The organism is Xanthobacter variabilis (genome assembly GCF_043831965.2).
Lineage (GTDB): Bacteria > Pseudomonadota > Alphaproteobacteria > Rhizobiales > Xanthobacteraceae > Xanthobacter.
In genome coordinates, this window is record NZ_CM195533.1 from 2947209 (window position 1) to 3061402 (window position 114194).

A 114194-nucleotide genomic window follows, 5' to 3' on the forward strand; every position below is an offset into this window, starting at 1 on the left:
CACGTCCTTGGCGGACGCCTCGCTCTCGGTGGAGACGCCTTCAGGGGCAATCAGGGTCACGCCATAGGCGTCGCCGAAATAGCCGAAGGCATCGTGCGAGGTGATGACACGTCGCTGGGCCGCCGGAATGGCCGCCATCGCCGCTTTCACCTCGCCTTCCAGCGCGTCGAGCTTGGCGATGTAGGCGGCGGCATTGGCCGTGTAGGCGTCCTTGCCCGCCGGGTCGGCAGTGATGAGGCCGTCGCGGATGTTGGTCACATAGACCTTGGCATTGGCGATGGATTGCCACGCATGGGGATCGATGGGGCCGTGATCGTGGCCATGGGCGTCCTTCTTGCCCTTGGCGTGGCCGTGCTCCTCCTCTTCCTCCTGCGGCTCGGAGGCGGTGCGGGTTCGCGGGGTGATGCCGGTGGTGGCCACCACCAGCTCGGCCTTGGTGCCGGAAGCCTTGATGAGGCGATCCATCCAGCCCTCGAAGCCGAGGCCGTTTACAACGATGACCTTGGCCGCCGCCAGCGCCTTCGCATCGGCCGGGGTGGGCTGGTAGACGTGGCTGTCGCCATTGGGACCGACGATGGTGGTGACGGCCACACGGTCGCCGCCCACCTCCTTCACGAAATCGCCCAGGATGGAGAAGGAGGCCACCACCGGCAGCTTGGCCGCGGGTGCCTCACCTTCCGCCCAAGCGGGGCCGGAGACGGCACCGAGGGTGGTGGCCATGGCGGCCGCGAGCACGAGACGTCTGGAGAGCATCGGGGGCTTCCTTTCAGGCTTCGAGATGGCGTCCGGGCAGCAGGCGCGAAAGCACGCCGCCCGCAGGGCCGAACACAACGGCGCCGCCATAGGCGATCCCCGCCACCAGGATGATGGACGGGCCCGAGGGCGTGCCGAAGTTGTAGGAGACGAGCAGGCCGATAAGCCCGCTCAGGAAGGCGATCACCGAGGAGAGCGCCACCAGCGCGCTGAGGTCGCGCACGAAGAAGCGGGCGGTGGCGGCCGGCAGCATCATCAGCCCAACCGCCAGCAGGGTGCCCAGCGCATTGAAGCCGCCCACCAGGTTCAGCACCACCAGCGTGAGGAAGGCCACGTGGCTCACGCCGCCAGATCGGCTGACCGAGGCAAGGAAGGTGGGGTCCACGCTGTCCATCACCAGCGGCCGCCAGATGATGGCGAGGGTGAAGAGCGTCACTGTGGTGATGCCGGAGATCAGAAGCAGCGCCGCATTGTCGATGCCCAGCACCGTGCCGAACAGGACGTGGAGCAGGTCCACATTAGACCCGCGGACGGAGACGATGAGCACGCCCACCGCCAGGGAGATCAGATAGAAGGCCGCCAGGGAGGCGTCCTCCTTCAGCTCCGTGGCGCGGGCCACCACACCGGCACCCACGGCCACCAGCAGGCCCGCCACCAGGCCGCCGAGGCTCATGGCATAGAGATTGAGCCCGGCCAGCAGGAAGCCGATGGCCGCGCCGGGCAGGATGGCATGGGACATGGCATCGCCCGTGAGCGACATGCGCCGCAGCATCAGGAACACGCCCAAGGGCCCCGCCCCGAGCGCCAGCGCGAACACGCCCACCAGCGCGCGGCGCATGAACTCAAACTCGACGAAGGGCGCGATCAGCATCTCATAGGGGTTCATGCCGCATCCCCGTGGCAGGGGTGGACTGGCGAAGAGACAGAGGGGCGCAACGTTCTGGTCCTTGAGCAAGACCCGGCGCTCGGGGCCGCGCGCGCGGCTCCGTCGGGTCGAATTCGTGTATCGTGTTGTTTGCCGGGCCGGCTCAGGCCGCGACCGGGCAGGTGGCGGCGTCGGCCTGCCAGGCTTCGCCCATGTGCCTGGCCTTCAAGAGGTTTTCCGGCGCCAGCGCCTCCTTGGTCGGTCCCCAGGCGACGGCCCGGCGGGCCATCAGCAGGGTTTCCGGGAAGGCGGCGCGCACCAAGTCGAAATCATGCAGCACCGCCAGCACGGTGCGGCGCTCCCCATGCCAGCGGCGCACCAGGTCGACGAGATCGGCCGTGGTGCTGGCGTCGAGAGCGGTGAAGGGTTCGTCCAGCAGGATCACGCGGGCATCCTGCAGCAGCAGGCGCGCGAACAGGGTGCGCTGCATCTGCCCGCCGGACAGGGAGCCGATGGGACGATCCTCGAACCCTTCGAGGCCTACGGCCGAAATGGCTTCCTCGATTTTCGCCCGGTCCTTCCGGCCAATGCCGCCGAACAGGCCGGAGCGCCGCCACAGGCCCATGGAGACGAGATCGAAGACGGAAATGGGGAAGGAGCGGTCGAGGTCCGCGCCCTGCGGCAGATAGCCGATGTCGCGCGGGGAGATGCCGTGCAGGTCCACCGCGCCGCCGAGCGGGCGCAGGGAGCCGCAAATGCCCTTCAGCAGCGTGGACTTGCCCGCCCCATTGGGCCCGCACACGGCGAGCAGCGCACCCTCGGCCACCTCGCCATTAAGGTGATGCACGGCCGGATGCCGCTCATAGCCCAAAGTGAGATTGCGGAACGAAATCTGTGCCGACACGCTCATTCTCCCGCCGAGAAACCGAGCACCAACGCCACCGCGATCCACAACGGCGCCAGAAGGGCCACCGCCAGGAGCAGGCGCGCGCCCAGCGACATGCGCAGTAGCGAGGGGGGGATCACCACCGCGCGCCTGCGCCGCCCTTCGCCCTTGCCTGCAGATGGGCCAAGGGGGTGAGCCACGGGGTGAGCCGCCGCGCCCGCATCGCTCAGCACGCCGGCGCCGCGGGACGCGTCGCGCTGGGGTGAGGCCGGGGGCAGAAGGGTTTCAACGGACATGGTCACCTCGATCTGAGGTCTTTGATACAGTGTATCATAATTCCTGTCCAGCGCCTTTCGGCCCTTCCCAAAGGCAAAGGCCGGCCCCAGGGGGACCGGCCTTCATCATTGACGATACGGGAGTTTTCGCCTGGCTCAGTCGCGGAACACCACGGTGCGGCTGCCGTTCAGCAGCACCCGGTCCTGCACGTGCCAGGCGATGGCGCGGGCGAGCACCCGGCGCTCGATGTCGCGGCCCTTGCGCACCATGTCGTCGGGGGAATCCTGGTGGGAAATGCGCTCCACGTCCTGCTCGATGATCGGCCCTTCATCGAGGTCGCTGGTCACGTAATGGGCGGTGGCGCCCATGAGCTTCACGCCGCGGGCGTGGGCCTGATGGTAGGGCTTGGCGCCCTTGAAGCCGGGCAGGAACGAGTGGTGGATGTTGATGCACTTGCCCGACACCTTGGCGGACAAATCGTCGGACAGCACCTGCATGTAGCGCGCGAGCACGGCGAGCTCGGTGTTGGTGGACTGGAAGATCTCCCAGATCTTCGCTTCCTGCGCCATCTTGGTGTCCTTGGTCACCGGCAGATGGTGGAAGGGCACGCCGTCGAAATCGAGGTGGGCATAGGTCTCGCGCGGGTGGTTGGAGATGATGCCGGTGATCTCCATGGGGATCTCGCCGATGCGCCAGCGATAGAGCAAATCGGCGAGGCAGTGGTCGAACTTGGAGGCCAGCAGCAGCACTCGGCGCTTCTCTTCCTTGGAGCGCATGGTCCAGGTGAAGCCGAATCCGGCGGCGATGGGGGCAAAGCCGGCGCGGATGGCCTCGATGGTCGCAGCGCCCTCCACCACATTGAACACGATGCGCGTGAAGAAGCGCCCGCTCTCCTGGTCGTCGAACTGCTGGGCTTCCAGGATGTTGCAGCCCTTCTCGAACAGGAAGGTGGAGACGGCCGCCACGATGCCCGGCCGGTTCGGGCAGGAGAGGGTCAGAATGAAGTGCTCGGCGGGATTGGACATGAAAACCTCGGGAAGGTGACGCGTCTCTTGCCGTGCCGCGGGCGGATCACGGAATGTGAGGCGCTGTTTTGGACGGACGAACGGAAAATGGAAGACACCGGGGCGCGCACCGCGCCTCGGTCAGCCTCGGCCGGTGCCGGTGAGGGCGAAGCCGAATTCGGCCGCGCTCACGGTGAGCCAGCGCAGGAAAGCGGGAGCGAACGAGCGCGCCACCACGAAGCGATAGGCCGGGGCTTCCTCGCTCTGCCAGAAGGTGACGCCGATGTGGGACACCACCGTGGTGGCCGCATCGCCATGGGCGAATGCGAGCGGATCGAGATCCACCGCAATGCCCTTGGCGAGGGTGGCGCGGGCGGCGGCGCCGCTCACTTCCAGGATGATGTTGGCGTCGCTCTGGTCGGTCAGCGCGGCGTCCGGCCCGGCGATGGTGCGCAGATGGGCGAGGAGTGCCGCGCCCGTCATACCCTCGGCAGTGATGAGCCAGCGGCCGGGCCCGGTGCCCACCGCCGTCAGCACGCCATTGGACATGGCCTTTGGCGCGTCCACCAGCGGCAGGCCGGCGCCGGCGAAGCTCGCGATGAGCGCCGCAGTCTTGCCGCGCGGCGCGGCGAGGGTGGCTGCGGCCAGGCCCAGCACCTGGCGGGCGCTGACGCCGGGGGTGCCGGCCGGGCCATAATGGCCCTCGGGCACGAGGCGGGTATGGGGCACGTGTGCGAGAAGGTCAGACACGCTGCTTCTCCCCTTCAGGATCGACGAACGCGGGAGAGCACACCTCCACCAGGATGTCACTGCCGCGCACAGGGTCATAGGCGCGCACCTGTTCGCCGATGCGCTCCAGGCCCCGCTTCAGGAACCCGAGGCCGATGGAATGGCCAAGGGTGGGCGAATAGGCGACGGAGGTGAGATAGCCTTCGTCGTTGTGGGTCGTGGGCTCAACCCCGACCTTCAGGAAATGGGCGCCGGCGCGCAGGCGCTGGGCCGTGTCCACCGGCTTGAAGCCCACGAAGATGGGCCGTTCCGGATCCAGGAAGGCGGGCCGCTGCGACAGCACGCGGCCGATATAGTCCTTCTTGGTGGAAGCCATGCGGCCCATGCCAAGATCGCGGGCGGAGGTCTGCCCGTTCAGCTCGCTGCCCGAAACGTGGCCCTTCTCGATGCGCAGGACACCCAGTGTCTCAGTGCCGTAAGGCGTAATGCCGAAGGGCTTGCCGGCTTCCGTGATGGCTTCCATCAGCCGCTCGCCCTGGCGGGCCGGCACGGCGATCTCGTAGCCCAGCTCACCGGAGAAGGAGAGGCGGAAGATGCGCGCCTCGATGCCGCCCAGAACCGTGGTCTGCGCCACGCCCATGAAGGGGAGGCCGGCATTGGAGACGTCCGCCCCATCCACCAGCTTGGCCAGCACATCGCGGGAGCGGGGGCCGGAAACGGCGATCTGCGCCCACTGCTCGGAGATGGAGGAGAGCTGCACGTCCAGCTCCGGCCACAGCACCTGGAGGCAGAATTCCAGATGCTGGAACACCTTGCCCGCATTGGCGGTGGTCGTGGTCATCACATAATGGTTGTCGGCGAGGCGGGCAGTGGTGCCGTCATCCATGACGAGACCGTCTTCCCGCAGCATCACGCCGTAGCGCGCCTTGCCCACCTGGAGCGTCGAGAACATGTTGATGTAGACGCGATCCAGGAAGGTGCCCACATCCGGGCCCTGCAGGTCGATCTTGCCGAAGGTGGACACGTCGATGACGCCGCAGCTCTCGCGGGTGGCCTTCACCTCCCGGTTGACGCTCTCCAGCCAGTCTTTTTCGCCGGGCTTGGGGAAATAGGCGGCGCGCAGCCAGAAGCCGGTTTCCACGAACACCGCGCCCTGCTTTTCGGCCCAGGCGTGGGTGGGTGTCGGCCGGGTCGGGCGGAAGTCCTTTTCCCGGTGATGGCCGGCGAGCACGCCCAGCGCCACCGGCGTATAAGGCGGGCGGAATACCGTGGTGCCCGTGGCGGCGATGCCCTGGCCGGTCAGCTCCGCCATGAGGGCGAGGCCCGCCATGTTGGAATTCTTGCCCTGGTCGGTGGCCATGCCCATGGTGGTGTAGCGCTTCAGGAGCTCCACCGCGCGGAAGCCCTCCTTGTGGGCGATGCCGACATCCTTGGCGCTCACGTCGTTCTGGAAATCCACGAAGGCAAGGTCGCCCTTCGCCTTCACCTGCCAGAAGGCGCGGATGCCGGTCGCCGTCTCCTCCGCCTTGGGGGCGGAGAGGGCGGCGCCTGCGAAGCCCGCGTCGCGCGCGGCGGTCGCGCCCTGCTCGGTGCCGGCCTTCAGGCACTCGGCCAGAGCGAACTGGCCCGCCACCGCACCTGCGCAGCTCATGCCCGGCGGCACGCTGCCCGGCACGAAGGCGGCGATGTCCTCGCGATACACCGGCTTGCCGCCCAGGTGGCAGGTGAGGTTGAGGTTCGGCGTGGCGCCGCCGGAAATGCCCAGGGCCTCCACCGCCAGCGTCTCGGTGCGCGAGCCGGTGCGCACGGTGATGGACGAGAGCCGCTTGCCCTTGGTGGCGATCACCTCGCCGCCGGTGATGACGCGCACGCCCAGCGCCTTGGCCTTGGCCGAAAGCGCGGAGGGCAGGGCCTCGCGCACATCGATGAGGGCTTCGAGCTTCACGCCGGCATGGGCGGCGGCGAGGGCGGCGGAAACGCCCGCGTCATTGTTCGTGAACACGGCGGCATTAGCCCCCGCGCCGACACCGAAGCGGCGGGCATAGGTGGCGAGCGCCTGGGCGGTCATGACACCCGGGCGATCATTACCCGGGAACACGATCGGCCGGTCGAAGGCGCCGGTGGCCAGGATCGCCCGCTTGGTGATGATACGCCACAGGCGCTGGCGTGGCTGGAAGGCCGCCGGCACCGCCACATGGTCGCTCACCCGCTCCACGCAGGCATATTCGCTGCCGTCATAGGCGCCGAACACGGTGGTGCGCGGCATCAGGCGCACATTCGGCAGGGCCGCCAGTTCGGCTTCCGCGTGGGCCACGAAATCGCGCGCCGGGGCGCCATCGATGGCCACATCCTCGGTGAGCAGGCGGCCGCCGAAGCGGAAGTCCTCTTCCGCCAGGATCACCCGCGCGCCGGAACGGGCGGCGGAGAGCGCCGCCGCGAGGCCGGCCGCGCCGGAGCCGATGACCAGCACGTCACAAAACGCGAACGCCTTCTCGTACGTATCCGGATCGGGCAGCTCAGAGGCGGCGCCGAGGCCGGCGGCACGGCGGATGAAGGGCTCGTAGACCTTCTCCCAGAACGAGGCCGGCCACATGAAGGTCTTGTAGTAGAAGCCCGCGCCCAGGAAGGGAGAGACGAGCTGGTTCACGCTCAGCGCGTCATGCTCCAGCGAGGGCCAGCGGTTCTGGCTCTGGGCGGAGAGGCCGTCGAACAGCTCCACGGTGGTGGCGCGGGTGTTCGGCTCCTTGCGGGCGCCGGCGCGCAGCTCCACCAAGGCGTTGGGCTCTTCCGAGCCGCAGGTGAAGATCCCGCGCGGGCGGTGATACTTGAAAGAGCGGCCCACCAGCCGCACGCCATTGGCGAGCAGAGCGGAAGCCAGCGTGTCACCGGGATGGCCCTGATAGGTGGCGCCGTCGAAGGTGAAGGAGATCGTGCGGCTGCGATCGATGAGGCCGCCGGTGGAAAGACGGGTCATGCCGGCACCTCGTCCGTGCTCGGGCGGGCGAATTCCACGCCGAGGATCTCATGGGTCTTGGTGTTGCGCGTCACCACCAGCCAGCGGCGGCAGCCATTGGCGTGGTACCAGTATTCGCGATGGGCCCCTTCCGGGTTCTCGCGCAGATAGGTGTAGGCGTGGAACGCCTCGGCGGCGTCGGGCGCGGCGGGGTCGGGACGGGTGAGCGTCGCATCGCCCAGATAGGCGAATTCGTGGGCGTCGCGGGACCCGCAATAGGGACAGGGAATGCGCATGGCTCAGTGCAGGTTCGGCTGCGCGCCGACCCCCTTCTCATCAAGGATGTTGCCGGTGCGGAAGCGGTCGAGGCGGAACGCCCCGTTGAAATCGTGGGCGCGGTCCTGCGCGATGGTGTAGGCGAAGCACCAGCCCGAGGCCGGGGTGGCCTTGAAGCCCCCATAGTTCCAGCCGGTATTGAGGTAGAGGCCCGGCAGGGGGCCCACATCGATGATGGGCGAGCCGTCCATGGACATGTCGACAAGGCCGCCCCAGGAGCGCAGCAGGCGTAGGCGGCCGATCATGGGCATCAGCGCCATGCCGCCTTCCAGCACATCCTCCACCACCGGCATGTTGCCGCGCTGGGCATAGGAATTGTAGCCGTCGATGTCGCCGCCGAAGACGAGGCCGCCTTTATCCGACTGGCTGACGTAAAAGTGGCCCATGCCGAAGGTGATGACGCCTGGAATGAGCGGCTTCAGCCCCTCCGACACGAACGCCTGGAGCACATGGCTTTCCAGCGGCATGCGCAGGTCGAGGTGGCGGGTGAGGCGGGAGGTGGAGCCGGCGACCGCCAGGGCCACCTTGCCCGCGCGGATGGCGCCGCGGGTCGTTTCCACCCCCACCACCGCGCCGTTGTCGCGGATAAAGCCGGTGACCTCGCAATTCTGGATGATGTCCACGCCCAGCCGGTCGGCGGCGCGCGCATAGCCCCACACCACAGCGTCATGGCGGGCGGTGCCGGCGCGCGGCTGCATCAGGCCACCCTTGATGGGGAAGCGCGCATTGTTGAAGTTCAGGAACGGGCACATCTTGCGCACCGTTTCCGCGTCCAGCAGCTCCGAACCCGCGCCGGCGAGGCGCATGGCATTGCCGCGCCGGGCATAGGCATCGCGCTGGGCGTCGGAGTGGATCAGGTTGATGATGCCGCGCTGGGAGACCATGGCATTGTAGTTGAGGTCCTGTTCCAGGCCCTCCCACAGCTTCATGGACCACTCGTAGAAGGGCTCGTTGCCCGGCAGCAAATAGTTTGAGCGGATGATGGTGGTATTTCGGCCCGCATTGCCGGAGCCGATATGGCCTTTTTCCAGCACCGCGACGTTGCGGATGCCATGTTCCTTGGCGAGATAGTAGGCGGTGGCCAAGCCATGGCCGCCGCCGCCCACGATGATCACATCATAGGTCGGCTTGGGATGCGCATCCCGCCAGGCCGGCTTCCAGCCGGTCTGGCCGTTCAGCGCATTGGAAATGAGGCTGAGAAACGAATAGCGCGCGGACATGAGGCACTCGCTGCGTCGGTCCGAAGAGACCGCATAGGGGGTCGATCACCCGTTCACTAACTCTATAGCTCGCCGCGAATGAAGGGATCATATAAATGATGCTTATAGTATTCGGAGGCGGGTGATGGGCGCGCGCGAGGCTCTTCCGTTCGATCTCAGGGCGTTGGAGATTTTCCTGGCGGTTTGCGAGGAAGGCGCCATGGCGGGCGCGGCGCGGCGTATGGGTTTGACCCAGCCGGCAGTGTCGCAGGCGGTGGCGGACCTGGAAGGGCGCATCGGCCTCGCCTTGTTCGACCGGTCGGTGCGGCCGTTGGGACTCACCGCAGCGGGCGGCGTGCTGCGGCAGAAGGCCAGCGCGCTCATCTCCGAAGCCCGGCAGATCGCGCCGGCTCTGCGGGAGACCGAGCATGGGCGCTTCCCTTTGCTGCGCGCGGGCCTCGTCGATTCGCTCGCCCGCGCCCTCTCGGCGCCGCTGGGTGGCTATCTTGCGACGCTGGCGGAGGAGGTTTCCGTGCTGTCGGGCCTGACGGCGGCCCACGCCAGCGCGCTGCTCTCGCGCCAGATGGACCTTCTTGTGGGTCTCGACGAGCTGGAGGACGTGGAGGGGCTGGAGCGATTCGCGCTGGTCACCGAACCCTATGTGCTGCTGCTGCCGGCGGGCGCGCAGGCGCCCGCGCGCGTGGAGGAGTTGCGCGAGATGCCGCTGCCGCTGGTGCGCTTTTCGGCCCGCTCGAAGACCGGCATCGAGGTGGAGCGCCATTTGCGTCGGCTGAAGGTGGAATTGCCGCGCCGGCTGGAGTTCGACACGCCCCAGGGCGTGGCGGCCACCGTCGCGGCGGGCGAGGGATTTGCGGTGACGACGCCCCTTTGCGTGCATGAAGGGGCTGTGGATTTCTCGCGCGTCACCTGCGCCCCACTTCCCGGCCCCGCCTTTCAGCGGCGGCTGACATTGATCGCGCGTCGGCAGGAACTGGGCCGGCTGCCCCGGGAGATTGTGGAATTCTGTCGTGCGCGGCTGGCGGCGGATGTGCTGCCGGGCCTCGATGCCGCAATGCCCTGGCTCGCCGGCTCGCTCCGCGTGGAGCAATAAGGCCCGGTGCGCGAAACGCGTACGGTGGGCGCGCGGCCAGCTTCAAAAAGGGAAAGGCCCGGCCGCGCCGAGGCACGAGCCGGGCCTGTTGGATGGCCGCTGCTCACTCGGCGGGGGTGGCCACCGCCTCGGACGTGTGGTCGAGCATCTCTTCGTGCTGCGCCTTGTCCATGGAGATCTGCTTGGCGATGAAGGCGATGAAGAACAGCAACGCGATCACCGTGAACAGGGGCTCATAGCCGGCAAAGGGGTAGACCTCGGCCATCTCGGGAAGCTTGGCGAGGGACGTCACACCGGTGTGCATGGGTTTCTCCTCTCGAAGGTGGAGCGCCGCCCTGCGGGGCCTGCGCGGATATGCCTGTGCTCTGTCTTGGCGAATGAGGGGCGGCCGGTTGGTTCCGGCCGCCCCCTGCCGCTCAGAACTTTGCTTCGTTGCGCTGGATGTCCTCGAAGGCCGCTTCCATGCCCGAGTGGTGCGGGTAGGTGGCGGCGACATGCTTGCCGTCGAGGCCCATCAGCTCGGCGGCGGCCGGCACGCGCAGCATGCCGAACATGGCCAGCACCTTGGAGATGAGGTAGCCGGGGATGAAGCCGAAGCCGATGGCGAACACCAGCGAGCCGATGATGTTGCCCATGGGGGTAATGACCGGCAGGCCCTCTCCATTCACGCCGAACCAGCCCACGCCTTCGCCCAGCGCGATGACTGCGCCTTCGGACGGCAGCACGGCCGGATAGCCCCACAGTGCGAAGCCCGCGACGATGCCGCCGAACAGGCCGCAATAGCCGTGCACCGCGACCGCGCCCACGGCGTCGTCGATCTTGAACTTCCGCTCCACCCAATAGTGCAGCTTGTAGGCCATGATGGTGCCCGCCACCGCGATCACCAGCGCGATGATGGGGTGGTAGAGGTCGTTGCCGGCGCTGGCCGAGATGAGGCCGGTGAGGCCGCCCGAATAGGTCCAGTAGGCATTGCCGTTGGACACCATGTAGGCCGCGACCATGCCGCCGAACAAGGCCAGCATGAAGTTCATGGTGACGCCCGAGAGGGTGATCGGAACGCCATAGATGTTGGTGGCGGTGAAGTAGGGAGCCGCTTCCGTGCCCACGTTCACGATCGGGATGTGGCAGGCGGCGTAGAAGCCCCAGAAGCCCACATAGATCATGAACAGGCCGATGGTGACCAGCCACGGATTGTGGGCCGGGATCTCACGCGGGGTGCCGTCCGGCGCGAACTTGCCGATGCGCGGGCCCACATTCATCAGAATGCCCAGGGTGGCGAAGCCCGCGACCGAGTGCAGGATGGCGGAGCAGTACTGGTCGTGGAAGCCCAGATACTGCGCCATCCAGCCATTGCCGGCCCAGGCCCACGCCGCCGGGATGACCCATGCGATGGCGCCCACATAAATGGCGATGATGAAGAAGCCCGAGGTCTTGGTGCGCTCGATGAGGGCGCCCGAGACGATGGAGGCTGCCGTCATGCCGAACAGCGCGAACGCCGCCCAGAACACGCCGGAGATGCGATCCGACAGGTTCGGCGCAATCTTCGTGGACCAGGGCTCGAAGCCCGTGGAGAAGCTGAGGGAGCTCGCGGAAACCGGCCAGCCCTGGAAGGCGATGTAGATCCACATGCCGAACAGGAAGAAGGCAAGGCCCACAAGGGGAATGGCCATGGTGTTCTTAAGCAGCGTGTGCTGCACGTTCTTCACGCGCGCCGCACCCACCTCGTACATGCAGAAGCCCACATGGATGAAGAACATCAGGACGACCGTCAGGAAGTAATAGAATTCCGTGAATATGGTCGTCAGGGCAGACAATTGATCCGTCATGCTGGTCCCCGAACGTGATTTCGCGTCGGCCATGACATCCGGACAGGAGCCCCCCCGTCAGCATGGTCATGGGCGGTTCACTGTGGAGCAACAAATATGCCACACAGGCATATCGGGACCCGCATCGGGTCGGCGGCGGGCCGTCCGTTCAGCTGGGGAAGGTGCGGGCGTGTTACTGAATTATGAATTTCCAATGGCTTCTACCCGCAGCATCGCGAAGCATCACCCGCCGCTATGGTTCAAAGTCCGCTGGAACATGAACCGGCAAGCGATTGTATCACTTGTCCGCTGCGCCTTTGATCTGTACCGCAGCGCCTGCACTGCACGCAAATGAGGCTATATCCGGCAGGTGGGGTACAAGGCGGCCGAAAACCCTGCGGAATTGCCTAAGGTGAGGTCACTGGCTCTCACTTGCCGCAAAGAAATGCAGCACTGCATGGCCATGGTGCCCGAGCACGGGAGTGGCGCGATATGGTGACGGCAAATGAAAAAGGGGCTTCGGCATGACGCCGAAGCCCCTCGGAGGCCGCCATCGAAGGCGAACTCATTCATGTTGGCGCGGATTGCCTCAGATGTCGAGAGTGCGATCGCGCTCCCACTGGGTGAGGTGACGGGAGAAGTCGTTCCACTCGTGGTGCTTCAGCTTGAGATAGCCGGACACGAACTCCGGTCCCAGGCGCTCGCCCATCACCTTGGACTTTTCCAGCGCCCGCAGGGCGTCCAGCATGTTGAGGGGCAGCTTCTTGGCGCCCTTCACCTTGTGGCCGTCCGTGTACATGTTGATGTCGAGGCGCTTGCCCGGATCACGCTCGTTCACAATGCCGTCAAGGCCCGCCGCGAGCACGCCGGCCTGCAGCAGATAGGGGTTGGCCGCGCCGTCGGCGAGGCGGAACTCCAGGCGGCCCGCATCGGGGATGCGGATCATGTGGGTGCGGTTGTTGCCGGTATAGGTGACGGTGTTCGGTGCCCAGGTGGCGCCGGAAATGGTGCGCGGCGCGTTGATGCGCTTGTAGGAATTCACCGTGGGGTTGGTGAGGGCGCACAGGGCGTCCGCATTGTGGATGAGGCCGCCGATGAACTGGTAGGCCAGCTTCGACATGCCCAGCTCGCCCTTGGGATCGGAGAAGGCGTTCTTGCCCTTGTTCCACAGCGAGACGTGAGAATGGCAGCCCGAGCCGGTGAGGTTGATGAAGGGCTTGGGCATGAAGGTGGCGCGCAGGCCATGCTGTTCCGCGATGGACTTCACCATGTACTTGAAGAACACATGGCGGTCGGCGGTGAGGAGCGCGTGGTCATAGTTCCAGTTCATCTCGAACTGGCCGTTGGCGTCCTCGTGGTCGTTCTGGTAGGCGCCCCAGCCCAGCTTCAGCATGGCGTCGCAGATGTCCTTGATAACATCGTAGCGGCGCATGAGGGCGGACTGGTCATAGCAGGGCTTGTCGGCGGTATCGGCATCGTCCGAGATCGACTTGCCGTCGGCGGAGATGAGGAAATACTCGCACTCCACGCCGCTCTTCATCACATAGCCAAGGTCGGCGGCATCTGCGAGCTGCTTTTTCAGCAGGGTGCGCGGGGCCTGGGCCACTTCCTTGCCGCCCATCACGAGGTCGGAGGCGAGCCAGCCGATCTCTTCCTTCCACGGCAGCTGGATCAGGCTCGAGGGATCGGGAACCGCGAACAGGTCCGGATCGGAGGGAGACATGTCGAGCCAGGTGGCAAAGCCGGCGAAGCCCGCGCCGTTGCGCTGCATCTCAGCGATGGCCGAGGCCGGAACCAGCTTGGCGCGCAGGCCGCCGAACAGGTCCACATAGGAGATGAGGAAATACTTGATGCCGCGCTCCTTGGCGGCCTTGGTGAGATCGGAGGCCACCTCGGCGGCACCCGACGTATGCCCTTCCGCCTCGCGGGCGATTTCGGCGATGCGTCTCATGTTCGGTCCTCGGGAAGGTCGTATTTTTTGCTGTGGGGACAACCCCGCCGGCGCGGAACGCGGGCAACACGGCATTAAAACGAGGCGCCGGCGCGTCGGGGCGTTCATTCTGTTGTCTTGACGCGTCCCGGGCCCTTTGCGGGGTCCGGGACGAATGCCGAAGAGGCTCAGTAACCGCCGGTCTTGCCGGGGATCCACTGGGTGCCGGCGAGCGGCACGCCGGCCATCGCGGCCGCTTCCACCGTGAGGGCCACCAGGTCCTCGGGCTCCAGATTGTGCAGATGGCTCTTGCCACAGGCGCGGGCAATGGTCTGCGCTTCCAGTGTCATCACCGAGAGGTAGTTGGCGAGGCGACGGCCTGCCTTCACCGGGTCCAGGCGCGCGGCGAGCTCGGGATCCTGGGTGGTGATGCCAGCCGGGTCACGGCCCTCGTGCCAGTCGTCATAGGCGCCGGCCGTGGTGCCGAGGGCCTCGTATTCCGCCTGCCAATGGGGGTCGTTGTCGCCCAGCGCCACCAGAGCGGCGGTGCCGATGGCCACCGCGTCGGCGCCCATCGCCAGCGCCTTGGCCACATCCGCGCCGGTGCGGATGCCGCCCGAAACGATGAGCTGCACCTTGCGATGCATGCCCAGGTCCTGCAGCGCCTGCACCGCGGGGCGGATGGCGGAGAGGATCGGAATGCCCACCTGCTCGATGAACACTTCCTGGGTGGCGGCGGTGCCGCCCTGCATGCCGTCCAGCACCACCACGTCGGCACCCGCCTTCACGGCCAGCGCGATGTCGTAATAGGGACGGGAGGCGCCGACCTTCACATAGATGGGCTTTTCCCAGTCGGTGATCTCGCGCAGCTCCTGGATCTTGATCTCAAGATCGTCCGGGCCGGTCCAGTCGGGGTGGCGGCAGGCCGAGCGCTGGTCGATGCCCTTGGGCAGGTTGCGCATGGCGGCCACGCGATCGGAGATCTTCTGGCCGAGCAGCATGCCGCCGCCGCCGGGCTTGGCGCCCTGGCCGATCACCACCTCGATGGCGTCCGCCTTGCGCAGGTCCACCGGGTTCATGCCATAGCGCGAGGGCAGGTACTGGTAGACCAGGGTCTGCGACTGGCCGCGCTCTTCCGGCGTCATGCCGCCGTCGCCGGTGGTGGTCGAGGTGCCGACGATGGAGGCGCCGCGGCCGAGGGCTTCCTTGGCCTGGGCGGAAAGGGCGCCGAAGCTCATGCCGGCGATGGTCACCGGAGTCTTCAGGTGGATCGGCTTCTTGGCGAAGCGGGTGCCCAGCACCACTTCGGTGCCGCACTTCTCGCGATAGCCTTCCAGTGGGTAGCGCGACATGGACGCGCCGAGGAAGAGCAGGTCGTCGAAGTGGGGCAGCTTGCGCTTGGTGCCGCCGCCGCGGATGTCATAGATGCCGGTGGCCGCCGCCCGCCGGATCTCCGACAAAGTGTGGGGATCGAAGGTTGCGGAAAAGCGGGGCAAGGTCTGGGGCAGAGCGTGTGCCGGGCCCTTTGCGTCGTGCGCGGTCATTCTTCTTCACCCCTCAATAGGCGTCGGCGTTGTCGACATGGAAGTTGTAGAGCTTGCGCGCGGAGCCGTAGCGCTTGAACTCCGAGAGATCGACGCTGCCCGGCGCGATGCCCGCGGCTTCGAGCTTCTGCGCCAGCAGCGCCTTGTGCTCGTCGCGCATTTCCTTGGCGACGCAGTCCGCGCCCAGCGACTTCACGGTGCCGCGCACGAACAGCTTGGCCTCGTAGAGGCTGTCGCCCAGCGCCTCGCCCGCATCACCGAACACGACCAGCGAGCCGGACTGGCCCATGAACGCGCTCATGTGGCCGATGGAGCCTTTCACGACGATGTCGATGCCCTTCATGGAGATGCCGCAGCGGGCGGAGGCATTGCCATCCACCACCAGCAGGCCGCCATGGCCGGTGGCGCCGGCCGACTGGCTGGCATCGCCGCACACACGAACGAAGCCGCTCATCATGTTCTCGGCGACGCCCTGGCCGGCATTGCCGTGGATGATCACGGACGCCTGCTGGTTCATGCCGGCGCAGTAATAGCCCACATTGCCGTCGATCTCGACGGTCACCGGGGCGTCGATGCCCACCGCCACCGCGTGGCGGCCTTCAGGATTCAGCACCCGCCAGCGGCGCGTGTTGCTCTCGGCGGTGATCTTGTGCAGCGCCTCGTTGAGCTCACGCAGCTCAGCGGAGGCGAGGTCGAAGGTGATATCGGGAGAAATGGCGTTCACTGGGCGCGCTCCCAGAAATAGACGGTGGCGGGTTCGGGCTCGAACACCCGGGCCTTCTCGATGCCGGGCAGGTCCACGAGGGCGCGGTATTCGGAACCGAAGGCGACATACTGGTCGGTCTCGGCCATCACGGCGGGCTTGCAGGCCACCGGATCGCGCAGCACGCCGAAGCCGTTCTCCGTGCCGACAACGAAGGTGTAGAAGCCGTCCAGGTCCTTGAGGCCCGCTTCCAGCGCCTCACCCAGGCTGGCGCCCTGCTTCAAACGCCAGGTGAGATAGCCGGCGGCCACTTCGCTGTCGTTCTCGGTCTCGAAGGTGATGCCTTCGCGCTTCAGCTGGCGGCGCAGCTGGTTGTGGTTGGACAGCGAGCCGTTGTGCACCAGGCACTGGTCGGCACCCGTGGAGAAGGGGTGGGCGCCGGCCGTGGTCACGGCGCTTTCCGTGGCCATGCGGGTGTGGCCGATGCCGTGGGTGCCGCGCATCTTGGCGAGGCCGAAGGTGTCGGCGACGGTCGCCGGCAGGCCCACTTCCTTGAAGATCTCCATGCGCGAACCGGTGCCCACCACCGCCACCTCGGGGTGGCTGGCGGCCAGGAAGGAGCGCACCGCGGCCTCGCGGGCCGCCGGGATCTCGATGACGGCGTGGGTGGAGCGCACCGAGAGCGGCGGCATGCCGTCCGCCGGGATGGAAAGGCCGGCGGCAAGGGCCGAGAAGTCATAGCCCTTCGCGGCACGAAGAGAGAGCTTCACCTTGTCCTTGGCTCCGGACCCGTAGACCGCGAAACCGGCGCTGTCCGGGCCGCGATCCGTCATCACGCAGAGCATGGACGCGAGCATGGATCCGAGTTCCCCCTCAAGGGCGGGATCCTTCAAAAATATACCGACGATGCCGCACATGGCGCTGTCACTGGCTCCATTCCCCGGCCGCTGATGCGACCTTGAGGTCAGTGGTACGCCGCCGGCTGCATTACGTCAACATGAAAGAATAAAAGTTTCCTAGAAAGAAAATGACCGTGAACCCAACGATTGGAACGCCTTGAGGGCACAAGCCCCCCGGCCCGCCTTCAGTGGCGGTCACGGCCGTAAACGATGATGGACAGATAGCTCATGGGGGTGACGACGAGTTCCTCGGGCCCGTGCGAGGCGCCGGAATCGAACATGAGCGCATCGCCGGCCCGCAGGTGATAGGTGCGGTCCGCGTGGCGATAGATCACCTCGCCGGAGAGCATGTAGAGGAACTCGACGCCCGCATGCCGGAAGCCGGTGAAGGGCGCGGCCTCTTGGGACAATGTGATGAGGTAGGGTTCCACCACGATGTCGCCGCCCAGGCCGTGACCGAGCAGTTCGTACTGGTGGCCGACCTTGGTCCCGCGGCGCTCGATGATCACCCCTTGATTCGCGCGCACGAAGGAGCAGTCGCGGCTTTCCTCGAAAGCGGAAAACAGGGTGGTGATGGGCACGTTGAGGGCCTTGGAAATGGCCTGCAGCGTGGCGAGAGAGGGCGAGATCTGGCCGTTTTCGATCTTGGACAGCATGCCCACGGAGATGCCGGCGGCGCCGGCGAGATCGGAAACCGTCAGGTCCAGCTCGCGGCGGATGGAGCGGACCTGGACACCGAGGGCCTGTTCGAGGGTAGCGGCAGCTGCTGCGGGCGCGCCCGATCCTGTGGTGAATTCGGAGGGCTCAGCGACTTCGTGTGCCCCATGCGCCTTACGTTCAGCCACCTCTTTCCCCTTTTTCGGTGGTGCCGGCAATTCGGCAAGAGCGGGCACATTGCCAGTTTCCGCAGAAGAAAACACCTCAAATCCGTCCGGTGGCCGTAAAGCCGGTGGGACGGGGCGGCTCGCCATTGGAGCGGTCTCGCGCCGCGTCGGGGCGGGGCGCTGATCTGCGCAGCGGAACGGGCGCAGCTCGATCGGCGTTGTCCACAGCTTGGATGACGAAGTTGCCGGTGGCACTGGACAGAGGCAAACTCGAACATTATAGACAGCCTCCTCGCTGAAGCGCTGCGGCGCCGAGCGAAGCCCAGGTAGCTCAGTTGGTAGAGCATGCGACTGAAAATCGCAGTGTCGGTGGTTCGATTCCGCCCCTGGGCACCATTTTCTCATTAAAAATCAATGGCTTGAGAGCGTGTCACGCGTCTCGGTGAGCCCTCGCTTGTGCGCTGGGTGCGTCCGGGGTGTCGCGGGGCGCGCGCTTGAATGAAACAGAGCAGCACGGGATGCGCGGGTTTGATGAAGCCGCGTGACGACGGGCTCGACAGAGGTGGCCTGGAGAATCTGCACACTGAGATAATTGGATTTTCTGCCTGAAGGCAGCCAGGAAGGCTGCGAGACAGGAGCAGAGAATGAGCAGACGACCTCGGCGCAACCACAGCCCAGCATTTAAGGCGAAGGTGGCGCTTGCCGCGATCAAGGGTGAGAAGACGCTGGCGGAGCTGGCGCACGACTATGATCTGCATCCCAACCAGATCACGACGTGGCGCACGCAGTTGCTTGAAGGGGCAGCCGGCGTGTTCGGCTCGGAGAAGGCTTCCGACGAACCGGCTGTCGACGTGAAGACGCTGCACGCCAAGATTGGCGAACTGACGTTGGCCAACGATTTTTTGGAAGGCGCGCTCGGCAAGGCAGGACTGTTGCCGAGCGCAAGGCGATGATTGACCGCTCGCATACCTTGCCCGTGAAGCGGCAGGCGAAGGAACTGGGGATCAGCCGGGGCAGTGTCTATTATCTGCCCCGACCGGTTTCGTCGTCGGACCTCGCGATCATGCGGCGCATGGACGCGTTGCACCTGGAGTTTCCTTTCGCGGGAAGCCGGATGCTACGTGATTTCCTGCGCCAGGAGTGCATCGAGATTGGCCGCTGCCATGTCGCGAGCCTGATGAAGAAGATGGCGATCGAGGCGGTCTATCGCCGCCCCAGCACCTCCAAGCCGGCGCCAGGGCACAAGATCTACCCCTATCTTCTGCGCAAACTGCCGATTGTGAAGCCTAATCAGGTCTGGGCGACAGACATCAGCTACATCCCCATGGCCAAGGGCTTCGTCTATCTTGTCGCTATCGTTGACTGGTTCAGCCGCAAGGTCCTCAGCCACCGGATCTCGATCACGCTGGAGGCCGACTTTTGCGTGGAAGCGCTCGAGGAAGCTCTGGCGCGCTATGGCAAACCGGAGATTTTCAATACGGACCAAGGCAGCCAATTCACCAGCCAGGCCTTCACCAGTGTTCTGATGCGAGAAAAGATTGCCATCAGCATGGACGGCCGCGGCGCCTGGCGCGACAATGTCGTGGTCGAGCGGCTGTGGCGCTCGGTGAAGTACGAGGAAGTCTACCTGCACGCCTACGCTTGCGTCAGCGAAGCGCGCAGGTCGATCGGCCGATACCTGGGCTTCTACAATGCCCGCAGACCGCATTCGAGCCTCGGCGGACGTACGCCCGATCAAACCTACTTTGACAATCTGCCACAGGCCGTGGCAGCGTGAATTGGCCGCGACTTGCGGGGCGTCACTCCGGCCGGGCTACGCCCGACCTCCATGACGCCCCGCAGACGGCAGCTTGAACAACCAAACCGCAGACGATCCACTTATCAAACGTCAAAGGCTGTTCAGACAAACCGAGCCACTTCTGTCGCGGCCGGGAGGCTGTCTATGAGCTTGGGTGAGAGCTTCTTGCGCATAGCGCGCACGATGACACCCAAGACACAGCTTTGTCAGGGTATGGGTTGAGTGTGGTTGAAAGGGTTGTCACCCCCACGCATAGCCATATCGGAGCGGGGGGGGGCTGAACGTGTGCCGCGCCAACGAACGGGGATGGGAAGTTGCGTTCGTATTCATTTTTGATTATCTTGAATACGAACAGGATGGAGGCCTTCCATGTCCCAGACGACGACCATGACGGTGCGGATCAGCGGCGCGCTGAGCGAGTTCGTAGCCTCGAACGTCGGGGAGAGCGGGGCCTATGAGAACATCAGCGAATATGTGCGCGACCTGATCCGGCGAGACAAGGAGCGGGTGGAAAACGAGGCTTTCGAGCGGCTCAAGGCGGAGCTGACGCTTGCCTTCGCGGCCCCTGAGGACAGTTACCGCCCGCTGACCGCGGCCGATGTGATCGCTCGCAATCGGCGCTGACGGAATGGCCGTGCGCATCCAGGAGGCCGCGTCGCTGCGGCTCGATGAGATTTATCGGTACACGCGGGATCGCTGGGGTGAGGCGCAAGCAGAACGCTACATCACCGACCTGTTCGCCGCCTTCGACAAAATCGAGAGCCACGCCGTGGCGTCACGACCGATCCCGGCGGAATTCGGGGTCGAGGGGTTCTACTTCCGGCATGCGCATCATTTCGTGTACTGGCGCCGGTTGTCGAATGGGGAGGTCGGCATCGTGACCATTCTGCACGAGCGGATGCATCAGATGGAGCGGTTCCGCGACGATCTCGGCGCCTGAGGCCGCCATCCCGCAATCGCCGACGGCAGGCGAGTGATATAGCAACGCCATGATCAAGCTGAAGCGGGGCCGGAGCAGCCAGGGTCATTCCCAGGGGCCTTGGTCCGCATGGTGTGCTTCAATCATTCGCTGGGAGCAGGGGGACGCGTCGAGGCGGGCCAGGAAGTTGGCATACGCATCCTCGCTGACCTGGGCCACAGTGTGATCCAGCAGCTCATTCTCCGCCGCGCGGCGGGCGGCTTCGAGGATGACGTTCGTGCGCGTCTTGCACTGAGCCTTGGCGGCCCAATCGATGAGGCTTCGATCCTCAGATTTGATGCGGATGTTAGGGGTGTACCGGGCGGCGGTCATGAGGCTTCTCCGAAGCCCTTCATACTTCAGGATGCACTGACAATGTCATTGCGCGGTTCGGAGCGAAGAAGTCCTATTCGGTTGGCGCAAATGCGTGGGTGCGCCATGGGTGCGGAGGAGCGCTTGCTTAACTGAAGCAGGAAAAGGGGAATGAAACAATCTATGTGTTGAAATGAAATGATATTTTATATTTATTAAAGCAGAGTGAAGAGTTTGATTTAGTCTGAAACTTTTCCTTGTCTATCTGAAAATCGCAGTGTCGGTGGTTCGATTCCGCCCCTGGGCACCATCCCTTCCTTAACATTTTGAAGTTTTCGCCTTTTACTCCGTGCCCCCGCACCGAGTGCTGAGTGCGGGCGATCTTTGTTCGGCAGCTGAGCGCACCGGGCGTTCCTTGTTGGCAGCTCCGGTGTAGACGTCAGCCGTCTTTCCGGTGGGCCATCCGTAAAGCACCAATAACCCACGATTCGATGCTTCAGCCGCACGCCCCGCGCCAGCCTTGTGCAGGCCATGGGCGGATCCTGGGCAGTCGTCCGCCCGGCGCACGTCGCGGTCCTGTGTTCGATGCGCTCCTTGATGAGTGGATTGCTGGTGGACGCAGGCGACCGGAACGGCTCCAGGTCGCCATGCGTCAGGGGCTTCGGGATGCGGCGGGAGCGGACCTTGATCGGTGTCCACTGGAGCGATGCTGAGCGCGGCCTTCCGGCGTGAGGACAGGCCCCACGTTGGCCTCAGCCGCGCACCGCGGATCTTGGCTCTCCCGCAGCCCAAGGTCGGCGGCTGTTGCCTTGGTTCGGGCGGGCCCGGCGGGCTAGAGTTATTTGAGATCGATCACCACCTCCTTCAGGGTGCCCTCGAAGTTGAAGGGCGCACGGTAGTCCGTGGTGACAGGCGTGCCGGTATCGGTGCCGATGTCCTGGTTCTCGGAAAGCGAGAATTTGTAGGGCGTGGTTCTGTCCACCCGCCCGCTGCCGACCGCCGCGCCATCCACATAAAGGGTTACGGCGCCGCCCTTGCCGACCTCCTTGCCGCCCTCATAGGCGAAGTCCATGCGCACGGCGTGCTCCCCCGCAGGCACCGATGTACGGCTTGATACGGAATAGATATTCACATCGATAAAGTTGTGCGCGGAGACCAGCCGGCCGTCATTCAGATAAAACGCCCATCCCCCCGTATTTCCGCCCTGGGTGAAGATCATGCCATTGGCCTTCTCCTTCACCTGCACCTGTGCGGAGACGCTGAACGACTTGTTCTTGATATCGGGGGCGGAGGATTCCGGCAGGCCCGCGAGCACCCCGTGATAGGTGAAGCTCCTGCGGTCGCCGGCCAGGTTGGGCTTGCCGGTCAGCTCAGCGCTGAACCGCTCCGCCCCGCGCCAGTCGAGGGGCAGCGCCTTGTTCGCGGAGGCCTCGGCCCACCATAGGGCGGTCATTTCCGCGAGCTTGCCGGGGTTCTGCGCGGCAATGTCCTTGCCCTGGCTGAAGTCGGTTTCCAGATTGTAGAGTTCCCATTTCGCCTTGAAGGGGTCGAAGTCGGCGCGCTCCGGCTGCCAGGGCTCGAACGAGAGGGAGGCCGCCCACCAGCCGTCCTTGTACATGCCGCGATTGGCGAACATCTCGAAATACTGGCTGGTGCGGATCTCCTTCGCTTTCGCATCCGAAAGGGTGGAGAGGAAGCTCTTGCCCTGGATGGGCGTTTGCGCGGTGCCGTTCACGCTGCGCGGCTCGGCAATGCCTGCGGCCTCGAGAATGGTGGGGGCGATGTCGATGACATGGGTGAATTGCGAGCGCACCTCGCCGCTGGCCCTGGTGTGCGCGGGCCATTTCACCACCATGGGGTTGCGCGTGCCGCCCAGGTGGCTCGCCACCTGCTTGGTCCACTGGAAGGGCGTGTCCATGGCCCAGGCCCAGCCGGCCGGAAAGTGGTTGAAGTGCAGCTCGGTGCCGATCTCGTCGATGCGGGCCAGCATCTGGTCGGCGGTCATCAGGTAGGCGTTGAAAAAGGCGTTCTCGTTGAGCGTGCCGTCGAAGCCGCCCTCGGCGGAGGCGCCATTATCGCCGACGATGTAGAGGATCAGGGTATTATCGGCATCGGGCATGCTCGCCACATAGTCGAGCACCCGGCCCACTTCCTGGTCCACCTGCTTTCCGTAGGCGGCGAAGACCTCCATCATTCGGCTATAAAGCTTCGTCTTCTTGTCATCCAGGCTGTCCCAGGCGGGTAGGCTCGCGGGTCGCGGTGTCAGGATTGTATCCTGTGGAATGACGCCAAGCTGCTTTTGCCGCTCGAAGGTCTGCTTGCGGTATTCATCCCAGCCCATGTCGAATTTGCCGGCGAATTCGCGGATCAGTTCCTTGGGGGCCTGATGCGGGGCGTGGGTCGCGGCCGGGGCGAAATAGAGGAACCAGGGCTTTGAGGGCTGGATCGCCTCGATGTTCTGCAGCCACTGAATGGCGTGGTCCGCAAGATCGACGCTGAGATAGTAGCCGGGCTTGTCCGGGGTGCCCAGTGGTGTCTGGTTTTCGAAGAGATAGGGCCGCACCTGGTTGGTGTCACCCGCCATGAAGCCGTAGAAATAGTCGAAGCCGAGGCCATTCGGCCAATGATCGAAGGGCCCGATGGCGCTCGTTTCATAGATCGGCGTATTGTGGTTCTTGCCGAACCAGGAGGTAATATAGCCATTCTGGCGCAAGATCTCCGCAACCGTCGCGGTGTCCTTGGGGATGATGCCCGTATAGCCGTCATAGCCCGTGGCAAGTTCGGTAATGACGCCGGTGCCCGAGACGTTGTGGTTGCGGCCCGTCAGCAGGGCGGCCCGGGTAGGAGAGCACAGGGCGGTGGTGTGAAAGCGGTTGTAGAACAGGCCTTGCTGCGCCAACTGGTCCAGCGAGGGGGAGGGGACGGCGCCGCCGGAGACGGAGAATTGGCCAAAGCCCACGTCATCCAGAAGGATCACCAGAACGTTGGGTGCGCCCTTGGGGGCGGTGATCGGGGCCGGAAAGGTGGCCGGATCGGAATCCTTGAAGGTGGTGCCGACGGCGCCCCTGAACTTCTGTTCGGCATAGGGCAGAACCACCTGCCCGTCGCGCGCGGCCAGGGGCGTGGCTGCGGGTTGCGCCACGCCGGGCGCGGACTGTAGCACCAGCAGCGATGCCACGGCAAAGGTGAGGGTAAGTCCTTTGTGAGCCATCGGTGAAGCTCCTTCCCGAACGGGGGATAGCCGGACGGCGGTATTGAGCGTCTCTGTTCACCTGGTGATGGGCTTCCATCGCCTTGAGTAAAGCACAGCGCACGGCCCTTCACCATGGGGCAGCGGCAGACTGCCGGTGATGTCAGAGACTTAGCCAGCTCCCGATACCCGCCTTCACCTGCCGTCCCGCACCCTTGTCCCGACATTGGCGGGTCGGGGCGTCGCCGATCCGCCGGAAAGGGGCCGCACCCGCTGCGTGAGGTGCCCCCCGCCGGGCGACGGCGTCGGCCGGACACGGGGTGCGAGTGCCCGAATGGGCGCCAACCCCAGAGGTTGGGGGCCTGCCTGTCGGTGGAGGTATAAACGGCGGGAATACGCTTTCTGGCCGGTGAAAGCTGAGGCGCGGCCCTTGAGATTGTCCGGCGTTTGAGGATGATGACGCCTCTTCTTGAGGGCTGGGTCATGGCTGCAGAGGTGAGTGTTCTCGTCGTGGGGGGCGGGCCGACGGGGCTGCTGCTGGCGGCAGAGCTGTTGCGCCGCGGCGTCGACACCCTCCTCATCGATGCCCATGACGCGCCGCTGGCCTGGGACCGGGCGACCGTGGTGCACCCGCGCTCCATCGAGATCTTCGATGCGCTCGGCATTGCAGAGCCGCTGCTGAAGGCGGGCGTGCGCCAGCGGCTGTGCCGCATTCATTCCAATGGAAGCGCTTTGGGCGAGATCGACCTTTCGCTCAGCGGTAGCCGCTATCCATTTAACCTCGGGGTTTCCGAGGAGGTGACCGAGGCGGTTTTGACCGACTACCTGTCGCTGCTTGGCGGCACGGTGACGCGCTCGACCCGGCTGGTGGATCTGGAGGAGCGCGCCGACGGCGTTCTGGCGACCCTCGAAACAGAAGGGCAGGAAAGCCAGGTTGTCGCGCGCTGGGTCGTTGGCTGTGATGGACATCGCAGCACCGTCCGCCGGCTGGCGGGCATCGGGCAGGATGGCCATGAGATCGAGGAGCCGTGGGCGGTCTTCGACGCCAAGGTGAGCGGCTGGCCCTATTCCCATGAAGGCAACTTCGCCTATCTGGAGGATACGCCGATCATCCTCACGGCTCTGCCCGATGAGCGCTGGCGCATCTATCTGCGGCCGAGCGCGGAGGATTCCGACCTTGTGGCCGATGCGGCGGCGACCCTTGCGGCTTATCTGCCTGAGGCCGCCTTTGTGGAGGTGGCCAATCCCACGCGCTTTCAGTGCCATACCAGGGTCGCCCAGAAGTACCGCGCCGGCCGCCTGCTGCTCGCGGGGGATGCGGCGCACACCTGCAGCCCGGTGCAGGGCCATGGCATGAATAGCGGCCTGCAGGATGCCTTCAACCTGGGTTGGAAGCTTGCCTTGGTGGCCCGCGGCGATCACGCCGAGGCGCTGCTCGACACCTATGAGGCGGAGCGCCGCCCCGTGGCACAGATGATCACCGCTTCCGGCGACGAGGCGGACCGCGCCCAGCTGCTGACGGACCCTGCGGCACGTGAGGCGCGCGATGCCTTCATCCGTAACATTTTCGCCAATCCCGACACGCGCCACCATGAGGCCGTTGCGGAGGCGGAGCTTGATATTGATTACTCGGCTTCGCCCATCGTGCTCGGTGCCCCGAGCGAGGCTCTGGCGGCAGGCCGGCGATGGCCGGATCATCTTGAGGTGCGCCTCTCCGAGGGGGCGTCCCACGGCCTGAACGTGCTGGCCAACCGGGCCGGGCACACGACCGTGCTGGTGGGCAACGCCGCCGTCGCGCCCCATGAGCTGAGCGCGCATCACCGCGCCATTTCGCCCGATGAGGCCGGGCCGATCTTCGAGGCGAGCTTCATGCTCACGCCTCACGGCCCCACGCAGCAGGGGCATGGCGGCATCGATACCGCTGCGACGGATCATCTGGGCGTCAGCGGCGTGACGCTGTTCGTCATCCGGCCGGACGGCTATCTGGGGCTTCGCGCCGATGACGGGCATGCCGAAGCCCTTGCGGCCTATGCCAGCCGCCTCGCCTCCGGCGGCGTGTGATCCTCGCTTTCCCGGCGGCCGCCGCCTCGCCGCGAAGGATGATGGCATGAGCGAGTTCGAGGTCCATGATCCGCGCTTCGGCCGGCTTTTCATTCCGACCGCCTTGCTGGAGCAATTGTGGACAGGGGCGCGGTGGGTGGAGGGCCCGGCCTATTTTCCCGCCGGCCGCTATCTGCTCTTCTCGGACATTCCCAATAACCGCATGCTGCGGTACGACGAAACCAATGGCGTTGTCTCCGCCTTTCGCGAGCCATCCGAAAACAGCAACGGCAATGCGGTTGATCTGGAAGGGCGGCTGGTCACATGCGAGCATCGCACCCGGCGCATCACCCGCACCGGGCATGACGGCGCCATTCGGCCCCTCGCCACCCATGTCGAGGGCAAGCGCCTGAATTCGCCGAACGATGTGGTCGTGAAGTCCGATGGCAGCATCTGGTTCAGCGATCCCACTTACGGCATCGACAGCGAGTATGAGGGCGATGCGGCCGTTTCGGAGCTGGGCCGGCAATGCGTCTACCGCCTTGATCCGCATTCCGGCGACCTGAGCGCGGTAGTCACGGACTGCGTTCAGCCCAATGGGCTCGCCTTTTCGCCCGATGAACGCATCCTCTATGTGAGCGATTCCGGCGCCAGCCACGTGCCGACGCACCCGCGCGCCATCGTCGCCTACGATGTCGCGCCGGATGCGGCCCTGTCCAATCCCCGCCTGTTCGCGTGCCTGCAGGATGGCTATTTCGACGGCCTGCGCTGCGACGTGCTCGGCAATGTCTGGACCTCGGCTTTCCGCGCCGTGCATTGCTACGCGCCGGACGGCACCCTTCTGGGCTCCCTGCCCATGCCGGAGCGGGTCTCGAACCTGTGTTTTGGCGGGCTCAAGCGAAACCGCCTCTTCATCACCGCCCAGACCTCGCTCTATGCGATCTATGTGAATACCCAGGGCGCAGCGCGACCCAGTCCGCAGAGCTGACGGGGTGGCTTCGCGGCCGTCCAGTTTTGTCGGTGAATTCCACTTGAGCGATGGCGTTGCAGCGCTTTCGCATGGTCTTCGGTGTCTTTTCGTCATCAGGAGTGCGCACGTCATGATTGGCCGATCCGCTCTGCTTTCCGCCTGCGCCATGGCGCTGCTTTTCGCCACCGGGCCTGCTCCCGCCCGCGCCCAGGCGGCTGGAGCGGCGGCCCCGGGCGCTTCCGCATCCCAGCCCCTGGCGATCGCATGGAGCAAGATTGCCGGGCAATTGGAGGATATGCGCGCCAGATACGGCGTCACCGCCCTCATCGTGGGCGTGGGGATTGCCGATGCGCCCCCACTCGTTGCGGTGGCCGGCACCTCCATCACCGGAGTTCCCGCGCGTGGGGACATGCACTTTCGCATCGGCGCCGTGGCCATTGCCGCGCAGACCACAATTCTGATGCAGCTGGTGGACGAAGGGCGGGTGAAGCTCGACGACACCATCGACGAATGGCTGCCCGATTATCCTGAGGCGCGCAAAGTCACCCTGCGCATGCTGGCCGATAGCACCTCCGGCTATGCGGATTACGAATCCGACCCCGGCTTTGTGCAGGCCTTTGAAAGCGATGTGTTTCGTGCGTGGCCCACGGACGAACTGCTGAAGATCGCCTTTGCCCGCGGCATGGTGTTCGAGCCGGGCACGGGCTTCCAATACGCCCACACCAACTTCATCGTGCTGGCGCAGGCGCTCGCCAAGGCGACGGGCACGCCTTATCCGGCCCTGCTGCACCAACGCATCATTGATCGGCTGGGCCTGAAGCAGACCCGCATTTGGACCACTGCCGAACTCCCCGCCCCGCCCTTGCACGGCTTCACCAAAGAACGTGGGGTTTTCGAGGACGCCACCTATTGGAGCCCGTCCTGGACGTCCTTCACCGGGCCTCTCAATGCCGATATGGGCGACACGGTCCGCCTCATGCGGGCTCTGGGCAGGGGCGAGACGATCTCGAAGGAAAGCCTGCGCCTGATGCTGACGCCGGCCACCCTCGGCAAGGGCATCAACACGCCCGAGCACGCCTTCAGTCTTGGCATGGAGATCTTGCCGCCGTGGGTGAAGAAGACGTTCTTCTTCGGCGGTTATGCGGGCGTCGCGGGCTACAAGAACGCCCAGGATCTCACCCTTGTGGTGTTGACGACCCTGGGCAGCGAAAGCGCGCCGGACAAAAATCCCTCGACCCCCATTTTCGACGAGCTGGCGGCAGCACTCGCCCATTGAGCGGCGGATGACCGCCTGGCATCGGTCCTTGGGGACCGATGCCAGGCGCGGGTTCAGAACCGGTAGCCGAGCCGGCCGGCGAAGTTCTGGTTCAGGAAGTCGTTGTCGCCGGACAGGGTGTATTCGAACCGGAAGGCGAGGCCGTTATCGGACACGAGCTCCGCGCCGAGCACGCCCTTGCCGTAGAATTCCGACCCGTTGAACGTGTTGGTGTGGCCGGCATCCCCAAGCCCCATGCCCTCGAACCACGCGGTCTGCGACCAGTCCCCGTCACTCCACAGGCTCACGCCGCCGCGGGCATAGGCGCGCAGGACGCCGAGGTCGGTATTGATGCGGCTGCCGATCTCCAGGTTGGGGCTCACCGCCACCTGGAAGTCACTGGCCGAGGCGTAGTGCAGGTTCCAGATCCCGGCGCCCACCTCATTGTAGGCGGGGGCATAGACATAGGCCGCGTCCAAGTCCGCGTAGGGCTTCAGGTAGAATGCGCCCAAGTCCGCATAATAGGCGAAGCGCAGGCGCCCGCCGAAGGTGTGGGTGTCCGGGCTCGCCATGGCGGTGGGGAACAGGCCGCTGGACGTCAGGGCCATGGCTGATGCCACCACACGCTTGGAGTCGCCCGTATTGTAGGTGTAGGTGGCCGAGGCGGCGATCTCCCAGACGTCAAGAATGCGCTTCTTGAGCACCAGGCCCACCGAATAATTGTCACTGTTGTCGCGGTAGGTGCCGTCGTCCGAGGTCAGGGTTGCCTGGCCGATGGAAAGCGCGCCGCCCACGAACCAGTTATCCTCCAGGGCTTTCTGGCCACCCACCTGGAAGGCGCCCCAGTTATTGTCGTAGCCACGGATGCCCGAGGAGTTCGTCTCCGTGTAGTGGTCGCCCACCACCTGGCTCCAGACGCAGCTTTCTTCCATCAGCTTCGCCGTCTCGCCGACGAAGACCGGGCAGGAATGCAGCGCATGGGCGAAGGCCTGCGCCCGGGCCGGCGCCTTGGCCGAGCCCACGGCGCTGCCTTCGCCGGAGAGGCTTTCCAGAGCCTTGTTATAGGCCGCCGCCGATCCGGCCGGCAGATTGGCCAGCGCCGTCATGGCCGAGCCCAGTTGCCCCGTGGTCCCCGAGGTCCAGGCGCTTTGCAGGTTGGAGGCGATGTTCTGGCTGGCGGTTGTCACCACCGAGGAGTTGGCGAAGTTGAGGCTGGTCAGCTTCACCGCCACGTCCTTGCCTTCGATCACCGTGGCGTAGCTCGCCGCGATGGTGTTGACCGGGGTCAGGTTTCCGGCGACCGCGTCATGCGCGGTGAGGATGGTCACGGAGGCGCCATCGCGCACCGCGCTCGCTGTGGGCAGGGAGGTGAGCTGCGGCGCCACCTTGCCGTCAAGCGTCGCTGCGCCGGTCACATGCAGAAGGTCCGCCGCCTGCGTGTTGAAGTCGACATCAACCTGGAGCAGGCCCGTCTTCGTCTGCACGTAGTCCGACGTATCCAGGGTCGTGGTGCCGATGACGCCGATGCCGAAGGGGTTGATGGTGCCGGCATTGGTGAAGGTGTCCCCGTCCACCACCGGACCAAGGGTGCCGCTCGGGCTGCCGTCCGCCAGCAGATCGGAGGAGATCGGCGTCCAGTAGCTGCCGCCGGTCGAGTTATTGATGATCACGTTGGCGCCGGAATAGAGCGTGCCGTTGTTCTCGAATGTATTCGCGGCGCGGCCGAGGTCGATATTGCCGGTGATCGTCCCGCTATTGACCACCGCAACCGTCGATGCGGCCTGCGACAGGAAGGCGAGGGCATAGCCGTTCTCGCCCGCAGAAACGCTGCCACCATTCACATTGATGGTGTTCTGGGCGATGCCGGAGCCGCCGCCGACCAGCGCGATGCCTGCGCCGCTGGAGCCGGAGCCACCCGCGATGGTGCCATTGGTCGTCACTGCGATGATGCCGTTGGCGGTGGTGCCGGGCGCGGTGACATTGGCGCCCGTGCTCTCCGCGAAAATCGCGATGGAGTTCACGCCCTTGGCACTGATGTCGCCGGCATAGTCGATGGTGATCTGGCCGCCATGCCGAGACTGTCCGTTGACGCCGCCACCCAGCGAGAGCAGCCCCTCGGATGAGCCCGCCGCGCCGCCGCCGCCGCCGACCGATTGGGCAAAGATGCCATGGGCGCCGCGGCCCGCGGTGGTGATGCTGGCGGTGCCGCTGTCGTTCGTGATGGTGATGTCGCCGCCATGGCCGCCATTGCCACCTTCATTATCCCAATTGCCGCCCCACTGGAGGCTCAGGCCGTCGGAAACACCGCCCACCAGGCCGCCGCCGCCGCCGATGGACTGGGCGACGATGCCCGCCGCGCCCATGCCCTTCGTATTGATCTGCAGCCCGGCCTTGAGGGTGACGTTGACGGCGCCACCGTCGCCGGCATTGCCGCCCGAGCCATCGACATGGTTGTCGATGGCCGCGATGGCGCCGCTGTCGCTGCCGCTGGTGCCGCCGCCGCCACCCACCGATTGGGCGAACACGCCGTAGGCATCCTTGCCTGCCGTGGTGATGGTGGATCCCACCGTAACGTCAACCTCTGCACCGCTGCCGCCGGCGCCGCCGCTGCCGCCGATGGTGGTGGCGATGCCCAGGCTCACGCCTGAAGAGCCCGTATTGCCGCCTGTGGCCGAGCTGCCGCCGCCATAGACCGTTGAATCAAGGACGATCTCCGGATGCGATACGGTGAGGCCGCTCGTCGGGTCGACCTCATCAACATATTGATAATATTCAAGGTTGATCTGGCTGGTGCCGCCGCCGCCGCCGATGGATTGCGCCAGGATGCCGTGGGATTGATAGCCCTTGGTGGAGATCGCGCCGGTGCTGGTCACCGTCACCTTGCCGCCATTGCCGGAGGCCCCTTCACTGCCGCCGACATCGACGGACACGACGCCGGAGGCATAGGTCCCGTCCATCGCCGAGCCGCCCGCGCCGCCGCCGCCGCCAACCGACTGGGCGAAGATGCCGGCGGAATAGTCGCCCCCGGTCGAGATGGCGGCGGTGTTGGTCACGTTCACGGTGCCGCCGCTGCCATGGGCCGGGCCGTCATCACCGCCGCTGCCGCCGACATTGATATCCAGATTGGCCAGTGCGCCGCCCGCGCCGCTGGCCGCGCCGCCGACACCTCCACCGCCGCCGACGGACTGGGCGAGAATGCCATTGGCGGAGTCGCCATGGGTGGTGACCTTGCCGTCATTCTCAACGCTGACCGCGCCGCCGTTGCCCCCCGCGCCACCGGAGCCGCCCACATTGACCTGCTGGCTGAAGGAATACTTGCTGGCGCTGCGCCCCCACAGCTTATCGGCTGACAGCGTCTTCGAGATCTTCGAGCTGTAGGCTTTCAGGATGCGGCCGACATTGGTCGTGGTCGAAAAGCTCTGCGAAGCCGAGGCAGCGCCGCCGGTGCCGCCGCCGCCGCCAACCGACTGGGCAACGATGCCGTTGCCGCCCGCCGCATGGGTTTCGATCGAGCCGCTCGCCGTGTTGGTGACCGTAACCGCGCCGCCATTGCCGGCCGCGCCGCCGGAGCCGCCCACGCCCACCTGCACGGACTCGAAGTTCGAAATGCCGACCGATTGCCCGCCGCCGCCATTGCCGCCGCCACCGCCCACCGACTGGGCGAAGATGCCGCGCGATCCTTGCACGAGGGTCGAGATGGCACCGTAGTTCGTCACGGTGACCGCGCCGCCGTCACCGCCCGAGCCGCCACGCCCGCCGACGCCCACGGTTCCGGTGAAATTGTAGCCGATCGGCAGCAGCCCCGGGATCGCGTAGGCCGCGCCGCTTCCGCCATTGCCGCCGCCGCCACCGACGGACTGGGCATAGAGGGCGTCCGAGAACTGGCCTTGGGTGCTCAGGGCGGCCGTGTTCACCACACCGACCTGGCCGCCCACGCCGCCGGACCCGCCTTTTCCACCGATTGCGACACTCACGCTGGCGGAATAGGCACCATTGACCGCCGCCGAGAGCGCAGTGGCGTTGCCGCCATTGCCGCCGCCGCCGCCGATGGATTCCGCGAGCAGGGCAGGGGACATGTCGCCCACGGTCGAGATCTTGGCGTAGTTGTTGACGGTCACGGTGCCGCCGTCGCCGCCGTTGCCGCCGCTGCCGCCAATGTCCACGGCTGCGGAGATGGAGGGCACGGGGGCGTAGGTGAAGTCGCCGAGCGCGACGCTCACTCCGGTGGCCGAGCCACCGGTGCCGCCGCCGCCGCCCACCGACTGGACGAAGACCCCGACGGTGTTTTCATCCAGCGCCGTGATCTCGCTGATGTTGTTGACGGTCACCGCCCCGCCGTCGCCGCCGCTGCCGCCGCTGCCGCCCAGCGCGAACTGAAAGGAATAGCCCTGGTAGTCCAGCCCCGCGACCGGCACTCCGAGGGCAACGCCTGTCGTGCTGCCGCCATCACCGCCGCCACCGCCGATGGACGAGGCATAAATGCCGTAGGAGTCATGCTCGTGAAGGGTGATCTTCCCCGTAACAGCCGGAGCCGCTTCTGTGGACAGGTCCACCGCGCTGGTCGGATTGATGGTGACCGCGCCGCCCTTTCCGCCGTCGCCGCCATTTCCGCCGATCGAGACGCTGGCGAACAGGCTCTCGCTGTAGGAGCCGCCGCCATTTCCACCGCCGCCGCCGATGGATTGCGCCTGGATGGCGATGGAGTTCGACCCCTCGATTTCAATTTTCCCTGTGTTGGAGACAGTCACGTCGCCGCCATCTCCACCGCCGCCGGCGTGTCCGCCCAGCGAGAACGGGCCGAGCAGGGTGACCGCCGTGCCGCCCGCGCCGCCGCTGGTCGAGCTGCCCTGGATCATGTTCGCCTGCGCCACCTCGCCCAGGAGGATGCCGCCGCCGCCGCCGATGCTGAGGGCGGCGATGCCAGCCGCGCCGGTGCCGGAAGTGGTGATGGAGCCGGCATTGTCCACCGTGACGGACCCGCCATTGCCTGCATTGCCGCCATCGCCGCCGATGGAGATGGCAAGGGATTCCGCATCGCCCGCATTGCCGCCCGTACCGGCAATGGATTGGGCGATGATGCCGTAGGAGCCGGAACCCGAGGTCGTGATGGTGCCGCTGGCCGAATTGGTGACGGTGAGCGTGCCGCCATCCCCGCCTACACCGCCGCTGCCCGCGACCGAATAGATGACACCATAGGAGGTGGTGCCGTCGCCGCCGCTGCTGCCCCCCGCCTGGGCCACGATGCCGTGGGCGCCATTGCCCTGTGTCTTGATGGTCCCGTCATTGAGAACGGTGACCCATCCGCCGCCAATGGCCGTGCCGCCGGGAATTGCGGAATTGCCACCCAGGCCGGCGCTGCCGGCGGGCGCGTCGTTCGCCTCGGCCAGGATGCCGACGGAGAAATCCCCCTGGGTGTTGATGGACGAATGGTGGCCAAGGGTGACCGTTACCGTGCCACCGCCGCCACTGTCGCCGCCGAGGCCCGATATGCCGAGGGTGTCGTCCTGCGTATAGCCGCCATTGCCGCCGGCGCCGCCATCGGCGATGGCGTGGATGCCGGCGGACTGATCGCTGATGGTGAGGATCGACACCTTGTCGGCGTGAACGGTCACGGTGCCGGCATAGCCGCCATTGCCGCCCCAGCTGCCATAATCGCCTTCCGAACTCTGGTCGCCTTGGCCCGCCGCGCCGCCGCTGGCGCTGACATAAACGGCGGCCAGGCTGGCCGGCGCGTCACTGTTCTGGTGGACGAGGGAGGGTGATCCGTCCGGCCCGGCCGAGAGGGTGACGGTCACGGTGCCTCCGGCGCCGCCTGTTCCGGCCGAATAGGGCATCAGCGAGTCGGAACTATAGAGCGAGCTGAAGTTCGCGGCATTGCCGCCGCTGCCGCCATCGGCCGTGATGGAGATGATGCCCAGCGCGCCCGCGCCGCCGGAGCTGAACAGGTTGGCGCTGCTCGTCACCGTGACGTTACCCGCGCCGCCGCCATTTTGGCCGTTGAAGGTTCCCGCCTCGGCCAGGTCATGCCAGGTGGCGTTGCCGCCGTTTCCGCCTTTGGCGGAAATCGCGATAACGTTTCCGCTTGCGTCGGAATCGATGGTGCCCGTCGCCGTCGCCGAAACCGCGCCCGCGCCGCCGCCCGGGGTTGGGGCCTCGTCGGATTCGAAGACGTGGAACACGGAATCGGTCCCGTTCCCGCCGTCGGTCACGACATTGATGGGCGTATTCACGCCATTGTTCGCAACCACCTGCTGGGCTGCCGCCGTTCCCACATTGGCGGCCATCATCAGCGCGGATAAGCTGAGCAAACTTAAGGTGTTGTAGGACGTGCTTCCGGAAAGCGCGCTGCGTCTGGCCTTGGCCGTGCTCGGATGCTGGCGGCTGAAGATCATGATCACGTCCCCAAGATCAAAATGAACAGTCGAAACCCCGTCGCGGACGCGCCGGTGCCCACGTCATGTTGCGCCCGGCATTTCAAGAATACGCCGCCACCAGACTTCTTCTTTGTTGCAGGAAAGTCCGAAATCACCGCGATCGACAACCTGCCGCAAGCCCTGGGCGATGGCTCATCCGGCCTCGTGCCTTGCGCACGAAGGAGGCTCTAAACGGCGCGGGAGCTGGTATTCAGCACATGCCGCCAGAGCCGTCTTTCCATCAATTTCACCGCCCACTGATACCGCTAACATGGGCATTTACTTGACGGCAAGGTCCGATTTATCAGCAATTTGCATGAAATCTGGCAATTTAGCCGTGAAATGAAAGGAACATGTCATTTGGCGTCGCAGAAGAGTTTGGCGGTCTCTGGTCCTTTGGGTTGCGTCGCGATGAGATGCAATGCCAAATTCACTGGCAAAAGCACACCGCCCCTCGCGTGCACCGGTTCCGCGCGCATCTTCGGCCGCACGTGCCCGGCGGGCGCGTGCCTGTCTCCGCCGTTAGAAACGCTCCCCAGACCTGACCGCGGCCTGCCTTATGTCGTGGAGCCGCCACCAGGGCCCGGCTCCTGAAGCTCCACTTTATCCCGCATGGAAAAGCCGCTGCCCTGAACGGTGTCGACTGGCAGGGCAAGGCCGGTCCTGGCCTTCACCTTCGCGCGCAATCGCGAAACCAGCGTGTCGAGGTTGCGCCGGGTCTTCTCCTCGTCATCGTCCCCGAGCGCCCGAAGGACCTCGTCGCGGGTCACCACCTGCGCTGTGTGGCTGAGGAGAAAGCCGAGGAAGCGCGCTTCGCGTCGCGTGAGGTTGAAGCTAGTGCCGTTCGGCGCCACCACATCCATGGTCCGAGGGCGAAAGATCCAGGTTTTTTCCGAGCTCGGCGCCTGGTCTCTGCGCTTTCCCATCAAGCTTTGGATGGCGGCGGCAAGCTCTTCTGGATCGATGGGCTTGGTCATATAAATGTCCGCGCCCGATTGGTAGCCCTTCACCCGATCGGGCAGCGTATCCCGGACGGACGCAATGATGATCTTCAGCTCGGAATGATCTGAAAGATGGCTGACAATGCTGAAACCATCATGATAGGGAAGATTGATGTCGATCACAGCCACATCAAAGCGCTGGTTCGCCAGAAGCTGATAGAACTCCACGGCACTCCCGACGCCCTCGACCTCGTGCCCCATCATATTGAGACAGTCGCCGAGACTGCCGCGCAGACTATCGTCATCCTCGACGATCACAACCTTCGCCATACATCAGCTCCGCCCAACAACCAAAGCAACGCGCTGGACCCTGCTTCACAAATGTGGAAAATAGATCAGTCTGATGGATCGGATGCAATGTAGATCGAATTTAAGTGAATTTGTCAACTGAGGATCACGTTCAAATACGAATATTGTGCTTCATTGTCTATAGAGCGGCTAGAATCCGCGTGTTCTCGCGAAGGCATCCATGATCAGTCGCTGTAGAACGGTTTTCCGCGTGGTGATCGCCTGCATTATTCTGCTTGCGGCGGTCGGGCCGCTGGCGGCGGAAGACCGGCCAGCTCCGCCCCCACTCGACATCGGCGAAAACGCGAAGCCGGTTTCCTTGCTTGGGCATCTGATGATGCTGCGTGATGTCTCCGGGCATCTGAGTTTGCAAGACGTCGCCTTTGGTGCCGAGAGTGCGCTGTTCTCTGCAGCTCCGCGGATTATATTTTTCGGCTACGCATCAGATGCGTATTGGTTCAAAGTCACTGTGCGGAATCCGCGTTTCAATAGGGGGGATTTGTATTTATGGCTGCAACCCAATTTTGTCGATAATATAGATGTCTTCTATCCGAGAGTGCCCGCGCCGCGCGGCGCGACGGATTTTCGTGAAATTCGGCTCGGTGATCATGTGGCCGTGGGGCCGGGCACGGGGCACGCGCCATTTCAATTCGCGGCGCTCGAACCGGTGCCGTCCCCGGTATTCGACATCTACATTCGGGTGCACACTGGCAGCTCGCTGACTTTGGCTGCGTGGCTGGGGTCTTCCTCGGCATTCGCCAACATGGCGGCCTCCAGGAGTTTTGCGCTCGGCTTTGGTTTCGCGTTTTTTATCACCTTAGCTTTGATCATCATGCTCGCGTGGTCCCGTTCACGCAGTCCGGTGTTGCTTTGGTTTGCGCTTTTCGTTCTCGGCTTTTCCGTCAACGTTTTTCCCCTGAGTGGCTTCGGTCTGAGCTGGATGCGCGAGCTTTCGCCGGAGCTTCCCGATCAGTTCTGCCAATTCGCCATTTTGATCTGCCACTTCTTCGGGTTGGGCTACATGGGCAGCCAGGCCAATCTGCGGGCGTGTTGTCCGCACCTGCATCAGCTGAATAGGGCGGCGATGGGGTTTGTCGCGTGCGGATTGGTGCTCAGTCTGCTCGGCTATTATCGATTTTATATTCCTTGGGAGCTGATCATTGTCTCGATCATGCTGGCCATCTTTACATACCTGAATATTCGGCATGCGCTTACGGCGAAGAGCGGCGCGCGCATGGCGGCTATAGGCTGCAGCTTTTATGCGGTTGCCGCCATTTCCTATCATGCGGCGCTTCTTGGGGTGTTCGCGCCTACTACGGACCTGATGGCGTTCATTTCCTTCGGGAACATCATCTTTGTGGCGTTGATGGCTATTTCGCTTTTGCAGGAGTCTGCGCGGCTGGAATATCTGCGGCGCGAAAGTCAGCTGCTTGAGGTCTCGCGTCGGGCAGAACGCCGTGCAGCTGAGCTGGTGGAGGCAAGAACGGCGGAGCTGCTCTCCGCAAAGGAGGCGGCGGAGCGGGCGCTGGAACAGGAGCGGGCGGCCCAGGCCGAGCAATTGCGCTTCGTCGATGTGGTCACCCACCAATATCGAACGCCGCTCGCGGTCATTCGCACGTGCGTCACCGCGATCCGCTACGCGACCCCGGTGGAGGACAGCGCGAACCGGCGGCGCATCAGTCAGATTGAAGCCGCGGTGCAGCGGCTGGTGGAGATGATGGACATCTCGCTTCATCGCAGCCGTATCGGCGGCAATGTGGTGGAGGCCAACCGCCGGGAGGTGGAGATCGTGCCGACGATTTCGGCGCTGCTGCAGCGGTTTCGAGAGCTTCACCTGGAGCGGCGGATTAACGTGAGCTTCGAGGGGCTGGAGCCTTCGGAGCGCCTTATGCTCGACACCGACATGGCGGCAATCGCCATCGGCAACCTGATCGACAATGCCGCGAAGTTCTCGCCCTCGAGCACCGCGATCGAGGTTCGTGTGTCGCGGGTGGGCGCGCGCGTGCACATTGAAGTGTGCGACGAGGGCAGGGGTATTCCCGAAGGTGAGATCGGAAAGGTGGGGCAGCGCTATTTTCGCGCGTCCAATTCGGGCGGCATCTTCGGCACGGGCCTGGGCATCAGCATTGTGCGGCAGGTGGCGAAGGCGCACGGTGGGCGTTTTCGGATCGCCAACCGGGCAGGGGGCGGCGCGGTGGCGCTGATCGCATTGCCTGCGCTTTCAGGCTAAATCGCGCTTCCGTCCAAGACACGCGAGCGCGTCGCGGGAGAGCGCAAAATCACGCCCGCACCCGGTAATTTCGCATATCATCGTGTTTTGAGAGCAACTGGAGCGGGCGAAGGGATTCGAACCCTCGACCCCAACCTTGGCAAGGTTGTGCTCTACCCCTGAGCTACACCCGCATCCATTTCGCGGCACCGCAGTGCGTCGCCGGCGATGACGTCCATATGGCAGGAGCGGCCTCGGAATGCAAGAATCTTCGTGCGGTGAGTGGTCTCGCCTGTGGATTTTGTGCCCGGCAAAGACTTTAAGTCATTGTGATTGCGTCTGAAAAACACACCGGAAGGTTCGTTGATGGCGGCGTGCCATCGTCGGCGGGGTGTGCGACTCGCAGGCGGAGGGGCTTCATGGCGGCGCGGCAGCGCGCTCAAAACTCAGGCGCAGTGGGACATGGGAAGGCGCTGCTTGCCGCGCCCCGGCGGCATCGTTAGAACGACGGCAACTTTCCCGTACTCTCATGGAGCCGGCGGCGTATGGCCTCCTACCAATATGCTTATCATATGCACGGTCTGACCAAGACCTATCCGGGCGGCAAGAAGGTCCTGGATAATGTGCATCTGTCCTTCTACCCGGATGCCAAGATCGGCGTGCTCGGCGTTAACGGCGCTGGTAAGTCGACCTTGCTGCGCATCATGGCGGGGCTCGACAAGGACTTTTCCGGCGAGGCGAAGCCGGCGGATGGCGTGCGCGTGGGCTACCTGCCCCAGGAGCCGCAGCTCGACCCCAACAAGACCGTGCGCGAGAACGTGATGGAGGGCGTGGCCAAGCAGAAGGCCATTCTCGACCGCTACAACGAACTCGCCATGAACTACTCGGAAGAGACCGCGGACGAGATGACTCGCCTGCAGGACGAGATCGAGGGCCAGGGCCTGTGGGATCTCGATTCGAAGGTGGAACAGGCCATGGAGGCCCTGGGCTGCCCGCCCGACGATTGGGAGGTCACTCGCCTCTCCGGTGGTGAGCGCCGGCGCGTGGCCCTGTGCCGCCTGCTGCTGGAACAGCCCGAGCTGCTGCTGCTCGACGAGCCCACCAACCATCTGGACGCCGAGACGGTGAACTGGCTGGAAGGCCATCTGCGCACCTATCCGGGCGCGATCCTCATCGTCACCCACGATCGCTACTTCCTCGACAATGTGACGAGCTGGATCCTCGAGCTCGATCGCGGCCGGGGCATCCCCTATGAGGGCAACTATTCGTCCTGGCTGGCGCAGAAGCAGAAGCGCCTCACCCAGGAGGGTCGTGAGGACGAGGCCCGCCAACGCGCGCTCGCCCGCGAGCAGGAGTGGATTGCGGCTTCCCCCAAGGCCCGCCAGGCCAAGAACAAGGCGCGTATCCAGCGCTATGACGAGCTGGTGCAGAAGGCCTCCGAAAAGGCTCCGCAGACCGCCCAGATCATCATTCCGGTGGCCGAGCGCCTCGGCCAGAACGTTATCGCCTTCGAGCATCTCAACAAGGCGTTTGGCGACAAGCTTCTGATCGACGATCTCACCTTCAAGTTGCCCCCGGGCGGCATTGTCGGCGTGATCGGCCCCAACGGCGCGGGCAAGACCACCCTGTTCCGCATGATTACCGGGCAGGATAAGCCCGATGGCGGGACCATCACCATCGGTGAATCGGTGAAGCTCGGGTACGTGGACCAAAGCCGCGATGCCCTCGACGACAAGAAGACGGTGTGGGAGGAGGTCTCTGGCGGCAACGACGTGATTTACGTCGGCAAGAAGGAGATTCCCTCGCGCGCCTATTGCGCGGCCTTCAATTTCAAGGGCGGCGACCAGCAGAAGAAGGTGGGCATGCTCTCCGGTGGTGAGCGCAATCGCGTGCACCTTGCCAAGGTACTCCAGCGCGGTGGCAACGTGCTGCTGCTCGACGAGCCCACCAACGACCTTGACGTGGAAACCCTGCGCGCCCTGGAAGAAGCGCTGGAAGACTATGCCGGCTGCGCCGTCATCATCTCCCATGATCGCTTCTTCCTGGACCGCGTCGCCACCCACATGCTGGCCTTCGAGGGCGACAGCCACGTGGAGTGGTTCGAGGGCAACTTCGCCGATTACGAAGAAGACAAGAAGCGCCGGCTGGGGCTCGATTCCACCATCCCGAAGCGCATCCAGTACAAGAAGTTCTCGCGCTGAAGCAGGGTGCCGGCGGCCTTGCCCGCCGGCGTCTTCAGGCGCCGCCGATGGGGGGCTGGGCGATGCGGAACGTGTTTCGTCCGCCCAGCTTGGCTTCATAGAGGGCGGCGTCCGCCGACATCAGAAGAGCCTGGCGGTAGCTGGTGATGTCGCCGGCCTTGGGGATTCGCGTCAGCGTGGAGCCGCCAATGCTGACGCTCAGGGTCCCAAGGTCGCTCGCCTCGTGTGGAAGCTGAAGGTCGAGCACCGCCAGCCGAACCCGCTCGGCCACCACGCCCGCGCCGGCGCGATTGGTCCCCGGCAGAACGATCACGAACTCTTCGCCGCCATACCGGCACACGGCATCGCGGGGGCGCGAGCAGGCGCTGGCGAGAGCCTTCGCCACCTCGCGCAGGCTCCGGTCACCGGCCGCGTGGCCGTAATGGTCGTTGAAGCGCTTGAACTGGTCCACATCGACAATCAGCAGGGACACGGGCAGGGCATCGCGTCGCGCCGCGCTCAGCTCCATCCGGAAGATCTTCTCGAACTGCCTGCGGTTGAACAGGCCGGTCAGATAGTCCCGTTCGGCCAGCAGCTGGAAGCGGCGGTTGGCGGAGGTGAGGCCGCGGATGGCGTTGTCGTAGTCGGTGATGTCCACCAGGGCGATGGAGCCGCCCACCACGTCGCCCTCGCCGTTGCGCACCGGCTCCACGGACATGCGAAACGAGCGGCCGCGCCACCGCACCTCATGTTCGCTCACCTCGCCGCCGAGATCGAAGATCTTGATGTTGCGCTCGAAGTGCTGCGCGGCCTCGGGTGAGAACTCGGCGACAGGCAGGCCGATGATGCGCTCGGCCGGCACGCCGGCGGTGCGCGCGAACTGGCCGTTGACGCGGGTATAGTGCCCTTGCCGGTTGACGACGCACAGCGCCACCGGCGCTTCCGTATAGAGCGTCTTGGGATCGAGGAGGTTCTTTTCCTCCGCGGTCTCGGCGGTGATGTCGGTGCTGACACCGAAGAAGCCATCAGGCGCACCGTCGTCGCGCCGTACCGGTGCGCCACTTACCTCGAAAACGCGAGTGGAGCCGTTCGCATGCTGTGTCTTGTGGACCAGGTTTTCAATGGACCGGCCTTCAGTCACCGCGCTTCTAAAGATGCTTTCGAAGTCGGGCGTACCATTATTGGGCAGAACGGAGAAATACTCCCGCCCCATTATATCATCTGCGCCGAGGCCAAGCAGAGGGCGGGCCGCGGACGAGGAAAAGCAAAACTCACAATTCTTGTTGAGCTGCCACACCCAGTATTGAGACGCCTCCGTGGCGCGCTGCAACGGCACCTCGTCCAGAACGTTGCTTTGATCCATGGCCAATTGGGGTCCCGCGCCGCAGCTCCAGCTTTATCTACGATCGGAAGAACTTTATAGTTCTTTTGTATTAGGCTACCGTGAAAACTCTAGGTTGGCAGGCAGGGATTGTCAATGTATACTTCTTGGCTGCATTGCACGTCTGGGCGCCTCGTTGAAGCCCGCGCAACGGGGGGCCGCCGCGCAACCTCCTGGCTGGTGAAGCCTACGCATCCGACTGCCCGACGCGTTCCAGCTCGAACGGCGTGCTCTGGTACATCTCATTGATCCAGTTGGCGAATAGCAGGTGCGCGTGGCCGCGCCAGCGATTCTCCGGCGGTGTCTGCGGATTGTCGTCCGGGAAATAGTGGGCTGGAAGGGGCGTTCCGGGCTCCTTCGCCGCGTCCCGGAAATATTCGTTGGCCAGAGTGGCCGCGTCGTATTCCAGGTGATTGAACATGTGCAGCGCCCGGTGGCGCGGATCGTCGAGCAGGCACAGGCCGGTCTCCCGGGAGTCGGCCAGCACGATCAGGCCGCTATCGGCGGGAATGTCGCGCGCGCGGGCCTCCGCCCAGCGGGAGACGGGAACCCGGAAGGTGTCCGGAAATCCGCGCAGGAAAGGCGAGGCGGGCTGCAGGACGCGGTGGCGATAGAGCCCGAACGCCTTCTGCCCCAGGGTGTGCTTCGGCATGCCGTGGAAGTGCCGCACCGCCGCCAGCGCCGCCCAGCAGATGGTGAAGGTGCGGTGCACATGGGTTTGGGTCCAGTCGAACACGCGGGAGAGCTCGTCCCAATATGAAACCTCGCCGAACGGCAGGTGCTCCACCGGGGCGCCGGTGACCACGAGGCCATCGAATCGCTCATGCTCCACCTCCGCCCAGGGGCGGTAGAAGGCGGACATGTGGTCTTCGGGGGTATTGCGGGAGACGTGCTCTGTGATGCGCACGAGCGTCAGTTCGACCTGTAGCGGCGTCGCCCCCAACAGGCGGGCGATCTGCACTTCGGTGGAGATCTTGTCCGGCATCAGGTTGAGGAGAGCGATGCGCAGGGGGCGGATGTCCTGCCGGATGGCGTCGCCTTCGCTCATCACCATCATGCCCTCGGCCTCCAGCGTGCGGCGGGCGGGCAGAAGGTCAGGAATCTTGATGGGCATCGCGTCGTCCTCGGGCCTGTCGGAACTGACGCTGGGTGGCTTGATCCGTTGGTTTGCCGGCTCGGCCACATCCTCTCTGCTGGAAGAGAGTACCACCTTGCCCGGACCGGCAGGTTGGTGTTGGGCGTCGCCCCAACTCTGGATGTGAGGTCGTCTCTACTCTTGCACCGGGCCTTTGGCAACGGCGAAACGCCATGCGGTTGCGAGGTGATCCTTCCGCAAGGTGGTGATGCTATTGTATCCGACCGCCGTTCAGGAGACCCCCATGGCCGATTGGAATGCCCAGCAGTATCTGAAGTTCGAGGACGAGCGCACCCGCCCGGCGCGGGATCTGCTGGCACAGGTGTCGCTGGATCAGGCGTCGTTCGTGGTGGACCTCGGCTGCGGTCCGGGCAACTCCACGGAGCTGATCGCGGCACGCTTCCCCGATGCCGAGGTGCTGGGGCTCGACACATCGCCGGCCATGCTGGAGGCGGCCCGAAAGCGCCTGCCACGGGCGCGTTTCGAGATTGGCGATGCCTCGACCTTCACGCTGCCGCGGCCAGCCGATCTCATTTTCGCGAATGCGGTGCTGCAATGGGTGCCGGACCATGAGGCGGTCTTTCCACGCCTTCTGTCCCTGCTTGCGCCCGGCGGGGTGCTGGCGGTGCAGATGCCCGACAATCTGGACGAGCCCTCCCACGTGGCCATGCGTGAGACGGCGATGACCGGCCCCTGGGCCCGCAAGCTGCGTGATGCCGTCGCGGCCCGCACCACGCTGCCGCCGCCCACCGCCTATTACGACCTGCTGATCAATTCCGCCCAGCGGGTGGACATCTGGCACACCATCTACAACCATCCCCTGGCCAGTGCGGCGGCGATCGTGGAATGGGTGAAGGGCACTGGGCTGCGGCCGTTCATCGATCCGCTGGAAGGGGATGAGAAGGCCCAGTTCCTGGAGGAATACCGCCAGCGCCTGGTGGGCCCTTATCCCATGCGGGCCGACGGTAAGGTGCTGCTGGCCTTTCCGCGGCTGTTCATCGTTGCGCGGCGTGGATCCTGACGGGCCGGCGCGCGGTGGCGCGCCGGGTTTTCGTGTCAAAGCGGCGGGAGCTGGGCTCACCAGCTCGGCAGCACCGAGCCCTTGAAGGTGTCGAGGATGAAGGTCTTCACCTCGGGCGACTGGTAGCTTTCCACCAGTGTCTTCACCCAGGGCTTGTCCTTGTCCTCGGTGCGCACGGCGATGACGTTCACATAGGGGCCCTTGGGGTCCTCGCGCAAAATGGGGTCCTTCACGGGGTCCAGGCCGGCTTCCTTGGCGTAGTTGGTGTTGATGCCGGCGGCATCCACGTCGGGCAGGGCGCGGGGGAGCTGGGCGGCGTCGATCTCAACGAACTTGAACTTCTTCGGGTTCTCCACGATGTCCGCCACCGAGGCCTTCACGCCGGCCTTCGGGTCGAGCTTGAGATAGCCCTTGTCGGCCAGAAGCAGCAGCACGCGCCCGCCGTTGGTGGGGTCGTTGGGAATGGCGATGCTGGCGCCGGCGGGGATGTTGTCGAAGCTCTTATACTTCTTGGAATAGACGCCGATGGGGAAGTTCACCGTGTAGCCCACGGGGCTGATCTTGTAACCGCGATCGGCGATCTGGGCATCGAGATAGGGTTGGTGCTGGAACGAGTTGGCCTGGATCTCCCCGGCTGCCAGGGCGGCATTGGGCACCACATAGTCGGAGAATTCGACAATGGTGATGTCGAGGCCCTTCTTGGCGGCGATGGGCTTCACTGCCTCCAGGATCTGTGCATGGGGGCCGGGGGTGACGGCCACCTTGATGGCCTCGGCGCGGGCGGCGGCCGACAGGCCGGTCAGGCCCAGCGCGGCGGCAAGGGCGAATGCGGTGAGCTTCATGGATGTCTCTCCGTCAGGGTGAGGGGGATGGCCGCGTCTGGGACGAGGCCAGATGTTCGGGAAAACGAGGGCTTCAGGCTCGCCGGTTCAGCCGCGATGGCGCTTGTCGAGCCGGCGGGCCAGGCTGTCGCCCAGGGTTTGCACGCCCTGAACCAGCAGGATCAGGACCACGACCACGGTGGCCATCACCTCGGGCATGAAGCGCTGGTAGCCAAAGCGGATGCCCAGATCGCCCAGGCCGCCGCCGCCCACCGCGCCCACCATGGCCGAGTAGCCCAGCAGCGACACCACGGCGAGGGTCAGCGCCAGCGTGATGGAGGGCAGCGCCTCGGGCAGCAGCACCTTGGTGATGATCTGCAGCGGGCCCGCACCCATGGCGCGGGCAGCCTCCACCAATCCCTGGTCCACCTCGCGCACGGACGCTTCGATGAGCCGGGCGATGAAGGGCGCCGCCGCCACCGTGAGCGGCACGATGGCCGCATTTGTGCCGATGGAGCTTCCCGCCACCAAACGCGTGAAGGGGATGATGGCCACCACCAGGATGATGAATGGCGTGGAGCGGGCGGCGTTCACCACCAGGCCCAGCACACCATTGAGCCACGGTGCGGCGAGCAGCTCGCCCGAACGGCTGGTGGCCAGGAACACACCCAGCGGCAGGCCGACGAGCGTGCCCAGCAGGCCCGAGACCAGCACCATGTAAAGAGTCTGCTTGGTGGCCTCGATGATGAGGTCAGTCATGGCCGGCGAGAGGAGGCCGAAAGTCCAATCAAACATAGCCAAGCACCTCCGCGTCGAGGTTCAGGCGCTCCACCGCGTTTGTCACGGCGGACAGGGTGGCGGCGTCCCCGGGCAACGAGATGACGATGACACCGAACGGTTTGCCGGCGATTTCGTCCACCTGGGCCTGGATGATGTTGAGGTCCAACCCCAGCAGGCGCGACACCCGCGAGAGCACCGGATCGGTCGCATGGTCGCCCGTGAACACGATGCGCACGAGAGCCTCGCGGCCCGGCCCCGGCTCGCTCTTCAATCGATCCGCGACATAGGGGGGCAGGCTGGCGCCGGTGAGGTCGGAGAGGAAGGCGCGGGTGGTCGCGTGGCGTGGATGGGCGAACACGTCATAGGTGGCGCCTTCTTCCACGATGCGTCCGCCGTCGATCACCGCCACCCGGTCGGCGACGGCCTTGATGACCGCCATTTCGTGGGTGATGAGCAGCACCGTCAGCTTCAGCTCGGCATTCACCTTGCGCAGCAGCGCCAGGATTTGGCCGGTGGTCTCGGGATCGAGGGCCGAGGTGGCCTCGTCGGAGAGCAACACGCGGGGGCGCGTGGCGAGGGCGCGGGCGATGCCCACGCGCTGCTTCTGCCCGCCGGAAAGCTCGGCCGGATAGCGCTCGCGCTTGTCGGCGAGGCCCACCAGCTCCAGCAGCGGCTCCACCCGGGCCTTGATCTCCTGGCGGGCCAGGCCGGCGATCTCCAGCGGCAGCGCCACATTGTCATAGGCGGTGCGGCGGGCGAGAAGGTTGAAGTGCTGGAAGATCATGCCGATGGAACGGCGCTCGGCGCGCAGCGCCTTCTCGGAGAGCGCGGCGACATCGGTGCCCGCCACCACCACACGGCCGGAGCTGGGTCGCTCCAGCCCGTTGACCAGGCGGATGAGGGTGGACTTGCCCGCGCCCGAGCGGCCAATGACGCCGACGATGGCGCCCTCCGGCACCGCCAGGGAAATGTCGGACAGCGCTGTCACCGGCACCTGGCCGCGCCGGCCGGCATAGGTCTTCTCAACCTTGTCGAACAGAATGACCGGCGCGGCCGTTTGCGGGTCCGGCGCGGTCGATGAAGGGGCGTTCACGGGAGACTCCGTGGTGGCGTCCGGGAGGTGTTCGTCAGATCGAATGTTCGGAAAGGGGGAACGGAGAGTCGACATGACGCGCGGCCTCGGGACGGGAAGGGGATATCCGCCGGCGCACGTTGGAGGTAGAAATATGGCCTCACTCTGCGGCTGGCAGCCGATTCACAGAAATGAGCGACACATCGACATGGTTGGCCCGTCCATTCAGCAGCTGGATTGGCCCTGACTATCGTTCGTTTTAACGAACGCGTCAAGGTCGCCGAAGTAAGCCTATGGACTGAGTTGAAAATCTCCACACCCCAGTGGGAGGGGCAGAGCCGTCGCCCCTTGTGCCATGCGCTGCGCCGTCTTCAGCGACACTCTATCGTGAGGTGCACGATCTCGTCGACGGGGGCGAGGTGCTCGCGGATCGTCTGCGGATCGAGATTCTGTCCGCTGACGCTGACAATAGCCGCCCGTGCCTGGGGGCCGATGCGCCACACATGCAGGTCGCGGATGCGCACATTGCCGAGCCGCTCCAGCGCCTCCCGCGCCTCCTCGGCCACATGGGCGTCGGTGGTGTCCAGCAGCACGGCGCCGGTGTCGCGCATGAGGCTCCACGACCAGCGCCCGATCACGATGCCGCCCACGATGCCCATGAGCGGGTCGCACCACGCCCAGCCGAGATAGCGCCCGGCCATCAGCGCCACGATGGCCAGCACCGAGGTGAGGGCATCGGCCAGCACGTGAAAATAGGCGGATCGCATGTTGTTGTCGCCGCCATGGGCCGCGTGGCCGTGACCGGCGTGATCGTGCCCATGGTGATCGTGCCCATGGTGGTCATGCCCGTGATGGTGGCCGTGGCCGCCATTCAGCAGCAGAGCGCTCACCAGATTGACGCCAAGGCCCACCACCGCGACCACGATCGCGTCGCCGAACGCCACTTCCACCGGCTCCATAAGCCGCACGATGGATTCGACCGCGATGCCCAGCGCCACCAGGCCCAGCACCAAAGCAGACGCGAAGCCGGCGAGGTCACCCACCTTGCCGGTGCCGAAGGAGAAGCGCGGATCGCGCGCATGCCGGCGGGCATAGATGTAGGCCAGGGCCGCCACGCCCAGGGCACCCGCGTGGGTCGCCATGTGGAAGCCATCCGCCAGCAGGGCCATGGATCCGGTGATGGTGCCTGCGATGATCTCGCCCACCATCATCACGGCGGTGAGGATGACCACCCACACGGTGCGCCGGGTGTTCTCCTCGTGGTGCGCGCCCAGGAACACATGGGTGTGGGCCGCGCTTTCGCTGGCGAGGGCCGTGGGGATCGCTTCGGACATGCTCAACTCCTTGCCGGGACCCGGCGGCGTGGGAACGGCTATTTCGCGTAACGGCGCAGGACGGTGGCGAGCTCGTCCGCCCCGCGGGCACGCTCCTCGTCCGAAAGCCCGGGCCCGGCCACGTGCTCGCGCAGATGGGCCTCGAAAATCTCATCCATCAGGCCATTCACGGCGCCGCGCACGCCCGCCACCTGGTGCAGCAGATCCGCACACTCCGCGCCCGCCGTGAGCGAGCGTTCGATGGCTTCCATCTGCCCGGCAATGCGCTTCACGCGCATCAGCAGGGCGGCATTGTGCTTGGGGTCGCGAGTATGTGCCATGGGATAGGGGGGTACCCTATAAAGCAGGCAAAGAAAAGGGCCTTCTCCACACGGCTGGCGTTGTCGCTATGTCGTCATATAGCAATGTATTGACATTTGAATTGGGCGGCGATAGCTTCGCAACTATAGCAATGAATTGATATAAATGTCGCGGCCCGGTGGCTGACGGCATCGAGGAGAGGCAGGGAGGATCATGGCGCAGTCGGAATCCGTTTCCCCCGAGATGTTCGGGCTGACCGCTGATCAGGCGAGCTTCCGCGAGACCACACGCCGCTTTGCGGCGGAGGTGCTGGCGCCCGGCTACAAGGCCCGGGAGCAGGCCGCCAGCGTGCCGCTGGAGCTGCGCCGGCAGATGGGCGAACTCGGGCTGATCGGTGTGGAGTTTCCCGCCGAATATGGCGGTCTTGGTGCCGACCATGTTGCCGCCGGTGTGGTGCTGGAGGCGATCGCGGAAGGGGATTTCAACGTCGGCTACATCCAGCTGCTGTCGTCCCTGTGCGGCGCCATCGTGGCGCGCCATGCCGCGCCCGACATCGCCGCCGAGATCCTGCCGCGCGTGGTGGCGGGCGAGGCGCTCATCGCCTTGGCCCTCACCGAGCCGCAGGGCGGCTCCGACGCCGCCTCCCTGGCGCTGAAGGCGGTGCGCGAGGGCGATGATTACGTGCTCGACGGCGAGAAGACGTCCATCTCCATGGCCGATCAGGCGGATTGGGCAGTGGTGTTCGCCCGCACCGGCACGGTGGCCGAGCGCGCGCGCGGCGTCTCGGCCTTCCTGGTGGACATGACGCTGCCGGGCATCAGTCGTACCCGCTTCAATGATCTGGGCGAGCACGCCATCGGCCGTGGCTCCATCTTCTTCGACAAGGTCCGTGTGCCCGCCTCCCACCGGCTGGGGGATGAGGGGTCCGGCTTTGTACAGGTGATGCAGGGCTTCGACTTCTCCCGCGCGCTGATCGGCCTGCAGTGCCTCGCCGTGGCCCGCATCTCGCTGGCCGAAACATGGGCTTATGTGAGCGAGCGCAAGGCTTTCGGCAAGCCGCTGGCGGAGAACCAGGGCGTCACCTTCCCGCTGGCGGAGGCTGAAACCATGGTCGAGGCGGCGCGGCTGCTCTGCTACCGCACCCTGGCGGCGAAGGATGCGGGCGTGCCCCACACCAAGGAGGCCGCCATGTGCAAATGGTGGGCGCCGAAACTCGCCTTTGAGGTGGTGCAGACCTGCCTGCTCATGCACGGCCATGCCGGATATTCCACCGAGCTGCCCTTCGAGCAGCGCCTGCGCGACGTGTTCGGCCTGCAGATCGGTGACGGTACGGCCCAGATCATGAAGCTCATCATCGCCCGCGAGGCGCTGAAGTCCGCGGCCCGCTGACCGGGTGCGGCCACCCCCAAGAAGAAGCCGCACCGGAGGAAACGTTCCCATGAGGACGACATCATCATGAGCTTTGACCTGCTGCCCTCGGCGCGACGAGCCGCCATGACCGCCGCCGGGCTGTGGCGTGACGAGACGCTGCTCGACCATTTCCGCCGCCATGTGAAGGCGGCGCCGGACAAGCTGGCGCTGGTGGCCACCCGCGCGGAGGCGGGCGACGCCAAGCGCCTCACCTATGGCGCCCTCGACACGCTCTCCGACCGCCTGGCGGTGGGCCTCGCCCGCCATGGGGTGGGAGAGGGGGATGTGGTGTCGTTTCAGCTGCCCAATTGGTGGCAGTTCACGGTGCTGCATCTGGCGTGTCTGAAGCTCGGCGCCGTCTCCAACCCGCTGATGGTGATCTTCCGCGAGCGGGAGCTCACCTTCATGCTGGGCCTTGCGGAAACCAAGGTATTCGTGGTGCCGGCCCGCTTCCGCAATGTGGATCACGCGGCTATCGCGGCCGCCATTCGGCCCAGCCTGCCGCGCCTCGCCCATGTGGCGGTGGTGGATGGCACCGGCCCTGAGGCATTCGACGCCCTGCTGGCCATCGACATCACAGATGCCGAGCGCGCGGCCCTCGCCGGCCGCCGTCTTTCGCCCGATGCGGTGATCGAGCTGCTCTACACTTCGGGCACCACTGGCGAGCCAAAGGGAGTCACCCACACCTCCAACACCATGCTTTCCAACCTGGTGCCGTTCGCCGAGCGCCTGCATCTGGGCTGGGATGACGTGATCCACATGCCGTCCCCCATGGCCCATCAGCTCGGCTTCATGTACGGCTTGGTGTTGCCGCTGATGCTGGGCGCCACGGCGGTGCTGCAGGACATCTTCGTCGCCGAGACCATGGCGAAGCAGATCACGGCCGAAGGCGCCACCTTCACCATGGGCGCCACGCCCTTCCTCAATGATCTGGCCGATTACTGCCTTGCGAGCGGGACGCAGACCCCGACCCTGAAGATCTTTGTCTCGGCCGGCGCGCCCATTCCCCGCCCGCTGGTGGCGAAGGCGCGCGAAGCGCTGGGGGCGGCCATCATCTCGGCCTGGGGCATGTCCGAGAACGGCGCCGTCACCACCGCCCGTGTCGAGGACCCGGAAGAGAAGGTGACCGGCACGGATGGCTGCCCGCTGCCCGGCATGGAGGTGCGGGTGGTGGACCTTGCGGGGCACAGCGTGCCGGCGGGCGAAGAGGGCATGTTGCAGGTGCGCGGCTGCTCGAATTTCATCGGTTATCTCAAGCGGCCAGGCCTTGCCCACGTGGAGGACGGCGGCTGGTTCGACACCGGCGACATCGCCCGCATGGATGAGGATGGCTACATCCGCATCGCCGGCCGCTCCAAGGACATCATCATTCGCGGTGGCGAGAACATCCCGGTGGTGGAGGTGGAGAACATCCTGTTCAAGCACCCCGCCATCGCGGCGGTGGCCATCGTCGGCTATCCGGACACGCGCCTGGGCGAGCGGGCCTGCGCCTTCGTGATGCTGCGCCAGGGCCAGAGCCTCACCTTCGAGGAGATGGTGGCCTATCTGAAGGCGCAGAAGATGGCCATGCAATACATTCCCGAGCGGCTGCAGGTGGTGGACGCCCTGCCGCAGACGCCGTCAGGAAAAATCCAGAAATTCCGCCTGCGCGAGATGGCGAAGGCCGGCTGAGTTGGCACCCCGCGGTGCCGATACCGCGCGCTGAACGGGCGCGGGCGGCGCCGCATGCCTGAATTTGATCTTGGGAGAAACGCGATGACTTACGAAGACATCCTCTATGAGGTGCGCCCCGCTGGCGTCGCCCGCATCACCATCAACCGCGCCGACAAGTACAACGCCTTCCGCGGCCAGACGGTGGAAGAGCTCATTCACGCCTTCCAGAAGGCGGGCTGGGATCGGAGCATTGGCGTGATCGTGCTCACCGGCGCCGGCGACAAGGCCTTCTGCACCGGCGGCGACCAGAGCGCCCATGATGGCCAGTATGATGGGCGCGGCACCATCGGCCTGCCCATCGACGAGCTGCAGAGCCTCATCCGCGATGTGCCCAAGCCCGTTATCGCCCGCGTGAACGGCTTCGCCATCGGCGGCGGCAATGTGCTCGCCACCATCTGCGATCTCACCATCGCGTCGGAGAAGGCCCAGCTCGGCCAGGTGGGCCCCAAGGTGGGTTCCGTTGATCCGGGCTTCGGCACCGCTTATCTCGCCCGCATCGTCGGGGAGAAGAAGGCGCGGGAGATCTGGTATCTCTGCAAGCGCTACACCGCCGCCGAGGCGCTCGCCATGGGCCTCGTGAACGCCGTGGTGCCCCATGAGGAGCTGGACGCCGAGGTGGACCGCTGGTGCGCCGAGCTTTTGGAGCGCAGCCCCACCGCCATCGCCCTCGCCAAGCGCTCCTTCAATGCCGACACGGAGAATATCCGGGGCATCTCGTCCCTCGGGATGGCGGCGCTCAGCCTCTATTACGATACCGATGAATCCAAGGAAGGCGGCGTCGCCTTCCGCGAGAAGCGCAAGCCCGATTTCCGCCGCCACACCATGAAGCCCAAGGGCTGAAGGCGCGAAGGCGGACGGGGCCGGGCGGCGGCGACGGGGAGCGCCGCCCGGTCACACCACGTTGAGGCCGCCCTTCAGCCGGTCGAGCAACTGCACCAGCAGCACCTGCTCGGCCTCGGTGAGAGGCGAGAGGGCGTGGTTGTAGAAGGCCTCGATGGGCCCGTGCATGGCCTCCCAGGTGCGGTTGCCTTCCTCGGTGAGGCGGATGAGGCGGGCGCGGCCATCGTCGGGGTCCTTCACCCGCTCCACCCAGGCCCGGGCCTCCAGCCGGTCGAGCACGGCGGTGAGGTTCTGGCGGCTGAGCAGCAGGAACTCGATGAGGTCCTTCACGCTCATGCCCTTGGCCCGCACCAGGGGCCGCGCCAGGGCGCCCAGCACCGCCCATTGCTGGGTGGTGGCACCGAAATCGCCCATGTGGCGCGTGCCATTCTTATGCAGGAGGTTCGAGCATTGGTAGAGCCTGAAGAACAAACGGTTCGCCACCTCGAACCGCTCGTCCTCGGGAGAGGGCTCTCGGCGGGCGGAACCGCCGGACGATGCTGCGGTCGGGCTCATGGCTTCAGGGATCTCCTGCTGGAAGTGTGAACTCCTCCCGGCATATATATCAATACATTGATGTAATCAACGGCATCTCGTGCCGGTCTTCACCAACCGGGATTCCCACGGATCCCCTTAACAGGCGAGAATTCACCGTGAACGACTTCTCTGGCAAGACCATCATCATCACCGGCGGCGGCGGCGGCATTGGCGGGGCCACAGCGCGGCGTTTCGCGACCCAGGGCGGGAAGGTGGCGGTGTTCGACCGCGACCTGGCAGCCGCTGAGCGCACGGTGGCCGACATCACCGGCAGCGGTGGCACGGCCCGGGCCTATGCCTGCGACATCACCGACCGTCCGTCCATCGAAAAGGCGGTGGCCGCGGCCGAGGCGGAGCTGGGGCCCATCGACGTGCTGGTGAACAATGCCGGCTGGGATGTGTTCAATCCGTTCCTGAAGACCACGCCGGAAGATTGGCGCCGTCTTATCGACATCAATCTCGTGGGCGCACTGCACATGCATCATGTGGTGCTGCCGCTGATGGTGGCGCGCAAGGCGGGGCGGGTGGTGAACATCGCCTCCGACGCCGCCCGCGTGGGCTCCAGCGGCGAGGCGGTCTATGCCGCCTGCAAGGCCGGGCTGGTGGCGCTCTCCAAGACCTTGGCGCGTGAGCACGCCCGCGACGGCATCACCTTCAACGTGGTGTGCCCCGGGCCCACCCAGACCGCCCTTTTCGAGGATTACAAGAAGGGCGCCGGCAACGCGGAAAAGCTCACCGAAGCCTTCCGCCGCTCAATTCCCCTCGGCCGCATCGGCGAGCCGGAGGACCTGCCCGGCGCCATCACCTTCTTCGCCTCCGACGCGGCGGCCTATGTCACGGGCCAGGTGATTTCCGTGTCGGGCGGCCTGAGCATGGTGGGCTGAGCCAAGGGTGAGCGAACTGGAGGGGCGGTGCCGCGGGTGCCGCCCTTCTGCGGTGGCGGCGTGGCTGTCGCAGGAAGCGCGCTTCGGGCGCGCCGCTCCGCTGGGTTTCGGCCTCGCGGCAGCGGTGAAGGCGCGACGGATCATCGGGCGGGCGGCGCACGCGATCCCTTCTCCGGCCGCGCCGCCACCTTTTTTGACCCCGGGGGATGATGCGCCCGCGCTTCAGCCCTGCGCGGCGTCCGGGTTCTCGTCCTTCGGGCGGCTGCGGTGGGGCTGCCAGGGCGCGGGTGGGCGCTCGGGAATGGGGGGATTGAGCAGGGGATCGGGCGGGGCCGCGTGGTAGACCACCTGAAGCCCGCGCCCGGGCACGTCGCGCACGATCCAGGCGCCACCGTCCGGCTGGGAAATGCGCAGCTCGTCGCGCGTTTGTGTCGCCACCTGCCCCCAGTCGAGATCGAAGCGCATGCCGCGCCACGTCACCTGAAATCCCGCCATCCCCCAGCCTTTCTCGCCGCGCGCCTTTTAGCGCGCGGCTGCGCCACGATGAACGTGGATAAGACCTACACCAGGACCCGGCCAATCCCAACTCTTCCGCCGGGCTGCCGGCAGCGTGGCGGTCGCCAGCGGCTTTGGGCCTCAGCGCTCGAAGGTGCGGCTTGTGGTGCCGCCACGGGGGCCGACGCGGCTGACGGAGCAGGACTGGTCGTTGCGGCTGCAGGTGCGCACGCGGGCCGAGGATTGCCCATAAGGCCCGGTGACGGCGCGCGCGGAGGTGCACTGGCCGCCGCTGCAGGTGCGGGCCTGGGCCGCCGCGCCGCCATAGACGCCGGTGGCGGTGCGCGTGGCCGCGCAGGCCCCGTTCGCACACTGCACGGAACGGCTCGTGGAGGTCACGCGGCCGGCGGGGTAGGGGCCGGCATAGTAGCGGTTCCAGCTGCCGTACCAGGGGTAGCGTCTGTAATAGGTGTCCCAATAGGCCCGGTTGAAGGCGACCACGGTCAGGCCCACCGCCGGCGCGATGGCGGGCGTGAGCACCACCGGCGCACCGCGATAGACCACCTGGATGTAGTTCGCCGCCACCCAGCCGCGATAATTGCCCATGGAGATGTCGCACCAGGTGTAGCCGGAGAGGCAGCCATGGGTGACCACCTGCACGCCGGCCGGGACGAGTGTCACCGCCGGGTAGGAAGTGGAGGGGCCGGCGCGGAGGTTCACATTGCTGGTCGCCACCGCCACCGTGGCGGCGCTCGCCGCTGTCGAAAGCCCGAGCAGCACGGCCAGGGCCAGGATCAATCGCTTCATTGCTTCGCCACTCCCTTCAGGCGCGGGCGGCAGGCCGCCACGATCGGGAGCAGATAACCCGGCACAGGTCTCGGTCCCCTTACGTTCACGTGGCGATTTGTATCAATTTGTAACGACGGGCTTTTCCGGCGCCGCCTCGCTCACCCGTCCATCGGTGAGCACGATGGTGCGGTCGAACAGGTCGAGGGCGCGCTGGTCATGGGTCACCACCGCCACCGCTGCCTGCCTGATGTCTGCGATCTCGCGGAACAGGGCCAGAACCTGGCGCCCGCGCACGCTGTCGAGCGCTGCGGTGGGTTCGTCGGCGAGCATCAGGCTGGGTTCGTTGGCCAGCGCCCGCGCCACCGCCACCCGCTGCTGCTCGCCGCCCGAAAGGCGGGCGGGGTGATTATGGAGCCGGTGGCCGAGATCGAGCCCCGCCAGCAGGTGGGCCGCGTAGCGCCGGGCCTCGCGGGCGGGCACATCGTCGATCTCCAGCGCCAGCGCCACATTCTCGACGGCGGTGAGGAAGGGAATGAGATTGGCCTTCTGGAAGATGAAGCCGATGTGCCGGCGGCGGAAGCGCCGCAGCTGATCGAGCTGCGCGCCGGGCTGGGAGACGAGGCGGCCGTCGATCATCACTTCCCCGGCGCTGGGCGGCTCCAGCAGGCCGGCGACGAGCAGCAGCGTGCTCTTGCCCGATCCGCTCGGCCCCAGGATGCCCACCACCTCGCCCCGGCGGATGTCGAGGGAGACCCCGTCGAGGGCGCGCACCTCGGTGTCGCCGCTGCGGTACACGCGTTCCACGCCCCTCAGGCTGAGTACGGGGGGCGGCGTCATGACAGCACGTCCTGTGCCCGCACCCTCAGCGCGCGGGAGATGCCGAGCAGGCTGGCGAAGCCGCAGATGACCGCCACCGCCGCCGCCAGCGCCGCCACGTCCGGCGCCTCGATGAGCACCCGGCGCGGAAAGAACGGAAACACCGCCTGCGAGAGCGCCAGCCCGGAAAGCAGGCCGGCCGCGCCGATGAGGAAGGCCTGCTGCGCGATCATGCCCACAATCACGCTGTTGTCGGCGCCGATCAGCTTCAGCATGGCGATCTGGTGCAGCTTCTCCATGGTGAGCATGTAGATGATGAGCGAGACCACGATGCCCGTGACCACCAGCAGCACGGTGGTGAAGGCGAGGATCTGTAGCCGCAGCCGCCACAAGCGTTGGTCCAGCAGCAGGCTGCGCTGCTCGGCCTTGCTGAGCACGTTGGCGTCGCCCCAGGCGAGCACGCTCTGGCGCACCGCCTCCATGTCGGCGGCGGGCGCCAGCGACACCAGGACGGCGGAAATCTTGCTGTCCTGGGGCACGGAACTGCGGTTGGCGGCGGCAGGCGCGGCGCCGCGCCGGGCCAGCAGCACTTCCTCGCTGGTGCGCCGCTGGGCGATGGCCACCGCATCGTTGATGGTGACGAACAGCAAACCGTCCCCGGAGGCATCCACCATGCCGCGTGTGAGCCCGACAATGGTGTAGTCGTCCTGGCCGAGATGGATGCGATCGCCAATGTCGAGACCGATGCCGGCATCCGCCACCGCCTCATAATGGCCATTGGCGATGGGGCCGCCGCGGATCAGCGGGATCCAGCGGCCGTCATCCTTGGGAAAGTCGAGGCCGGTGATGGCCGCCCGCATCTGCCGGCCATGGGCCGTGAATTGCTGGCTGAACTGCACGAAGCGGCGGGTGCCGGCCACCCCGGCAAGCCCCTCCGCCCGCCGGTCCATGGTGGAGGACACCGCCGAGCCCTCCGAGAACGGACCCTGGCGCCCGCCCTGCACGATCCAGAGATCCGCGCCGATGCGCTCGATGACGAGCAGCGCATCCGCCACTATGCCGCGATAGAGCCCCACCATGCCCATGGAAGACATCATCAGAAAGCCCACGCCCACCGCCGTGAGCAGAAAGCGCAGCAGGTTGAAGCGGATATCCTTGAAGGCGAGGTTCACGGCGCGCCCCGCCGCTGTGTGACCCGCATGCCGGGATAGGCGGAGGCGGGATCCACCAGGACGCGATCCCCGGCGCGGAGCCCGGCGCGCACCTCCACCTGGCCGCCGCCGCTGGCACCGAGCGACACGCGCTGCCACGCCGCGCGCCCGTTGCTCTCCACATAAAGCCCCATGCCCTGCGGGCGCGGCGCCAGCGCCGTGGGCGGCACCGCGAGCACCTTGGCGCGGGTTTCGACCGAGAGGCGGGCTGTCCCGCGCTGGCCCATGGCCCAGTTGTGGGGCAGGCGCCCGGGCCCGACATCCACGGTGAATTCCCGCGTCTCCGTATCCACCTCCCGCCCCAGGCGCCGCACCGTGCCGGAAATGGGAGCGTCCGCGCCAGCGCCGAAAGTGAGGGTGGCGTGCTGGCCGAGGGCGACGGCGGCGATGACGCTTTCGTCAAACCGCGCGGAAAGCACGATGCTGGCCGGGTTCACCAACTCCACGATGGCGCTTCCAGGCACCACCAGATCGCCGGTGTTCAGTTTGCGCGCCACCACCACCCCACCGATGGGCGCGCGGATGGTGGATTTGTCGAGCTGGGCGCGGGTGGCCGCGACGGTGGCGGCCTGGGCGGCCTGGGTCGCCTTCGCCTGGTTCACGGCGGCGTCCGCGCGGGCGAGGTCCGCCAGGCTCTGCTCAAGGGCTGTCTGCGCATTTTCCAGGGCCGAGCGGCTGGTGGCACCGCTGCGGATCAGCTCTTCCTGACGATCGAGAGTGGAGCGGGCATTGGCCCGGGTGGCCTCGGCGCGCCGCCGTTCGGCCTCGGCGAGAATGACGGCGGTGCGGGTGGCGCTGTGGGCGGCTTGGGCGGCTTCGAGCTGCGCCTTGAGGTCGTCGGCCACCAGCTCCGCCACCGGGTCCCCGGCGCGCACCCGATCTCCTACATCCACATGGAGAGCGGCCACGACCCCCTGGATGCTGGCGCTGACGCTTGCGCGGTCGAGGGCGTCCAGGGTGCCGGGCGCCCGTAATTCGCGCTGAAGCGCGACGGGTTCCGCCACCATGATCGATACCGCGTGCGGCACGCCATAGCGCCACCCCAGCCATGCGCCGGCGGCGGCGAGAACGAACGCGGTGGTGATCAGGAAACGCCGTCCACCCCGGCGCGGCCGAGAAGGCGGGCGGGGCAGCAGACGAACCGGCGCTCCCGGCTGCTCGCTGCGCGCGCTGGGCCCGACTGGTCCGGCGTGGTCCTGTTCCAAGCCCGCCGGACCGTCCACCGGTGCCTGAGGCAGCGTTTGCGCAAGGGCTGACGTCACTCCCACTCTCCTGTGCGCTGGGCGATTTCGTCATTCATGGTGCGGCGGGCGATTGGCTGTTGTCGGTCCGGGCCGTATCGAACGGTAACGTTTTCAATCGTCTGGCCTCTGGTGGCGGCGCGCCGGGGTGGTTCGCGATCATGGCTGGCCCATGCGCATCGCGAGCGCTGCCGCCAGCTCTTCCGCTCCTGTCTTCAGGCCCTGGCGCGCGGCATCGAGGGGGCCGAGGGTGGCGCCGATGTCCAGCGCGTTCGGGTACTGCTTGGTGACGTAGGCCCACAGGAGCACGCCCGTACGGCTGTCGCGCAGCTCCACTGCGTACATCACCACCCCGCTGAAGCGCCCCTCGCTTCCCGTCGCCGCTGCCAGCCCGCTGGCCGCCAGCCCGGCGGGGGTGAGGCGGGTCGCGGTCGCAAGCACGGGAATGCTCGCCTGCGCACCCGTGAGCGTGATCTTGAGATCCGCCACATTGTCGTTCCCCCGGGGCGCCAGCAGGCCCCTGGCGGCGAGCGCGGCGCGGAAGGCCGCTTCCGCAGCCGTGGCGAGCTGGCCCCGTTCGCTCGCCGTCAAGGTGCCGAACTGGTGATCTGCGCCCGCATAGACGGCGATCGGCTCCAGCCGCACGGCGCGATAGGCGCTTAGGTTGGCATTCTGCGCCTCATAGGCATAGGGCACGCGGCGGCTGGCGCCATGGCCGGTCGGCGACAGCTGGGCGGAGGACGACAGACGCTGATATTTCGCGGGCTCCGGCGAGTTGGCGCATCCGGCAAGGGCGGTGCAGAGGATGAGACCTGTTCTCGCGATCATGCCAAAGATCCGCTCGCGGTGGGGAAGGTGGCGCCCGGGCGCCGGCCGCCTTCGTTCCGACGGCAGCCGGGCGCGACTGTCCCGGCGCCCCGTATCGCGAGGATGATCTGCCCGTGACGAATTGTTTCGCCGCCCGCTGTGGGTGAGGGTGTCCAAGGCGGCGGCGCGCCGGGGCCCTCGATCCCTGTGGCATCGCGGTAACGCTCACGGCAATTCCGGCGATTCCGGCTGCCGGGGCTCCGTCGCGTTTGCCCGCACCCCGGCGGAGATGGCACACCGTTTTCGCGATTCACATCTGCGGACGTGTCAGGGCGAAGGATAGGGGGTGGGGGCATGGGTGTGTCGGTGCTGCGTGGCGTGATGCTGGCTTCGGTTTCCACTCTGGCGATGTTGGCTGCGCCGCTCGCTCTTGCGGCCGGTCTGCCACCGGCATCCACGGCGGGCGAAAGTGGCGACGCCGCCGGCATCGTCACCGCTTCCTGGACCGGCTTCTATCTTGGCACCTATGTGGGATCGGGGCTGGTGGACACCAGCTGGGGCGCGGGCACCGGCGTGCTGGCGCCGACCGCCATGCCGCCCGGCACGAATTCCGGCTCGGCCTCCGGCGCCATGATTGGCAGCCAGGCCGGCTACAATTATCAGATCGGCAGCTATGTTCTTGGCGTGGAAGGGGAGCTGGGTTCCGGCTTCCAGATGTCCCGCACGCGCTGCCTGGGGGACTGGGCCTCGGTGTGCTCAGCGCAGACCGATTATCTCGCCACCCTTGCCGCCCGCCTGGGCTACGCCTTCGACAATGTGCTGGTGTACGGCAAGGCCGGCGCGGCCTTCACCAATACGAGCGTGAACACCACGGGCTTCACCTATGCCGGCCGCTATTCCGGTTCCAGCTTCGAGACGGGCTGGACGGTCGGCGCGGGCGTGGAAATGGGCCTGACGCCGCAGCTCTCCGCGAAGGCGGAATACGCCTATCTCGACTTCGGCTCATCCACCATGGGCCTGAACAGCGGCTTTGGGGCCGCGTCCGCGAACGTGTCGCAATCGGCGCAGATGGTGAAGCTCGGCCTCAACTGGCGGCCCGCGGCGGCGCCGCTGCCGGGAACGGGTGCCGGCCTGCCTGTGCCGGGGCGCGACTGGACCGGACTCTATCTGGGCCTGAACGCGGGCGGCGCCTGGGGGCGGGATGAATGGACCTCCGGCACCGGCTTCCTCGCCGCGGCCGCTACGGGTGGTTCCTTCCCCGGCGAGGGCACCGCCATGGGCCTGCTCGGCGGCGGGCAGGTGGGCTACAATTATCAGATGGGGGCCTGGGTGGTGGGCGCCGAGGTTTCGGCCAGCGCCGCCAATATCAGCAGCTACGCCAAGTGCGTGTCAGGAAATACGGGCACCCCCGCGAGCTTCGCCTGCCACAACTCGGTGGACTCCCTTGGCGCCATCTCGGCCCGGCTGGGCCAGAGCTGGGGCGACCTGATGTTCTATGGCAAGGCCGGCGCGGCCTGGGCCACGGGCTCCAGCTCCCTGTTCCCCACCTCGGAGACCCAGCATTTCACCAGCAGTGGCACCCGTTGGGGCTGGATGATCGGCAGTGGGGTCGAATACGCGCTCACGCAGAACTTCTCGGCCTTCCTGGAATATGACTATTACGACTTCGGCACCCAGTCGCTGGCCTATGCCGGCGCCGGGCGCAGCGCCACCGCCAGCTTCAAGGAGCGGCTGGACGCGGTGCGCATGGGCCTCAACTATCGCTTCGCCTCCGGCACCGATGCGCCGGCCTCCGGCCTCTTCAAGGCGCCGGAGCTGCCCTCGGGCTGGAGCGGTGAGGTGGGCGGGCGCTATTTCGTCAGCACCGGCCGCATGCAGAAGGACCTGATGCATCCGGTCCTTCCCGATCGGCTCAACTCGCGCCTCATCTATGGCAACACCACCGGCCAGTCGCTGGAGACCTTTTTCCGCTTCGAGAACCGTGACGGGTTGTTCCTGAAGGGCTTTGCCGGCCTCGGCACCCTTTCCGGCGGCAGCCTGTATGACGAGGACTTCCCGGCGGACATCGCCTATTCCAACACCATTTCCGATCTGAAAGACGGGCAGCTGGCCTATGGCGCGCTCGATCTGGGGATGGAGCTGGTGAGGCAGGGGGAGAGCAGCCTCGGCGCCTTCGTGGGCTATCGGGCGCTCTACCAGAACGTGAACGGCTTCGGCTGCCGCCAGATCGCCAGCGACACCACCTGCGATGTCGCCAGCCAGCAGGCCTATCCGGCTCTCCTGTCCTCGATCGGCCTCAGCGAGACCGAGACCTGGCAGGGCGTGGCCCTGGGCCTCAACAGCCGCATGCAGCTCTCCGACCGGCTGCGGCTTGAGGTCGATGCCGCCTATCTGCCCTACGCCACCCGCAGCAGCGCCGACAACCACTGGTTCCGCGCGGACATCAACCCGCAGGCGGAAACCGGCCATGGCTGGGGCGCGCAGCTGGAAGCGGTGCTGAGCTATGCGGTGACCGACCGCCTCAATATGGGGCTCGGCGGGCGCTACTGGTATTTCGCGACCAACGAGGCGTCCACCGTGTTCCCCTATTCGGCGCAGCGCTCGCCGATGGCCTTCTATGCGGAGCGCTATGGCGCCTTCCTCCAGGCCTCCTACCGTTTCGGTGATCTGCCGCCGGCGGACGCGACCGGCATGCCGGTGAAGGCGGAGGCGGCGCCGGTGAGCTGGACCGGCCTTTATGTCGGCGGCGCTCTGGGTGGCGGAAAGGCCCACTCCACCTATGACTCGCCCTTCGCCACGCCGGTGACGGGCGATGCGGTGGATCTCGGCGGGGCCATGGCCGGGGTGCAGATTGGCGGCGATTATCAGTGGGGCGCGCTGGTGCTGGGGGCGGAAGCGACGGCGGGCTGGGCCAACGTGGCGGGCACCGACACCTGCTTCTCAACCGCGCCGCTGGGCGCGGTGAGCGGCATTAATTGCGGGAGCCGGGTGAATGCGCTGGGCACGGTGACGGGCCGCGTGGGCTATGCCTTTGACCGGACCCTGCTCTATGCCCGAGGCGGTTTCGCGTGGGACCGGCAGTCGGACCAGGCCAACCTGTTCAATTTCACCGGTTCGGTGCGAATCAACGACAGCACCAATACCGGCTGGACGCTGGGTGGCGGCGTGGACTACGCGCTGCTGCCGAACCTGTCGGTGGGGCTTGAGTACAAGCACTTCGACTTCGGCGGCTCTTCGGCCTTCTCCTCCGCCCAGCCGTGGCCGCTGGCGGGGGTCGATCTCGCGCCCGCCAGCCTCAGGCTCGACATGGTCGCGATGACGGTCAATTACCGCTTCGCGACCTTCGGCGGGGGGCAGTAGCAGAGCGGGCGGGCTGCGGACCGCTAGAGCCTAGGCAAGCGCCCAGGCTGGGCTCAGCGGGCGCAGGCGGACTGGGAGAGGCGGGCGCGCCACAGAACGGTGCCGCCAGCATTGGGGTGGAGCCCGTCCGCCGTTTCCGACGTCAGCGGCGCGCGCACCAGATGGGCACCGGTCTCGGCTGCCAGGGTGCGGATGATCGCATTCTGCTGGGCGATGAAGCCGGTGTCGAAGAGGCGTGTCATCGCCGGGAAGCTGGAATCCAGCGGATTCACTTCGACGAGCGTGAGGTCCTCCGAGGACAGGGACATGACGAGCTGCCGATACTCGGCGGCCCACTTCTGCAGGTCCGCACGGCTGCGGGCGGCATCATTCACGCCAATGGCCACCACCACCCGCCGCGGCTGGACCCGGTCCGCGAGCCTGACGCCCTGGCCCAACAGGTCCGCCACACCGGCGCCGGGCACAGCCGCGTTGAACACTTCTTCGCCGCACAGGGTCTGTGGGCTGCTCGCATAGGCGATGCTGTCGCCCAGCATCATCACCGGAGCCCGGGTGCCGAACGACTTCAGCTCGTGTTGAATCTGGATGCGCGCGACAAGGGGAACATGCATCGCCGCATAGCCGGCTGCCACCAGCGCAACAGCCGCCGCGATCAGCTTCCAGTGCCGTGGCGAGGGCCGGAGGGCGCGGGGGGCGAGAGCACTGCACGAGGGCATCTGCATCGTTGATGAACCTTTGACTGTTTGAAAATCGATCGGCCTCATGGTCGCGGGCGCTGGTGTCGACGGTGAGACCGGGCAATGTCGTTTGTTTGCCTGAAGATGTCCCTTTGTTTCCGGCTCGTGGGCCGGCAGCGCCAAGGCATGGTCGTTCGCGCGCCATAGTGCGCAACGACGCCCGTGGACGGTAATCTGAGAGATCTTTGTGGGGGATGAATGGCAAAGGATGGTGGGCGATGCAGGGATTGAACCTGCGACCCCTCCCGTGTGAAGGGAGTGCTCTCCCGCTGAGCTAATCGCCCGTACCCGTCGCGAAGCTGAACCAGCCTCGCACCCCGTCCCCGGGGCAGCCATGGCCTTGCGGAAAGCCATCGCCTTTGAAAGGAATGGTGGGCGATGCAGGGATTGAACCTGCGACCCCTCCCGTGTGAAGGGAGTGCTCTCCCGCTGAGCTAATCGCCCATTCCAATCGTGGAGGAGCGCTTGTTAGGGCGAGGGGGGGCTGGTGTCAAGGGGAGCGGTCGCGTCGCGCCGGAATGCGCCGGCCTATCCACAAGTGTCGGGCAGTCGCGCCGCGGCGGGCCCCAGCCTGGGGCCATCAAACCCTTGTGGCCGAAGGGTTCGACGGCAGAGGCCGTGGGCGGCGCTCAGGCGGGAAGGTGCGGCAGCAAGGCGGAAATGGCGCGGGTGAGCTCATCGTAATGGTGAATCAGCGCGTCCGCGCCCAGTTCCGCCGGCGGCGTCTCCGTGTAGCCGAACGACACCGCGATCACCGGCACGCCGGTGGCGCGGGCGGCGCGCACATCGGTAATGCTGTCGCCCACCATGATGGCGCTGCCGAGGGCGCCGCCGGCGGCGGTGATGGTGGAGGAGAGCGGCAGCGGGTCCGGCTTCGGCTTGGCATAGGTGTCGCCGCCGGTGACGACGGCGAAGCGATCCGTCAGGTCGAGGGAGTCCAGCAGGCTGCGCGCCAGCGACTCAAGCTTGTTGGTGCACACGCAGAGCTGTGCCCCGTTCTTCGCCAATTGGTCGAGGGCCGGCAGCAGGCCTGGGAAAGGGCGTGATTCCTCGGCGATGTGGGCCGCGTAATGGGCCACGAATCGCTGGTTCAGGTCCGCGAGGTCAGCTTCCGAGAACGGCACGCCGGAGGCGGTGAGGGCGCGCTGGATGAGCAGCTTCGCGCCGCCGCCGATCATGTTGCGGGCGCGGGCACGGTCCACGGTGGGCAGGCCGTTGGTGGCGAGAATCATGTCGAGGGCGTTCAAAAGGTCGGGGGCCGTATCCACCAGCGTGCCGTCGAGATCGAAGGTGATGACAGGCAGGGCAGGGCTTCCGGCCGGGCGCGGCGGAGCGTTCGTCGTCTGGGCAGACATAAGGCGTTCCTCTGTTTTGGGTTGGCGATTGCGGGCCATTATAGGCAGCCCGCCTTAAATCCTGCCGCTTTTCCGCGCCAGCGTCCCGCCCGGAGATCCACCTGCGGCCACAGGGCGCGGGCGTGGACGCGGATGGAGGTGTGCATGGGGAAAGTGTGCGTGGAGATGAGCCGGCAAATGCGGTCCTCGGCCTTGCTGGCATCGCGGGCCGTGTTCACCCGGGGCGGCGCTGCTGCGCTGCTGGTCCTGGGCGGAGCGCTGCTGGCGGCCGCGCCGGCCTCGGCGCAGAGCTTCGGCGCTTTCGATTTTGCCGCCCCGCCCTCGGCCGAGGCAAACCGGGTCTATGGCGTGAGCCGCAAGACCGGAGAGGTCTCCGCCTGCCAGTTCGAGCGGCCGGCGGGCTCCTCGGTCGGGGTCACGCGCTGCTTCGCCCAGGGCGAGGGCGCCGGCACCCAGAAGGCCGGGCGCTATGGCATCGTTTCCACCCATTATGCGGGCGAGACGGGCGTGTTCCGGGTGAATTATGAGACCGGCGAAATGAGCATCTGCTACGTCCGCGACCTGCCCAAGGAGGGCGGCAAGGTGGAACCCACCGTGATGTGCACGCCCCAGGCGCGCTGAGTTTGCACGCGCGCGTGACCCGGTGAGGCGTCGCGGCGCTTGTTCCCTGCCGCGATCGGAGCTAGAGCCGGGAGCGACAGGGGCGCCTTCTCCTTGCGCCGGTTCGGCGTCCCTCCCCACCCGCGCGCACCACGACGGAAACGCCCATGGCCCATGCCGAAGACTTGAAGCGCCGCGCTGCCGCCCATGCTGTCGAATATGTGAAGGACGGAATGCGGCTTGGCCTCGGCACCGGTTCCACCGCCCGGCACTTCGTCGAGCTGCTGGCGGAGAAGGTCTATGCCGGGCTCAAGGTGATCGGCGTGCCCACCTCCGAGCAGACTTTAGCCCAAGCGGTCGAGCTCGGCGTGCCGATCGGCACCCTGGACGAGGTGGGTGAGCTGGACCTGTGCGTGGACGGTGCCGATGAGGTCGGCCCGGGCCTCGCGCTGGTAAAGGGCGGCGGCGGTGCGCTGCTGCGCGAGAAGATCGTGGCGCGTGCCGCCAAGGAAATGGTGGTGATCGCCGATCACACCAAGAAGGTGGACGTGCTGGGCCGCTTCCCGCTGCCCATCGAGATCGTCGATTTCGGCGCCACCAGCATCGCCCGCAGCCTGGAGGAGGCCATCCGCTCCGCCGGGTGCAGCGGTGAGCTGCGGCCGCGCCGGGATCGCGACGGTCATCCTTTCATCACCGATCACGGGCATGTCCTGCTCGACGCCCATCTCGGCCGCATTCCGGACCCGGCCGCGCTCGCGCGCGCCATCTCCGAAGTGCCGGGCGTGGTGGAGCATGGCCTGTTCCTGGGCCTCGCCAGCCGGGCGGTCCTCGCGGGCGCCGATGGCGTTCTGGTCATCGATCGCCAGGCTTGATTGAATATTCGCGCTTTCCGGAGAAGATGATGCGTTCTTCCAAACTCGCCCACGGGCGTTTCGGCCTGCTGCTGGCCGCGGCTCTTTCGGCTTCGGCCGTGGCCGCCCCGCTTGCCGTTTCCAGCGTCGCGCTGGCCCAGGCCGCCGCGCCGTCCGCCTCTCAGATCGCACTTGCCAAGGAGCTGGTGGAGGCCAACGGCGAGGCGCGCGCCTTTGACGGCGTGATCGCCAACATCGTGGATGGGGCGGCGCTGTCCTTCCTGTCCACCAACCCTGATCTCGCCAAGCAGCTCCGCGACGTGGCGCTCTCGCTGCGGCCGGAATTCGAGAAGCGCAAGCCCGAGATCCTGCAGATCCTGGCCACCGCTTACGCCTCCCGCTTCAGCGAGGCCGAGCTGAAGGAGGCCCTGGCCTTCTATCGCACCCCCACCGGCCGCAAGCTGGTTGAGGACCGCCCGGCCATCGTGCAGCAGGCCGTTCAGGGCATCCAGGCGTGGGGCGCCCAGCTCAATGCCCAGGCCGTGGACCGCGTGCGCGCCGAGATGCAGAAGAAGGGCTTCAACCTGTGAGCCATCGGCGCCATTGACGCGCCGGCCGACAAAAGGGGCGCCTCCCGCGGGAGAGCGCCCCTTTTTCTTGGCGCGGCCACCCCTGCAGGGGCCCGCGCCGGGCCCCTGCAGGGGTGGCCGCGCCCTTGAGTCTTCCGCGTGTCACGCGGTCGCGGCAGGTTGCCCGCTTGACGGCACGGCGGGTGGCAGACTTCTTAGGCGTAACCGTGTCGGCCCGGAAAGGTGGAGCCTGATGTCTCGCAAAGAGGTGGATCTGTTCGTCATCGGCGGTGGCTCCGGTGGGGTGCGCGCGGCGCGCATCGCGGCCCAGCACGGCGCCAAGGTGATGATGGCGGAGGAATACCGGGTGGGGGGCACCTGCGTGATCCGCGGCTGCGTGCCGAAGAAGCTGTTCGTCTATGCCGGCCGCTACGCTCACGACCTGGAAGACATGGCGGGCTTTGGCTGGCGGGTGGAGGCGGTGGAGTTTGACTGGCTCACCCTGGTTGCCAACAAGGACAAGGAAATCTCGCGCCTCGAGGGCATCTACACCCGCAATGCGCAGTCGGCGGGGGTGGAGCTGGTGGCCTCGCGCGCCGTGGTGGTGGATCCGCACACGGTGCGCATTCTGTCCACCGGCGAGGAGGTGAGCGCCCGCTACATCCTGGTCGCCACCGGCGGACAGCCGGCGCTGGGCCCGGCGATTCCCGGGGCGGAGCTCGCCATCACCTCCAACGAGGCGTTCAACCTGCCCCGCTTCCCCAATCGCATCGTGGTACAGGGGGCCGGCTATATCGGCGTCGAGTTCGCCTGCCTGTTCCGGGCACTGGGGGCGGAGGTGACGCTCGTCTATCGCGGCCACGCGCCCCTGCGCGGCTTCGACGAGGATGTGCGCACCCACATGATGACGGAGTTCACCACCGCCGGCCTGCGGCTGATGCCCGGCCAGTCCCTCGCCTCCATCGAGGCGGTTGAGGGGGGCAAGAAGGTGACCTTCACCGACGGGTCCAGCCTGGAGGCGGACGAGGTGATGCTGGCCGTGGGCCGCATTCCCGCGACCCGCAACATGGGGCTGGAGGCCGCGGGCGTGGAGCTGGACAAGGTGGGCGCCGTGGTGGTGGACGCGCAGTCGCGCTCCTCCGTGCCGTCCATCTATGCGGTGGGTGACGCGACCAACCGGGTGAACCTCACCCCGGTCGCCATCCGCGAGGGCCATGCCTTCGCTGACACAGTGTTTGGCAACAAGCCCTGGACCGTGGACCACTCCCTGGTGCCCACGGCGGTGTTCTGCGAGCCGGAAATCGGCACGGTGGGCCTGTCCGAGGAAGGCGCCCGCGCCACCGGGCGGCCGGTGGATATCTACAAGACCACCTTCCGCCCCATGAAGGCCACCATGTCCGGCCGTGACACGCGGGTGTTCATGAAGCTGGTGGTGGACGGGGAGAATGACCGCGTGCTCGGCTGCCACATCGTCGGCGAGGGGGCGGGCGACATGATCCAGATCGCCGGCATCGCTGTCGGCATGGGCGCGACCAAGGCGGATTTCGACCGTACCATCGCCGTGCATCCCACGGCGGCCGAGGAACTGGTGACCATGCGCACGAAGGTCGCCTGATCTCCGCAAGGTGAAACGCTCGCCCGTCGGAGGGGACGGGCGAGCGCTGCCTGCGGCCTGGCGGGGGATCAGGCCGCGCAGAGCTTGCCCGAGCAGGGCGGCGTGGACGCCATGCTTTCGAGAAGGCCGACGAGGGGGGACTGAGCCGCCTCCTCCCGCACCTTGCCGCCGAGATCTCGGGCGGTAGCGGTGAAGGACGGCTCGTTGAGCAGCCGCGACAGGGCGGCGTGGATGTCGTCGGCGGGGACGGAAGGGGGCAGCGTCAGGCCCGCGCCGTGGCAGGCGATGCGGGCGGCATTGTCCGCCTGGTCGCGGCCATGGGGCATCACCAGCAGCGGGCGTCCGGCAGCCAGCGCCTTCATCACCGTGCCGTGGCCGCCATGGGTCACCACCACCGCCGCCTCGGCCATCACCTGGGCGTGGGGCGCGCTATCGAGAATGGCGATGTTGCTGGGCAGGCTCGCGAAGTCCGAGCGGACCAGCGAGCCGCCGAGGGTCACGATGGCGCGCACCGGCAGGCGGCCCAGCGCCTCCATCACCCGCTGCACGGCAGCGGCGTGATTCTGGAACGTGGTGCTGAAGGCCACCAGCACGAGCGGGCGCTCATCTTCCGCCGGGAAGGGCAAAATGAAGGGCTCCGCCCAGGTTGGGTCGGCCAGGATGGGGCCCACATAATGCAGCCGCTCCGGCATCGGATCGGGCGCGAAATCGAATGCGCGGCTGGTGGCCAGCAGCAGGGCGCGCCCGGCGTCGTGCTGCTGCGCCAGCGTCGCGAGCGGCGCAAGCCCGAGGCTCTCGCGGGCGCCATTGAGGGCGGGCAGGCCGCTGGTGTCGAGTGCCTGGCGGATTTCCGCGCGGATGGCCTCGTGCTCGGCGGCCTCCTCGGCGGTGCGCGCGCGCATCAGGCCCGGCCCCATGGGCGGCACGCCCGCGGGCGGGAACAGATTGATGTTCACGCCCAGCAGAACCATGTTCTGCCTCAACGCCTCGCAGCCGAGCTGCACGCCGAACAGCATCTCGTTCGACACCACGAGGTCGGCGGGCTCACGGGCGAGTTCAGCCGTGACGTCCTGGGCAAAGGCGAGGGCAGGGCCCGTCAGCTGGGCATCGAACACGGCTTTGATGCCCTCGAAGGGCGTGGCCGCCGCCCAATCGTGGAAATGGTCGAACTCCCGGGCTCGGGCAATCTTGGAGGGCGCGCGCGTCCAGGGGGCGAAGCGGGCACCGGAGGCGAGGGCTTCCACCCGATTGCAGGCATCGCTCATCAGCCGCACGCTGTGCCCCCGCTCCACCAGCCGGCGGGCCAGCTCAATGAAGGGCGGAACGGCGCCGCCACCCTCAAAGGTGGCGATCAGAAATGATTTCGGGGGGCCGTCAGACATTGCGGGGCTCCTGCGGACGGGCGATGGAGGCCTCGGCGGCGGTGCCGATGATGGCTTCAACGAGGGTGTGAAAGAGGGTCAGGGTTTCGGCCCGCGACCGCCCCATGTCGCGGCGTGCGAGCTTCCAGACATAGATGTCGGAGGCCACCACGAGGGCGTCGAGCCGGGCCTGGCGCGCGGCGTCCGGCAGGCCTTCCAGCCAGGGGGCGAACACGCTCGAGAGCCAGTTGCGATGAAAGACGCGCCCGATGTCGGCCATGCTCTTGAAGGGCGCGTGGCGCTCTTCCTGGGCCAGGACCCGCATCACCAGATCGCCGGTGGCCTCGTAGTCTTCCATGAGGATGGCGAGCGCGTGGGCAATGTCGCCGGGTGCGATCCGCCGCCGCTCGGTGATCTCGGTGGCGAGGCGCTTCTGCACGGCATCGAGCAGGCCCTCTTTGCTGCCGAAGCGACGAACCACGGTGGGCACGGTGACGCCCGCGTCACGGGCGATCTGGTCAAGGGTGACCTGATCGAACCAATCATCCCGAATGCGGTGGGCAAAAGCGTCGAGGATGCGCTCGGCGGTCTGCTCGGCCGAGCGCGCGCGGGCGCCCTGCTTGTAGCCCCGCTTCGAGGGGGCATCCGCAGCGTCGGGCATGGGGGAAGGAGCGTTCGCAGATTTCATGATAGTATGACTATCGCGAAATCCGCGCCCGCGTCAATAATTCATTTTATGGCCACTTACATTAAATGTGGCCCGGCCGCCTAAGACTGGTGGCCGAACAATCTCCCGTGCTCGGCCCACAGGGCCGCCAGCACTGCCAGCACGCTCAAGGTGAGGTAGGTGAGGCTCAGCGGCAGCACCGTGCCATCGAAGGCGCGGCCGGCGGCGAGCGCCAGCAGCGCCGCCATGAGCGTGGTGTAGCAGCCGATGAAGGACGAGGCCGTGCCGGCAACGGAGCCGAGAGGTTCCATGGCGATGGAGTTGAAGTTCGGCACCGTGAGCGCGAACAGGAATTGGCCGAGCGCGACGAGCGCGCAGAACATCCAGAACGGCGGCTTGCCCTCAAAGCCGAGGCCGGCGGCCACCAGCCCGACGGACGCCAGCAGGAACCCGAGCAGTCCGCCGTGGGACAGCCGCCGCATGCCGACGCGGCGAACCAGCGTCGCATTCAGGAAGGAGGCGAGGGCCATGACGACCGCCACCCCCGCGAACACCACCGGAAACAGGGTTCCGAGCTGATAAACATCGGTCTGGAACACCTGGGAGGCGGAGCCCACATAGGTCATGAGGCAGCCCATCATCAGCCCCATCGCGGTGGCATAGCCCAGCGACCGGCGGGTGGTGATGCAGAGGGTCATGCCGGCCAGGATGGCGCGGGGCGAGAACGACATGCGGTATTCCGGATGCAGCGTCTCCGGCATCCGCAGGCCGAACCACAAGGCGAGCACCAGCGTGAGGGCGACCATGGCGACGAAGATCAGCCGCCACGACCCCAGCGCCAGAATGAGGCTGCCCGCCGCCGGCGCGAGGATCGGCACCGCCAGGAATACCATCATGGTGAGGGACATGATGCGCGCCATCTCGCGCCCCTCGAACCGGTCGCGCACGATGGCGACCGCCAGCACCCGCGCGGCGCCGGCCCCGGCGCCCTGGATTACGCGCGCCAGAATCAGGGTGGAAAAGGAATCAGTGACCAGCGCCACCAGCCCGGCGACGAGATAGATGGCGAGACCCACCATCAGCACCGGGCGCCGGCCCACCACATCCGACCAAGGGCCATAGACGATCTGCGCCGCGCCAATGCCGAGGAGATAGGCATAGACCGTCAGCTGTACGTCGTTTTCGTTGGCCAGCGCGAAATGCTCGCGGATGGAGCCGAAGGCGGGCAGCAGGTTATCGATCGAAAAAGCCGTGAGCCCCATCATCAGGGCAATCAGGGTAACGAATTCGATGAATCCGGGTGTGGATTTCGACGTAGACGCGGGGGCCTGGGACATGGCGCACTCGAGGGGTGAGGTGTCCCGCAACAGACACGCGTGAAAAGGCGCGGCGGACAGGAGGGGAGCCGCACGGTGCGCACTCATAGGGGATGGCCGATGGGAAGAGAAGGGGGCGCGCGGCGGCCTTCCATCTCCGCGCTGCGGTCTTGCGAATGCGATGCAGCGTCGCCACATGGCCTCAACGGACGGCGCTCGCCTTTTGCAAGCCACGGTGTTCATGTATAAGCCCGCTTCCGGCTGGGCGAACACAAGAGGAACGCCAGTCCGGGTCCGGTCGGGAACGGTCCCAGGCCGGCAACCTCATGGAGAGTCAAATGGTGACCCGCCCGCAATCCGCACCCGTCCCTGGCGCCGAGATGTCTCGCCGCGCCGAAGGCTGGCGTCCGGAGAGCTGGCGATTTTATCCAGGCGTCCAGATGCCGGATTATCCGGACAAGGCGCTGCTCTCCGAGGTGGAGGCCAAGCTTGCCTCCTACCCGCCGCTGGTTTTCGCTGGTGAGGCCCGTAAGCTGAAGGCCGAACTTGCCCGAGTGGCCAAGGGCGAGGCTTTCCTGCTCCAAGGCGGCGACTGCGCCGAGAGCTTCGAGGAGCACAACGCCGACAACATCCGCGATTTCTTCCGGGTGTTCCTGCAGATGTCGGTGGTTCTCACCTTCGCCGGCTCGGTGCCGGTGGTGAAGGTGGGGCGCATCGCCGGCCAGTTCGCCAAGCCGCGGTCCTCGGACAACGAGACCGTGGGTGGGGTGACTCTGCCCAGCTACCGCGGCGATATCGTCAACGATCTCGCCTTCACGGAAGCCGCGCGCGTGCCTGATCCGCGCCGCCAGCTCGAAGCCTACCGGCAGGCGGCGGCGACGCTGAACCTGCTGCGCGCCTTCGCCAATGGCGGCTATGCGAACCTTGCCAATGCCCATGCTTGGATGCTGGGGTTCGTGAAGGATTCGCCCCAGTCCTCCCGTTACCAGGAACTGGCGAACCGGATCACGGAGGCGCTGGACTTCATGCGCGCCTGCGGGATCGATCCCAAGAGCCATCCGGAATTGAGCTCGACGGATTTCTTCACGAGCCACGAGGCGCTCCTGCTGGGCTACGAACAGGCCCTCACCCGCGTGGATTCCACCTCCGGCGACTGGTACGCCACCTCCGGCCACATGCTGTGGATCGGCGATCGGACCCGCCAGCCGGACCATGCCCACGTGGAGTATTTCCGCGGCATCCACAACCCGATCGGCATCAAGTGCGGTCCCTCGCTCACGCCGGACGGTCTCATTCGCCTGCTGGATATCCTGCAGCCCGACAATGAGGCCGGCCGCATCACCCTCATCTGCCGCTTCGGCGCGGACAAGGTGGGCGACCACCTGCCGGCGCTGGTACGGGCGGTGGAGAAGGAAGGCCGCACCGTGGTGTGGTCGTGCGATCCCATGCACGGCAATACCATCAAGGCCGCCTCGGGCTACAAGACCCGCCCGTTCGAGCGGGTGCAGGCGGAAATCCGCGCCTTCTTCGACGTGCATGCGGCCGAGGGCACCCATCCCGGCGGCGTGCACCTGGAGATGACCGGCAAGGACGTGACCGAGTGCACCGGCGGCGCCCGCGCCATTTCCGACGAGGATCTGCGCGATCGCTACCACACCTATTGCGACCCGCGCCTCAATGCGGAGCAGTCCATCGAGACCGCCTTCCTGGTGGCCGAGCTTCTGAAGCGCGATCGGCTTGCCCGTGGCCCGGTGGCGGTCGAAGCGGCGGAGTGATCCGCCAGCTCTCGACGGCTGAATAGAAAAGGCGCCTCCCGAAAGGGTGGCGCCTTTTTTCTTGGGTGCGGCGCGGGGTGTTGCCGCCTTGTCTCGGAGCCCCTTGCCTTCTGGCTCCCTGTCTTGGGGCCCATCGCCTCGATGTTTCGGGCGATGAGCCCCTGGCTGGCCGGTCAGTGGCGCAGCGAAGGTGCCCGACGCGCTGGGCCGCCGGGCGTGGGGCCTCAGTCTTCCTTGTAGCCGAGGGAGGGAATGCCCTGCTCGGCGCCATAATACTTGTAGGGCAGGAACTTGCCGGACATGGTGATGCCCACGCGGTCGCCCTTCTCATTGGCCTGGCGCGAGATGTCCATGTCGAAGTCGATGGCGGACATGATGCCGTCGCCGAACTCATCCTCAATCAGCGCCTTGATGGCCGGGCCGTTCACCAGGATCAGCTCGTAGAAGCGATAGATGAGCGGGTCGGTGGGCGGCATGGGCGTGCCGCGCATGGGCACCTCGTTCAGCATCTTCTCTTCGGTCTCAGAGAGGCCGAACAGGGTGGCGGCCTTCTTGGCCAGGGGCTTCACCAGCTTCATCTGGCCCAGCAGGGCGCCGGTGATGAGGATCGGGGAAATGCCGCCGATCTCCTCGCAGATATACTTCCAGCTCCAACCCTTTTCGCGCTTGATGTCGAGAATCTTCTCGGTGAGCTGTTCACGCTTCATTTTTCATCTCCACACTTCGATCGTGTCGTGAGTTCGCCAGGGGCGGCGGGCGCGGGCGCCCGTCGGCCGGCTGGAGTGGGGCTTGCCGTCAGTCGCGTCCGTTGGCGGCGGCGGGGAAGGGAATGGTGTTGGCGGCGTCGTCGACCTTGGCGGCGCTGCCCAGCCGGACAGTGGGCGGGCGGCGGGTGTCGTAGCCGGCAGGCTTGTCATCGCGGAAGGTGCGGCTGCGGCTCACCAGGAAGTCCACCAGGTGGTTGCGCACCGTGTAATAGTCCTCGTGGCGATGGATGCTGTCGCGGGCGCGGTCCTTGGGCAGCGGATTGTCAACCACCTCCGCGACCATGGCCTCGGGGCCGTTGGTCATCAGCACGATCTTGTCGGCGAGGTAGATGGCCTCGTCCACATCGTGGGTGATCATGACCACAGTCTGGCCGGTGGAAAGGCAGATGCGCCGCACCTCGTCCTGCAGTGTGCCGCGGGTGAGCGCATCGAGGGCGGAGAAGGGCTCGTCCATCAGCAGGATCTTCGGCTCGATGGACAGCGCCCGGGCGATGCCCACGCGCTGGCGCATGCCGCCGGAGAGCTCGGCCGGCTTCTTCTGCTCGCTACCCTTGAGGCCCACCAGCTCGATGAAGCGGCGCGAGCGCTCCTCCACCTCGGCCTTTCCGGCCTTGCGCCAGCGGGAGGAGACCGCATAGGCGACATTGCCGAGCACGCTGCGCCAGGGCAGCAGGGCATGGCCCTGGAAGATCACCGCGCGGTCGAGGCTGGGGCCGGAAATGGCCTGCCCGTCCACGATCACCGCGCCCTCGGACGGGGCCTCAAGCCCCGCCAGAATGTTGAGAACGGAGGTCTTGCCGCATCCCGAGTGGCCGATGATGCACACGAACTCGCCGCGCGGCACCTGGAGCCAGAGATTCTCAAAAATGGTCGTGACCCCGCCCTCGCGCTTGGGATAGCGCCGGGAGATGCCCTCGATGGAAATGAACTTCGGGTCGGCCGGGACGGCGGCCTTGGTGTCGATCTCTGCCATGGCGCTCACTCCGGGAAGGTCACGCGCCGCTGGAGGCGCGCCAGGATCAGATCGAGGACCATGCCCACCACGCCGATCATCAGGATGCCGACGATCACGTTGGAGATGGACAGGTTGTTCCACTCGTTCCACACGAAATATCCAATGCCGGTGCCACCCACGAGCATCTCGGCCGCCACGATGACGAGCCAGGCGATGCCGATGGAAATGCGCATGCCGGTGAGGATGGTGGGCGCCGCCGCCGGCAGGATCACCGTGAACGCCCGCCGCCAGGCCCCCACCTCCAGGGTGCGCGCCACGTTCAGCCACTCCTTGCGCACCGAGCCGACGCCGAACGCCGTGTTCAGCAGCATGGGCCACACCGAGCAGATGAAGATGACGAAGATGGCCGAGAGGTTGGAATCCTTGATGGTGTAGAGGGCAAGCGGCATCCAGGCCAAGGGCGAGATGGGCTTCAGCACCTGGATGAACGGATCCAGCGCCCGGTAGGCCAGCGGCGACATGCCGATGAGGAAGCCCAGCGGCACCGCCACCAGCACCGCGAGGCCATAGCCGATGGCCACGCGGCCGATGGAATAAAGGAGCTGGAGGCCCAGCCCCTTGTCGTTGGGGCCGTTGTCATAGAACGGGTCCGAGAGGGCGACCCAGAGCTTCTGCATCACCTCCAGCGGCCCCGGCATGGCGGATTGGGACCCGGCCGTGGTGATGCCCATCAGCTTCGCATATTCCGGGTCGAGGGCCGGCCCCGAGCTCGCGCTCGGGGTAACGGCGATCTGCCAGACAAGGCAGAAGGCGAGGAACAGGACCACCGACAGGATGCCGGCGCGCACGCCGAGGCTCTTCATGGTTCAGCTCCGCTTGATGGCGAAGGAGTTCAGATACGCCTCGGGCTTGGCGGGATCGAACAGCTTGCCCATGACCGAGAAGCTCTTGGTGGTGGTGGCGGGCGGGGTCAGGCCCATTTCCTTCATCACCTTGGCTGCGTCGGTGGCCAGGAACACCTGGTTGGCGATGCCCTGGTAATCCACCTCGCCTTTCACCTGGCCCCAGCGCTTCATCTGGGTGAGCATCCACACCGCGAAGCTTTCCCACGGGAAGGGATCGAAATCGATGCGGTTCGGGTCGTCCTTGATCTGGCCGAGGCCGTTGGCATACTTGCCCACCAGCACCTGTTCCAGCACGATCGGCGGCTGGTTGAGATAGGCGGCCGGGGCGATGGCCTCGGCGATGGCCTTGCGGTTCTCGGCCTTGGAGGCATAGCCGGTGGCGTCCACGATGGCGCGCAGCAGTGCCGCGTAAGTATTCGGCATGGTGGTGATGAATTCGCGGCTGGCGGCGAAGGCGCAGCACGGATGCCCATCCCACATGGACTTCGACAGCGAGTGGATGAAGCCCACGCCGTCATACACCGCGCGCTGGGCCACGTTGCCGGGCGCCAGGAAGCCGTCGATGTTCTCCGCGCGCAGGTTGGCCACCATCTCCGGCGGCGGCACCACGCGCAGCTGCACGTCGTTGTCCGGGTCGATGCCGTTTTCCGCCAGCAGATAGCGCAGCAGATAATTGTGCATGGAGAAGTCATACGGAATGGCGAACTTCAGGCCCTTCCACGACTTCACGTCCATCTTGTCCTTGTGCTTGATGCCAAGGGTGAAGGACTGGCCGTTGATGTTCTCGATGGCTGCGGTGACGAACGGGATGGGGTTGGAGCCCAGGCCCTGGGAGATGGCCAGCGGCATGGGCGCCAGCATGTGGGCGGCGTCATATTCCTTGTTGATGGTCTTGTCGCGCACCACGGCCCAGCCCGCGGTCTTCACCACGTCCACGTTGAGGCCGTGCTTCTTATAAAAGCCCATGGGGTGCGCCATGATGATGGGGGTGGCGCAGGTGATCGGGATGAAGCCCACCTTCAGGTCGGTCTTTTCCGGCTTGCCCGTGGCGGCGAAGGCCTCGGTGGCCAGATCCAGCGGGAAGAAGGTGGAGAGCGCGGCTGCCGCGGTGGAGGCGCCCACGGCCTTGAGGAAGGCGCGGCGCTTCACGTCCTGCGGAAACAGGGCGCGCATGAGGCCGGAGGCGACCACTTCCTTGTAGCGGGACTCGTCGTCGAGGCTCCCCGCCCGCTCGGCCGCCAGATGGGCCTCCGCGCTGTCATGCTGCCCGCAGGCGCAACGCCCGGACAGTTTCGACTTCGTTGAAAACGGGTTCGAGAACATCGACATCGACAGATCTCCTTGCGGGCAGAAACAGGGAAAGCGGCGCACGCTTCGCAATGCGCGTGCCAGAAGCTGACGTTAGGGTGCTTAAGCGGGGGAGGGCGCGGCCTGGGGCGTGGGAGTCGCCAGCGCGCGGCGGGCCAGCATGTGGCTCTTGGGATCGTTGATGGAGCACACGGCAATCAGCCGGTCCCCCGCGAAATAGCGCACCGCGAAGCGCGCGGCTGAGATGTCGCCCTCGCACTCGGTGCGGGTGAAGCCGTCGATGAGGCCGGCAATCTGCAGCTTCACATCATATTGATCAGACCAGAACCACGGCACGGGATCGTAGCTGACGCTGCCGCCGGTGATGGCTTTTGCCGCCGCCTTTGCCTGATCGATGGCGTTCTGCACGGATTCCAGGCGCACCCGGCGCCCATAAAGCGCGCTGGGGAAGGATGCGACATCGCCCACTGCATACACATCGGGAGCACTGGTGCGGGTCTGGGCATCGACGCGGATGCCATTGTCGAGGGCAATGCCCGCTTCGGCGGCAAGCTCGGCATTGGGCAGGGCGCCCACGGCGGACAGCGCGAGATCGGCCGGCAGCACGCGCCCGTCGGCCAGCTCCACGCCGCTCACATGGTCGGTGCCGGCGAGCCGCGCCACGCCCATGCCGGTGAGGATGGTGACGCCGTGGCCCTCATGCAGGGCCAGCGCGAAATTGGAGATGGTGGCGCAGGCGACGCGGGCGAGCAGCCGCGGCTGGCCTTCCACCAGGGTCACGTCGAGCCCGAGCTTCTTCGCCTTGGCGGCCACTTCCAGGCCGATATAGCCGCCGCCGATGATGACGAGGCGCGCGCCCGGCACGGCGGCGGCACGGAAGCGCTTCACGTCGTCGATGGAGCGGATGGAGTAGACGCCCGGCAGGTCGGCGCCGGGCACAGGCAGCTCACGGGCGCGGGTGCCGGTGGCGATGAGCAGGGTGGAATAGGGCTGGCGCGCGCCATCGGCCAGCTCCACCGCCTTCTCGGCCGGCAGCAGGCGGGCGACGCGGGTGCGCAGGTGCACGGCCACGCCGCTGTCCGCATAGAATTTCGGGGCCTTCAGCTCCAGCCGGTCCTCGCTCAGCTCGTCGCCGAGATAGGCCTTCGACAGAGGCGGGCGCTGATAGGGCAGATAGGGCTCGTCGCCATAGAGCACGATATCGCCGGCAAAGCCTTCCGTGCGCAGGGAGGCGATGGCCTGGGCCGCGGCCTGGCCGGCTCCGACGATGACAAGGGGCGCGCTCATGGGGTGTCTCCGGTGTTCAGGAAAGGGAGGCATCGCATCGGCGCCGCGCGGCGCTCCGCGCGACGGATGGGGACGCTGAAGGATCGGCCCGCCGGGGCTTGCTGCGTTCGCTTCATGCCGGCCACGCCGGAGGCTGCGCCCGGTCGTGGCCATGGGCAAGGGGCGCGCGAAGCCCCCGGCGGGAGATCCCTCAGCGTGCGGCCGCGGGATGCCCCTCCTCGATGGGCAAGGCCGGGTCGCGGGACCACTCATTCCACGAGCCGAAGTACATCTTCACATCCTTCACGCCCGCTTCCTTCAGGGCCAGGAAGGTGTTGGACGCGCGCGCGCCCTTGAAGCAGTAGAGATAGACCGGCGTTTCCGGGGAGATGCCCACGGTGGCGCATTCGGCCAAGATCTCAGGTGCCGACTTGAAGCGCGGGCCTTCGGCCGTGGGCTTCATCATGCGGTACCACTCGATCCACACGGCGCCGGGAATGCGGCCCTTGCGGGGGCAGAAATCCTTGCCATAGGGCGAGGAACTCTCGCCGATCCACTCATCCACATCGCGCACGTCCAGCTTGGCCACGGCCGGGTCCGAAACCGCATCGAGCATGGCTGCCGCGTCGATGATGAGGTCGCCGGCGTCATCGCTCATGGGGAAGGTGACGGACGCCGGGCTCGGCACTTCGGTGGTCACGGGCAGGCCGGCGGCGGTCCAGGCCTCGAAGCCGCCGTGCAGCACCTTGATCTTGGGATAGCCCAGGAAGGTGAGCAGGAAATAGCCGCGGCAGGACTGGCCGAAGCCTGAAGCCATGGACTGTTCGTAGATGACGGCCGTCTCATTGCCGGAAAGACCGGCCTTGCCGAAGGCATCGGCGAACTTCTTCTTCAGCTCCGCATAGCCTTCGGGGGTCGAAGTGGCGAGATAGGTGAAGATCTCGTTGAGGTTTACGGCGCCGGGGATGTGGCCGGCCGCATAGCTTGCCGCATCACGGGTGTCGATCAGCACCGTGGGCGCGGACGACAGGAGGCTGGACAGTTCAGACGGCGTAATCAGGACTCCGCTCATGGTAATCCCCTCTGGAAACAAGCTGAACCGAGACGCGCTGGAAGGTGTGATGGCTTTGCCATCTTGTTGTTCGGCGAGGGCTTTGCGTCCTCGTCCGGTGTTGGACACTGGAGGGCGCCGGCGTCAGGCCGGCATCTGGTCCAGCATCAGGCGAAGCTGCTTGGTGGCGGGCGTGACGATGGCCACGAAATAGGCCTCGCGCAGGCGCCGCTGGCAGCGATGGGCCGCCACATAGCCGCGCGCGCCGCAATGGAGCATGGCGTTATGGGCCGCCTGAACGCTCACCTCGCCGGCCAGGAGCCGGGCTGCCACCACGCGCCGCCAATAGGCATCCGAGGTGTCGAACGGGTCGGCGGCGAGCTCCGCCACTTCGGTCTCAATGGCGGCCAGCGTCTCCGCCATCTGGCTGGGCTGCACTTCCAGGAAGCGGTTGACGTGGCCGAGCGGGCCTTCCACCTCGCGCATCAGCGCGATGCAGTCGCGGATGAGGCCCACGGCCATGCCGGCCTGGAGCATGATGAAGCCGCCGCGCATCTTCTTTACGAACGGCATGGCGTTGTCCGCCAGCACCATCTCGTCGGGCACGAACATGTCGCGCACCTGCACGCCATAGGTGCCGGTGCCGTCCATGGAAAGGAAGCGCTCGCAGGGCTTGAGGGTGATGGCCGGGTCGGCGCAGTCGAACAGCGCCATCACCGGCGTGTCGCGGCCTTCCACGGAAAAAATGCCGCCAAAGAAATGGTCCGGCCCAAGATTGGACACCCACGGCAGGATGCCCTTGACCGTGTAGCCGCCTTCGACCCGCTTACCCTTCAGCTTCAGCCCTTCGATGTCATAGAAGGACTTCATGGGGTTGGAGAGGGCGGTGCCGCCGAGGATCTGGCCATTGGCGGCGGCGGCGAGATACTTCTCGCGCGGGGCGGGGTTCTCGGAATTGATGAGGTACCAGACCAGTGTGTTCTGGCACCACGCCATGAAGCCGGTGGACACGCACTGCTGTGACACCAGGGACATGCCCTCGATGGTGTCGCCCAGCTTGTGGCCCTCGTTCAGGTGCAGGCGGAAGGCGCCGGCATCAGCGAGGTTGTGCAGCAGCGTGGTGGGATAGGTGCCTTCGTCGATGGCACGCGCCCAGGCCGCAAGGTCGCCGGACGCGATCTTGCCGATCTCGGCGAGCGCCGCCTGCGGCTGCAGCGCGGCTGCGGCGGGAGCGGTTTCAGCGGGAGTTGCGGTGGCGGCGAGCATGTCGGTCCTCGAAGGCGGGAAGGGCGCGCGCCCGGCCCCGTGCCGGGCGCGTCGATCGTCGTCAGCGGTGGGAGCGAACGCTGCGGCTCAGGCCAGGCCCACTTCCAGGTTCACCGGGCGGGTGAAGGTGTTGGCCACGGGCGACCACTTCTTCACATGGGCGATGAGGGCGTCGATCTCTTCCTTCGGCACGCCATCACACTCCATTTCCACCTTGATGCGCACGTCGGTGAAGCCCACCGGCTTCTCGCTCACGTCGCCCGTGCCCCACACGGCGGTGATGTTCAGGTCACCTTCCAGGTGCAGCTCCAGCTTGCGCACGGTCCAGCCGCGATGGATGGCATTGGCGTGCAGGCCCACGGCGATGCAGGAGCCGAGGGCGGCGAGCGACGCCTCGGAGGGGTTCGGCGCGGTGTCGTCGCCCAGCAGTCCCGGGGGTTCGTCGACGATGTAGGGGGGCAGGCTGCGGATATAGTTGGCATGCCGGAAGCGGCCTTCCGCAACCGTCTTGCACTTCAAGGTCTTGATGACGTTCGGATTGGCCTTGCCGGCCTCGATCAGCTGGTTGAGCCCATCCTTGTTGATGGGGGCGAGGCAGCCCGTGGCGGCCTCCGGCGCCAGGCAGCCGGTGAGCACGGTGTTGGGGGCGGGTGCAGACATCTCAATCTCCTTGGTGCGCCTGAACAGACAGACCGGTCTGTCTTATACAAGCCGCGTGCCAAGTGGAGCCGAAGGGCGCGATGTTTTCGGATAATCGCCACAAGGCCAGATGTGGCCTACATTCCCGTCGGGATTCGCCGGCTTTGTTTCGGCATGATCCCTGCTATGTTTAGTCAGAACGGTCTGTCTTTTTGCCTGCAATTGCGGCACACTGGTGAGACCCGTTGCAGGATCTGCTTCAGAAAAGAGCGAAGACGAAGATGGCGCGTCAGTCCAAAACCTCTCCCGCCAGCCTTTCCGAGCCGGCGCTGTCGGCTCCCAGAAATCCGCACGGGCGCGCGTTTGCCGAGGGCGGCGAGGGCGCGGAACCCAAGGCGCGCGAGCGCATCATCGCCGCCGCCACGCGCCTGTTCTGCCAGTACGGCATCACAGCCGTGGGGGTGGATGCGGTGGTCGCGGAGGCCTCCACGGCCAAGGCGACGCTTTATAAGACGTTCGGCTCCAAGGAACGGCTGGTGGAAGCCGTGCTGGAGAAGGAGGGGGCGGCCTGGCGTGACTGGTTCATAGGCGAGCTGCTGAAAGGTGAGGCAGCGCCCCTCGCGCGCCTGCGCCGGGTGTTCCCCATTCTGCGGGAGTGGTTCAACGATGACCACTTCTTCGGCTGCCCCTTCATCAATGCGGTGGCCGAGACCGATAAGCGCGACGACCGCATGCGCCAGATTGCCCTCAATCATAAGAAAGTGGTGCTGGACACATTGACCGACCTCGCGCGCGAGGCGGGCGCCCGTGACCCCCATGGTCTTGCCCATCAATTGGGCCTTCTGATCGATGGCGCCATCGTCGCGGCCATGATCACCAAGGATTCCAACGTGGCGCTACTTGCCGGCGAAAGCGCCGATGTGCTGTTGCGAGGCCTGTGCGCCGAGGCGGCCTGATCCACGCCCCTGCGCGCGATTGCCCGCGCAAGCGGCCCATGGAGTGGATGGGTGGCGCGGGCGTAGCCGGGCGGCACCAAGGCGCGCCGCACGGAGATGAGCTGCGAGCAGCCGGCTTAGGCCGACGGCCCCGCTGATTGCCGCCACTGTTCAGCAGGCCCGTGGCGGACCGACCGCGTTCGCGCCCCGATCGGCGCGGGGGGCGAGAGCATCTCCTGCTCTCACTGCATTCAGCAGCCGCTCTACGCCCTTGACTTAACACCAGTTCTTCACGGCCGGCGGCGGCCATACCGCGAAAAAGGGCTCTAAGGGCGAGCCGCAATCGCACGGGTGTGCGCCGGGGCTACTGCGCCGGATGGGCCGAGCCGTGTGCGCCGTGTGAGCCGTGGCCGGTGGGGTCTTCGGGCTCGTCCTTCTCGCCCACGAAGCGGCCGAACAGGCGGCCCAGCATCCGGCTCAGATCGTCCATCACCGTGAACACGGCGGGGACGAACACCAGTGACAGCACGGTGGAGGTGATGAGGCCGCCGATGACCGCGATGGCCATGGGCGCGCGGAAGCCGCCGCCCTCGCCCAGCGCCAAAGCGGACGGCAGCATGCCGGCGGCCATGGCGATGGTGGTCATCACGATGGGTTGGGCGCGCTTGTGGCCCGCTTCCATCAGCGCGGTCAGCCGGTCGGCCCCGTGCTTCATGGATTCAATGGCGAAATCCACCAGCAGGATGGCGTTTTTCGTCACGATGCCCATGAGCATCAGGAAGCCGATGACCACCGGCAAGGAGATGGAATTGCCAGTGAGCAGCAGCGCGATGAAGGCGCCGCCCACCGACAGCGGCAGCGAGATGAGAATGGTGATGGGCTGCAGGATGTCGTGGAACAGCAGCACCAGCACCGCCAGCACCAGCATGAGCCCCGCCGCCATGGCGAGCGCGAAGCCGGAGAACACCTCGCCCATGATCTCGGCATCGCCTGCTTCCTTCAGCGTCACGCCGGGGGGCAGGCTGCGGGCGGCGGGCAGGGCCTTCACCGCGTCCACGGCGGTGCCCAGCGGTGTGTCGCCCACGAGGTCCGCTTCCACCGCGATGCGGCGGGCCCGGTCGTAGCGGTCGAGAGCCGTGGGGCCCTGGCCAAACTGCACATCCGCCACGGCCGAGAGTGGCACGGCCCCGCCGCTGGCGGTGGGCACCTTCAGCGCATCGAAGGTAGAGAGGCTGGTGCGCGCCTTCTCGTCGAGCTGCACGCGAATGTCGATCTGCCGATCCTTGGCGGAGAACTTCGCAAGGTTGGCGGAAATGTCGCCGATGGTGGCGATGCGCACCGTCTCCGCGATGGTGTCCACCGACACACCCAGCTCCGACGCCTCATCGAGCTTGGGCACGATGCGGATTTCCGGCCGGTCGAGGGCGGCGGAGGAGACCACGTTGGTCAGCACCGGCACGTCGTGGCGCATCTCCTTTTCCAGCGCCAAAGCGGCTTTCTCCACCGCGTCGCCGTCGTTGCCGGAAAGCACCATCTGGAAGCCGCGCTGCGCGGCCTGCCCATTCGAGCTCCAGGTGAAGCGCATGTCCGGGATGGCCGCGAGGGGGGCGTTGAGGGAGGCCTCGAACGTCTTCTGGTCCATCGCTCGCTCGGCGCGGCGCTTCAGGTTGATGACGATCTGCGCCTTGCGCACCTCGCCCGCCAGCATGGCGAGCCCGCCCGACCCGCCTGACCCGGCGGTGGCGTAGACATTGGCCACCTCGGGCCGATCCAGCAGCAGGCGGGTGATGCGGTCCGACACCGCCTGCGTCTCCGCCAGCGTGGTGCCCGGCGGCAGCTCGATGGAGACCATGGAACGGGAAATGTCGTTGTTGGGCAGGAAGCCGGAGGGTAGCAGCGTCGACAGGAAGATGGTGCCGACGAAGATGCCAAGCCCCATGGCGATGGTGAGGAAGCGGTGGCGCAGCGACCAGCCCAAAAGGCGCATATAGACGTGCATCACCCGCCCGTCGCCCTCATGCCGGCGCCCGGTATCGCGCAGGAAATAGGCGGCGAGCAGCGGCGTCACCAGCCGCGCCACGGCCAGCGAGAACAGCACCGCGATGGCCACCGTGAGGCCGAACTGCTTGAAATACTGCCCCGCAATGCCGCCCATGAACGACACGGGTGCGAACACGGCAACGATGGTGAGGGTGGTGGCCACCACCGCTAGGCCGATTTCGTCGGCCGCCTCGATGGCCGCGCGGTAAGGGGATTTGCCCTGCCGCATGTGGCGCACGATGTTCTCGATCTCGACGATGGCGTCATCCACCAGGATGCCGGTGACGAGGGTGATGGCCAGAAGGCTCACGCCGTTCAGCGAGAAGCCCAGCATGTCCATCAGCGAGAAGGTGGGCAGGATGGACAGCGGAATGGCCAGCGTGGTGATGATGGTGGCCCGCCAGTCGCGCAGGAAGATGAACACCACGATCACCGCCAGGATCGCCCCCTCGATGAGGGTTTGCATGGCGGATTCATAGTCCGACTTGGTGTAGCGCACCGTGGTGTCGATCTCCGAGATCGTCACATCGGGGTGCTGGGCCCGCAGATGCTGGAGCTCGTCCTGCACCCGGTCATAAACCGTGACGTCGGAGAAGCCCTTGGCGCGGTAGACGCCGAAGGCGACCACGTTCTTGCCATCCAGGCGGGCGAACACGCGCGGCTCGGCCGCCCCGTCGGTGACGGTGCCGAGGTCCTTCAGGCGCACATAGCGGCCGTTGGAGAGGGCGATGCGGGTATCCGCCAGCTCTTCCACGGTGCTGGCGCCGGCCAGGGTGCGGATGGACTGCTCCTGGGTGCCCACCTCGCCGCGCCCGCCGGACACGTCGAGATTGGTGGCCCGCAGCTGGCGGCTCACATCGGCCGCCGTCACGCCCAGCGACATCAGGCGATCCGGATCGAGGGCGATGCGGATTTCCCGGTCGAGCCCCCCCTCGCGCTTCACCTGGGCGACGCCGCGCACACCCTGCAGGGCACGGGCCATGGTGTCATCCACGAACCACGACATCTCCTCCGTGGTCATGGTGGGCGAGGACACCGCATAGGTGACGATGGGCAGCCCTTCGATATCCACCCGTTGAATCAGCGGCTCGTCAATGGAGCGCGGCAGCTCGGAACGGATCTTGGTGACAGCGTCGCGGGTGTCGTTCACCGCGCGGTCCACGTTGGTTTCCAGGAAGAATTCCACCGTGGTGATGCTGGTGCCCTCCGAGATGGAGGAGGTGATGTGCTTCACCCCGGATACGCCGGCGATGGAATTCTCCACCTTCTTGGTCACCTGGGTTTCCAGCTCGCTGGGCGCGGCGCCGGTCTGGGTGATGGTGACCATGACGATGGGCACGTCGATGTTCGGCATCTGCGTCACCGGCAGGGTGCGGAAGTGCACCAGGCCGAGCACCGTCAGGATGACGAACAGGACGAGGGTGGGAATGGGCTTGCGGATGGCCCAGGCGGAGACGTTGAGAGCCATCAGCGCGCCTCGCCCACGGAGAGGGGGGCTTCCACCGGATTGACCCGATCGCCCTCGCGCAGGAAGCCGCCGGCGCGCGCCACCACCAGCTCGTTGCCCGAAAGGCCATGGGCCACCATGACGCTGCCCCGGCTTTTCAGCGCGGGCGTGATGCGCCGTTCGGAAACCGTGCCGTCCGTCACCACGAGCACATAGGCCCCTTCGGCATCGAACATCACGGCCGATTGCGGCACCACCAGCCCCGCGCGCGCACCAAGGGTGACAAGGGCGCGGGCATAGGCGCCGGGCTTCAGCCGCGCATCATTTTGCAGGGCGATCTTGATGCGCCCCAGGCGGGAGGCCTTGTCCACCTCCGGCGACACCAGCCGCACCGTTCCCTCGACCGGGCCATCGAAGCCGGCCGGGGTCACCTGCGCGGTGAGCCCGGTTTTCATGCGCGGCATGGCGCCTTCCGGCACTTCCGCATCCAGGTCGATGGCGCCATCCTGGGCGATGCGGAACAGGGGCGTGGAGCGGGCCGAGAGCGCGATGGCACCCACCCGCGCCTCGCGGGAGAGGATGACGCCGGACGCCGGCGCGCGAATATCCGTCCGCTTGAGCTTCACCTCGATCTCGTCGCGCTGGGCCTTGACGAGCACCGCCTCGGCTTCTGCCGCGGCAAGGCTCTCCTCGGCGGCGGCCACCTGGGCGGTGGTGACCTTCACGGCGCGCTCGCGCTCGTCCAGGGTTTCCTGGGAGGCGGTGCCGGTGGCGCGCAGCTTGCGGGCGCGGTCCACTGCGGCTGCGGCTTCCGTCTGCTGCGCGCGGGCCTGATCGAGCGCGGCGCGCTGCTGGGCTATGGCGGCCTTCGCCTTGGCGGCGTTGGCGGTGTTCTGGGCCAATTGCGTATCGAGCACATCGCGCGAGAGGCGGGCGAGCACCTGTCCCTTTTCCACGCGGTCGCCGGCCTCGGCCAGGATCTGTTCCAGCCGCAGGCCCTCCACCTCGGGCCCGACCTCGATTTCCTCGCGCGGCAGGAGGGAGCCGGTGACCAGCAGGGTTTCCGGCAAGGTTTCATTGCGCGGGCGCTGCACGGAGACGGTGAGGGCGGAAGGGGCGGCGGCCGCTCCATCCTCCGCGGCGGCCGGCATGACGCCGCACACCGGCCCGGCAAGGCCGAGGGCGAACACGAGTGCGCTGGCGCGGCGGACAAGGGCGGGCATGGTGAAGCGAACCTCGTTGGAAGAATGGAAAACACCCTGGCGGGTCACGGCGGCATTCCCGTGACGGCGGGCAGTACGGGGGCGGCTGGTCACAGGTTCAATCCCCCTTCGCAGGGGCGGGCGCGAGCATCCGCCGCACCAGCAGATTGAACGTGTCGAGCCGCCGGGGCAGGTCCCATGCGGGGTGGAGCTGGTGATGCAGGATCAGCCCGTCGGCCAGCGCCTGGAGCATGACCATGACGTCGTTCAGGTCGAGCGCGGGGTCGATCTCGCCCCGGCTGGTGGCCGCGGCAAGGGCCGCGCGCAGCTGGGTGCGGCTTTCCTCCTCGCAGGGCTCGATGATCTCACGCAGATGGGTGTTGCGGATGGCCTCGGCCATGATTTCGGGGCCGAGCTGCGCCGTGGGCAGCGTCTGCTCCACCAACAGCATCCGCAGGCAGTCGGTCAGGGCATCGAGCACCGAAGGGGCTTGCGCCAGGGCGTCGAGGATGTGCTGACGCTCATTGCGCTCATCGGCGACGATGGCTGCGATCAACTCTTCCTTGGAGCGGAAATAGCGGTAAAAAGCTCCCGCGCTCATGCCCGCCTCGGCGCAGATTTTCTGCATGGAGGCGCCGTGGAAGCCTTCACGGGCGAAACAGGCCATCGCTGCCGCCAGAATACGCTTGCGCTGCCGGGCGCGGCGATCGGAAGGCGGGGCTTCGGGCCCGGCATCCGTGCCCCGGCAGGCTGCCGCGCTGGCGCCCATCTCGTCCGTGGGGCGCGCGGGCGCGTCGGCGGACGGCGTGGCGTGGGAAGATTTCATCGGCGGCACGCGCTCGCGCTCCTCAAAAGGGTGATGCCAGCCGATCGGGCATCGGGTGTGAGTGAACGTTCATTCGCATTCCGGGGCTGGTTATGCCGCTTCTGTCGCCCCAAGACAAGAGTGAACGTTCATTCGCTCCTGCGGCGCCGTGCCGCCGCCCCTTGAGGGGAGGGGCCGGAACGCTTAACTGTCGCCGGAAACCGGAGCCCTATCCCCATGCTCGCCGCCGCCCTTGAAGCCCTGCGCCAGACCTTCTCGCCTTTGCTGCGCGGGGTGCTGCTGCGGTCCATTGGCCTTGCGCTCGGGCTGCTGGTGGTGCTCGCCATCGCGCTCGAGGCGGCGCTGACCCACTTCGTCCATGTGCCGTCCTACCCCTGGGTGGAAACCACGCTGGCGGTGGTGGCCGGCCTGGGGCTGGTGTTCGGCGTGTTCTATCTGGTGCCGGCGGTGTCCTCCCTGGTGGCGGGCCTGTTCCTGGACGAGGTGGCGGAGAAGGTGGAGGCGGACAGCTACCCCAATGATCCGCGCGGGGTGCCGCAGCCGGTGCTGCGTTCGCTGCTCTACTCGGCCCGCTTCTTCAGCGTGGTGCTGGCGGTCAACTTGGGGGCGCTGCTGCTGCTGCTGGTGCCGGGCGTGAACGTAGTCATCTTCTTCGTCGCCAACGCCTACTTGATCAGCCGCGAATATTTCGAGCTCGCCGCCATGCGCTATCGCACGCCGGAGGAGGCGCGGGCGGTGCGGCAGGCCAATGCCACACAGGTGTTCCTGGCCGGGCTCCTCATCACGCCCATCATGCTGGTGCCGGTGCTGAACCTCATTTTGCCGGTATTCGGCACCGCCTTCATGGTGCATCTGCACCGGCGGATCGCGCCGCTGCCCGCGCGGCGCACGCCCGATGGCGGATTGGTCATCGAGGGCCGTGCGCTCTGAGGCAAGGCCCTCAGCCCGCTTCGTTTTTTCATGGGAGCACAGAAGCCGTCTGTTGTTTTACGGTGCGTGTTTCCTTAGCGCGAGCCGGCTCCCGCTTCGCTCGGAAACGGCCCTAGTGCAGGCCCACGGCGGCCAGCGCCGCCATCTGGCGCACCGCCACGCGGCCCGCATCAAAATCGCCGATGGCGGTTTCAAACAGGCGGTGGAAATTGAGCTGCGCCCGAAGGTGCAGGAACACGGCCCCGAGCCCCACCGCCGCCCGGTCCATGAACACGAATTCGCGCGGCACGGTCACCGGCCCCAGGCGTTTCAGCTCTGTGTGAACCTTGAAGGCTTCCTTGCGGCCATACTGGCCCGGCGCCACTCCATCGGCGATGGTGCGCACCCGGTCGTCCATGAGGGGGCCGTAAATGAAGCGTGCCCAGATGTTCAGCGCGTCGATGAGGTCCTTGTTGAGCCCCTTGAAGCCCCAGGTCTCATAGGCGTGAACCACGCGCGCATTGTCACCGTCGATGAGGCCGCGATAGAGGTCCACCACCCCCGCCACGAACCGCGGCGGGAAGATGCGGATGCAGCCATAGTCCAGCAGGTTGATGCCCGCCGGACGTCCCGCCTCGTTGAGGAAGACGGTGTAATTCCCCAGGTGCGGGTCGCCGTGGATGACGCCGAAATGGCTGAAGGGCTGCCACCACGCCGCGAACAGCGCCTGCGCCAAAGCGTTGCGCTCGGCCTGCGCGTGGCGGGTGAAGTTCAAGATCTTCTCCCCCTCCAGCCACTGCATGGTCAGCAGGCGGCCGGTGGACAAATCCTCCCGCACGGTGGGCACGCGCACGCGCGGCTCGTCCTTCAGCATCAGGGCGTAGAGGGCGGCGTGGCGGGCCTCGCGCTTATAGTCCAGCTCCTCGCGCACCCGCTCGCCGATCTCCTTGGCGATTTCGCGCGTGTCGAGGGTGGAATCCATGCGCCGGTGCAAGGAAAACAGGATCTGAAGCTGATTCAGGTCGGCTTCCACCGCCGCCTGCATGTCGGGATACTGGAGCTTGCAGGCCACCGTTTCCCCATCGAGCGTCACCGCCTTGTGCACCTGGCCCAGGGAGGCGGCGGCGGAGGGCTGGTGCTCGAAGCGGGCGAAGCGCTTTTCCCAATCGCGGCCCAGCTCGGCGCTCATGCGTCGCTTCACGAACGACCAGCCCATGGGCGGGGCGTCGGATTGCAGGCGGCGCAGTTCGGCGGCGTATTCAGGCGGCAGCAGATCCGGCACGGTGGCCATCAGTTGGGCCACCTTCATCAGCGGCCCCTTGAGGCCGCCCAAGGCGGAGGCGAGCGCCGCGGCATTGTCGCCGGCGCGGTCGCCGCGTCCCAGCAGGCGATTGCCGGCGATGCGGGCCGCCACCCCGCCCACATTGGCCCCCACCTTCGCATAGCGCGCGGCGCGGGCCGAAAAGCGGTTTCTTTCGTCGTCAGCCATGCTCGCTCGCGCCTCGCTGCCGCGCCGCCGTTACCCCCGCGCCCGCCGGAAGGTCAAAGCGAGCAGGATGATAAGAGCAAGGGGCGTCAGCACGTCGGTGTAGAGAATGGGGCCGGCATTGCCGACCGCAAGATTGCCCGTGGAGCTGATCTGCACGAGGTGGCCGATGGCCGCGCCGCCAAGGAAGGCCGCCACCATCACAGCCGTCGCCGCGCGAAAGCCCCAGTTCGGCCAGATGGCGGCGATGACGCCGGCAAGGCCGATGCCCAGGTTCGCCACCCCCACCTCATATTGAAACGGACTGTTGGCCCAGCCGATAGCCGCGGCGGACTGGACCGGGAATACGATGTGCCCGAGCGCCCCCCAAAGGCCCATCAGGCCCACCGGAAACAGGTTCGCATAGCGCAACAGCTGGTCCGCAATGAGGCGGATGCCTCGTGGCGCCGAAGCGCGCGCGACCCCTATCGCTGCACAGACAAGAACCGCAACCCAGGCGAGAATGGGGACCCAGAACACCATAACCGCTCTCTCCTGCATTGTTGCGGCGCAAGGTGACAGATCGCGCGGCGCCTCGCCAGGGGAATAAAAGCCGCTCCTGCCTCAGGCCACCGCGTAGAGCGGATGCTCGCGGCGGATCTCCTCGCACAGGATTTCCTCGACCCTCGCCAGCGCCGCCGTGCGGGTGCCGGAGCGGCCGTAGAGCACGAATTCCATGTCGGAAAGGGGCGCGGTGCCAAGGTCATTCACCACCGCGAGGTCATGGCGCAGCGAGCGGGGCGAGCGCACCGTCACGCCCAGCCCGGCGCTGACAGCGGCCATCAGTCCCGGCAGGCTGGGGCTGGTGAAGGCGACACGGAAGCTGCGGCCGGCGGCGCTGAGCGCGGCAATAGCAGAGTTGCGGCAGATGCAGGGATTCTCAAATAGCACCAGCGGCACCGGTGCCTCGCGGTCCAGCCGCAGGTGGCGGGAGGCGATCCACACCATGGGCTCGCGCAGCAGTACGGTGGAGGGAAGCTCGGTCTCGTAGCGAAAGCCCACCACCAGGTCGAGCTCTTCCACCATCAGCTTTTCCAGCAGCGCCGAGGTGGCGCACACGCGCACGGTGATGGGCGCCTGCGGGAACAGGTAGGCGATGCGCGACAAAATCCGCTGCATCACCCCTTCCCCCACATCCTGAACGAAACCGAGCCGCAGGGGCTGGGCGAAGCTGCCGTGCACATGCTGGCTCAGCACCTGGTCGTTGAGGTCCAGCAGCCGGCGGGCATCCTCCAGGAAGGCGCCGCCGCGCAGGGTGGGCACCACGCCACGGCCCTTGCGCTCGAGCACCGCGAACCCCAGCGAATCGGCCAGCCGGTCCATCTGCAGGCTCACGGCCGACTGGCTGCGCCCCACCCGGCGCGCCGCGGAGGAAATGGAGCCCAGCTCAGCTACCGCCAGGAAGCTGCGCAGGAGGTCGAGATCGAAATTCCGGATCATATTATGAGGATAGCAAATTTATCGGCGCTGAAAAATCACGATTGCCGATGGCTGGTGCCGCCCGCCCTTGAGGTCGGCCCCAAAGAAAAAGGCCCGGAGCTGGGGGCTCCGGGCCTTTTTGGATGTCGCACGCGGAAGGGCTCACTTCTTGGACAGAAGCGGCTCCAGTTCCTTGTCCCACTCGGCGATGTCGAGAGAGCCGGAGAGCTTCTTGCCGCCGACGAAGAAGGTGGGGGTGGCGTTCACCCCCAGCTCGGTGTTGGCGTACTTGGAGCTTTCCTGGACCTTCTGGGCCAGGTCCTTGTCGCTCAGGCACTTCTCGAAATCGGCCTGGCTCATGCCGGTCTGGCGCACAACCGCCAGCAGACCGGCCGCGGGGTCCTTGCTGTAGGCCCAGCTGCGCTGGGTCTCGAACAGGGTCGAGACCATGGGGAAGTACTTATCCTTGGGTGCGCAGCGCGCCAGCATGAACGCGGCCGTGGCAACCGGATCGAACGGGAACTCGCGGAAGATGAAGCGCACCTTGCCGGTGTCGATATACTTCGCCTTCAGCTCCGGGAACACTTTGGTGTGGAAGTCCGCGCAGTGACTGCAGGTCATGGAGGCATATTCCACCACCGTCACGGGAGCGTCCGGGCTGCCGAGCACTTCGGGGGGCAGGGGGCTCGCGGCCGGAGCCATCACCTTCGCCATGTCGACCGATTGCGCCAGCGCGCCATGGGTCGAAAGGGGGAGGCCAAGGCCGGCGAGGAGGGCGGCTGCGCCGGCTCCGGCAAGGACGCGGCGGCGATCGAAGGTCATGGGAGTCTCCATGGGGAAGCCGGTGGCGCGAGGGGCGTGGAGAGAATTCCGGCGCCAACAGCAGCGCGCTAGCATGTCACGCGTATGGCCGCAAATGCCTCCGCGATCACAGATCGGTCAAGACTCGCGTTTCAGTCCGCGCCGCTCGCGCCGCACCAGCGCGCCGAGGCGGGCGAGGGAGGTGGCCAGCGCCTCGTCTTCGAAGCTGCCGATCTCACGCGCCATCTCCTGGCGTACGGCGTTGACGGTGCCCGGCTCCGGCGGCGGCATCGCCAGCGGGCGGGCATGGCGCGGGGGAACGGGCCCCTGGCGCAACGTGATTCGCCCCACGCAGCGCCAGCCGAAATAGGAGTTGATGCGCTCGATTACCACCGCGGCCGCATATTGCATCTCGATGGCGTAGGCCCCTTCCACACGCACCACGAGTGTCGCCGGCTCGGTTTCGCTGCCGCGCGCCCATTGCAGCTTCATGGGCAGGCTGCGCGGTGCAAGGTCGGGCCCAACGATCTCGTCCCAATGGGTCACCACCTCCACCACCGAAAAGCCGGCCTTGCCGCACACGTCGGCAATGGTGGGGGCCACGAAATCGGCGAGCGGGCGCGCGCTGCGGGGGCGGAAGGGGCGGGAGGACGACTGGCTCATGCTACTGGCGTGGATCTTCTGGAACGGACGCTGGGTCAGGCGGGGCGCCCCCTTGCGGCGGCGCATCAAGGTGGTCACCTTGCGCCCATGACATCTTCACCCGCCGCCGCCACCGGAACAAGGCCCACTGCAACACGGCCCACGGGAGCAAGGCCAGCTGGCGCCCCGGCCCCGGATGCCCTGCTGGCCTGGTACGATATCCACCGCCGCCGCCTGCCCTGGCGCGCCGAGCGGGGGCACAGGGCCGACCCGTACCATGTCTTCCTTTCGGAGATCATGCTGCAGCAGACCACGGTGAAGGCGGTGGTGCCCTATTTCGGCGCCTTCCTTCTGCGCTGGCCCACGGTGGCGCATCTGGCGGCGGCGCCGCTGGAAGAGGTGCTCTCCGCGTGGGCGGGGCTCGGCTATTATGCGCGCGCCCGCAATCTGCACGCCTGCGCCAAGGCCGTGGTGGCGCGCCATGGCGGCCACTTTCCCGCCGAAGAGGCCGCCCTGCTCGACCTGCCGGGAATCGGGCCCTACACAGCGGCGGCCATCGCCGCCATCGCCTTCAATCTTCCGGCGAGCCCGGTGGATGGAAATATTGAGCGGGTGGTGTCGCGCCTCCATGCGGTGGAAGAGGCGCTGCCGAAGTCCAAGCCCCTCATCAAAGCGCTGGCGGCGGAGCTGGTGCCGGCGGATCGACCCGGAGACCACGCCCAGGCGATGATGGATCTGGGCGCCACCATCTGCACCCCAAAATCGCCAGCCTGTCCCCTGTGCCCCCTCTCGGAGGGCTGCTGCGCGCGGGCCGAGGGCACCATGCTGCGCTATCCGGTGAAGGCGCGGAAGCCGGAAAAGCCGGAGCGCGCGGCGGTCGCCTTCCTTGCAGTGCGGGCGGATGGGGCGGTGCTGCTGCGCACGCGGCCAGACCGCGGGCTGCTCGCAAAGATGACCGAAGTGCCGGCGACGCCCTGGTCTGCATCGCAAGGGGTGATCCCGGACGATCCCGCCCGCTTTGCGCCGTTGAACGGGGAGTGGCGCGCGCTCGCGGGCGCGGTGCGCCACGTCTTCACCCATTTCGCGCTGGAGCTGACGGTGTGGCGGGTCGATCTCCCGGCGGATGCGCAGGCGCCCACGGGCATGCGCTTCGTGCTGCCGCGCCATTTCGAGGACGAGGCCTTGCCGTCGCTGATGCGCAAGGTGTTGGCCCATGGCCATGCCGACCGGCCGCCGCGAAAGCGGTGACGGGGGCCTTGCGGGAAGCGGCCGAGCCGCGGCCCGCAAGCAGGTCGCAGGGCGGTGGCCGGATTACTCCGCCGCGATGCCCATTTCCGCGCGCAGGCGGGCGCGGAGCACGTCGATGGGGTGGCGGCGGCCGTCCTCTTCCACATGCCAGAAGGTCCAGCCGTTGCAGGCCTCCGCCCCCTGCGCCATGGCGCCGACGCGGTGGATGGAGCCCACCTTCTGCGTCTCGCCGGCCAGGGCAATGGTGCCGTCGGCGCGCACCACGGCGCGGAAGCGGCCCTTGGCATCGGTGAGCTCGGCGCCGGGCGTGACGAAGCCGCGCTCCACCAAAGCGGAGAAGGCCACGCGCGGCGCCTCCCGAGCGCTTTGCGGAACGACCAGGGCGTCTTCCGGCAACGGCTCGATTGCCGCGATGCGCGCGCGGGCCGCCTCGGCGTAGCTTTCCTCGCGCTCGATGCCAATGAAATGGCGGCGCAGCCGCTTGGCCACCGCACCCGTGGTGCCGGAGCCGAAGAAGGGGTCAAGCACCACGTCGCCCGGCTTGGTGGTGGACATGAGAATGCGGGCGAGCAGGGCTTCCGGCTTCTGCGTGGGGTGCAGCTTGCGCCCCTTCTCGTCCTTCAGCCGCTCCTGGCCGGTGCACAGGGGGAAGAGCCAGTCCGAGCGCATCTGCACATCTTCATTGCCCGCCTTCAGCGCTTCGTAATTGAAGGTGTAGCGGGCATCGGCGTCGCGCGCGGCCCAGATCAGGGTCTCGTGCGCATTGGTGAAGCGCCGGCCCCGGAAGTTGGGCATGGGATTGGACTTGCGCCAGATGATGTCGTTGAGGATCCAGTAGCCCAGATCCTGTAACGTGGCGCCGACACGGAAGATGTTGTGGTAGGAGCCGATGACGAACAGCGTGCCGTTCGGCTTCAGCACCCGGCGCGCGGCCATGAGCCAGGCGCGGCTGAAGGCATCATAGGCCGCAAAGCTCTCGAACTGGTCCCAGGCATCGTCCACCGCGTCCACGCGGCTTTCGTCCGGGCGCTTCAGCTCGCCACCAAGCTGCAGATTGTACGGGGGGTCGGCGAACACGAGGTCCACCGAGTGGGCCGGAAGCTTCGACAGCTCCAGGATGCTGTCGCCCATCAGCACCTCGTCGAGGGGCAATGGCGACGCGTTTTTTGTGGTCAAGGGGGTGATGACCGCGGGCTTACTCGGGTGCTCGCCGGAGAGGCGGGCCGCCCGCCCGGGCGCCCCCTTGACCACACTACGCATGACGCAACCCTACGCAACGCTTACTCACGAGACGCAATGTGGCAGCAAGGGGTTAAGGCGGGGTGAAGCGCGAAGAAAAAGCTCACCGCGTCACGGCGCGCACGATCGCTTCAGCCACCAGCTCGGGCAGGCACAGGCGGGTTTTCTGTTCGGCCGGGGTGGGGCCTTCGGAGGTGGTGGCTCCGGCGGGGGAGGCGGCGGGTTGGCCGGGGTGCGAGAGCAGGTAGTTCGTGGCGGCATACTGCTGCACCACGTTCATCTTCTCCTGGTCCGAGACCGCGTCGATCTGGTCGACGATACGGCCGTAGAGCTTCTCGTGGGGCACGTTGGGCACGAAGGGGGGATCGATGAGGACGAGGTCGATGTCCCGCCCCTTCAGGTAATCGGCTGCCTGCTCCAGGGTGTGGCCGAAGTCCTCCGGGTCGGTGGCGGCGAGGGCATCGCCCGTGCCCACCTGCCAGATGACCAGATCCGGCTCGAACTCCTCGATGGCGCTGCGGATGCGCTGGAAGTCCTCACGCGCGAGGCCGGGCTGCGGACCTTCCTCGATGATGGTGAAGGCGATGTCCGGAAGGCGGCGGTTCAGCTCCACTTCCAGCCGGGTGCGCTTATGCTGGGACAGGGCGAGGCGGTCCGGCTGCGGGCCGATGAGGAGGATCCGCACCGGCTGGGAGCGGTCCACCAGCCGCTCGGTGTGCTTCAGGTCGCTGTCGAAGGTGAGGAAGATCTCCGGCACGCGGCAGGCTTTGGACATTCCGGCCTGCGCCTGCGGCGCCGCCAAAAGGACGGCCGACAGGAGAGCAAGGGCGGCTGCCCTCAGGCTTCCGGCGCCAGGGGCTGCGGTGCGGGCATGGTTTCGCGCGCGCGCATGTCGCGCGCATCCGCCACCCGTCCGCCCTTCTGCCATTCGAGCGCCCATGCGAGGATCCACTGGAGCGAGAACCCGACGAAAACGATTAACAGGTCGAATGAAAAGGCGCCATCGAATCCGGGTCTAAGCACCTGCGCGCCCAGGCTCAGCACGGTGCCGAGGCAGAACACCGGCAGCGCATGGCGCCCGATGAGGATGAGCGGCGCACTCACGCGCGTTGCCCGTAGCCAGCGCTCCACCGGCAGGCGGGCCGCGCAATAGGCGAGGGCCAGCACATGCAGCACCCGCGGCAGGTCCAGGCTCGACTTGTCGAAGTCCCAGATGAAGGCGGGCAGCGGCCACACTTCCAGTGAAAAGGGAAAGTCGAGCCGCGCCCAGACAAGCGCAGCCACGAGATAGGCTGGGGCCAGCACATCCAGGCTGCGCCGCGCGAAACGGACACTGCCACGATCGATGCAGATACCGATGGCGAGCCCCAGAGTGAACAGCAATTGCCAGGCGAGCGGGTTGAAGTACCAGCGTCCGGCGCCCGGCCATACAGGCGGGCCGAGATGGGCAAGCTGGGTGGCCAGATAAAGCGCCGCCGAGGTGCCGACGCCCAGCGCGATGCTGCGCCGGGTGAGCAGGACCAGCGCGGGGGCCAGCAGCAGCAGGCTCACATAGAGCGGCAGGATGTTGAGATAGGCCGGCTGGAAGGTGAGCAGCGCTATTCCCACCAGGGATTCCACCGGCGTTTCCGTGATGAGGTCCAGGTGATACCAGGCGAGCACCCGATTATCGCCCGAGAGCACCACGAACCCGCCGATCACCGCCACGGCGACCATCACAAGCGCGAGGTGGGCCACATAGAGGTTGAAGGCGCGCGTGATGATCCGCGCGCCGACGCGCAGCCGCCGCCCCGGCTCGAAGGGCCGCGCATAGGCGAAGGCGGCCGACACGCCCGCCAGCAGTACGAACAGCTCCGCCGCATCAGAAACGCCGAAGTTGCGGAAGGTATAGGCGCTGAGAAAATGGCCGGGCACATGGTTCAGGAAAATCGTGAGCAGGGCGAAACCACGCCAGAAATCGATGCTGACGATGCGCGAATCCCCTGCTGCCACCGCAGTCACTCCTCACCACCCAGTGAAAACACTGGCCCGAACACATGGTTCCCGCCACGGGCGGCGTATTTGCGGTGCAGCATGTCTCAGCCGCGCCCCATGTCAACACTGTCCGAAGGGCATGGGCCGATGCTCGGTGCCCTGCTGCCGCGGCGCTGGCCGCACCACGCCCCGCGGCGCGGGGAGAGGCGCGGCAAGATGCCGGGCCGACCTCAGGCGGCCTTCACCTCGATGGTCTTCTCCTGGCTTCTGGCGGCGGCGCTCTTCGGCAGGGTGACGGTGAGCACGCCCTTGGAGAAGCGGGCATCCACCCGTTCCGCGTCCACCCCCTCCGGCACCCGGAAAGCGCGCGTGAAGGTGCCGTAGCGGCGCTCGGAAACGTAATAGTCCTTGTCCTTCTCCTCGCGCTGCTCCCGCTTTTCGCCGCGAATGGTGAGGTTGCCGTTGGCGAGCTTCACCTGAATGTCCTTCTCGTCCATTCCGGGCAGCTCGGCGCTGATCTCATAGGCGTTGTCGCGCTCCACCACGTCGATGGCCGGCGCCAGGGCCGCGGAGCCGAGGCGCGGCCAGGGCAGATCGAGCCCGCCGCGTGCCAGCGGGAAGCCCAGGGCGCCGATGCGGAAATTGTCGAACACCTGTTCGATGTCCTGTCGCAACTGGTCGAAGGGCAAGCCCATCGCCAGGGGCCCGGAAGGCCGGCCGGGGTCGGCCTTGGCGGGGATTTTCTGCACGGGAACTTTCTGGATCTCAGCCATGATCGTCTCCTTCAAGCAGGCAATGGACGCGCGGCGCACGGCCGCCTCGGTCTCATCGGCTTCGCGCGGGCCGGGGCTTGAACCCGGACGCTCGCAACGGGAAGTCGAACGCGATCACTTCACGCCGGCGCCCCGCAGGGCCTTATGCCGGCAGCGATGTGATGCACCAGGACGATGGCGGCATTGTGCCCGGCGGCGCGAGCCGGCGCATGGAAAGCCCCTTCTGGCGGAGGAACAGGCTATAAGGCGCGGCTCCCGTCTTCCCAGCCGCAACCCGGTCCGCCCCTGATGCTCCTTCCCATTCTCGATCCCGAAGACCCGCGCATTGCCGACTATCGCGATGTGCGCGAACGCGACCTTGTGGGGCGGCAGGGGCGCTTCATGGCCGAGGGGGAGGTGGTGCTGCGCCTGCTTGCCAGCCATGTGGACGGGGAAGGGCGCACCGCGCACGGTCATCGCCTGCTGTCGCTTCTCCTCTCCGAGGGACAGGCCGAGCGGCTGGGTGATGTGCTGGGTCTGCTGCCGCCCCAGCTTCCGGTTCATGTGGCGGGGCAGGGGGTGATGGACCGCATCGTGGGCTTCCCCATCCATCGCGGCATTCTCGCCCTGGGCGAGGCGCGCCCCGCGCCCAGGGCGGCGGAGCTGCTGGCGCGGCTGGGGGAGCGCGCTTTGGTGGTCGCGGTGGCCGGCATCACCAATCACGATAATATGGGCGGCATCTTCCGCAATGCGGCGGCCTTCGGCGCCGACCTCGTGCTGTTGGACGCGGCGAGCTGCGATCCTCTCTATCGCAAGGCCATCCGGGTCTCGGTGGGGGCGAGCCTGATCGTGCCCTTCGCCCGACTGCCGGATGCCGCCGCCATCATGTCGGAGCTGGAGGCTGCGGGGGTGGGCGTGGTGGCGCTCTCGCCCGCGGGACGGGAGCGGCTTTCCGCCATGGTGCCGCCGCCCCGTGTGGCGGCCATGTTCGGCACCGAGGGGCCGGGCCTGCCCGACACTGTGCTGGCCGCCGCGCGCACGGTGGCCATTCCCATGGCGCCGGGGTTCGACAGTCTCAACGTCGCCACCACTTCCGGCATCGTGCTGCATCATCTTGCGGGGGTGTGAAGGCCGTGGCGCGCCGCGATCCCTTTTGCTTCCTCGGCTTTGGTTGGAGATGCGCCGGGGAGCGGAGGTCACGCGCTAGGCTCATGGGCGGATCATCATCCGGGGGCCGGTGCGGCTCGGTGGCAACCACAGCCCGCAAGGGGCCGCCTCCCTTCTCGGCCCGTGTCATATTGGCTCGAAGATGTGACGGTATCTTCCCTGAGATGTACGTGTGATGATCCGAACGCTGAACGCGCCGTCTGCCGGGCGATTTTCAGGGGCAGCCGCGCTTGAAGGCTGGGGGCTGTGGCGATGGGACGTGTGACGGCGAGGATGATCGGTCTTGCGGCCTTTGTGCTCTGCGCGACGCCGGCTCTGGCCGATTCATATGGAGCCATCGCGGTGGATGCGGCGGCGGGGGCATTCGGCGCCAGCGTTCATTCGAGCAAGGACGAGGCTGAGCGCCGCGCGACCGCGGAATGCAAGGCCAATGGCGGCGGCAGTGCCTGCGATGAAGAAATATGGGTGCACAATGGTTGCATCGCCTTCGTCTCCGCCTCGAAGACCGCCTGGGGCGTCGGGGCGAAAGGCACTGAGGCCGATGCCGAGGCCGGCGCCATGGGCAAATGCATCGCCACCGGCGGGACGGAAGCCACCTGCAAGTCCGTCATCCAGTTCTGCGTGAAGTGATCGCGAGCGGCGCGGCATGCGCCGCCGCCCCGGTGGCTTTGTTGTGTGCCGAGGGACAGGGCTGGCGTTCCCTGTGCCACCCACCATGTCCGGCCCATCAGGTCCGGCGCCGTGCTTCATTTCCTTGAGGCCGGGGCCGTCTCAGCTCTGGGTGGTCGCTTCCCAGGTGGCATAAGTGACGTTCGGCAGGCGCTGCAGCTTTTCCACCACGGCGTCGAGTTCGGTTCGGTTCACGGCGGTGCTCACCAGCTTTGCCACAATGCTGACCCCGCCGCCGGGATGGGATTCGGTCTCCATGTCCGCGGCCGGATATTTGGCCTGCTCCAGCGCATCGCACACCAGGTCGCGGACGGTGGCGGCGGACGCCGTGTCCGTATAGGCGCGCACCTCATAGGTGACCTCGGACACGCTTTCATTGATGGGAATGCGATCGATGAAGGCCGCGAGCGGTCGCAGCAGCGTATTGCCGGCGACGATGATGAAGGTGATGAGCACGGCCTGGGCGATCATGTCCGTGCCCGCGCATGAGCCCACCGCGGCAGAGCACCACAGGGTGGCGGCGGTGTTCAGGCCGCGCACGTTGAGCCCTTCCTTCATGATGACGCCGGCGCCGAGGAAGCCGACGCCGGTGACCACATTGGCCACGACGCGCATGGCATCCTGCGAGGTGCCGACCCGGGTCGCGAGATCCGCGAAGGCGGCCGAGCCCACCGCCACCAGCACATTGGTGCGCAGGCCCGCCGTGCGCTGGCGATATTGCCGCTCAGCACCGATGATGGTGCCCAGCAGGAAGGCTGTGGCGAGACTGATGAGGGTGTCGAAAAAATCCGCCAGTTCAAATGTCGCGAAGGCCGCCACTCTGTCCCCCACCTGCTCGCCAAGCGCCGCCACCACCGGTCCCGGCGGTCTTTTGTGAAGGTATCGCGACGGAGCATGACACGACGATGTCAGTGCGGGATCCCGCACCGCACGATTGTCGTGGAAGCGTGGAACTGCTACAAACCCGCCATGTCCAATGTGTGCGCCATTTTCACGAGCCTGAGCCGGGCGGCCTTCTGCGCCGCCGGGCCGTTCGCGCGCACCACCATGGAATTCGCGGCGGTGCCGGACCACGTGCGCCTGCCCGGCCGCTTCTTCGGCCGCTTCACCACCGCCGCCTCGGCCGTGCTTGCGCGCTGACGCGCGACCCTCTCTTCCGCCTTTCGCATTCGGATCGGCCGCCATCGCGCGCGCCGGCCTCAACTCGGCTTAAGACCCAAGGACACGACCCATGACCGCTCCTGCCATGACCGCACCCGCCGGCAGCCCGCGCACCCTCTACGACAAGATCTTCGACGACCACGTGGTGGCGCGTCAGGAAGACGGCACCTGCCTGCTCTATATCGACCGCCACCTGGTGCACGAGGTGACCAGCCCTCAGGCGTTCGAAGGTCTGCGCATGGCCGGCCGCAAGGTGCATTCGCCCGAGAAGACCCTGGCCGTGGTGGACCACAACGTGCCCACCACCGACCGCACCCTGCCGAACCCCGACCCGGAGAGCGTCGCCCAGATCGCGGCTCTCGCCGAGAACACCAAGGAATTCGGCGTCGAGTACTACGACGCGTTCGACAAGCGTCAGGGCGTGGTGCACGTGGTGGGCCCGGAAGAGGGCTTCACCCTGCCAGGCACCACCATCGTCTGCGGTGACAGCCACACCTCCACCCACGGCGCGTTCGGCGCCCTCGCCCATGGCATCGGCACGTCCGAGGTGGAGCACGTGCTCGCCACCCAGACGCTGATCCAGAAGAAGGCGAAGAACATGCGCGTCACCGTCGACGGGAAGCTTCCCGAAGGCGTGGGCGCCAAGGACGTCATCCTCGCCATCATCGGCACCATCGGCACCGCCGGCGGCACCGGCTATGTGGTGGAGTTCGCGGGCGAGGCCATCCGTTCCCTCTCCATGGAAGGGCGGATGACCGTGTGCAACATGACCATCGAGGGCGGCGCCCGCGCCGGCCTGATCGCCCCCGACGAGAAGGCGTTCGAATATCTCAAGGGCCGCCCCAAGGCGCCGACGGGCGAGGCCTGGGAAGCGGCTCTGCGCTATTGGCAGACCCTGCGCACCGATGAGGGCGCGGTATTCGACCATGAGGTGCGCCTCGACGGCGCCAACCTGCCGCCCATCGTCTCCTGGGGCACCAGCCCTGAGGACGTGATCTCGGTGGAAGGCGTGGTGCCCGATCCGGAGCTGATCGCGGACGAGGTGAAGCGGGCAGCCAAGAAGCGCGCGCTCGCTTATATGGGCCTCACCGCCGGCACCAAGATGACCGATATCGCCATCGACCGGGTGTTCATCGGTTCCTGCACCAATGGCCGCATCGAGGACATGCGCGCCGCGGCGGCCATCGTCGCCGGCCACACCATCAATCCGAACGTGTCGGCCATGGTGGTTCCCGGCTCTGGCCTGGTGAAGGAGCAGGCGGAGGCGGAGGGCCTCGACAAGGTCTTCACCGCCGCCGGCTTCGAGTGGCGCGAGCCGGGCTGCTCCATGTGCCTGGCCATGAACGCCGATCGGCTGAAGCCGGAGGAGCGCTGCGCCTCCACCTCGAACCGCAATTTCGAGGGCCGCCAGGGCTTCAAGGGGCGCACCCATCTGGTGTCGCCCGCCATGGCGGCGGCGGCGGCCATCGCCGGCCACTTCGTGGACGTGCGCTCGTTCCCCAAGGCGGGTTGAGGTCAAGCAGCTGTTGCACGCGGGCGACGCGCCATCTCAAATGGCACGTCGCCCCGTCACAACAGCGTGATCGCGCGCGGTCAATGCTACCCGCGCCCCGGCGGTCCCGATCAGGCGGGCGTGGCGGCGGTGAAGGCGGAAGCCGTCGCCGTGGCTTCGTGAGGGGCGAAAAAGGCAGCAATTCCAAGGATGGTCGCCAGGGCACCGGCGACCGCAAGCTTGCGAAGCATGGTGGTTCTCCTGATCTCTGTCTGCCGCCTCAACGGTGGAGAAGATTAAGAGTTCCTTAACCATAATGGAGCGGGGCGCCCCCAAACGGTGTCGTCCTTCTGGTGTTCCTCAAGTTCACGGCGCCGTGATGACCAAGATGTGCATCGCAAACATCTTGTCCCGCACGTGCTTCGTATTCGACGGGAACTGACCCGCGTGGGTTTGGGCTCAAGGAGCAGGGGATGTCGGCCAAAGCGAAATCCGGGGAGAGCACCCGCGCCATGCCCGCGCGCTCATGGGCTCGCCTTGAGGCGCCGACGCTGGCGGACCTGGAGGCACTGGCCCATGAGGCCTTCACCCATCTGCCGACCGAATTCCGCAGGCTGTGCGCCGATGTGGTGATCGTGATCGAGGATTTTCCCACCGATGAGGTGCTGGACGCCCTCGGCGCGGAAACCCCTTTCGATCTGCTGGGCCTGTTCCAGGGCGTGGGCCAGGCCCAGGGTGGGGCGCTGACGCAGACCGGGCAGATGCCGAACATGGTCTTCCTCTATCGCCGGCCGATCCTCGATTACTGGGCCGAGCACGAGGAGGCGCTGGGCGATATCGTCACCCATGTGCTGGTGCACGAGATCGGCCATCACTTCGGCCTGTCGGACGACGACATGGCCACCGTTGAAGAGCAGGCGGATTAAGCGCCATGCTGGAGCCCATTGGAGTCGAGGCCCGCAGCGGGTCCGAACAAGGAACTTTCCTATGCCCGTCGATCCTTCCCTGACGCGCTATCCGGCCCTGCCGCGGGCCCTGCACTGGCTGACCGTGCTCGCGGTGATCGTGGTCTATGGCGTGACATATCTCGAGGCGTTCTTCGCGCGCGGCACGCCGGAGCGGGCGTGGATCTGGTGGACCCACATTTCGGTGGGCCTGTTTCTGCTGCTGGTTCTGGCGCTGCGCGTGCCGGTGCGCATCTTCGGTCCCATGCCGGGGCCGTCGCGGCAGATCAGCCGTCCGGTGGCGCTGGCGTCGGAGGCGGCGCACGGGCTGCTGTATCTGCTGGTGATCGTCACGCCGCTGGTGGGCATCTATCTCGCCTTTCTGCGGGGTGATGCCGTTACCTTCTTCTCGCTCTTCACCATCCCGTCGCCGGTGCCCGTGGACCGCGCGTTCGCCGGCACGGTGAAGGAGGTGCACGAGGTGCTGGCCAATGGCCTGGTGCTGCTGGCGCTGCTGCACGCGGCGGCGGCCATCGCCCACCATGTGGTGCTCAAGGATGACGTGCTGAAGCGGATGCTGCCGCAGCGCGGCGAGGGCGCCTGAGGCCGCTCTGGAATTTGGCGCGCCGGAGTGATCTGGCGCGCATGGCAAAGATTCGAACGAGGGTAGTTCCCATGGAGAAGTTCACGGTTCTGGAAGGCGTCGCGGCGCCGATGAAGCTGGTCAATGTCGATACCGACATGATCATCCCCAAGCAGTATTTGAAGACCATCCAGCGCACCGGCCTCGGCAAGGGCCTGTTCTCGGAGATGCGCTACAAGGAAGACGGGTCGGAGAACCCCGATTTCGTCCTCAACCAGCCGGCCTATCGCAAGGCGAAGATCCTGGTTGCGGGTGACAATTTCGGCTGCGGCTCGTCGCGTGAACATGCCCCCTGGGCGCTGCTCGACTTCGGCATCCGCTGCGTGATCTCCACCTCGTTCGCGGATATTTTCTACAACAACTGCTTCAAGAACGGCATCCTGCCCATCGTGGTGTCGAAGTCGGACCTCGACAAGCTGTTCGAGGATGCCGAGCGCGGCGCCAACGCGACACTGACCGTCGATCTGGCGGCCCAGGAGATCCTTGGCCCCGATGGTGGCAAGGTGAAGTTCGAGATCGACCCCTTCCGCAAGCGCTGCCTGCTGGAAGGGCTCGACGATATCGGCCTCACGCTCCAGAAGGCGCCCGCCATCGCTGCCTATGAGGCGGCCAAGGGGGCCGAGCGCCCCTGGCTCTGAACGCTCCGTGTTCGCGCATGATGAAGGGCACCCCCGGGGGTGCCCTTTTTCGTTTTCCAGCGCCTTCCGGTGCCGCTGACGCGCCTTCGTCACCGGAATCGGATTTCCAGGTCGTGCCGCCTGTCTGCTGCGGCACTGCGTCGATTCTTGTGGGAAAAGCTGGACCCGTCACGGCTTTCCCTTACTCTGTAGCCATTCCTGCATTTGGGCGGCCGTGCGCCAGGGGGGCGTGCGCCGGGCCTTTTGTTTTTTCGTTTCTCCGGAGGTGAGGCTTGCCCCACGACACGCCGCTGATCGCGACCCTCGTTGGGGCCTTCGTGCTCGCCTTTGGTTTCGGGGCTGTGGCGCAGCGTCTGCGCCTGTCGCCGCTGGTGGGTTACCTCGTCGCCGGCATCATGGTGGGCCCCTTCACGCCTGGTTTCGTGGCCGATCAGCATCTGGCGGAAGAGCTGGCCGAGATCGGCATCATCCTGCTGATGTTCGGCGTGGGTCTGCATTTCTCGCTGCGCGATCTGCTCTCGGTGAAGGCCATTGCGGTGCCCGGCGCGATTTTGCAGATCGGCGTGGCCACGCTCATGGGCATGGGCCTTGCGCACGTGCTGGGCTGGGGCATTGGCGGCGGGCTGGTGTTCGGCCTCGCTCTGTCGGTGGCGAGCACGGTGGTGCTGCTGCGCGCGCTGCAGGAACGGCGCATGATCGAGAGCGAGCAGGGGCGCATCGCGGTGGGGTGGCTCATCGTCGAGGACCTGGCGATGGTGCTCGCGCTGGTGCTGTTGCCGGCCCTGTCAGAGGCGCTGGGCGGTAAGCCGGCGGAGACGGGAGCCGCCGCCGACTGGTTCGGCCACATGGACGTGTGGACGTCCATCGCCGTCACGCTGGGCAAGGTCGTGGCCTTCGTGGTCTTCATGCTGGTGGTTGGCCGGCGTGTGATCCCGTTCGTCATGAACTGGGTGGCCCATATCGGCTCGCGGGAGCTGTTTCGCCTCGCGGTGCTGGCGGTGGCGCTGGGGGTGGCATTCGGCTCGGCCAAGCTGTTCGGCGTGTCGTTCGCGCTGGGCGCGTTCTTCGCCGGCATGGTGCTGAGCGAGTCGCCTCTCTCCCATCGCGCGGCGGAAGAAACGCTGCCTCTGCGCGACGCGTTTGCCGTGCTGTTCTTCGTGTCCGTGGGCATGCTGGTGGACCCGGAGATCATCATCACCAGGCCGCTGCCCCTGCTCGCCACGCTCGCCATCGTGCTCGTGGGCAAGTCTGTGGCGGCCTACGTGCTGGTGCGCCTGTTCGGCTATGCCCGCCTCACGGCCTTCACCATCTCCGCGTCCCTGGCGCAGATCGGCGAATTCTCCTTCATCCTGGTGGCCCTGGGCATGAGCCTCGGCCTGCTGCCGAAGGAGGGCAGTGACCTGATCCTGGCGGCGGCCATCATCTCCATTCTCGCCAACCCCTTCTTCTTCCTGGTGCTGGACCGCATCCGCGCCCGCAAGCTGGCGCAGGACGTGGCGCGCGAGGTGGCCCGCAAGCAGGAGAAGGCGGAGGCCAAGGCCGCCAAGCTGGAAGCCAAGAGCGAGGCAATGACCGAGGCCGAGGCGGCGAAGGCGACCGCAAAGGCGCTGGCCAAAGAGGCAAAGGCCGAGGCGAAGGCTGAAGCAAAGGCTCAGGCCAAGGCTGCCGCAAAGACGGCGAAGGCTGCGGCCAAGGCGGCAGGCGAGGCCACCGTAGATGCCGTTGAGGCCGGGGACACCGAGCCGGATCTGGAGGCGCTCCAGGTCACCGACAAGGAGGACCACACCATCCTCGTGGGCTATGGCCGCGTGGGCCGTCTGGTGGCCGAGGGGCTGAAGGCGGCGGGGGTGCCCCTGCTGGTGATCGAGGATCAGGAAGACCCGGTGGAGGAGCTGCGCGCCGGCGGATTCGAGGTGGTCTACGCCAATGCGGCCTCGCCCGCCGCCATCACCGCCGCCAATGTCGCCGGTGCCAAGCGCCTCATCCTGGCCATTCCCAATGGCTTCGAGGCGAGCGGCGTGCTGAAGAAGGCCCGTGCCGTCAATCCGGACATCGAGATCATCGCGCGAGCCCATTCGGACGAGGAGGTGGAGCGCCTGCGCCAGACCGGCGCCGACTTCATCATCATGGGCGAGCGCGAGGTGGCGCGGGGCATGCTGGGGCAGGTGCTGCCCGCCGCCAGCGCCGAGGCCAAGCCTCAGCCGGAGGCCGCGCAGGTGCCGGCCGGTCATGATGGTGCCGAGGGCGAGCCAACCCAGGACCATGCTTCTGAACCGAGGGCGGACGCCACGGTGCCCGCCGCGGCACCTGAAGAGGCGGAGCCCAGGGAAAAGCCCGAGGAAAAGCCCGAGGAAGTCCCTGCAGAAAAGGGCGCTGCGCCGGAGGCTTCAGGGGGCGAGACCCCGTCTGCGGCGGGGGTCGGGAAGGGCGAGGTCCGCGCGCCGCAGGCCGCAGCGGCGAATGACCGCTAGGTCCTGTCGTCTGTCGCGAAAAGAGAGGCCCAGCTTCGCGCCTCGGTGACGCGGCCCGTGCGGCAACCGCCTCTCCGCTCATTGGGGGCGAGCCTCCCGGTGTCCGTGCTCCGTGGCTGCGTTGCAGCTGCAGGGTGCAGAACGCTGCCGGAGACCGGCGACGTGCGTCAGGCAATGGCACTGAGGCGTTGTCCTGACGCGGATTGGGGCAAGGTGGCGCGAGAGCGGTCAGCCGCTCTCGCATTTGGGCCGTGTTCACCCGCCCCTTATTCACCCGGGCCGGATTCATGTAGACCCCGTGCCGCGCCGCCGCATGGAGCGCCTTGCGGCCCCGCGATGGAGGGGGCTGCCATGCGGGCGGGCGCGTGTCGCCGGCCTTGACGCCCTCCGCCGCGCGGGCGTATCGCCCTGCGCGGGCCACCTCCCCCCAACGGGAGGCGTTCATCTGGAAGGATGGCAATATGACCGTGAATCCCGCTCCGGCCACGCGTCCGGCGAATCCCAATTTTTCCTCGGGCCCCTGCGCCAAGCGTCCCGGCTGGACGCTTGAGGCGCTCGCCGACGCACCGCTGGGGCGCTCCCATCGCGCCAAGGTCGGCAAGGTCAAGCTGCGCGAGGCCATCGACCTCACCCGCGAGGTGCTGGAGGTGCCGCCCGATTACCGCATCGGCATCGTGCCCGCCTCCGATACCGGGGCGGTGGAGCTGGCCATGTGGTCGCTGCTGGGCGCGCGCCCGGTGGACATGCTGGCGTGGGAATCGTTCGGCGAGGGCTGGATCACCGATGCGGTGAAGCAGCTCAAGCTCGACAATGTGCGCGCCATCACCGCCGGTTATGGTGAGCTGCCGGACCTCTCCAGCGTCGATTTCAGCCATGACGTGGTCTTCACCTGGAACGGCACCACCTCGGGCGTGATGGTGCCGGACGGTGAATGGATCCCGGCCGATCGCCAGGGCCTCACCATCTGTGATGCCACCTCGGCGGCGTTCGCGCAGCGGGTCGACTTCTCCAAGCTCGATGTGGTCACCTTCTCCTGGCAGAAGGTGCTGGGGGGCGAGGGCGCCCACGGCATGCTCATCCTCTCGCCGCGCGCGGTGGAGCGGCTCGAGACCTACAAGCCCGCCTGGCCGCTGCCGAAGATTTTCCGGCTCACAAAGAATGGAAAGCTCATGGAAGGCATCTTCCTGGGCGAGACCATCAACACGCCCTCCATGCTGTGCGTGGAAGACTATCTCGATGCCCTGAAATGGGCGCGCAATGTGGGCGGCCTGTCGGCGCTCCAGGAGCGCTCGAACCGGAATTTCGAGGCCATCGCCCAGTGGGTGGCGGTGACGCCCTGGGTGGATTTCCTGGCGAAGGACCCGCTCACGCGCTCCAACACCTCCGTGTGCCTGCGCGTTGTGGATCCGGACGTGACGGCGCTGCCGGCGGAGGCTCAGGCTGCTTTCGCCAAGGCCATTTCCGCCGGGCTCGAGAAGGGCGGCATCGCCTACGACATCGGTTCCTATCGCGATGCGCCTCCCGGCCTGCGTATCTGGTGTGGCGCGACGGTGGAGCGTTCCGACGTTCAGGCGCTCACCCACTGGCTCGATTGGGCGTTCAACGAGGCAAAGGCCGCGCTGCCCCAGGCGGCTTAAGGGGCCGGACGGCGGAGAGCCGCCCGATCATCATCCGGGCTTCCGCGCGCCTTGCGGGCGGAAGCCGCGTCCATGCCCCTGCGCTGGCGGGAGCGGGTCCCTGCACCCCGCGTGCGAGGCCCGGCGGGCGTGCCGCCGGGGCCCCGCGATCAACGGAGCGTCCTCAATGGCACCCCGTGTCCTCATATCGGACAAGCTGTCGCCGGCTGCGATCCGCATCTTCACAGATCGCGGCATTGCGGTGGACGTGCACCCCGATCTCGGCCGCGACAAGGAGCGGCTGGCGGAAATCATCAGCGCCTATGATGGCCTCGTCATCCGCTCAGGCACGCGTGTGACGGCGAAGATCCTGGCGCGTGCGACGCGGCTGAAGGTGGTGGGGCGCGCGGGCATCGGCATCGACAATATCGACCTGCCGGCGGCCACCGCCCGTGGCGTGATCGTGATGAACACGCCGTTCGGCAACTCCATCACCACGGCCGAGCACGCCATCGCGCTGATGTTCGCCCTGGCGCGGCAGATCCCTGCGGCCGATGTCTCCACCCAGGCCGGCAGGTGGGAGAAGAACCGCTTCATGGGTGTCGAGCTCACGGGCAAGACGCTGGGGGCCATCGGCTGCGGGACCATCGGATCCCTCGTCGCGGACCGGGCGCTGGGCCTGAAGATGAAGGTGGTCGCGTTCGACCCGTTCCTTTCGGTCGACCGGGCACTTGCCCTGGGGGTGGAGAAGGTGGAGCTGGACGAGCTTTTGGCGCGCTCGGATTTCATCAGCCTGCACACGCCGCTCACCGACAAGACGCGCAACATCCTCTCGGCGCAGAACATGGCTCGTATGAAAAGGGGCGTGCGCATCATCAATTGCGCCCGCGGCGGCCTGCTGGATGAGGCCGCGCTGGCCGAAGCGCTGAGCAGCGGGCAGGTGGCGGGCGCGGCGCTGGATGTGTTCGAGGAAGAGCCGGCCGTGGCGAGCCCGCTGTTTGGCCGCGACAATGTGGTGTGCACGCCGCATCTGGGCGCCGCCACGGTGGAGGCGCAGGAGAATGTGGCGCTCCAGATTGCCGGGCAGATGAGTGATTATCTGCTGACGGGCGCCATCTCCAACGCCGTGAACTTCCCGTCCATCTCGGCCGACGAGGCGCCCCGACTGCGGCCCTATCTGGCCCTTGCGGAAAAGCTCGGCTCCTTTGCCGGGCAGCTGGCGGACGCCGACATCCGCAGCGTGACCCTGACCTATGAGGGGGCGGTGGCGGGCATGAACCTGAAGGCGCTGACCGCCGCCGCCGTGGCCGGGCTGCTGCGGCCCATGCTGCAGCAGGTGAACCTCGTTTCGGCGCCCTCGATCGCCCGGGAACGGGGCATCGCCATCGAAGAGGCCACCCGCGCCGCCATCGGCGACCCCGAGAGCCTGATCACCCTGGCGGCGGAGAGCGCGGGCGAGCGGCGGATACTGGCCGGAACGGTCTTCGCGGACGGGCATCCGCGCATGGTCAGCGTCAACGGCATCAAGGTGGACGTGGAGTTCGCGCCCTCCATGGTCTACGTGACCAATGAGGACAAGCCGGGCTTCATCGGCCAGTTCGCCAGCCTGCTGGGCGAAGCGGGCATCAATATCGCGACTTTCGTGCTGGGGCGTGAGCGCGCCGGCGGCGATGCGCTCGCGCTGCTCGCCGTGGACGATCTCCTGCCGCCGGACCTGCTGGCGCGCGCCCAGTCTCTGCCCCAGGTGAAACAGGTGCGGGCGCTGCGCTTCTGAGGGCGAACGCGCGTCAGGTCGGCTTGTCGGGCTTTTCCGAGGCCCCCGCCTTGCGGGCATTCCGCGCGGCGAAGGTGGCGAGCGCAATGCCGCTGATGACCAGCGCATAGCCGCCCAGATGGAACCAGGCCACGCGCTCTCCGAGGAAGGCGATCGCCAGCCCCGTGCCGAACACCGGCATCAGGTGCAGGAACGGCGCGGAGGCGTTGGCGCCCACGAGCTCCACCGCCCGGTTGAAGAAGAGATAGGCGATGAGCGAGGGACCGATCATCACATAGAGCAGCGCCAGCAGCGACTGGGTATCAAACACTAGCACCCGCCCGCTCCAGGCCTCCCACAGCCCGAAAGGCATCAGCAGCACCGCGCCCATGGCCATGATCACCGTGAGGAACGACAGCCCGCCGAGCGGCGGCCGGGTGCGCAGGATGGCCGCATAGAAGGCGTAGATCAGCAGCGCGACGAGAATCCACACGTCGCCGACATTCGGCTTGAGGTGCAGCAGGGTGTCCACCTCGCCGCGGCTGATGATAAGCAGCACCCCGCACAGGGACGTGAGCACGCCGGCAGCCTGCCCCAGGCTCAGCCGATCCCGGAACAGGGCGAAGCTCCACAGCCCCACCAGCAGCGGAGCCATGGACTGCAGCAGCAGGCCGTTCAGCGCCTCCGTATACTGCAACGCATAATAGCTCATGGCGTTGAAGCAGGAGATGCCGGTCGCCGCCAGCAGCAGCAGCGACCAGAAATGGGCGCGAATCAGCGGCAAGTCACGCATCACCTGCCGATAGGAGAAGGGCAGCACGATGAGGGTAGCCCCCACCCAGCGCACCAGGGCCATGGACAGGGGCGGCACATGGCCCGCCACATAGCGCCCCACCACGAAATTACCCGCCCAAAGCAAGGAGGTGAGGCACAGCAGAAGGTAGGGCGCATCGAACAGGCGGCGCAGGGACAGGGGAGCCGACATGTTTCCTCCCGATTGCCGGCGACGCTCCGGCAGGCGCCACCGCGGCGGCACCTCGCGAGGGGGCCGCATGCTTTGAAGGCACCTGATCGGCCAAACCGGTATGCAGTTCAAGGACCAAGCGGAAGCCTCCGTTCTGCGGCTGGCGCATGGCAGGCCTCCATTTGTCGCCGAGGCGTGACACGAAGCCGTGGTGTCGCAGGGTTTGGCAGCTAAAGTCCGCACGGGAACACGGCCGGTGGGGGAGGGGCGGCATGCGCAGTTTCGGATCGCAGGAGCACGCCATCATCCATGGCGATGCCCTCGACGCATTGGCGGGCATTGCAAGCGGCAGCGTCGACCTCGTCTTCGCCGACCCGCCCTACAATATCGGCAAGGACTTCGACGGCCTGCGGGACCGGCGAGATGAAGGGGAGTACCTGGCCTGGTGCGGCCGCTGGATCGATGAATGCCGGCGGGTGCTGAAGGCCGACGGCAGCTTCTATCTCATGGCCGCCACGCAGATGATGCCGCATCTCGACCTCTATTGCCGGGAGCGGTTCTTCATCCTCTCCCGCATTGTCTGGGCCTATGACAGCTCCGGCGTGCAGGCGCGGCGCTTCTTCGGCTCCATGTGGGAGCCGATTCTGCACATGGTGGTGGACCGTGGCGCCTACACCTTCAATGCCGATGACATCAAGGTGGAGGCCAAGACCGGAGCGCGCCGCGCCTTGATCGACTATCGCAAGGAGCCTCCGGCCCCCTACAGCCGTGAGAAGGTGCCCGGAAACGTCTGGAGCATGCCGCGCGTGCGGTTCCGCATGGGGGAATACGAGAATCACCCCTCCCAGAAGCCCGAGGCGCTGCTGGAACGCATGATCCGCGCGTCGAGTCGGCCGGGGGATCTGGTTCTGGACCCGTTTGCCGGCAGCTTCACCACGGGGGCTGTGGCGCGGCGGCTCGGGCGGCGGTCCATCAGCATCGATCTCAATGAGGCCTACGTGAAGATTGGCCTGCGCCGGCTGGAGCTGCCGTCCGATTATGCGCCCGAGGAGCTGGCCAAGGCGAAGCCGCGCAAGACCAAAAACCGGTCCAAGTACGAGCGCGGCGCCGTGGTGCCGCAGTGCGCCTTGGGGGCGGGCGACAGTGCGCCCGATGAAGCTTGAATCGGCCCGGTTTGGAGCGTGTACCCGCAGCCGGCATCAATCCTGCGGTGAGAAGTGGCGACCCCGGCGTGACTCGAACACGCAACCGCTCGCTTAGAAGGCGAGTGCTCTATCCAGTTGAGCTACGGGGCCGAAGCCTGAATGCCGCCTCCTGAGCGCCCCGGCGCGGCAGCCCGGGTTGCCCGGTTTGGCTTGAAGCATTGGCGCCGCGCGGCTGTCGGGCCGGGGCGCCTCAATTCGCGCAAAAATCGGAGCAGGCCCTGCCTTGCGGCTTGGTGACCCACTCCGACTCGACCTTAACTTATTCTCCGCGCACGCGCTGCAAGGGCATTCGCGCGCGGCCGGCTCAGTGGGTCCACTGGCCCACGCGGCGGAAGGAGAAGTTGTCCGAGTAAGCGATTTTCTTGCGGCTGGTCTCGTGCGGCTCGGACACCTGATAAGGGATGTTCTCGCGTTCCGCATAGGCCACGGCCTCTTCCTTCGTCTCGAAGGTAAGGCGAATCTGGCTCTGCATGTCCACCGAACAGGTGTAGCCCATGAGAGGGTCAATGGTGCGGGGGCTCTCGGGCTCGTATTCCAGCACCCAGAGCTTGGTCTTGGCCACGCCGGATTGCATGGCGTTGCGTGTCGGCTTGTAGATGCGTGCCACCATGTTCTTCAGCCCGCTTCCCATCGCGGCGGGACCATGCCCGCCGACCCACCAGGGTGTCTCGTTCGTCTGGATCTATAGTGAGCGCGCGCGGCCCTGACAACCGCGCTGGTGTTCCCATGCAATGCGACAGCAGGCAGCCGGTGGAGACCACGGCCGCGTCGTGCGCCCCGGCCGGTCACAACTGCTGGGCCGGAACGAGGTTGCGCATCTTTTAGGAGCGGCGGCCGCCCGCGCTTTCGCGCCGCCCAGTGCTGAGAGGCGCAGGCTCACGCGCCTTTGGAGATCCCCTGGCCTATTTCCAGCGGTCGAGCCATGTGAGCGCCATATGCGCCACCTGCTCTGGCACCTCGCGTTGCGGAAAGTGACCGATGCCCGGGAGCAGGTGACGCTCATACGGGCCCGTGAAGCGCTCTCGCGCCTGCGACGTGGAAGCATCATTACAGGCATCCCGCGCGCCATGGAGAATGAGGGACGGCGAGGCG

Annotated in this window: 97 protein-coding genes, 5 tRNA genes and 1 riboswitch (2 of these 103 cut by a window edge); of the genes, 35 read left to right on the forward strand and 67 right to left on the reverse strand. The window is 66.6% G+C overall.

The annotated features are described in order from the left end of the window. The 9 genes from V5F26_RS12795 to V5F26_RS12835 form a co-directional block, all read right to left on the reverse strand. Positions 1-753 carry the 5' portion of a metal ABC transporter solute-binding protein, Zn/Mn family gene (locus tag V5F26_RS12795; protein ID WP_394058825.1) on the reverse strand. 222 nt of this gene lie to the left of the window's left edge, so 753 of the gene's 975 nt are visible here — the first part of the coding sequence; it begins with the start codon at positions 751-753; its stop codon lies beyond the left edge, outside the window. A 13-nt stretch (positions 754-766) separates the two neighbouring features. Next, positions 767-1639 carry a metal ABC transporter permease gene (locus tag V5F26_RS12800; protein ID WP_234050113.1) on the reverse strand — a complete coding sequence of 291 codons (873 nt, stop codon included), beginning with the start codon at positions 1637-1639 and terminating at the stop codon, positions 767-769. A 142-nt stretch (positions 1640-1781) separates the two neighbouring features. Next, on the reverse strand, positions 1782-2522 hold the full coding sequence (locus V5F26_RS12805) for a metal ABC transporter ATP-binding protein (RefSeq protein ID WP_394058824.1): 741 nt from the start codon (positions 2520-2522) through the stop codon (positions 1782-1784). Positions 2523-2524: 2 nt separating this feature from the next. After that, the gene (locus tag V5F26_RS12810; RefSeq protein WP_394946099.1) at positions 2525-2800 is read right to left on the reverse strand and encodes a hypothetical protein; all 276 of its coding nucleotides are present in this window, start codon (positions 2798-2800) and stop codon (positions 2525-2527) included. Between the two features lie 135 nt (positions 2801-2935). After that, positions 2936-3805 (reverse strand): formyltetrahydrofolate deformylase, encoded by an 870-nt coding sequence (gene purU, locus V5F26_RS12815; RefSeq protein WP_394946100.1) that lies wholly within the window; start codon positions 3803-3805, stop codon positions 2936-2938. A gap of 120 nt (positions 3806-3925) precedes the next feature. Next, complete coding sequence (locus V5F26_RS12820; protein ID WP_394946101.1) at positions 3926-4534, reverse strand: sarcosine oxidase subunit gamma; 609 nt, start codon at positions 4532-4534, stop codon at positions 3926-3928. After that, a complete protein-coding gene (locus V5F26_RS12825; RefSeq protein WP_394946102.1) occupies positions 4527-7487 on the reverse strand; it encodes a sarcosine oxidase subunit alpha family protein in 2961 nt (986 codons plus the stop codon). Before V5F26_RS12825 ends, V5F26_RS12820 begins: the two co-directional genes overlap by 8 nt. Then, positions 7484-7762 (reverse strand): sarcosine oxidase subunit delta, encoded by a 279-nt coding sequence (locus V5F26_RS12830; RefSeq protein WP_234050120.1) that lies wholly within the window; start codon positions 7760-7762, stop codon positions 7484-7486. Before V5F26_RS12830 ends, V5F26_RS12825 begins: the two co-directional genes overlap by 4 nt. Before the next feature lie 3 nt (positions 7763-7765). Next, a complete protein-coding gene (locus V5F26_RS12835; RefSeq protein ID WP_394946103.1) occupies positions 7766-9022 on the reverse strand; it encodes a sarcosine oxidase subunit beta family protein in 1257 nt (418 codons plus the stop codon). A gap of 124 nt (positions 9023-9146) precedes the next feature. On the opposite strand from V5F26_RS12835, the gene V5F26_RS12840 reads away from it, so the two are divergent. Further along, positions 9147-10112, forward strand: coding sequence for a LysR family transcriptional regulator (locus tag V5F26_RS12840; RefSeq protein WP_234050122.1), 966 nt, complete (start codon positions 9147-9149; stop codon positions 10110-10112). Positions 10113-10215: 103 nt separating this feature from the next. Here the strand turns inward: V5F26_RS12840 and V5F26_RS12845 are convergent, their stop codons facing one another. From V5F26_RS12845 to V5F26_RS12875, 7 genes are all read right to left on the reverse strand, one after another. Next, positions 10216-10416, reverse strand: coding sequence for a hypothetical protein (locus V5F26_RS12845; protein ID WP_234050123.1), 201 nt, complete (start codon positions 10414-10416; stop codon positions 10216-10218). 112 nt (positions 10417-10528) lie between these two features. Then, on the reverse strand, positions 10529-11926 hold the full coding sequence (locus V5F26_RS12850) for an ammonium transporter (RefSeq protein WP_234054494.1): 1398 nt from the start codon (positions 11924-11926) through the stop codon (positions 10529-10531). Between the two features lie 580 nt (positions 11927-12506). Beyond that, positions 12507-13808 carry a type III glutamate--ammonia ligase gene (glnT, locus tag V5F26_RS12855; protein ID WP_394058956.1) on the reverse strand — a complete coding sequence of 434 codons (1302 nt, stop codon included), beginning with the start codon at positions 13806-13808 and terminating at the stop codon, positions 12507-12509. Positions 13809-14035: 227 nt separating this feature from the next. After that, the gene (locus tag V5F26_RS12860; RefSeq protein ID WP_394946104.1) at positions 14036-15391 is read right to left on the reverse strand and encodes an FMN-binding glutamate synthase family protein; all 1356 of its coding nucleotides are present in this window, start codon (positions 15389-15391) and stop codon (positions 14036-14038) included. 13 nt (positions 15392-15404) lie between these two features. Then, entirely contained in the window at positions 15405-16115 is a 711-nt protein-coding gene (locus tag V5F26_RS12865) for a protein glxC (protein ID WP_234050126.1), read from the reverse strand. Next, complete coding sequence (locus V5F26_RS12870) at positions 16112-17011, reverse strand: class II glutamine amidotransferase (RefSeq protein WP_234050127.1); 900 nt, start codon at positions 17009-17011, stop codon at positions 16112-16114. The genes V5F26_RS12865 and V5F26_RS12870 overlap by 4 nt, the downstream gene beginning before the upstream one ends. Before the next feature lie 167 nt (positions 17012-17178). Beyond that, entirely contained in the window at positions 17179-17838 is a 660-nt protein-coding gene (locus V5F26_RS12875) for a helix-turn-helix domain-containing protein (RefSeq protein ID WP_234050128.1), read from the reverse strand. A gap of 299 nt (positions 17839-18137) precedes the next feature. Here V5F26_RS12875 and V5F26_RS12880 point away from each other — a divergent pair. The 4 genes from V5F26_RS12880 (at position 18138) to V5F26_RS12895 (ending at position 20555) form a co-directional block, all read left to right on the forward strand. Further along, a tRNA-Phe gene (locus V5F26_RS12880) sits at positions 18138-18213 on the forward strand. Positions 18214-18461: 248 nt separating this feature from the next. Continuing rightward, a protein-coding gene (locus tag V5F26_RS12885; RefSeq protein WP_394946105.1) for an IS3 family transposase occupies positions 18462-19594 on the forward strand; the annotation gives its coding sequence in 2 pieces (ribosomal slippage) (positions 18462-18723 and positions 18723-19594; 1134 coding nt in all). Positions 19595-19984: 390 nt separating this feature from the next. Next, a complete protein-coding gene (locus V5F26_RS12890; protein ID WP_394059566.1) occupies positions 19985-20239 on the forward strand; it encodes a ribbon-helix-helix domain-containing protein in 255 nt (84 codons plus the stop codon). A gap of 4 nt (positions 20240-20243) precedes the next feature. Beyond that, the gene (locus tag V5F26_RS12895; protein ID WP_394946106.1) at positions 20244-20555 is read left to right on the forward strand and encodes a type II toxin-antitoxin system RelE/ParE family toxin; all 312 of its coding nucleotides are present in this window, start codon (positions 20244-20246) and stop codon (positions 20553-20555) included. Positions 20556-20639: 84 nt separating this feature from the next. Here V5F26_RS12895 and V5F26_RS12900 read toward each other — a convergent pair whose 3' ends face one another. Further along, complete coding sequence (locus V5F26_RS12900; protein WP_394946107.1) at positions 20640-20906, reverse strand: type II toxin-antitoxin system TacA family antitoxin; 267 nt, start codon at positions 20904-20906, stop codon at positions 20640-20642. 817 nt (positions 20907-21723) lie between these two features. Beyond that, positions 21724-24096, reverse strand: a complete 2373-nt coding sequence (locus tag V5F26_RS12905) for a sulfatase-like hydrolase/transferase (RefSeq protein ID WP_394946108.1) — start codon at positions 24094-24096, stop codon at positions 21724-21726. A 432-nt stretch (positions 24097-24528) separates the two neighbouring features. On the opposite strand from V5F26_RS12905, the gene V5F26_RS12910 reads away from it, so the two are divergent. The 3 genes from V5F26_RS12910 (at position 24529) to V5F26_RS12920 (ending at position 28361) form a co-directional block, all read left to right on the forward strand. After that, positions 24529-26136 (forward strand): FAD-dependent monooxygenase, encoded by a 1608-nt coding sequence (locus tag V5F26_RS12910; protein ID WP_394946109.1) that lies wholly within the window; start codon positions 24529-24531, stop codon positions 26134-26136. 46 nt (positions 26137-26182) lie between these two features. Then, positions 26183-27103: an SMP-30/gluconolactonase/LRE family protein gene (locus V5F26_RS12915; protein ID WP_394946110.1), complete on the forward strand. Its 921-nt coding sequence runs from the start codon at positions 26183-26185 to the stop codon at positions 27101-27103. A 112-nt stretch (positions 27104-27215) separates the two neighbouring features. After that, positions 27216-28361, forward strand: a complete 1146-nt coding sequence (locus V5F26_RS12920) for a serine hydrolase domain-containing protein (protein WP_394946111.1) — start codon at positions 27216-27218, stop codon at positions 28359-28361. A 53-nt stretch (positions 28362-28414) separates the two neighbouring features. Here V5F26_RS12920 and V5F26_RS12925 read toward each other — a convergent pair whose 3' ends face one another. Together V5F26_RS12925 and V5F26_RS12930 are read right to left on the reverse strand one after the other, a co-directional pair. Next, positions 28415-34732: a hypothetical protein gene (locus V5F26_RS12925; protein ID WP_394946112.1), complete on the reverse strand. Its 6318-nt coding sequence runs from the start codon at positions 34730-34732 to the stop codon at positions 28415-28417. A 578-nt stretch (positions 34733-35310) separates the two neighbouring features. Beyond that, positions 35311-36024, reverse strand: a complete 714-nt coding sequence (locus V5F26_RS12930; protein WP_394946113.1) for a response regulator transcription factor — start codon at positions 36022-36024, stop codon at positions 35311-35313. A gap of 199 nt (positions 36025-36223) precedes the next feature. Between V5F26_RS12930 and V5F26_RS12935 the strand changes: the two genes are divergently transcribed. Beyond that, the gene (locus V5F26_RS12935) at positions 36224-38272 is read left to right on the forward strand and encodes an ATP-binding protein (RefSeq protein ID WP_394946114.1); all 2049 of its coding nucleotides are present in this window, start codon (positions 36224-36226) and stop codon (positions 38270-38272) included. 98 nt (positions 38273-38370) lie between these two features. On the opposite strand, the gene V5F26_RS12940 is transcribed toward V5F26_RS12935, so the two are convergent. Beyond that, positions 38371-38445, reverse strand: a tRNA-Gly gene (locus tag V5F26_RS12940). Positions 38446-38796: 351 nt separating this feature from the next. Between V5F26_RS12940 and ettA the strand changes: the two genes are divergently transcribed. Beyond that, positions 38797-40452, forward strand: coding sequence for an energy-dependent translational throttle protein EttA (gene ettA, locus V5F26_RS12945; RefSeq protein ID WP_394057134.1), 1656 nt, complete (start codon positions 38797-38799; stop codon positions 40450-40452). Between the two features lie 34 nt (positions 40453-40486). On the opposite strand, the gene V5F26_RS12950 is transcribed toward ettA, so the two are convergent. Further along, a complete protein-coding gene (locus V5F26_RS12950) occupies positions 40487-41794 on the reverse strand; it encodes a sensor domain-containing diguanylate cyclase (RefSeq protein ID WP_394057132.1) in 1308 nt (435 codons plus the stop codon). A gap of 205 nt (positions 41795-41999) precedes the next feature. Then, on the reverse strand, positions 42000-42926 hold the full coding sequence (locus V5F26_RS12955; RefSeq protein ID WP_234050153.1) for a homoserine O-succinyltransferase: 927 nt from the start codon (positions 42924-42926) through the stop codon (positions 42000-42002). A gap of 39 nt (positions 42927-42965) precedes the next feature. After that, positions 42966-43077, reverse strand: a riboswitch (SAM-I-IV-variant riboswitch). Positions 43078-43191: 114 nt separating this feature from the next. On the opposite strand from V5F26_RS12955, the gene tam reads away from it, so the two are divergent. Then, a complete protein-coding gene (gene tam / locus V5F26_RS12960) occupies positions 43192-43968 on the forward strand; it encodes a trans-aconitate 2-methyltransferase (protein ID WP_234050154.1) in 777 nt (258 codons plus the stop codon). A gap of 56 nt (positions 43969-44024) precedes the next feature. On the opposite strand, the gene V5F26_RS12965 is transcribed toward tam, so the two are convergent. The 5 genes from V5F26_RS12965 to V5F26_RS12985 all read right to left on the reverse strand — a co-directional run bounded on the left by V5F26_RS12965 (position 44025) and on the right by V5F26_RS12985 (position 48295). Beyond that, positions 44025-44810: a MetQ/NlpA family ABC transporter substrate-binding protein gene (locus V5F26_RS12965; protein ID WP_394946115.1), complete on the reverse strand. Its 786-nt coding sequence runs from the start codon at positions 44808-44810 to the stop codon at positions 44025-44027. A gap of 87 nt (positions 44811-44897) precedes the next feature. After that, on the reverse strand, positions 44898-45584 hold the full coding sequence (locus V5F26_RS12970; RefSeq protein WP_234050156.1) for a methionine ABC transporter permease: 687 nt from the start codon (positions 45582-45584) through the stop codon (positions 44898-44900). Continuing rightward, complete coding sequence (locus V5F26_RS12975; protein WP_394946116.1) at positions 45577-46662, reverse strand: methionine ABC transporter ATP-binding protein; 1086 nt, start codon at positions 46660-46662, stop codon at positions 45577-45579. Before V5F26_RS12975 ends, V5F26_RS12970 begins: the two co-directional genes overlap by 8 nt. Before the next feature lie 350 nt (positions 46663-47012). Further along, entirely contained in the window at positions 47013-47975 is a 963-nt protein-coding gene (gene dmeF, locus V5F26_RS12980; RefSeq protein WP_394057130.1) for a CDF family Co(II)/Ni(II) efflux transporter DmeF, read from the reverse strand. A gap of 38 nt (positions 47976-48013) precedes the next feature. Continuing rightward, a complete protein-coding gene (locus tag V5F26_RS12985) occupies positions 48014-48295 on the reverse strand; it encodes a metal/formaldehyde-sensitive transcriptional repressor (protein ID WP_394057129.1) in 282 nt (93 codons plus the stop codon). Between the two features lie 193 nt (positions 48296-48488). On the opposite strand from V5F26_RS12985, the gene aliB reads away from it, so the two are divergent. The 3 genes from aliB to badI all read left to right on the forward strand — a co-directional run bounded on the left by aliB (position 48489) and on the right by badI (position 52238). Then, positions 48489-49664, forward strand: coding sequence for a cyclohexanecarboxyl-CoA dehydrogenase (aliB, locus tag V5F26_RS12990; protein WP_234050160.1), 1176 nt, complete (start codon positions 48489-48491; stop codon positions 49662-49664). A gap of 66 nt (positions 49665-49730) precedes the next feature. Next, positions 49731-51356 carry a cyclohexanecarboxylate-CoA ligase gene (gene aliA, locus V5F26_RS12995; RefSeq protein WP_394946118.1) on the forward strand — a complete coding sequence of 542 codons (1626 nt, stop codon included), beginning with the start codon at positions 49731-49733 and terminating at the stop codon, positions 51354-51356. A gap of 84 nt (positions 51357-51440) precedes the next feature. Beyond that, entirely contained in the window at positions 51441-52238 is a 798-nt protein-coding gene (gene badI, locus V5F26_RS13000; RefSeq protein ID WP_394057126.1) for a 2-ketocyclohexanecarboxyl-CoA hydrolase, read from the forward strand. A gap of 51 nt (positions 52239-52289) precedes the next feature. Here badI and V5F26_RS13005 read toward each other — a convergent pair whose 3' ends face one another. Continuing rightward, positions 52290-52793 carry a MarR family winged helix-turn-helix transcriptional regulator gene (locus tag V5F26_RS13005; protein ID WP_394057125.1) on the reverse strand — a complete coding sequence of 168 codons (504 nt, stop codon included), beginning with the start codon at positions 52791-52793 and terminating at the stop codon, positions 52290-52292. Between the two features lie 137 nt (positions 52794-52930). On the opposite strand from V5F26_RS13005, the gene V5F26_RS13010 reads away from it, so the two are divergent. Beyond that, positions 52931-53698 (forward strand): glucose 1-dehydrogenase, encoded by a 768-nt coding sequence (locus tag V5F26_RS13010; RefSeq protein ID WP_394946119.1) that lies wholly within the window; start codon positions 52931-52933, stop codon positions 53696-53698. A 222-nt stretch (positions 53699-53920) separates the two neighbouring features. On the opposite strand, the gene V5F26_RS13015 is transcribed toward V5F26_RS13010, so the two are convergent. The 6 genes from V5F26_RS13015 to V5F26_RS13040 all read right to left on the reverse strand — a co-directional run bounded on the left by V5F26_RS13015 (position 53921) and on the right by V5F26_RS13040 (position 59078). Beyond that, positions 53921-54193, reverse strand: coding sequence for a hypothetical protein (locus V5F26_RS13015; protein ID WP_394946120.1), 273 nt, complete (start codon positions 54191-54193; stop codon positions 53921-53923). Positions 54194-54334: 141 nt separating this feature from the next. Further along, positions 54335-55000 (reverse strand): SH3 domain-containing protein, encoded by a 666-nt coding sequence (locus tag V5F26_RS13020; RefSeq protein ID WP_234050166.1) that lies wholly within the window; start codon positions 54998-55000, stop codon positions 54335-54337. Between the two features lie 102 nt (positions 55001-55102). After that, positions 55103-55819: an ABC transporter ATP-binding protein gene (locus V5F26_RS13025; protein ID WP_394946121.1), complete on the reverse strand. Its 717-nt coding sequence runs from the start codon at positions 55817-55819 to the stop codon at positions 55103-55105. Next, positions 55816-56970: an ABC transporter permease gene (locus V5F26_RS13030; RefSeq protein ID WP_394946122.1), complete on the reverse strand. Its 1155-nt coding sequence runs from the start codon at positions 56968-56970 to the stop codon at positions 55816-55818. Before V5F26_RS13030 ends, V5F26_RS13025 begins: the two co-directional genes overlap by 4 nt. Further along, a complete protein-coding gene (locus V5F26_RS13035; protein ID WP_394946123.1) occupies positions 56967-58016 on the reverse strand; it encodes an efflux RND transporter periplasmic adaptor subunit in 1050 nt (349 codons plus the stop codon). The genes V5F26_RS13030 and V5F26_RS13035 overlap by 4 nt, the downstream gene beginning before the upstream one ends. Before the next feature lie 393 nt (positions 58017-58409). Next, positions 58410-59078 (reverse strand): DUF3313 domain-containing protein, encoded by a 669-nt coding sequence (locus tag V5F26_RS13040; protein ID WP_394946124.1) that lies wholly within the window; start codon positions 59076-59078, stop codon positions 58410-58412. Positions 59079-59411: 333 nt separating this feature from the next. Here V5F26_RS13040 and V5F26_RS13045 point away from each other — a divergent pair, with 333 nt between their 5' ends. Continuing rightward, positions 59412-62417: an outer membrane protein gene (locus V5F26_RS13045; RefSeq protein WP_394946125.1), complete on the forward strand. Its 3006-nt coding sequence runs from the start codon at positions 59412-59414 to the stop codon at positions 62415-62417. Between the two features lie 53 nt (positions 62418-62470). Here the strand turns inward: V5F26_RS13045 and V5F26_RS13050 are convergent, their stop codons facing one another. From V5F26_RS13050 to gph, 4 genes are all read right to left on the reverse strand, one after another. Next, positions 62471-63139 (reverse strand): SGNH/GDSL hydrolase family protein, encoded by a 669-nt coding sequence (locus V5F26_RS13050; RefSeq protein ID WP_394946126.1) that lies wholly within the window; start codon positions 63137-63139, stop codon positions 62471-62473. A gap of 224 nt (positions 63140-63363) precedes the next feature. Next, positions 63364-63438, reverse strand: a tRNA-Val gene (locus V5F26_RS13055). Between the two features lie 85 nt (positions 63439-63523). Then, positions 63524-63598: transfer RNA gene (locus V5F26_RS13060), tRNA-Val, on the reverse strand. 185 nt (positions 63599-63783) lie between these two features. Continuing rightward, positions 63784-64509: a phosphoglycolate phosphatase gene (gph, locus tag V5F26_RS13065; RefSeq protein WP_234050173.1), complete on the reverse strand. Its 726-nt coding sequence runs from the start codon at positions 64507-64509 to the stop codon at positions 63784-63786. A gap of 144 nt (positions 64510-64653) precedes the next feature. On the opposite strand from gph, the gene V5F26_RS13070 reads away from it, so the two are divergent. The 4 genes from V5F26_RS13070 (at position 64654) to gor (ending at position 68144) form a co-directional block, all read left to right on the forward strand. After that, on the forward strand, positions 64654-65130 hold the full coding sequence (locus V5F26_RS13070; protein ID WP_394057116.1) for a hypothetical protein: 477 nt from the start codon (positions 64654-64656) through the stop codon (positions 65128-65130). A 146-nt stretch (positions 65131-65276) separates the two neighbouring features. Then, the gene (gene rpiA / locus V5F26_RS13075) at positions 65277-65981 is read left to right on the forward strand and encodes a ribose-5-phosphate isomerase RpiA (RefSeq protein ID WP_234050175.1); all 705 of its coding nucleotides are present in this window, start codon (positions 65277-65279) and stop codon (positions 65979-65981) included. Positions 65982-66007: 26 nt separating this feature from the next. After that, positions 66008-66550 carry a DUF2059 domain-containing protein gene (locus V5F26_RS13080; protein ID WP_234050176.1) on the forward strand — a complete coding sequence of 181 codons (543 nt, stop codon included), beginning with the start codon at positions 66008-66010 and terminating at the stop codon, positions 66548-66550. A gap of 232 nt (positions 66551-66782) precedes the next feature. Further along, positions 66783-68144, forward strand: coding sequence for a glutathione-disulfide reductase (gene gor, locus V5F26_RS13085; protein ID WP_394946127.1), 1362 nt, complete (start codon positions 66783-66785; stop codon positions 68142-68144). Positions 68145-68212: 68 nt separating this feature from the next. Here gor and V5F26_RS13090 read toward each other — a convergent pair whose 3' ends face one another. The 3 genes from V5F26_RS13090 to V5F26_RS13100 form a co-directional block, all read right to left on the reverse strand. After that, complete coding sequence (locus V5F26_RS13090; RefSeq protein ID WP_394946128.1) at positions 68213-69526, reverse strand: glycosyltransferase; 1314 nt, start codon at positions 69524-69526, stop codon at positions 68213-68215. Beyond that, positions 69519-70166 carry a TetR/AcrR family transcriptional regulator gene (locus tag V5F26_RS13095; RefSeq protein WP_394946129.1) on the reverse strand — a complete coding sequence of 216 codons (648 nt, stop codon included), beginning with the start codon at positions 70164-70166 and terminating at the stop codon, positions 69519-69521. Before V5F26_RS13095 ends, V5F26_RS13090 begins: the two co-directional genes overlap by 8 nt. A gap of 107 nt (positions 70167-70273) precedes the next feature. Further along, on the reverse strand, positions 70274-71509 hold the full coding sequence (locus tag V5F26_RS13100) for a multidrug effflux MFS transporter (RefSeq protein WP_394946130.1): 1236 nt from the start codon (positions 71507-71509) through the stop codon (positions 70274-70276). Positions 71510-71868: 359 nt separating this feature from the next. Between V5F26_RS13100 and V5F26_RS13105 the strand changes: the two genes are divergently transcribed. Further along, positions 71869-73263, forward strand: a complete 1395-nt coding sequence (locus tag V5F26_RS13105) for a class II 3-deoxy-7-phosphoheptulonate synthase (RefSeq protein WP_234050796.1) — start codon at positions 71869-71871, stop codon at positions 73261-73263. Positions 73264-73487: 224 nt separating this feature from the next. Here the strand turns inward: V5F26_RS13105 and cynS are convergent, their stop codons facing one another. The 8 genes from cynS to V5F26_RS13145 form a co-directional block, all read right to left on the reverse strand. After that, a complete protein-coding gene (gene cynS, locus V5F26_RS13110; RefSeq protein ID WP_234050183.1) occupies positions 73488-73970 on the reverse strand; it encodes a cyanase in 483 nt (160 codons plus the stop codon). 88 nt (positions 73971-74058) lie between these two features. Beyond that, on the reverse strand, positions 74059-75003 hold the full coding sequence (locus V5F26_RS13115) for an ABC transporter ATP-binding protein (protein WP_394946131.1): 945 nt from the start codon (positions 75001-75003) through the stop codon (positions 74059-74061). A gap of 5 nt (positions 75004-75008) precedes the next feature. Continuing rightward, positions 75009-75848, reverse strand: coding sequence for a nitrate ABC transporter permease (ntrB, locus tag V5F26_RS13120; protein WP_234050185.1), 840 nt, complete (start codon positions 75846-75848; stop codon positions 75009-75011). Positions 75849-75851: 3 nt separating this feature from the next. Then, on the reverse strand, positions 75852-77219 hold the full coding sequence (locus V5F26_RS13125) for a CmpA/NrtA family ABC transporter substrate-binding protein (RefSeq protein WP_394946132.1): 1368 nt from the start codon (positions 77217-77219) through the stop codon (positions 75852-75854). Between the two features lie 81 nt (positions 77220-77300). Continuing rightward, positions 77301-78485: an NAD(P)/FAD-dependent oxidoreductase gene (locus V5F26_RS13130; protein ID WP_394946133.1), complete on the reverse strand. Its 1185-nt coding sequence runs from the start codon at positions 78483-78485 to the stop codon at positions 77301-77303. A 190-nt stretch (positions 78486-78675) separates the two neighbouring features. After that, positions 78676-79536 (reverse strand): sulfurtransferase, encoded by an 861-nt coding sequence (locus V5F26_RS13135; RefSeq protein ID WP_394946134.1) that lies wholly within the window; start codon positions 79534-79536, stop codon positions 78676-78678. Between the two features lie 123 nt (positions 79537-79659). Continuing rightward, on the reverse strand, positions 79660-80781 hold the full coding sequence (locus V5F26_RS13140; protein ID WP_394057106.1) for an acyl-CoA dehydrogenase family protein: 1122 nt from the start codon (positions 80779-80781) through the stop codon (positions 79660-79662). Positions 80782-80868: 87 nt separating this feature from the next. Then, positions 80869-81441, reverse strand: a complete 573-nt coding sequence (locus tag V5F26_RS13145; protein ID WP_234050190.1) for an OsmC family protein — start codon at positions 81439-81441, stop codon at positions 80869-80871. 260 nt (positions 81442-81701) lie between these two features. On the opposite strand from V5F26_RS13145, the gene V5F26_RS13150 reads away from it, so the two are divergent. Continuing rightward, the gene (locus V5F26_RS13150; RefSeq protein WP_394946135.1) at positions 81702-82376 is read left to right on the forward strand and encodes a TetR/AcrR family transcriptional regulator; all 675 of its coding nucleotides are present in this window, start codon (positions 81702-81704) and stop codon (positions 82374-82376) included. A 343-nt stretch (positions 82377-82719) separates the two neighbouring features. On the opposite strand, the gene V5F26_RS13155 is transcribed toward V5F26_RS13150, so the two are convergent. From V5F26_RS13155 to V5F26_RS13165, 3 genes are all read right to left on the reverse strand, one after another. Then, complete coding sequence (locus V5F26_RS13155; protein WP_394057104.1) at positions 82720-85863, reverse strand: efflux RND transporter permease subunit; 3144 nt, start codon at positions 85861-85863, stop codon at positions 82720-82722. After that, positions 85863-87065 (reverse strand): efflux RND transporter periplasmic adaptor subunit, encoded by a 1203-nt coding sequence (locus V5F26_RS13160; RefSeq protein WP_394057103.1) that lies wholly within the window; start codon positions 87063-87065, stop codon positions 85863-85865. Before V5F26_RS13160 ends, V5F26_RS13155 begins: the two co-directional genes overlap by 1 nt. A 97-nt stretch (positions 87066-87162) precedes the next feature. Continuing rightward, positions 87163-87870: a TetR/AcrR family transcriptional regulator gene (locus V5F26_RS13165; RefSeq protein ID WP_394946476.1), complete on the reverse strand. Its 708-nt coding sequence runs from the start codon at positions 87868-87870 to the stop codon at positions 87163-87165. Between the two features lie 216 nt (positions 87871-88086). On the opposite strand from V5F26_RS13165, the gene V5F26_RS13170 reads away from it, so the two are divergent. Beyond that, on the forward strand, positions 88087-88800 hold the full coding sequence (locus V5F26_RS13170; protein WP_394946136.1) for a sulfate transporter family protein: 714 nt from the start codon (positions 88087-88089) through the stop codon (positions 88798-88800). A 112-nt stretch (positions 88801-88912) separates the two neighbouring features. On the opposite strand, the gene V5F26_RS13175 is transcribed toward V5F26_RS13170, so the two are convergent. From V5F26_RS13175 to V5F26_RS13195, 5 genes are all read right to left on the reverse strand, one after another. Then, complete coding sequence (locus tag V5F26_RS13175) at positions 88913-90268, reverse strand: ABC1 kinase family protein (RefSeq protein ID WP_394946137.1); 1356 nt, start codon at positions 90266-90268, stop codon at positions 88913-88915. Positions 90269-90298: 30 nt separating this feature from the next. Next, positions 90299-90787, reverse strand: a complete 489-nt coding sequence (locus V5F26_RS13180) for a DUF6790 family protein (protein ID WP_394057099.1) — start codon at positions 90785-90787, stop codon at positions 90299-90301. Positions 90788-90868: 81 nt separating this feature from the next. Next, positions 90869-91744 (reverse strand): LysR substrate-binding domain-containing protein, encoded by an 876-nt coding sequence (locus V5F26_RS13185; protein ID WP_394946138.1) that lies wholly within the window; start codon positions 91742-91744, stop codon positions 90869-90871. A gap of 141 nt (positions 91745-91885) precedes the next feature. Beyond that, on the reverse strand, positions 91886-92545 hold the full coding sequence (locus V5F26_RS13190) for a DsbA family protein (RefSeq protein WP_234050198.1): 660 nt from the start codon (positions 92543-92545) through the stop codon (positions 91886-91888). Positions 92546-92662: 117 nt separating this feature from the next. Further along, positions 92663-93253, reverse strand: a complete 591-nt coding sequence (locus tag V5F26_RS13195; RefSeq protein WP_394059729.1) for a DUF721 domain-containing protein — start codon at positions 93251-93253, stop codon at positions 92663-92665. A 21-nt stretch (positions 93254-93274) separates the two neighbouring features. Here V5F26_RS13195 and mutY point away from each other — a divergent pair, with 21 nt between their 5' ends. Further along, a complete protein-coding gene (gene mutY / locus V5F26_RS13200; protein WP_394946139.1) occupies positions 93275-94414 on the forward strand; it encodes an A/G-specific adenine glycosylase in 1140 nt (379 codons plus the stop codon). A gap of 63 nt (positions 94415-94477) precedes the next feature. On the opposite strand, the gene V5F26_RS13205 is transcribed toward mutY, so the two are convergent. From V5F26_RS13205 to V5F26_RS13220, 4 genes are all read right to left on the reverse strand, one after another. Further along, entirely contained in the window at positions 94478-95674 is a 1197-nt protein-coding gene (locus tag V5F26_RS13205) for a site-specific DNA-methyltransferase (protein WP_394057093.1), read from the reverse strand. Between the two features lie 82 nt (positions 95675-95756). Further along, positions 95757-96428: an SGNH/GDSL hydrolase family protein gene (locus V5F26_RS13210; RefSeq protein WP_394057092.1), complete on the reverse strand. Its 672-nt coding sequence runs from the start codon at positions 96426-96428 to the stop codon at positions 95757-95759. Positions 96429-96490: 62 nt separating this feature from the next. Next, positions 96491-97645, reverse strand: coding sequence for an OpgC family protein (locus V5F26_RS13215; protein WP_394946140.1), 1155 nt, complete (start codon positions 97643-97645; stop codon positions 96491-96493). A 212-nt stretch (positions 97646-97857) separates the two neighbouring features. Next, positions 97858-98400 carry an Hsp20/alpha crystallin family protein gene (locus V5F26_RS13220; protein ID WP_394057088.1) on the reverse strand — a complete coding sequence of 181 codons (543 nt, stop codon included), beginning with the start codon at positions 98398-98400 and terminating at the stop codon, positions 97858-97860. Positions 98401-98688: 288 nt separating this feature from the next. Here V5F26_RS13220 and V5F26_RS13225 point away from each other — a divergent pair, with 288 nt between their 5' ends. Continuing rightward, positions 98689-99507 carry a TrmH family RNA methyltransferase gene (locus tag V5F26_RS13225; protein ID WP_394057087.1) on the forward strand — a complete coding sequence of 273 codons (819 nt, stop codon included), beginning with the start codon at positions 98689-98691 and terminating at the stop codon, positions 99505-99507. Between the two features lie 312 nt (positions 99508-99819). Then, positions 99820-100176: a DUF4189 domain-containing protein gene (locus V5F26_RS13230; protein ID WP_394946141.1), complete on the forward strand. Its 357-nt coding sequence runs from the start codon at positions 99820-99822 to the stop codon at positions 100174-100176. Positions 100177-100317: 141 nt separating this feature from the next. On the opposite strand, the gene V5F26_RS13235 is transcribed toward V5F26_RS13230, so the two are convergent. Next, complete coding sequence (locus tag V5F26_RS13235) at positions 100318-101034, reverse strand: MgtC/SapB family protein (protein WP_394057149.1); 717 nt, start codon at positions 101032-101034, stop codon at positions 100318-100320. Positions 101035-101154: 120 nt separating this feature from the next. Here V5F26_RS13235 and V5F26_RS13240 point away from each other — a divergent pair, with 120 nt between their 5' ends. The 8 genes from V5F26_RS13240 (at position 101155) to serA (ending at position 110954) form a co-directional block, all read left to right on the forward strand. Then, positions 101155-101355, forward strand: coding sequence for a hypothetical protein (locus tag V5F26_RS13240; protein WP_509210509.1), 201 nt, complete (start codon positions 101155-101157; stop codon positions 101353-101355). Between the two features lie 106 nt (positions 101356-101461). Further along, positions 101462-102889: a 3-isopropylmalate dehydratase large subunit gene (gene leuC, locus V5F26_RS13245; RefSeq protein ID WP_394057148.1), complete on the forward strand. Its 1428-nt coding sequence runs from the start codon at positions 101462-101464 to the stop codon at positions 102887-102889. A gap of 452 nt (positions 102890-103341) precedes the next feature. Next, complete coding sequence (locus V5F26_RS13250) at positions 103342-103794, forward strand: metallopeptidase family protein (protein WP_394946143.1); 453 nt, start codon at positions 103342-103344, stop codon at positions 103792-103794. Positions 103795-103855: 61 nt separating this feature from the next. Then, on the forward strand, positions 103856-104416 hold the full coding sequence (locus tag V5F26_RS13255; protein WP_394057080.1) for a cytochrome b: 561 nt from the start codon (positions 103856-103858) through the stop codon (positions 104414-104416). A 71-nt stretch (positions 104417-104487) separates the two neighbouring features. Beyond that, entirely contained in the window at positions 104488-105093 is a 606-nt protein-coding gene (gene leuD, locus V5F26_RS13260) for a 3-isopropylmalate dehydratase small subunit (RefSeq protein ID WP_234050207.1), read from the forward strand. A 272-nt stretch (positions 105094-105365) separates the two neighbouring features. Beyond that, complete coding sequence (locus V5F26_RS13265; protein ID WP_394946144.1) at positions 105366-107564, forward strand: cation:proton antiporter domain-containing protein; 2199 nt, start codon at positions 105366-105368, stop codon at positions 107562-107564. A gap of 461 nt (positions 107565-108025) precedes the next feature. Continuing rightward, entirely contained in the window at positions 108026-109201 is a 1176-nt protein-coding gene (locus V5F26_RS13270; protein ID WP_234050209.1) for a phosphoserine transaminase, read from the forward strand. 166 nt (positions 109202-109367) lie between these two features. Next, the gene (serA, locus tag V5F26_RS13275) at positions 109368-110954 is read left to right on the forward strand and encodes a phosphoglycerate dehydrogenase (RefSeq protein ID WP_394946145.1); all 1587 of its coding nucleotides are present in this window, start codon (positions 109368-109370) and stop codon (positions 110952-110954) included. A gap of 13 nt (positions 110955-110967) precedes the next feature. Here serA and V5F26_RS13280 read toward each other — a convergent pair whose 3' ends face one another. Continuing rightward, entirely contained in the window at positions 110968-111918 is a 951-nt protein-coding gene (locus V5F26_RS13280) for a DMT family transporter (protein ID WP_394946146.1), read from the reverse strand. Between the two features lie 251 nt (positions 111919-112169). Here V5F26_RS13280 and yhdJ point away from each other — a divergent pair, with 251 nt between their 5' ends. Next, entirely contained in the window at positions 112170-113060 is an 891-nt protein-coding gene (gene yhdJ / locus V5F26_RS13285; protein WP_394057072.1) for an adenine-specific DNA-methyltransferase, read from the forward strand. 55 nt (positions 113061-113115) lie between these two features. Here the strand turns inward: yhdJ and V5F26_RS13290 are convergent. The 3 genes from V5F26_RS13290 to V5F26_RS13300 all read right to left on the reverse strand — a co-directional run. Then, positions 113116-113192 (reverse strand) — tRNA-Arg (locus tag V5F26_RS13290). Between the two features lie 214 nt (positions 113193-113406). Beyond that, positions 113407-113712: an ETC complex I subunit gene (locus V5F26_RS13295; RefSeq protein ID WP_394057071.1), complete on the reverse strand. Its 306-nt coding sequence runs from the start codon at positions 113710-113712 to the stop codon at positions 113407-113409. A gap of 292 nt (positions 113713-114004) precedes the next feature. Continuing rightward, positions 114005-114194, reverse strand: the final stretch of a protein-coding gene (locus V5F26_RS13300) for an alpha/beta fold hydrolase (protein ID WP_394946147.1). Its footprint extends 698 nt past the window's final position; the window shows 190 of its 888 coding nt (coding positions 699-888); its start codon lies off the right edge, out of view — the gene reads right to left on this strand; the stop codon is at positions 114005-114007.

Bases quoted from the DNA above. Each gene is read 5' to 3' on its own strand.
- V5F26_RS12800 (WP_234050113.1), bottom strand. From the start codon at position 1,639: ATGAACCCCTATGAGATGCTGATCGCGCCCTTCGTCGAGTTTGAGTTC.
- V5F26_RS12810 (WP_394946099.1), bottom strand. From the start codon at position 2,800: ATGTCCGTTGAAACCCTTCTGCCCCCGGCCTCACCCCAGCGCGACGCG.
- purU (WP_394946100.1), bottom strand. From the start codon at position 3,805: ATGTCCAATCCCGCCGAGCACTTCATTCTGACCCTCTCCTGCCCGAAC.
- V5F26_RS12825 (WP_394946102.1), bottom strand. From the start codon at position 7,487: ATGACCCGTCTTTCCACCGGCGGCCTCATCGATCGCAGCCGCACGATC.
- V5F26_RS12830 (WP_234050120.1), bottom strand. From the start codon at position 7,762: ATGCGCATTCCCTGTCCCTATTGCGGGTCCCGCGACGCCCACGAATTC.
- V5F26_RS12835 (WP_394946103.1), bottom strand. From the start codon at position 9,022: ATGTCCGCGCGCTATTCGTTTCTCAGCCTCATTTCCAATGCGCTGAAC.
- V5F26_RS12840 (WP_234050122.1), top strand. From the start codon at position 9,147: ATGGGCGCGCGCGAGGCTCTTCCGTTCGATCTCAGGGCGTTGGAGATT.
- V5F26_RS12845 (WP_234050123.1), bottom strand. From the start codon at position 10,416: ATGCACACCGGTGTGACGTCCCTCGCCAAGCTTCCCGAGATGGCCGAG.
- V5F26_RS12860 (WP_394946104.1), bottom strand. From the start codon at position 15,391: ATGACCGCGCACGACGCAAAGGGCCCGGCACACGCTCTGCCCCAGACC.
- V5F26_RS12870 (WP_234050127.1), bottom strand. From the start codon at position 17,011: ATGTGCGGCATCGTCGGTATATTTTTGAAGGATCCCGCCCTTGAGGGG.
- V5F26_RS12890 (WP_394059566.1), top strand. From the start codon at position 19,985: ATGTCCCAGACGACGACCATGACGGTGCGGATCAGCGGCGCGCTGAGC.
- V5F26_RS12895 (WP_394946106.1), top strand. From the start codon at position 20,244: ATGGCCGTGCGCATCCAGGAGGCCGCGTCGCTGCGGCTCGATGAGATT.
- V5F26_RS12900 (WP_394946107.1), bottom strand. From the start codon at position 20,906: ATGACCGCCGCCCGGTACACCCCTAACATCCGCATCAAATCTGAGGAT.
- V5F26_RS12905 (WP_394946108.1), bottom strand. From the start codon at position 24,096: ATGGCTCACAAAGGACTTACCCTCACCTTTGCCGTGGCATCGCTGCTG.
- V5F26_RS12910 (WP_394946109.1), top strand. From the start codon at position 24,529: ATGATGACGCCTCTTCTTGAGGGCTGGGTCATGGCTGCAGAGGTGAGT.
- V5F26_RS12915 (WP_394946110.1), top strand. From the start codon at position 26,183: ATGAGCGAGTTCGAGGTCCATGATCCGCGCTTCGGCCGGCTTTTCATT.
- V5F26_RS12920 (WP_394946111.1), top strand. From the start codon at position 27,216: ATGATTGGCCGATCCGCTCTGCTTTCCGCCTGCGCCATGGCGCTGCTT.
- V5F26_RS12925 (WP_394946112.1), bottom strand. From the start codon at position 34,732: ATGATCTTCAGCCGCCAGCATCCGAGCACGGCCAAGGCCAGACGCAGC.
- V5F26_RS12930 (WP_394946113.1), bottom strand. From the start codon at position 36,024: ATGGCGAAGGTTGTGATCGTCGAGGATGACGATAGTCTGCGCGGCAGT.
- V5F26_RS12935 (WP_394946114.1), top strand. From the start codon at position 36,224: ATGATCAGTCGCTGTAGAACGGTTTTCCGCGTGGTGATCGCCTGCATT.
- ettA (WP_394057134.1), top strand. From the start codon at position 38,797: ATGGCCTCCTACCAATATGCTTATCATATGCACGGTCTGACCAAGACC.
- V5F26_RS12950 (WP_394057132.1), bottom strand. From the start codon at position 41,794: ATGGATCAAAGCAACGTTCTGGACGAGGTGCCGTTGCAGCGCGCCACG.
- V5F26_RS12955 (WP_234050153.1), bottom strand. From the start codon at position 42,926: ATGCCCATCAAGATTCCTGACCTTCTGCCCGCCCGCCGCACGCTGGAG.
- tam (WP_234050154.1), top strand. From the start codon at position 43,192: ATGGCCGATTGGAATGCCCAGCAGTATCTGAAGTTCGAGGACGAGCGC.
- V5F26_RS12965 (WP_394946115.1), bottom strand. From the start codon at position 44,810: ATGAAGCTCACCGCATTCGCCCTTGCCGCCGCGCTGGGCCTGACCGGC.
- V5F26_RS12970 (WP_234050156.1), bottom strand. From the start codon at position 45,584: ATGTTTGATTGGACTTTCGGCCTCCTCTCGCCGGCCATGACTGACCTC.
- dmeF (WP_394057130.1), bottom strand. From the start codon at position 47,975: ATGTCCGAAGCGATCCCCACGGCCCTCGCCAGCGAAAGCGCGGCCCAC.
- V5F26_RS12985 (WP_394057129.1), bottom strand. From the start codon at position 48,295: ATGGCACATACTCGCGACCCCAAGCACAATGCCGCCCTGCTGATGCGC.
- aliB (WP_234050160.1), top strand. From the start codon at position 48,489: ATGGCGCAGTCGGAATCCGTTTCCCCCGAGATGTTCGGGCTGACCGCT.
- aliA (WP_394946118.1), top strand. From the start codon at position 49,731: ATGAGCTTTGACCTGCTGCCCTCGGCGCGACGAGCCGCCATGACCGCC.
- badI (WP_394057126.1), top strand. From the start codon at position 51,441: ATGACTTACGAAGACATCCTCTATGAGGTGCGCCCCGCTGGCGTCGCC.
- V5F26_RS13005 (WP_394057125.1), bottom strand. From the start codon at position 52,793: ATGAGCCCGACCGCAGCATCGTCCGGCGGTTCCGCCCGCCGAGAGCCC.
- V5F26_RS13015 (WP_394946120.1), bottom strand. From the start codon at position 54,193: ATGGCGGGATTTCAGGTGACGTGGCGCGGCATGCGCTTCGATCTCGAC.
- V5F26_RS13020 (WP_234050166.1), bottom strand. From the start codon at position 55,000: ATGAAGCGATTGATCCTGGCCCTGGCCGTGCTGCTCGGGCTTTCGACA.
- V5F26_RS13025 (WP_394946121.1), bottom strand. From the start codon at position 55,819: ATGACGCCGCCCCCCGTACTCAGCCTGAGGGGCGTGGAACGCGTGTAC.
- V5F26_RS13035 (WP_394946123.1), bottom strand. From the start codon at position 58,016: ATGGTGGCGGAACCCGTCGCGCTTCAGCGCGAATTACGGGCGCCCGGC.
- V5F26_RS13040 (WP_394946124.1), bottom strand. From the start codon at position 59,078: ATGATCGCGAGAACAGGTCTCATCCTCTGCACCGCCCTTGCCGGATGC.
- V5F26_RS13045 (WP_394946125.1), top strand. From the start codon at position 59,412: ATGGGTGTGTCGGTGCTGCGTGGCGTGATGCTGGCTTCGGTTTCCACT.
- V5F26_RS13050 (WP_394946126.1), bottom strand. From the start codon at position 63,139: ATGCAGATGCCCTCGTGCAGTGCTCTCGCCCCCCGCGCCCTCCGGCCC.
- gph (WP_234050173.1), bottom strand. From the start codon at position 64,509: ATGTCTGCCCAGACGACGAACGCTCCGCCGCGCCCGGCCGGAAGCCCT.
- V5F26_RS13070 (WP_394057116.1), top strand. From the start codon at position 64,654: ATGGGGAAAGTGTGCGTGGAGATGAGCCGGCAAATGCGGTCCTCGGCC.
- rpiA (WP_234050175.1), top strand. From the start codon at position 65,277: ATGGCCCATGCCGAAGACTTGAAGCGCCGCGCTGCCGCCCATGCTGTC.
- V5F26_RS13080 (WP_234050176.1), top strand. From the start codon at position 66,008: ATGATGCGTTCTTCCAAACTCGCCCACGGGCGTTTCGGCCTGCTGCTG.
- gor (WP_394946127.1), top strand. From the start codon at position 66,783: ATGTCTCGCAAAGAGGTGGATCTGTTCGTCATCGGCGGTGGCTCCGGT.
- V5F26_RS13090 (WP_394946128.1), bottom strand. From the start codon at position 69,526: ATGTCTGACGGCCCCCCGAAATCATTTCTGATCGCCACCTTTGAGGGT.
- V5F26_RS13095 (WP_394946129.1), bottom strand. From the start codon at position 70,166: ATGCCCGACGCTGCGGATGCCCCCTCGAAGCGGGGCTACAAGCAGGGC.
- V5F26_RS13100 (WP_394946130.1), bottom strand. From the start codon at position 71,509: ATGTCCCAGGCCCCCGCGTCTACGTCGAAATCCACACCCGGATTCATC.
- V5F26_RS13105 (WP_234050796.1), top strand. From the start codon at position 71,869: ATGTCTCGCCGCGCCGAAGGCTGGCGTCCGGAGAGCTGGCGATTTTAT.
- cynS (WP_234050183.1), bottom strand. From the start codon at position 73,970: ATGAAGCGTGAACAGCTCACCGAGAAGATTCTCGACATCAAGCGCGAA.
- V5F26_RS13115 (WP_394946131.1), bottom strand. From the start codon at position 75,003: ATGGCAGAGATCGACACCAAGGCCGCCGTCCCGGCCGACCCGAAGTTC.
- ntrB (WP_234050185.1), bottom strand. From the start codon at position 75,848: ATGAAGAGCCTCGGCGTGCGCGCCGGCATCCTGTCGGTGGTCCTGTTC.
- V5F26_RS13125 (WP_394946132.1), bottom strand. From the start codon at position 77,219: ATGTCGATGTTCTCGAACCCGTTTTCAACGAAGTCGAAACTGTCCGGG.
- V5F26_RS13130 (WP_394946133.1), bottom strand. From the start codon at position 78,485: ATGAGCGCGCCCCTTGTCATCGTCGGAGCCGGCCAGGCCGCGGCCCAG.
- V5F26_RS13135 (WP_394946134.1), bottom strand. From the start codon at position 79,536: ATGAGCGGAGTCCTGATTACGCCGTCTGAACTGTCCAGCCTCCTGTCG.
- V5F26_RS13140 (WP_394057106.1), bottom strand. From the start codon at position 80,781: ATGCTCGCCGCCACCGCAACTCCCGCTGAAACCGCTCCCGCCGCAGCC.
- V5F26_RS13145 (WP_234050190.1), bottom strand. From the start codon at position 81,441: ATGTCTGCACCCGCCCCCAACACCGTGCTCACCGGCTGCCTGGCGCCG.
- V5F26_RS13150 (WP_394946135.1), top strand. From the start codon at position 81,702: ATGGCGCGTCAGTCCAAAACCTCTCCCGCCAGCCTTTCCGAGCCGGCG.
- V5F26_RS13155 (WP_394057104.1), bottom strand. From the start codon at position 85,863: ATGGCTCTCAACGTCTCCGCCTGGGCCATCCGCAAGCCCATTCCCACC.
- V5F26_RS13160 (WP_394057103.1), bottom strand. From the start codon at position 87,065: ATGCCCGCCCTTGTCCGCCGCGCCAGCGCACTCGTGTTCGCCCTCGGC.
- V5F26_RS13165 (WP_394946476.1), bottom strand. From the start codon at position 87,870: ATGAAATCTTCCCACGCCACGCCGTCCGCCGACGCGCCCGCGCGCCCC.
- V5F26_RS13170 (WP_394946136.1), top strand. From the start codon at position 88,087: ATGCTCGCCGCCGCCCTTGAAGCCCTGCGCCAGACCTTCTCGCCTTTG.
- V5F26_RS13175 (WP_394946137.1), bottom strand. From the start codon at position 90,268: ATGGCTGACGACGAAAGAAACCGCTTTTCGGCCCGCGCCGCGCGCTAT.
- V5F26_RS13180 (WP_394057099.1), bottom strand. From the start codon at position 90,787: ATGGTGTTCTGGGTCCCCATTCTCGCCTGGGTTGCGGTTCTTGTCTGT.
- V5F26_RS13185 (WP_394946138.1), bottom strand. From the start codon at position 91,744: ATGATCCGGAATTTCGATCTCGACCTCCTGCGCAGCTTCCTGGCGGTA.
- V5F26_RS13190 (WP_234050198.1), bottom strand. From the start codon at position 92,545: ATGACCTTCGATCGCCGCCGCGTCCTTGCCGGAGCCGGCGCAGCCGCC.
- V5F26_RS13195 (WP_394059729.1), bottom strand. From the start codon at position 93,253: ATGCGCCGCCGCAAGGGGGCGCCCCGCCTGACCCAGCGTCCGTTCCAG.
- mutY (WP_394946139.1), top strand. From the start codon at position 93,275: ATGACATCTTCACCCGCCGCCGCCACCGGAACAAGGCCCACTGCAACA.
- V5F26_RS13205 (WP_394057093.1), bottom strand. From the start codon at position 95,674: ATGCGTAGTGTGGTCAAGGGGGCGCCCGGGCGGGCGGCCCGCCTCTCC.
- V5F26_RS13210 (WP_394057092.1), bottom strand. From the start codon at position 96,428: ATGTCCAAAGCCTGCCGCGTGCCGGAGATCTTCCTCACCTTCGACAGC.
- V5F26_RS13220 (WP_394057088.1), bottom strand. From the start codon at position 98,400: ATGGCTGAGATCCAGAAAGTTCCCGTGCAGAAAATCCCCGCCAAGGCC.
- V5F26_RS13225 (WP_394057087.1), top strand. From the start codon at position 98,689: ATGCTCCTTCCCATTCTCGATCCCGAAGACCCGCGCATTGCCGACTAT.
- V5F26_RS13230 (WP_394946141.1), top strand. From the start codon at position 99,820: ATGATCGGTCTTGCGGCCTTTGTGCTCTGCGCGACGCCGGCTCTGGCC.
- leuC (WP_394057148.1), top strand. From the start codon at position 101,462: ATGACCGCACCCGCCGGCAGCCCGCGCACCCTCTACGACAAGATCTTC.
- V5F26_RS13250 (WP_394946143.1), top strand. From the start codon at position 103,342: ATGTCGGCCAAAGCGAAATCCGGGGAGAGCACCCGCGCCATGCCCGCG.
- V5F26_RS13255 (WP_394057080.1), top strand. From the start codon at position 103,856: ATGCCCGTCGATCCTTCCCTGACGCGCTATCCGGCCCTGCCGCGGGCC.
- leuD (WP_234050207.1), top strand. From the start codon at position 104,488: ATGGAGAAGTTCACGGTTCTGGAAGGCGTCGCGGCGCCGATGAAGCTG.
- V5F26_RS13270 (WP_234050209.1), top strand. From the start codon at position 108,026: ATGACCGTGAATCCCGCTCCGGCCACGCGTCCGGCGAATCCCAATTTT.
- serA (WP_394946145.1), top strand. From the start codon at position 109,368: ATGGCACCCCGTGTCCTCATATCGGACAAGCTGTCGCCGGCTGCGATC.
- V5F26_RS13280 (WP_394946146.1), bottom strand. From the start codon at position 111,918: ATGTCGGCTCCCCTGTCCCTGCGCCGCCTGTTCGATGCGCCCTACCTT.
- yhdJ (WP_394057072.1), top strand. From the start codon at position 112,170: ATGCGCAGTTTCGGATCGCAGGAGCACGCCATCATCCATGGCGATGCC.
- V5F26_RS13295 (WP_394057071.1), bottom strand. From the start codon at position 113,712: ATGGTGGCACGCATCTACAAGCCGACACGCAACGCCATGCAATCCGGC.